The organism is Marisediminitalea oceani (assembly GCF_003731635.1).
In the GTDB taxonomy this organism is placed as follows: Bacteria; Pseudomonadota; Gammaproteobacteria; order Enterobacterales; family Alteromonadaceae; genus Alteromonas; species Alteromonas oceani.
In genome coordinates this window covers 1-115343 of record NZ_RCUA01000053.1, presented here as the reverse complement: position 1 = coordinate 115343, position 115343 = coordinate 1, and the positions used below count along the sequence as shown (strand labels likewise).

The 115343-nt window shown below is 48.3% G+C and carries 91 protein-coding genes, 1 tRNA gene, 1 other RNA gene, 2 pseudogenes and 2 riboswitches (1 of these 97 running past the window's edge); of the genes and pseudogenes, 68 read left to right on the top strand and 27 right to left on the bottom strand.

The features are described from left to right. A protein-coding gene (recN, locus tag D9T21_RS15380) for a DNA repair protein RecN (protein ID WP_123325806.1) crosses the window boundary here: on the bottom strand, positions 1–1573 show its 5' portion. It extends 113 nt beyond the left edge of the window; 1573 of the gene's 1686 nt are visible here — the first part of the coding sequence; the start codon lies at positions 1571–1573; its stop codon lies off the left edge, out of view. A 530-nt stretch (positions 1574–2103) separates the two neighbouring features. Here recN and D9T21_RS15375 point away from each other — a divergent pair. From D9T21_RS15375 to D9T21_RS22765, 3 genes are all read left to right on the top strand, one after another. Further along, the gene (locus tag D9T21_RS15375; RefSeq protein WP_164464711.1) at positions 2104–5814 is read left to right on the top strand and encodes a PAS domain-containing protein; all 3711 of its coding nucleotides are present in this window, start codon (positions 2104–2106) and stop codon (positions 5812–5814) included. Positions 5815–6142: 328 nt separating this feature from the next. Continuing rightward, positions 6143–6355, top strand: a complete 213-nt coding sequence (cspE, locus tag D9T21_RS15370) for a transcription antiterminator/RNA stability regulator CspE (RefSeq protein WP_123325804.1) — start codon at positions 6143–6145, stop codon at positions 6353–6355. Positions 6356–6474: 119 nt separating this feature from the next. Beyond that, positions 6475–6642 (top strand): hypothetical protein, encoded by a 168-nt coding sequence (locus D9T21_RS22765; RefSeq protein ID WP_164464710.1) that lies wholly within the window; start codon positions 6475–6477, stop codon positions 6640–6642. On the opposite strand, the gene D9T21_RS15365 is transcribed toward D9T21_RS22765, so the two are convergent. The 7 genes from D9T21_RS15365 to D9T21_RS15335 form a co-directional block, all read right to left on the bottom strand. Continuing rightward, complete coding sequence (locus tag D9T21_RS15365) at positions 6639–7010, bottom strand: carbohydrate porin (protein WP_123325803.1); 372 nt, start codon at positions 7008–7010, stop codon at positions 6639–6641. The two genes, D9T21_RS22765 and D9T21_RS15365, sit on opposite strands and share 4 nt — an antisense overlap. Then, the gene (locus tag D9T21_RS15360; RefSeq protein WP_123325802.1) at positions 6980–7324 is read right to left on the bottom strand and encodes a hypothetical protein; all 345 of its coding nucleotides are present in this window, start codon (positions 7322–7324) and stop codon (positions 6980–6982) included. Before D9T21_RS15360 ends, D9T21_RS15365 begins: the two co-directional genes overlap by 31 nt. Before the next feature lie 523 nt (positions 7325–7847). Next, the gene (nadK, locus tag D9T21_RS15355; protein WP_105934445.1) at positions 7848–8723 is read right to left on the bottom strand and encodes an NAD(+) kinase; all 876 of its coding nucleotides are present in this window, start codon (positions 8721–8723) and stop codon (positions 7848–7850) included. Between the two features lie 102 nt (positions 8724–8825). Continuing rightward, entirely contained in the window at positions 8826–9593 is a 768-nt protein-coding gene (locus D9T21_RS15350) for a 3-hydroxybutyrate dehydrogenase (protein ID WP_105934446.1), read from the bottom strand. Between the two features lie 12 nt (positions 9594–9605). Then, positions 9606–10604 (bottom strand): extracellular catalytic domain type 2 short-chain-length polyhydroxyalkanoate depolymerase, encoded by a 999-nt coding sequence (locus D9T21_RS15345; RefSeq protein ID WP_105934447.1) that lies wholly within the window; start codon positions 10602–10604, stop codon positions 9606–9608. Between the two features lie 15 nt (positions 10605–10619). After that, positions 10620–11807, bottom strand: a complete 1188-nt coding sequence (locus tag D9T21_RS15340; RefSeq protein ID WP_105934448.1) for an E22 family MetX-like putative esterase — start codon at positions 11805–11807, stop codon at positions 10620–10622. Between the two features lie 9 nt (positions 11808–11816). Then, complete coding sequence (locus D9T21_RS15335; protein ID WP_105934449.1) at positions 11817–13112, bottom strand: GntP family permease; 1296 nt, start codon at positions 13110–13112, stop codon at positions 11817–11819. 213 nt (positions 13113–13325) lie between these two features. Between D9T21_RS15335 and D9T21_RS15330 the strand changes: the two genes are divergently transcribed. Together D9T21_RS15330 and D9T21_RS15325 are read left to right on the top strand one after the other, a co-directional pair. Continuing rightward, on the top strand, positions 13326–15629 hold the full coding sequence (locus D9T21_RS15330) for a TonB-dependent receptor (protein ID WP_123325801.1): 2304 nt from the start codon (positions 13326–13328) through the stop codon (positions 15627–15629). Between the two features lie 122 nt (positions 15630–15751). After that, positions 15752–16396 carry a response regulator transcription factor gene (locus tag D9T21_RS15325; RefSeq protein ID WP_105934525.1) on the top strand — a complete coding sequence of 215 codons (645 nt, stop codon included), beginning with the start codon at positions 15752–15754 and terminating at the stop codon, positions 16394–16396. A gap of 53 nt (positions 16397–16449) precedes the next feature. Here the strand turns inward: D9T21_RS15325 and D9T21_RS15320 are convergent, their stop codons facing one another. Both D9T21_RS15320 and D9T21_RS15315 read right to left on the bottom strand, forming a co-directional pair. Further along, entirely contained in the window at positions 16450–17289 is an 840-nt protein-coding gene (locus tag D9T21_RS15320) for a class III extradiol dioxygenase family protein (protein ID WP_105934451.1), read from the bottom strand. Next, positions 17282–17683 (bottom strand): protocatechuate 3,4-dioxygenase, encoded by a 402-nt coding sequence (locus D9T21_RS15315; protein WP_105934452.1) that lies wholly within the window; start codon positions 17681–17683, stop codon positions 17282–17284. Before D9T21_RS15315 ends, D9T21_RS15320 begins: the two co-directional genes overlap by 8 nt. Before the next feature lie 103 nt (positions 17684–17786). On the opposite strand from D9T21_RS15315, the gene D9T21_RS15310 reads away from it, so the two are divergent. Beyond that, entirely contained in the window at positions 17787–18653 is an 867-nt protein-coding gene (locus D9T21_RS15310) for a helix-turn-helix domain-containing protein (RefSeq protein WP_105934453.1), read from the top strand. On the opposite strand, the gene D9T21_RS15305 is transcribed toward D9T21_RS15310, so the two are convergent. Both D9T21_RS15305 and D9T21_RS15300 read right to left on the bottom strand, forming a co-directional pair. Further along, complete coding sequence (locus tag D9T21_RS15305) at positions 18650–19588, bottom strand: PDR/VanB family oxidoreductase (RefSeq protein WP_105934454.1); 939 nt, start codon at positions 19586–19588, stop codon at positions 18650–18652. The two genes, D9T21_RS15310 and D9T21_RS15305, sit on opposite strands and share 4 nt — an antisense overlap. 1 nt (position 19589) lies before the next feature. Beyond that, on the bottom strand, positions 19590–20648 hold the full coding sequence (locus D9T21_RS15300) for an aromatic ring-hydroxylating dioxygenase subunit alpha (RefSeq protein WP_105934455.1): 1059 nt from the start codon (positions 20646–20648) through the stop codon (positions 19590–19592). Between the two features lie 257 nt (positions 20649–20905). Between D9T21_RS15300 and D9T21_RS15295 the strand changes: the two genes are divergently transcribed. Beyond that, positions 20906–21607: a GntR family transcriptional regulator gene (locus D9T21_RS15295; RefSeq protein WP_105934456.1), complete on the top strand. Its 702-nt coding sequence runs from the start codon at positions 20906–20908 to the stop codon at positions 21605–21607. 6 nt (positions 21608–21613) lie between these two features. On the opposite strand, the gene D9T21_RS15290 is transcribed toward D9T21_RS15295, so the two are convergent. Further along, a complete protein-coding gene (locus tag D9T21_RS15290) occupies positions 21614–24991 on the bottom strand; it encodes a PAS domain-containing hybrid sensor histidine kinase/response regulator (protein WP_123325800.1) in 3378 nt (1125 codons plus the stop codon). A 246-nt stretch (positions 24992–25237) separates the two neighbouring features. Here D9T21_RS15290 and grpE point away from each other — a divergent pair, with 246 nt between their 5' ends. From grpE to D9T21_RS15245, 11 genes and pseudogenes are all read left to right on the top strand, one after another. Beyond that, positions 25238–25888 carry a nucleotide exchange factor GrpE gene (gene grpE, locus D9T21_RS15285; protein WP_123325799.1) on the top strand — a complete coding sequence of 217 codons (651 nt, stop codon included), beginning with the start codon at positions 25238–25240 and terminating at the stop codon, positions 25886–25888. Positions 25889–25975: 87 nt separating this feature from the next. Further along, complete coding sequence (gene dnaK, locus D9T21_RS15280; protein WP_123325798.1) at positions 25976–27904, top strand: molecular chaperone DnaK; 1929 nt, start codon at positions 25976–25978, stop codon at positions 27902–27904. Positions 27905–28132: 228 nt separating this feature from the next. Further along, positions 28133–29266, top strand: a complete 1134-nt coding sequence (dnaJ, locus tag D9T21_RS15275) for a molecular chaperone DnaJ (RefSeq protein ID WP_105934460.1) — start codon at positions 28133–28135, stop codon at positions 29264–29266. A gap of 130 nt (positions 29267–29396) precedes the next feature. Continuing rightward, positions 29397–29867, top strand: coding sequence for a c-type cytochrome (locus D9T21_RS15270; protein ID WP_123325850.1), 471 nt, complete (start codon positions 29397–29399; stop codon positions 29865–29867). Between the two features lie 363 nt (positions 29868–30230). Beyond that, positions 30231–31427: pseudogene (locus D9T21_RS23290) on the top strand (PAS domain-containing protein); the annotation flags it as partial. Between the two features lie 3 nt (positions 31428–31430). Then, positions 31431–31850, top strand: a pseudogene (locus tag D9T21_RS23285) (GGDEF domain-containing protein); the annotation flags it as partial. A 99-nt stretch (positions 31851–31949) separates the two neighbouring features. Further along, positions 31950–32774 carry a putative bifunctional diguanylate cyclase/phosphodiesterase gene (locus D9T21_RS23280; protein WP_377939634.1) on the top strand — a complete coding sequence of 275 codons (825 nt, stop codon included), beginning with the start codon at positions 31950–31952 and terminating at the stop codon, positions 32772–32774. Positions 32775–32919: 145 nt separating this feature from the next. Further along, positions 32920–34821: a propionyl-CoA synthetase gene (locus tag D9T21_RS15260; protein WP_123325796.1), complete on the top strand. Its 1902-nt coding sequence runs from the start codon at positions 32920–32922 to the stop codon at positions 34819–34821. Between the two features lie 142 nt (positions 34822–34963). Next, positions 34964–35290: a DUF3392 family protein gene (locus D9T21_RS15255; RefSeq protein ID WP_241155723.1), complete on the top strand. Its 327-nt coding sequence runs from the start codon at positions 34964–34966 to the stop codon at positions 35288–35290. Positions 35291–35534: 244 nt separating this feature from the next. Continuing rightward, positions 35535–38066 carry a winged helix-turn-helix domain-containing protein gene (locus D9T21_RS15250; protein ID WP_123325795.1) on the top strand — a complete coding sequence of 844 codons (2532 nt, stop codon included), beginning with the start codon at positions 35535–35537 and terminating at the stop codon, positions 38064–38066. Between the two features lie 145 nt (positions 38067–38211). Further along, positions 38212–38997: a hypothetical protein gene (locus D9T21_RS15245; RefSeq protein WP_123325794.1), complete on the top strand. Its 786-nt coding sequence runs from the start codon at positions 38212–38214 to the stop codon at positions 38995–38997. 222 nt (positions 38998–39219) lie between these two features. Here D9T21_RS15245 and D9T21_RS15240 read toward each other — a convergent pair whose 3' ends face one another. Further along, a complete protein-coding gene (locus D9T21_RS15240; protein ID WP_123325793.1) occupies positions 39220–39903 on the bottom strand; it encodes a cytochrome b/b6 domain-containing protein in 684 nt (227 codons plus the stop codon). A 219-nt stretch (positions 39904–40122) separates the two neighbouring features. On the opposite strand from D9T21_RS15240, the gene dapB reads away from it, so the two are divergent. From dapB to D9T21_RS15195, 9 genes are all read left to right on the top strand, one after another. Then, a complete protein-coding gene (dapB, locus tag D9T21_RS15235) occupies positions 40123–40926 on the top strand; it encodes a 4-hydroxy-tetrahydrodipicolinate reductase (RefSeq protein ID WP_105934465.1) in 804 nt (267 codons plus the stop codon). 307 nt (positions 40927–41233) lie between these two features. Then, positions 41234–42364 (top strand): glutamine-hydrolyzing carbamoyl-phosphate synthase small subunit, encoded by a 1131-nt coding sequence (gene carA / locus D9T21_RS15230; RefSeq protein ID WP_123325792.1) that lies wholly within the window; start codon positions 41234–41236, stop codon positions 42362–42364. Between the two features lie 12 nt (positions 42365–42376). Then, positions 42377–45598: a carbamoyl-phosphate synthase large subunit gene (gene carB, locus D9T21_RS15225; RefSeq protein ID WP_123325791.1), complete on the top strand. Its 3222-nt coding sequence runs from the start codon at positions 42377–42379 to the stop codon at positions 45596–45598. 129 nt (positions 45599–45727) lie between these two features. Continuing rightward, complete coding sequence (gene greA, locus D9T21_RS15220) at positions 45728–46204, top strand: transcription elongation factor GreA (protein ID WP_123325846.1); 477 nt, start codon at positions 45728–45730, stop codon at positions 46202–46204. A gap of 74 nt (positions 46205–46278) precedes the next feature. Next, entirely contained in the window at positions 46279–46833 is a 555-nt protein-coding gene (locus tag D9T21_RS15215) for an NUDIX domain-containing protein (protein WP_123325790.1), read from the top strand. A 2-nt stretch (positions 46834–46835) separates the two neighbouring features. Continuing rightward, entirely contained in the window at positions 46836–47306 is a 471-nt protein-coding gene (locus D9T21_RS15210) for a GNAT family N-acetyltransferase (RefSeq protein ID WP_123325789.1), read from the top strand. A 393-nt stretch (positions 47307–47699) separates the two neighbouring features. Next, positions 47700–47963 (top strand): OadG family protein, encoded by a 264-nt coding sequence (locus D9T21_RS15205; RefSeq protein ID WP_123325788.1) that lies wholly within the window; start codon positions 47700–47702, stop codon positions 47961–47963. Positions 47964–47981: 18 nt separating this feature from the next. After that, the gene (gene oadA, locus D9T21_RS15200; protein ID WP_123325787.1) at positions 47982–49772 is read left to right on the top strand and encodes a sodium-extruding oxaloacetate decarboxylase subunit alpha; all 1791 of its coding nucleotides are present in this window, start codon (positions 47982–47984) and stop codon (positions 49770–49772) included. Positions 49773–49778: 6 nt separating this feature from the next. Then, entirely contained in the window at positions 49779–50909 is a 1131-nt protein-coding gene (locus D9T21_RS15195) for a sodium ion-translocating decarboxylase subunit beta (protein ID WP_105934473.1), read from the top strand. Between the two features lie 4 nt (positions 50910–50913). Here D9T21_RS15195 and D9T21_RS15190 read toward each other — a convergent pair whose 3' ends face one another. The 6 genes from D9T21_RS15190 to pspF are packed head-to-tail and all read right to left on the bottom strand — an operon-like array spanning position 50914 to position 57359. After that, positions 50914–51729 (bottom strand): ATP-binding cassette domain-containing protein, encoded by an 816-nt coding sequence (locus D9T21_RS15190; protein WP_123325786.1) that lies wholly within the window; start codon positions 51727–51729, stop codon positions 50914–50916. Next, positions 51726–52721, bottom strand: a complete 996-nt coding sequence (locus D9T21_RS15185; protein WP_123325785.1) for an oligopeptide/dipeptide ABC transporter ATP-binding protein — start codon at positions 52719–52721, stop codon at positions 51726–51728. Before D9T21_RS15185 ends, D9T21_RS15190 begins: the two co-directional genes overlap by 4 nt. After that, positions 52721–53614 carry an ABC transporter permease subunit gene (locus tag D9T21_RS15180; RefSeq protein WP_123325784.1) on the bottom strand — a complete coding sequence of 298 codons (894 nt, stop codon included), beginning with the start codon at positions 53612–53614 and terminating at the stop codon, positions 52721–52723. The genes D9T21_RS15185 and D9T21_RS15180 overlap by 1 nt, the downstream gene beginning before the upstream one ends. Continuing rightward, positions 53601–54632 carry an ABC transporter permease gene (locus D9T21_RS15175; RefSeq protein ID WP_123325783.1) on the bottom strand — a complete coding sequence of 344 codons (1032 nt, stop codon included), beginning with the start codon at positions 54630–54632 and terminating at the stop codon, positions 53601–53603. The genes D9T21_RS15180 and D9T21_RS15175 overlap by 14 nt, the downstream gene beginning before the upstream one ends. Continuing rightward, entirely contained in the window at positions 54625–56247 is a 1623-nt protein-coding gene (locus D9T21_RS15170; protein ID WP_123325782.1) for an ABC transporter substrate-binding protein, read from the bottom strand. The genes D9T21_RS15175 and D9T21_RS15170 overlap by 8 nt, the downstream gene beginning before the upstream one ends. Before the next feature lie 2 nt (positions 56248–56249). Beyond that, positions 56250–57359, bottom strand: coding sequence for a phage shock protein operon transcriptional activator (gene pspF, locus D9T21_RS15165; RefSeq protein WP_123325781.1), 1110 nt, complete (start codon positions 57357–57359; stop codon positions 56250–56252). 206 nt (positions 57360–57565) lie between these two features. Between pspF and pspA the strand changes: the two genes are divergently transcribed. The 3 genes from pspA to pspC are packed head-to-tail and all read left to right on the top strand — an operon-like array spanning position 57566 to position 58993. After that, complete coding sequence (pspA, locus tag D9T21_RS15160) at positions 57566–58258, top strand: phage shock protein PspA (protein ID WP_123325780.1); 693 nt, start codon at positions 57566–57568, stop codon at positions 58256–58258. 55 nt (positions 58259–58313) lie between these two features. Continuing rightward, positions 58314–58553 (top strand): envelope stress response membrane protein PspB, encoded by a 240-nt coding sequence (gene pspB / locus D9T21_RS15155; RefSeq protein WP_105934481.1) that lies wholly within the window; start codon positions 58314–58316, stop codon positions 58551–58553. After that, complete coding sequence (gene pspC, locus D9T21_RS15150; protein ID WP_105934482.1) at positions 58550–58993, top strand: envelope stress response membrane protein PspC; 444 nt, start codon at positions 58550–58552, stop codon at positions 58991–58993. Before pspB ends, pspC begins: the two co-directional genes overlap by 4 nt. 187 nt (positions 58994–59180) lie before the next feature. Here pspC and D9T21_RS15145 read toward each other — a convergent pair whose 3' ends face one another. After that, the gene (locus tag D9T21_RS15145; RefSeq protein WP_123325779.1) at positions 59181–62063 is read right to left on the bottom strand and encodes a M16 family metallopeptidase; all 2883 of its coding nucleotides are present in this window, start codon (positions 62061–62063) and stop codon (positions 59181–59183) included. A gap of 203 nt (positions 62064–62266) precedes the next feature. Between D9T21_RS15145 and phhA the strand changes: the two genes are divergently transcribed. The 6 genes from phhA (at position 62267) to maiA (ending at position 68902) form a co-directional block, all read left to right on the top strand. Next, positions 62267–63064: a phenylalanine 4-monooxygenase gene (phhA, locus tag D9T21_RS15140; protein ID WP_123325778.1), complete on the top strand. Its 798-nt coding sequence runs from the start codon at positions 62267–62269 to the stop codon at positions 63062–63064. A gap of 144 nt (positions 63065–63208) precedes the next feature. Continuing rightward, positions 63209–64765, top strand: coding sequence for a transcriptional regulator TyrR (gene tyrR, locus D9T21_RS15135; protein WP_123325777.1), 1557 nt, complete (start codon positions 63209–63211; stop codon positions 64763–64765). Positions 64766–64969: 204 nt separating this feature from the next. Further along, a complete protein-coding gene (gene hppD / locus D9T21_RS15130) occupies positions 64970–66061 on the top strand; it encodes a 4-hydroxyphenylpyruvate dioxygenase (protein WP_123325776.1) in 1092 nt (363 codons plus the stop codon). Further along, on the top strand, positions 66054–67184 hold the full coding sequence (locus D9T21_RS15125; protein ID WP_123325775.1) for a homogentisate 1,2-dioxygenase: 1131 nt from the start codon (positions 66054–66056) through the stop codon (positions 67182–67184). Before hppD ends, D9T21_RS15125 begins: the two co-directional genes overlap by 8 nt. Before the next feature lie 12 nt (positions 67185–67196). Then, positions 67197–68207, top strand: coding sequence for a fumarylacetoacetate hydrolase family protein (locus D9T21_RS15120; protein ID WP_123325774.1), 1011 nt, complete (start codon positions 67197–67199; stop codon positions 68205–68207). A 41-nt stretch (positions 68208–68248) separates the two neighbouring features. After that, a complete protein-coding gene (gene maiA / locus D9T21_RS15115) occupies positions 68249–68902 on the top strand; it encodes a maleylacetoacetate isomerase (protein WP_123325773.1) in 654 nt (217 codons plus the stop codon). Positions 68903–68927: 25 nt separating this feature from the next. Here maiA and D9T21_RS15110 read toward each other — a convergent pair whose 3' ends face one another. After that, positions 68928–69395 carry an Lrp/AsnC family transcriptional regulator gene (locus D9T21_RS15110; protein ID WP_123325772.1) on the bottom strand — a complete coding sequence of 156 codons (468 nt, stop codon included), beginning with the start codon at positions 69393–69395 and terminating at the stop codon, positions 68928–68930. 203 nt (positions 69396–69598) lie between these two features. On the opposite strand from D9T21_RS15110, the gene D9T21_RS15105 reads away from it, so the two are divergent. Both D9T21_RS15105 and ffs read left to right on the top strand, forming a co-directional pair. Further along, the gene (locus D9T21_RS15105) at positions 69599–70657 is read left to right on the top strand and encodes a Glu/Leu/Phe/Val dehydrogenase dimerization domain-containing protein (protein WP_123325771.1); all 1059 of its coding nucleotides are present in this window, start codon (positions 69599–69601) and stop codon (positions 70655–70657) included. A 68-nt stretch (positions 70658–70725) separates the two neighbouring features. Continuing rightward, positions 70726–70822, top strand: an RNA gene (gene ffs / locus D9T21_RS15100) — signal recognition particle sRNA small type. 16 nt (positions 70823–70838) lie between these two features. On the opposite strand, the gene D9T21_RS15095 is transcribed toward ffs, so the two are convergent. Further along, positions 70839–71111: a late competence development ComFB family protein gene (locus tag D9T21_RS15095; RefSeq protein WP_123325770.1), complete on the bottom strand. Its 273-nt coding sequence runs from the start codon at positions 71109–71111 to the stop codon at positions 70839–70841. Between the two features lie 551 nt (positions 71112–71662). Here D9T21_RS15095 and D9T21_RS15090 point away from each other — a divergent pair. From D9T21_RS15090 to D9T21_RS15050, 9 genes are all read left to right on the top strand, one after another. Next, entirely contained in the window at positions 71663–74602 is a 2940-nt protein-coding gene (locus D9T21_RS15090; RefSeq protein ID WP_123325769.1) for a TonB-dependent receptor, read from the top strand. A 544-nt stretch (positions 74603–75146) separates the two neighbouring features. Further along, the gene (locus tag D9T21_RS15085; protein ID WP_123325768.1) at positions 75147–78212 is read left to right on the top strand and encodes a TonB-dependent receptor domain-containing protein; all 3066 of its coding nucleotides are present in this window, start codon (positions 75147–75149) and stop codon (positions 78210–78212) included. 65 nt (positions 78213–78277) lie between these two features. Next, positions 78278–78886 carry a DUF6445 family protein gene (locus tag D9T21_RS15080; RefSeq protein WP_123325844.1) on the top strand — a complete coding sequence of 203 codons (609 nt, stop codon included), beginning with the start codon at positions 78278–78280 and terminating at the stop codon, positions 78884–78886. A 720-nt stretch (positions 78887–79606) separates the two neighbouring features. Then, complete coding sequence (locus D9T21_RS15075; protein ID WP_123325767.1) at positions 79607–80371, top strand: DUF3450 domain-containing protein; 765 nt, start codon at positions 79607–79609, stop codon at positions 80369–80371. Between the two features lie 6 nt (positions 80372–80377). Further along, on the top strand, positions 80378–81736 hold the full coding sequence (locus D9T21_RS15070) for a MotA/TolQ/ExbB proton channel family protein (RefSeq protein ID WP_123325766.1): 1359 nt from the start codon (positions 80378–80380) through the stop codon (positions 81734–81736). Position 81737: 1 nt separating this feature from the next. Continuing rightward, positions 81738–82262 carry a MotA/TolQ/ExbB proton channel family protein gene (locus tag D9T21_RS15065; RefSeq protein ID WP_105934498.1) on the top strand — a complete coding sequence of 175 codons (525 nt, stop codon included), beginning with the start codon at positions 81738–81740 and terminating at the stop codon, positions 82260–82262. 11 nt (positions 82263–82273) lie between these two features. Continuing rightward, entirely contained in the window at positions 82274–82672 is a 399-nt protein-coding gene (locus tag D9T21_RS15060) for an ExbD/TolR family protein (protein WP_105934499.1), read from the top strand. 1 nt (position 82673) lies between these two features. Further along, the gene (locus tag D9T21_RS15055) at positions 82674–83285 is read left to right on the top strand and encodes an energy transducer TonB (RefSeq protein ID WP_123325765.1); all 612 of its coding nucleotides are present in this window, start codon (positions 82674–82676) and stop codon (positions 83283–83285) included. Positions 83286–83287: 2 nt separating this feature from the next. Then, positions 83288–84556 carry a tetratricopeptide repeat protein gene (locus tag D9T21_RS15050; protein WP_123325764.1) on the top strand — a complete coding sequence of 423 codons (1269 nt, stop codon included), beginning with the start codon at positions 83288–83290 and terminating at the stop codon, positions 84554–84556. A 60-nt stretch (positions 84557–84616) separates the two neighbouring features. Here the strand turns inward: D9T21_RS15050 and D9T21_RS15045 are convergent, their stop codons facing one another. Continuing rightward, positions 84617–86734, bottom strand: a complete 2118-nt coding sequence (locus D9T21_RS15045; protein ID WP_123325763.1) for a GNAT family N-acetyltransferase — start codon at positions 86732–86734, stop codon at positions 84617–84619. Positions 86735–86818: 84 nt separating this feature from the next. Further along, positions 86819–88582 carry a helix-turn-helix domain-containing protein gene (locus tag D9T21_RS15040; RefSeq protein WP_123325762.1) on the bottom strand — a complete coding sequence of 588 codons (1764 nt, stop codon included), beginning with the start codon at positions 88580–88582 and terminating at the stop codon, positions 86819–86821. Between the two features lie 149 nt (positions 88583–88731). Continuing rightward, a riboswitch (cyclic di-GMP riboswitch) is annotated at positions 88732–88812 on the top strand. A 45-nt stretch (positions 88813–88857) separates the two neighbouring features. On the opposite strand from D9T21_RS15040, the gene D9T21_RS15035 reads away from it, so the two are divergent. From D9T21_RS15035 to rimI, 8 genes are all read left to right on the top strand, one after another. Beyond that, positions 88858–89532, top strand: coding sequence for a hypothetical protein (locus tag D9T21_RS15035; protein WP_123325761.1), 675 nt, complete (start codon positions 88858–88860; stop codon positions 89530–89532). Between the two features lie 145 nt (positions 89533–89677). After that, positions 89678–89778: riboswitch (TPP riboswitch) on the top strand. A gap of 56 nt (positions 89779–89834) precedes the next feature. After that, a complete protein-coding gene (locus tag D9T21_RS15030) occupies positions 89835–91898 on the top strand; it encodes a TonB-dependent receptor (protein WP_123325760.1) in 2064 nt (687 codons plus the stop codon). 9 nt (positions 91899–91907) lie between these two features. Then, positions 91908–92162: a YkoF family thiamine/hydroxymethylpyrimidine-binding protein gene (locus D9T21_RS15025; protein WP_123325759.1), complete on the top strand. Its 255-nt coding sequence runs from the start codon at positions 91908–91910 to the stop codon at positions 92160–92162. A 6-nt stretch (positions 92163–92168) separates the two neighbouring features. Continuing rightward, on the top strand, positions 92169–92780 hold the full coding sequence (pnuC, locus tag D9T21_RS15020) for a nicotinamide riboside transporter PnuC (RefSeq protein WP_123325758.1): 612 nt from the start codon (positions 92169–92171) through the stop codon (positions 92778–92780). Beyond that, the gene (locus D9T21_RS15015; protein WP_164464708.1) at positions 92750–93532 is read left to right on the top strand and encodes a phosphotransferase; all 783 of its coding nucleotides are present in this window, start codon (positions 92750–92752) and stop codon (positions 93530–93532) included. The genes pnuC and D9T21_RS15015 overlap by 31 nt, the downstream gene beginning before the upstream one ends. A 106-nt stretch (positions 93533–93638) precedes the next feature. Next, positions 93639–93715, top strand: a tRNA-Trp gene (locus D9T21_RS15010). A 65-nt stretch (positions 93716–93780) separates the two neighbouring features. After that, on the top strand, positions 93781–94251 hold the full coding sequence (locus D9T21_RS15005; protein ID WP_123325756.1) for a hypothetical protein: 471 nt from the start codon (positions 93781–93783) through the stop codon (positions 94249–94251). After that, complete coding sequence (rimI, locus tag D9T21_RS15000; RefSeq protein WP_164464707.1) at positions 94236–94730, top strand: ribosomal protein S18-alanine N-acetyltransferase; 495 nt, start codon at positions 94236–94238, stop codon at positions 94728–94730. The genes D9T21_RS15005 and rimI overlap by 16 nt, the downstream gene beginning before the upstream one ends. Here the strand turns inward: rimI and D9T21_RS14995 are convergent. Beyond that, a complete protein-coding gene (locus tag D9T21_RS14995; protein ID WP_164464706.1) occupies positions 94727–96067 on the bottom strand; it encodes an OmpP1/FadL family transporter in 1341 nt (446 codons plus the stop codon). The two genes, rimI and D9T21_RS14995, sit on opposite strands and share 4 nt — an antisense overlap. A gap of 658 nt (positions 96068–96725) precedes the next feature. Between D9T21_RS14995 and D9T21_RS14990 the strand changes: the two genes are divergently transcribed. The 10 genes from D9T21_RS14990 to D9T21_RS14945 all read left to right on the top strand — a co-directional run bounded on the left by D9T21_RS14990 (position 96726) and on the right by D9T21_RS14945 (position 110467). Further along, positions 96726–97994, top strand: coding sequence for a hypothetical protein (locus D9T21_RS14990; RefSeq protein ID WP_206427282.1), 1269 nt, complete (start codon positions 96726–96728; stop codon positions 97992–97994). Positions 97995–98068: 74 nt separating this feature from the next. Next, positions 98069–98845, top strand: a complete 777-nt coding sequence (locus D9T21_RS14985) for a hypothetical protein (RefSeq protein ID WP_123325752.1) — start codon at positions 98069–98071, stop codon at positions 98843–98845. A gap of 490 nt (positions 98846–99335) precedes the next feature. Beyond that, a complete protein-coding gene (locus tag D9T21_RS14980) occupies positions 99336–101585 on the top strand; it encodes a TonB-dependent receptor (protein ID WP_123325751.1) in 2250 nt (749 codons plus the stop codon). Positions 101586–101594: 9 nt separating this feature from the next. Next, on the top strand, positions 101595–102545 hold the full coding sequence (locus D9T21_RS14975) for an alpha/beta hydrolase family protein (RefSeq protein WP_123325750.1): 951 nt from the start codon (positions 101595–101597) through the stop codon (positions 102543–102545). Between the two features lie 122 nt (positions 102546–102667). Next, positions 102668–103906: a prolyl oligopeptidase family serine peptidase gene (locus D9T21_RS14970; protein ID WP_164464705.1), complete on the top strand. Its 1239-nt coding sequence runs from the start codon at positions 102668–102670 to the stop codon at positions 103904–103906. Positions 103907–104045: 139 nt separating this feature from the next. Then, positions 104046–105077 (top strand): AraC family transcriptional regulator, encoded by a 1032-nt coding sequence (locus D9T21_RS14965; RefSeq protein ID WP_123325748.1) that lies wholly within the window; start codon positions 104046–104048, stop codon positions 105075–105077. A gap of 219 nt (positions 105078–105296) precedes the next feature. Continuing rightward, positions 105297–106649 (top strand): MFS transporter, encoded by a 1353-nt coding sequence (locus D9T21_RS14960; protein ID WP_105934518.1) that lies wholly within the window; start codon positions 105297–105299, stop codon positions 106647–106649. Between the two features lie 12 nt (positions 106650–106661). Next, positions 106662–108059, top strand: a complete 1398-nt coding sequence (locus D9T21_RS14955) for an aldehyde dehydrogenase (protein WP_123325747.1) — start codon at positions 106662–106664, stop codon at positions 108057–108059. A gap of 75 nt (positions 108060–108134) precedes the next feature. Next, the gene (locus D9T21_RS14950) at positions 108135–108974 is read left to right on the top strand and encodes a p-hydroxycinnamoyl CoA hydratase/lyase (RefSeq protein WP_240621902.1); all 840 of its coding nucleotides are present in this window, start codon (positions 108135–108137) and stop codon (positions 108972–108974) included. 11 nt (positions 108975–108985) lie between these two features. Next, positions 108986–110467: an AMP-binding protein gene (locus D9T21_RS14945; RefSeq protein ID WP_123325746.1), complete on the top strand. Its 1482-nt coding sequence runs from the start codon at positions 108986–108988 to the stop codon at positions 110465–110467. Positions 110468–111434: 967 nt separating this feature from the next. Here the strand turns inward: D9T21_RS14945 and D9T21_RS14935 are convergent. Continuing rightward, complete coding sequence (locus tag D9T21_RS14935) at positions 111435–112328, bottom strand: LysR family transcriptional regulator (RefSeq protein WP_105935364.1); 894 nt, start codon at positions 112326–112328, stop codon at positions 111435–111437. A 155-nt stretch (positions 112329–112483) separates the two neighbouring features. Between D9T21_RS14935 and D9T21_RS14930 the strand changes: the two genes are divergently transcribed. The 3 genes from D9T21_RS14930 to D9T21_RS14920 form a co-directional block, all read left to right on the top strand. Continuing rightward, positions 112484–113242: an SDR family oxidoreductase gene (locus D9T21_RS14930; protein WP_105935361.1), complete on the top strand. Its 759-nt coding sequence runs from the start codon at positions 112484–112486 to the stop codon at positions 113240–113242. 74 nt (positions 113243–113316) lie between these two features. Further along, on the top strand, positions 113317–114324 hold the full coding sequence (locus tag D9T21_RS14925) for a zinc-dependent alcohol dehydrogenase family protein (protein WP_123325745.1): 1008 nt from the start codon (positions 113317–113319) through the stop codon (positions 114322–114324). Positions 114325–114346: 22 nt separating this feature from the next. Then, positions 114347–115343, top strand: a 997-nt coding sequence (locus tag D9T21_RS14920) for a zinc-dependent alcohol dehydrogenase family protein (RefSeq protein WP_123325744.1), incomplete at its 3' end; no start/stop codon positions are given.

Below are 115343 nucleotides of genomic sequence, written 5' to 3'. Positions count from 1 at the left end.
GCGCTAAAATATGGGTTTGGGTTTCGCTGTTTTCGGTTGTTTTGGTCACAAACAGCTGATTATGCGCCTGCGCCGCTACCTGCGGCAGGTGGGTAACACACATGACCTGATTTTCCTTACCGAGACGGCGTAATAATTGACCTACTATCGAAGCCGTGGGGCCGCTGATACCGGTATCCACTTCGTCAAAAATCATCGTGGGGGTCAGACTGGTATCACGGCTGATCACCTGTAAAGCCAGGCCAATTCTGGATAATTCCCCGCCAGATACCACTTTATCCAGTCGATCCTGCGGTTGCCCCGGGTTCGTCGCTACTTTCATGACCACGGTATCCATACCCACTGCAGAGGGACGTGCCTGTTCGCCGTAGATCACATCAATGAAGAATTCTGCGTGGGGCATATTTAAGGTGCGGATTTGTGTCTCAACCATTCCGGCTAACTTTCCTGCTGCATTACAGCGGCTTTGTGAGAGTTTTTCGCTGGCGGCAATATACTCAGCATGGCTGCTTTCCAGCTCTTCCTGCAGGGCTGTCAGTCTTTCCGTATCAGCACTAAGACCGGCCAGTTCTTCAGCCAGTTGCTGGTGATGCTCGTACAGTGCTTCGGGCATTACCTGGTGCTTTCGGGCCAGTTCCATGGCCTGGGCAAAGCGCTTTTCAACCTGCTGCAAACGCATTGGATCGATTTCCAGTTGATCACAATAACTGCGTAGCTCATTCGCCGATTCTTCCACCTGAATGGCAGCTTCGTTAAGCATCGCCACGATGGGGGTTAATGCCGGGTCGTGATCCTCCAGATTACTGAGTTTATCAATGCTGGTCTGAATAGCCGACAACGCGTTAAATTCGTCGGCTTCATATAAATGATAAAAGCTCTTTTGCGCTTCCTCGAGCAGGGTCTGGCCATTGCTCAGGCGTTTGTGTTCAGCTTCAAGCTCACCGAACTCGCCTTCAGCCAGGGCAAACTCGTCCAGCTCAGCTACCTGATAGCTTAACAATTGCTCTCTGTCGGCACGTTGCTGGGCAGCCTGTTCCAGAGCGCTTAGTTCTTTTGCCAGTTGTTGCCAATGCTTATATGCCGATGCCGTCGCAGAGAGTAACGGGCCGTGTTCGGCAAAATCATCCAGCAGTTTGCGTTGTACGTCGTCTTTTAATAACTGCAGGTGAGTATTCTGCCCGTGGATCGCCAGTAAAAACTGCCCCAACTGTTTTAGTTGCTGAAGCGCAACCGGTACGCCATTAATGAACGCCTTTGAACGGCCTTCTTTAGAAATCAGCCGACGAATAAAGCAGGTGTTGGGATCGTCATCCAGTACAAGGTCATTTTCATCCAGCCAGGCTCTCGCCAGCGGCGCGTCGAGCAGCGAAAAATACGCTATGATCTCTGCCTTATCAGCGCCTTTTCTTACTGCCGATGCATCGGCACGCTCACCAAGACATAAGCTGAGCGCGTCGATAGCAATGGATTTACCAGCACCGGTCTCACCGGTCATCGCTGTCATGCCGTTCTCAAAGGCAATGTTGATTTCTTTCACTACAGCGAAGTTTTTAACCGATAAATGCGATAACATAAATGCCTCACAGTTTGACTAGATGAATATACAGTATGTGTAAATATATACAGTATTTTAGGTGAGATAAATGCTACTTAGCGCAATTCCCATGATTAATAAGCCAAGATGCTGATAATGCTATAAAAAAATTTCTTCAAGAAGCTGTAGCAAGGTAACATTTGTGGTGTAGTTAAATAAACCCGGCTATATCAATGCCTATTTATACCTTTCATCACTGGGCAAATGTCAGGTGCCTGAAAATACACGGCTTAATATTTTTCACGTATACAAAATTAAACGTGTTTAAAGAATCGTACATAGCAACCTGGTAAATCTGGCGTATAGTTTAATCTTTACCCTAATCACGTTGTCGAATGTAGATTATGAGCGCTTGTTGCCAGAGAAATTATCTTCACAACAAAGGATTGTTCCTGCTCAGTGCTGTGACATCCAATGTTTATGCCGTTCCGTCTTCCCTGCAGTCCTTATCTCCTGACCAGTTGAACTTACTAGCCTATGCCACTATTGCCTGCGCAGGCTTGTTGCTAGTGACGATTTTATTTGGCGCTTTCAAGCGAAGCCGACTTAACCAGAAGCTGAATAAAGCCAACTCACTGCTCACGGTGCAGCAGGAGCGCTTAAATGCAGTGAGTGTAGGGGTGATTCTGGTTGATGAAGCATTAACGGTGACTTATGCGAATCGTACAGGGGCATACTTACTAAGCCACAACGCTGATAGCGTGAAAGGAAAAGGGCTGGCAGACTTGCTGCCGGTCGAAGCACAACAATCATTTAGTCAGGCCCGCGGCGCCAGCCGGGAGGTGGCTATTCAGTGTGTGCTAAGTCAGCGGGAGAGGGCATACCGGTTGCGTATCAATCCTGCTCTCAGTCAGGCGGCAGAAGCGCATATGATGATCATTGTTGAGGATGTGCAGGATTACCAACAGCGCCTGGATGATTCTGCCGCCATGCTTGACCATGTCAGCGGACTATTCGATGGTCAGAAACTGGGCCTGGCGAAAATTAAGCTGGCCGCGCAACAGCTTAAAGTAAATGAAAGTTTAGCCGGCTGGCTCGGTATTGAGCCCGGCGAGCTGTCGATGCAAGAGTTTATGCAGCGCGTAGACTCTCGCGATCAGCAAATGCTCAGTGGCGCGCTGGAGCGTCTGGCGAGCGGCGAATTGCTTGAGGTCAGTACGTCTTTGCGGGCAAAAGATGACAGCCTTATACCCGTTACGTTATGTGGTGCTCTGGCAGAGCATACCGGTGAGTCTGATTCACCTGTTGCGCATATGTCGGTAGCGGATTGCCGGGAGATAACCCGCGCCAAAACAGAGCGTGACGTGGCAATACAGCGTTTTAATGCACTGGTATCCACTGCTACACAGCCGGTCTATTTACTCGATGCTGAGCGCAAATTTGTCGACGCCAACCGCGCATTTCTGAGTTTGTTTAAAACCGACTTAATGTACATTAAGGGTAAACCGGTTAGCGAACTCAAGCTGTTTGATGAAGCCTTTAAGGCTCTCCATCAAACCCGGGATAAAATGACGACCAGTCGTCAGGCTATAACAGTAGAAAGAGACGACGGGCAACGCCTGTCTTTGCAAGTGGTATTGCAGGCACTGGCAGGAGAGTCGGGCGCTGCTATGGGGATTATCGAGGATCATACCGAAGTGGAAGCCCTGACCCATGATGTGACCGAAGCCAAAGATCGCCTGAGTATGTTTACCGACCATTCACCAATGGGTATCGCGGTGTTTAATCGCGAAGGCGATATTAAAGAAGTTAACCAAACCCTCTGCCGTCAGCTGGACATGAACAGCCAGCAACTCATGTCACAGTCATTTTATCAATTGTTCTCGGATCAAGCGGAAACCGATAAGTTAACCCAGCGACTGGACAGACACGATCAGGCTCGAGAGTTTCCGGCCCGCTTAAAATGCGGTACCAACAAAACCTTTTCGACAACCCTGCACGCCAACAAAATCAGTGAGATCCCTGAAGAATATGTGTGCTGGGTTGGTAGCCGTGAAGAGCAGGATTACCTCACCAGTCGCTTTGAGCGTCTGGTGAAGTACGCCAGTGTGCCGGTAGCACTGCTAACCAATGATTGCTTTACGCAGTTTAATTCTGCTGCCTGTGCTTTCTTCGGTATTCAGGATGAAGAAGAAATGCTGGGCCTGCAGTTAACGGCCCCCGAGCTGCATGGCGCAACAACCAATACAGAAACCCTCGCGCAAAAGCTGGAAACCGTTGGTAGCCGCGGTCAGGTGGTTACCCTAAGCTGGCAACACCAGTATCAGCAGCGCGTGTTACCCTGCGAGCTTACGCTTATTCCTATTCTGAGAGACGCTAAATTACAGGGCATCATTTGTATCTGGATTGACTTGCGTGCCATTGAACATGCCAAAGCGGCCCGTACTGAGGCGGTTAAATTACGCCAAGCGGCAGAGCTGGAAGTTGAGGCTAAACAACAGCTGCTGGCCAGTAGCCAGCATCAATTGGCGCAACAGCAGGAAGCCCTGGTAGAAACGGAGCAAACGCTGGCGCAGGCCGAACTTAAATTACAGGGTGCCGAAGTTACCCTGTCAGAAAAAATTGAAACCATCTCAGAGCTACAGCAGGCCCATAAAGATATCAGCGAGCATCTGGCCAGTCTGAAGTCTGATTACACCCAAAACCGTGAAATGCTGGAACAAAGTCAGCAGGCTAATGCTGCGCTTGAGGCGCAGCTTGAACGCTCCAGTATGAAAGTGGGCAGTCTGGAAAAACAACGCAACCAGATAGCCGACGCGCTGCAATACAGCGAACGTAAATATTGCGAGGCACAACAGCAACTGGAGCAGAGTCAGCAAAAGACATTGCGCCTTGAGCAACAACAGGCCGAGCAACAAAAAGCGGTTGAAAATTATGTGGCAGAAATCGCTGGTTTACAGGCTTCCATCGAAGATAAAGACAAGCAGATTGGTGATGTCAGCGGGCAGATAGCCGCTTTACAATCACAGTTGACCAGTTCCAGTGAGGCATCGGAAAAATTACGTGAGCAATTGGCTAACCAGCGTAAAGCCAGTGAGCAGGCAGAGCAGGAACGCCGGGAGCTGGCGATGGCCTATCAGAAAATGCAAGCTGAAGCCGAGGGTAAAGCGCGTCATATCAACCACTTGCAGCATGAGATGGAAATGCTCGAGGCGATGTCTTCCCAGCAGAAAGGCGATATGCAGGCCCATGCCGAACAACTGGCAAAAGAGCTCGAGGCTAAACAGTCACAGCTGCAATCAACCCAAACGGCACTGGCTGAAATCAAGCAGCAGGCCGAACAGGATAAGCAGGAAAAAGCGGCCCAGCAGGAACGCCTGGCGCAGCTGCAGAATGAACTGGCTGACGCCGAAGAAAAGGTTTCTTTAACCCAAAGCGAAGAACAGAAACTCCAGCAGGAGCTGAACCGCTCCAAAGAGCAGGCTCAGGCATTAGAAGCAAAACTAGCCCAGCAGGAAGAGCAGGAAGCAAAACTTCAGGCGCAGGTGCAGGAGCAGCAGTCAGCCCTGAAATCGAGCCAGAGCAGTATCGAGCAGCTTGAGGAGCAGCAGCAATTGCTTACCGAGCAACTGGAAACGGTCCAGCGCGAATACGCGGCGTCTCAACAGTCGTTAACCCAGCAGAATTCGTCACAATCGGATCTACATGCACAGCTCAGCTCGCTGGAAGGTGAACTCAGTGAACGAAAATCACAGCTCGAAAGTCGCGAGAAGGCGTTACAACAGGCTCAGGCGAAACTTAAAGACAGCGAGTCCAAACTGGCGGAACAGGAAAAAGCACTGGTAGAAGCACAGAAGGTTGAGTTGCAGCAAGCCCAGGAAGGCACTGTGCAGGTACGCGAAAAACCCGACTTTGCCGACCTGGCGATGCCGCCGGATCCCAATACCTGGTTTGATTTGTTGAATTACCTGCAAAGCAGTCATCAGGTAAGCTCAATGGCGACGTCGTTGACCAGTCTGATGGATAAGCTCGCAGAGGCTACGCGGATTATGGATGACGCAGTGATGGCTGACGACCATCGGGCTATACTCATAGGAGCCCGGCGATTAATCAGTGTGATCAGTACTATTAATTCGGCGCCTTTAAAAGACATGGAGTCGCGTTTAGGCACAGACTGTAACCATGACAATATTGATAATATTTCTATTTACTGGCCTATGGCCAAGCAGAATCTTCAGCGTACGTTAAGAGTGATTTATTCTCACCTGTATGAAGATTAATAGTGGGTTTGGCGGCTTGCGGCTTAATAGTTGAAGAATAGTGCCGTGGCCGCCACTGTCGCAGCGTTCTGGAACGAAGAGCTCACCGACACTGGCTAATAATAAAAAATAAACTGCTTTACTTGCCTGCGGGATTAGCGTACCTTAGCTGGGCTTTAGAAAGTTAAAGCTTTATCCCTTACTGCATTATGCTTCTCTTTTTCTGCTTTTTATTCAATTAAGTCGAACTTGTATTTACATTTGCTTTACTGGTAAATGTTTTCTTCGTATCTATAGCTTCACCGATGGTAAGCCATCGCACTTAATATTTAATAAAAAGGTTTCAATTATGTCTGATCCTGTAAACGGCGTAGTAAAGTGGTTCAATGACGATAAAGGTTTTGGTTTTTTAACACCTAATGACGGCGGCAAAGACGTTTTCGTTCATTTCCGTTCTATCGCTTCTGAAGGCTTTAAGTCACTGGCAGAAGGCCAACAAGTTCAATTTATTATTGAACAGGGCCAGAAAGGTCCACAAGCTTCTAATGTGATTGCATTATAAAGCTAACGATATTAAGGGCTGGTAATAACCAGCCTTTTCCTTCACTTACTTTCTTTTTCTGATCAACAGCCCGCCATTCAGATCTGCTTTTTCCAATAATTAAAAAAATAAGACACGCTATGATTCAAACAATTAATGGTTTACGCATTAATGTAAAACCACCTATATCCAATATTTCTGTGAATAAATTTAACGTTGCTTTTGAAGACCGTCACAACAAAAAATACGTGCCGCTGCAAAGCGCCATGGAAGCCAGAAAGTTTGTTGCCTGGTTGCAGACGATTTAGTCAAAGCTCCAGCTAAAACGTAAGCCCAAAACGACGGCATCATGGGCATCACGGGCGGCACCCGGTGAGCCAATCCATTGCAAACTGGGCTGAACAGCCAGACCGGTATTAAACGTTGTAGCAGAGGTAAGTTCCAGGGCGGTTTCATCGTTACCATACTCCTCAGACCTCACGTCCGAGGTTCGGGCATGAGCAATGGCGAGGCCGAACTTCTCGTCGCCAAAGCCCCACAATTCACCGCTTACCTGCAGCCCAACAGAATAAAATTCATCGAAAAAGTTAAACTTGCTGGCGCCAACGCCGGCCCGACCAAACACGGTGATCTGGTGCTCTGAAGCTAATGGTCTAAAACGGTGTTCGGTGCGCAAATAAAAGCCGTTATTTTGCCCCGGCTAGCGCCGGCATTTTGCAGCACTACGGAGTCATCATTATAGCCCCACCATCCAGCCAGCAATTTACTCTGTGCTGACTCGTAAGCATATTCCGTTACAACCATCAGGTTGATGCGTTTCTCTTCCTGAGCGGCAGTATGATAATAAAACAAAGGGTCGCCGGGCTCGCCATCAGCGACAGCAAATTGCACTGAATGATTACCGCGCTGATAAGCAAACCTGGCGGTTAAAAAGGGTTGCGGGTAAGTGCTCGGGCCATTGGGACCGCTGATACCAAATACGGAGCCCATGCCAAAGGCACTGTGTACAAACAGGTTGGCGCTTTGAAGGACATCAAAGTGATAATTAATGTCATAAACGCCAACCAGAGCCGAAAAAAAACGGGGTATTGTAACCCAACGCCAGGGTGCCTATATGCACGCCGGCTTCGCTGGCTTCAATATTACTGATACCCTGCTCGTCGCCCACGATATCCGAAATCGACTGGTTGTCGGTTAGCCAGAGTTCACCCTGTAGGGAAAAGCCGGAATCGAACTGATACTGTGCCCCGAGGTTGGCAAAATAGAGCAGGGCAGAGGAACGCTTACGCCCGCCATGCAGGCTGGCAAAAGAGTCTACAATGACTTCAGCATAAATATCGGCGTATTGGCAGGCAGATCCATGGCGCTCAGACTTCCGTTAATTCATCAGTATCCGCAAAATGGCGGGTTATTCTGCTCAATAATCAGCAGATTAACGTTATTTACCTTAACGAGTATAGCGCTACTTTAGATTTAGTGGTTCACCCTCTGGTAGCTTCAGCGTGGCAGCGAGTTAAAACAGTTTGCTGCCCCAACCGAGCTTTTTCCGCAGTACATTAAAATAGCTGTAACCGGCAGGGTGCACCAACGACAGCCTGTCGTTGCTTTTTCTGACCCGAATTTCGTCACCGGGCAGGGCCGGGAGGACAATATGGCTGTCGCAACTAACCTGTACGCTGTCTACATTGGCTTTGGAAACCCGCATGGAAATGGTGCTGTTAGCGTCAACCACAATGGGCCGGCTACTTAAGGTATGCGGAAACATGGGCACCAGCGTTAGTGCATCAAGGTGTGGCATTAAAATGGGGCCGCCACCAGATAAGGAATAGGCTGTGGAACCTGTGGGAGTTGCTACAATCAGCCCGTCTGAACGTTGACTAAACACAAACTGATCGTCAATAAACACTTCAAACTCGGTCATGTGGGCAACTTTGCCGTGGTGCAGCACCACTTCGTTAACCGCCGAGTTGTTACTTTTTAGCTGCTCGTGGCGATACACTTCTACTTCCAGCAGAAAGCGTTGCTCAACCATGGTTTCACCGTTATAGATAAGATCCATTTGCTGAACCACTTCATCCGGATGGATATCGGTAAGAAAACCCAGGTTACCGCGGTTAACGCCTACTACGTGAATATTAAAGCGGGAGAGTACGCGAGCAGCACCAAGCATATTGCCATCGCCGCCAACCACTACTGCAAGGTCGGCCTGCTTACCAATAGAGACAAGGTCGCAAACGGTGAAGTCATCGCCATCCATTTCCTGGGCGACGCTTTCTTCAACAAGAATGGTGCATTGTTTGGCGCGAAGATAATCCGCTAATGCATTGAGGCTTACATGGGCACCTTCGTGGGCCGCTTTACCGATTAATCCAACGGTGTTGTATGGCATGTTGTTCGTCTTCCCCACTTCCTGAGGCGACATTACCATAACCTTATGCGCAAAATAAAGCAGGAGGCGATATTAAGCATCTCCTGCTCATATGGCCGGGGTTTATCTGGCGGTCCAGCCACCGTCTAAAATCATGGTTTGGCCGGTAATGTTGCGGGCAGCACTGCTCATTAAAAAGGCCGCTGTTTCGCCCAGTTCTTCCAGACTGATGAATTGCTTTTTCGGCATTGGCTCAAGCATAATTTTATTCACCACTTCTTCTTCGCTGATGCCGTTTTCCTTAGCCTGTGAAGCGATCTGTTTTTCTACCAGAGGCGTTTTCACATAAGCCGGACACACCGTATTAATAGTGATGTTGGCGTCACCGGTCTCTAGCGCAATGGTTTTCGAAAAGCCCAGTAACCCGTGTTTTGCCGCGACATAAGCCGACTTGAACGGGGAGGCAACGACTGAATGAATAGAGCCAATATTAATAATCCGGCCGAAGTCTCTTTCGCGCATACCAGGCATAAACGCCTGAGTAAGTAACGCCGGGCCAACCAGCATAATATTGATCAGCATTTGCCACTTTTCTGGTGGGAAGTCTTCAATTTTAGACACGTGCTGAATACCGGCATTATTAACCAGAATATCGACTGGCGTATCTTTGAGTTTGGCGGGCAGGGCGCCTACCTGTTCTGCGTTGGTGACGTCAACTTCAACAGGGAGTGCCTTAATGTTTTTGTCGGCCAGTTTCTGACAAGCTTCAGCGGCGGCGTCGGCGTTGATGTCGGCTACCAGAATGGTGTGTCCCTGAGCGCCTAGAAATTCGGCAATACCATAACCAATACCACTGGCACCACCGGTAATAAAAATATTGTAAGATGACATAGAAAATAATCCTTAGCGTGTGGCTAGAAAATCAATAAAAGCATTTACCGCTTTAATTTGCGGCCCTTCACTGGTTGCGTAGGCGTCTGACGTATACCCCCACCAATCCCAACATCCCTGCGGATTCATTGGCATGATTAACGATTTTCGGGTTTGCGGGTAAATCACTACTAACTGGTTGTCATCGGCCCAACGGTTAAGACCGGTCTGTTCTATATAAGCCATATCAACGGCTTGGGCATACTGATTGCAACCATGGAAACTCACATGTACGCGGCAGGCTTCGCCATTACTGCATGATGCCGGGATATAAGCGTAACCTTTGTCGGCCAGCGTGCTGGCATCATCGCCGGCAATTTCCTGTTGATCAAAGGAAATTACTTCACCTTCTAATACGTCATCAGGGGTATTTAGTTCACCTAACAGCGCAGTGAGCAATTCGCCAGCGGCATCATACTCACATTTACCGATATAAGGCGAAGCGGAGTCCAGACAACTGCCACCGGCATCGACGGTGGGAAACACGTGAGAAAAGGGTTTGTCGTTAACATAGGTCAGCTGTTCAGCCGGTACCCACTGTTGGTACTGTTGATACAAGGCGTCGCTTACGGCTGAGTTGACCCGCGTATCGGCAGTACCGTGCAGCAACCATACTTTGTCGTCTTTTAAATTAGCCAGCGGTGGAATTTTACCGGACTCTTCCCAGCTTTTGGCCTGCGCACTCAGTGCCTTAACATCCAGCGGTGAATTCACTTTATCAACACACTGACCAAGGGCTACGGCAATATCGTTTTGTGCACAGTAATAGGGGCCTGATGCCAGCATTGCCGCACCGGTCACTTTATCGCTGTTGGCCAGATGAAACTGGGTGGCCATAAAGCCGCCAGAGGATAACCCTGACACGGTAATCGCGTCGGTATCAAGCTGTAAGCTGCTTTCCTGCTGAGCGATACTGCCTTGCGCGAAAGCGACAAGGCCGAAGCCCAAAGCCGTTTTTAAGGTTGTCTTCATTAATTAATGTCCCTGTTAATACTTTAAAAATGCTTCAATCGCATCGGCTTTTTGTTTGATGCTCACTACGCCATCGAAATGACCAAGACTGCCGCTGAGCTCTTCATAGCGACTGTCTTTACCCCGCTTTTGTAAAGCTTCGTGGGCTTTTTGCGCCATGTAAGGCATTAATAATAAATCATTTGAAGCCGGCAAGAATAAGGTTTTTGCTTTCACAGACTGCATGGTTTGCGCCAGTGAGTCGCCGTTGCCGGCAAGAAACAGCTGACAGGCGCGCACCAGATACAGTAAATGATTGGCATCCATTTTTTCCGCTCTTGAGCGGGCACGATTAGTTAACCAGGTAACAATACTGTGCGATTTGCGAATACTGCTCAATGGCCCGGTTTCCAGCGGGTGATAATTGAGCTTCTCACCTTGCTGATTAAAATACAGTGGGTGCAGCGCTTGTTGGGTAATTAACATCAGTGCAGCAGCAAGGCCATCTACAGGTGGTTCGCTGTCGTAATAGTTGCCGTCCTGCCAGTTCTTATCGAGTCGAATAGGAATGGCCCATTGCTCTAAAGCCGCTGTGGTCCAGGCGTCGCTGTCACCGGTGCCAATTACTGATATCATGCGTTGCACCCAGTCGGGGTAACTGGCTGCCCATTCAAGCGCCTGCATGGATCCCATGGATGGCCCGATAACCGCGTGCAGTTTGCTTATCCCCAAACTTTCTAGCACCGCTTTTTGCACATTAACAAAATCTTTAATGGTGACTACCGGAAAATCGAGGCCGTAAGGCTTCCCGGTGTCGGGGTTAATACTGGCCGGGCCGGTGGTGATCACATTAGGATCGTTGGCGTTGAGATTGGCGAGGCTATCCACGCTGATGACAAAATACTGGTCAGTATCGATGGCTTTGCCCGGGCCGATAATCGCATCCCAATAGCCCGGCGCTGCGTCATCGGGATGATATTTACCGGCAGCGTGGGAGTTGGCGGAGAAATAATGGGTGATCAGAATCACATTATCTTTGGCCTGATTAAGTTTGCCGTAGCTTTCCCAGCCTACTTGCAGCGACTTAATTGTTCGCCCGCCAACAGTTGTGTATGAAGGCATGCTAAAGCGTTCTTTGCTGGTGAGTAACACTTCTTCAGCTGCTGCAGTTACTGCTGGCAGGGCCAACAGTAGTGCGCAGCATAATAAGAATATCCGTGCCATGGTATCTCCTTAAAACAAACTAAACAGCGCGATAGCCATTGCTAAACCGATGAGCGGCACCACAACGGTTAACGCTGCCACAGAACCATAGGCGGCTTTGTGCGTTTCATGACAAATTGCCCGAATAGTGGTCACAACGTAACCATTATGCGGCAAAGAGTCCAGTGCGCCGGAGGAGATGGCGACAATACGGTGTAATTCTTCGGGTTCAACGCCGCGGTCGATATAGTGCTGACCGATTAATGGCAATACAATGGCCTGGCCACCCGAGGCAGAACCGGTTAAACCGGCAATGACACTCACCGCGACGGCGGCGCCGATAAGTTCGTTACCGGGCAGGTTGGCCATGACCTCTACCGTTGCCTGGAAAGCTTCAGTGTTTTTGGCGATAGATCCAAAGCCTACTACTGCTGCGGTATTACCAATAGCGACCAGTGCGCCGGTGGTACCGGTGTTAACGGCTTTAGAGAGGTCGTGGAAATACTGAAAGTTAATCAGCATCAGGGTTAAAACACCTCCGGAAAGTGCCACGATAAGAGCCAGCTGTGCCAGTGATTCGTGCAACCAGAAACTCAGTACCAGAACAACCAGTAAGGGAATAACCCCGGTTAACGGATGAGGGAGATCGCGCACGGGTACTTTGGGGTCAGAAGCCCGCTCCTCAAACTTTTCACCCTTGGCAATGGCTTTACCTATCATGCGCTTAAGCCACCAGTAGCCAAAGCATGCCATGAAGATGGCTACCACCAGACTGACTTCCCAACCAGCAAAAGGCGAAGTGCCCAGGTATTTAATCGGGATCCAGTTTTGAATTTCTGGTGAACCGGCCGAGGTCATGGTGAATGTCACCGATCCAAATGCCATGGTCGCCGGAATAAAGCGGCGCGGCAAATTGGCGTCTTTAAACAGGCTTAGTGCCATGGGGTAAACTGAAAAAGCGACCACAAACAAACTCACGCCGCCGTATGTTAAGATGGCACAGGCCAGTACCACCGCCACAACCGCGTGTTTGAAGCCCAGTTTTCCTACTATCCAGCGGGCTACAGAATCTGCCGCACCGGTATCTTCCATGAATTTGCCAAATATCGCCCCCAGTAAGAACATAAAAAACCAGGCAGAAATAAACCCTGCGAAACCACTCATATAAGTGGTGACGAAATTTGCATCGCCGGTAAACAGGGGAAGGCCACTTGTTAGTGCCACAATTAACGCACACACTGGCGCAGCAATGAATAAATTCATGCCGCGTATAGTGAGTACGATAAGCAGTCCCAGTCCACCAACCAGTCCGAGTAAACTCAACATAATGTTACTTTCCTTTGATTGAAATCTGTGACCGCAGACTCTTCATCAGTGCTGCAAAGTGTGGCTCGCATTAACAAATCTGCCCATAGTACGATGGTACTAGTTACGAAATAGTACGATGGTACTAGTTACGAAATTGTTAAAAATCTCTACAGTTAACTCGACCGCGTTCTTCAGAACGATTTTTTGATTTACTAAAACAAGGGACACCCTATGAAACACACATTCGGTAATAAAATAAATTTTAGCCGTACACTCTGCGCTACGGCGGTAACGCTGGCCTGCTTAGGATCACAAGCCGCTTTTGCACAGGATGCTGAAGACGGAATCGAAAAAGGTAAACTGGAGAAAATCGAAGTTACGGCGCGTAAAACGGTTGAGAGCCTGCAGGAAGTTCCGGTTGCTATCACCTCGCTGGGCGCTGTTGAACTTGGTAATAAAGGGATCAGTGTTTTAACAGAAGTGCAACAATTCTCGCCTAACACCACGCTGCAAACCAGCCGTGGTACCAACTCCACATTGACCGCCTTTATCCGTGGTCTGGGCCAGCAGGATCCGCTGTGGGGTTTTGAGCCAGGCGTTGGTATTTATATTGACGACGTTTATGTTGCCCGTCCTCAGGGTGCGGTGCTTGACTTACTTGACGTACAGCGTATTGAAGTTTTGCGTGGGCCACAGGGCACTCTGTATGGTAAAAACACCATCGGTGGTGCGGTAAAATATGTTACCAAAGATATGGTGGGTGACCCCACCTTCAATATCGAAGGGACAGTTGGTAACTATGGACGTAAAGACGTAAAAGTGACCGGTCAGTATCCACTTGTGGAAGATAAGGTTTATCTGGGCTTTGGTTATGCCAATCTGAATCGTGATGGCTATGGTGAATTCCTGCAAAGCGCGCTGGAAGGTCAGGACCGTGAAAACTACAACAAAGATCTGTGGGCTGCACGGTTAACTCTGGAAGCGCATATTACTGACGATTTATTTTTCCGTCTGGGCTGGGATAAAACCGAAGACTCTTCAAACTCCAAAGGGGGTTATCGCCTGTTGCCCAGTATCTTAACCGATGCGCCGGTACCGGATTCAGTTTATGATTCCTACACCAGTCTGCCGACCTGGAATAAAGTAGAGCTTGAGGGCTACAGCTGGTTGATGCGTTATGATGTGTCAGACAATCTGGAACTGAAATACATTGGTTCACATCGTGAAAGTTATTCACCAACCAACATTGATTTCGATAATACCGCGCTGGACATTTTAGATATGTCGGCCATTTTTGAAGATGAAAACGATACCCATGAATTACAAGCCAACTACCTGGGTGACAACTTTACCCTGGTAAGCGGTCTGTACTACTACGACGGTGAGTCCTGTGGTCAGTTTGATGCGGTATTCGGCTTCCTTGGCCGTGCAGCGTTTGGTGTACCTGGCCTGACCCGTGAAGTGTCTGGTTGTAACAACAGTGAAAGTGTTGCGGTATATGGTCAGTTAAACTACGACATCACCGATAAGCTGTCGGTGTCTGTTGGTGCCCGTTATACCGATGAGGAAAAGCAGGCCACGGTTTATAACGGTCTGGTATTTGCCAACGTTTACACAGAATCAGATTGGATCCCTGGATATGTTCGTCCGGAGGGGGAACTGGTTCCACAGGTACTGGGTTCAGACTCAGACGGTGATGGCGTGCTGGATGCTCCAGCTTCTGATAGCTGGTCGCGCTTTACACCGCGTGTAGGTGTGGAATATCAAATGTCCAGAGACACCATGTTCTTCGCCAGCTACTCGCAGGGGTTCAAGTCGGGTACCTTTAACCCACGTGCAACAACTAATGAACCGGGTGTAAGACCAGAAGTGGTCGATTCATTCGAAGTGGGTATGAAGAGTGACGTAACGGATAACTTCCGTGCCAACGTTACCTTGTTTGCCTATGACCACAGCGATCGCCAGTACATTGGTATTGAGCCAGGCGGAGATAGTGGGGCAGACCTGCAGCAGCGTTTACGTAATGCATCAGCGACGGCCGCAAAAGGTGCTGAAGTGGAGCTGACGTACGTTGCGACAGATAACCTGACGTTATCGGCCGCTTACGGTTATATCGATTTTGAGATCAAAGAAAACAATGCGGTTCCACCACTGATTGGGTTGGCCAGCACGCCGGAGAACACACTTAACCTGGCCGCTAATTATGCGCTGGATACCAGTGTCGGTTATTTCAACTTTAACGCTAACTATTACTACCGTGATGACTACCTGCTGTTTGAAACCAGCGACCTGATCGCTCAGGATGCTTACGGTATGGTGAATGTCAGCGTGAACTGGGAAAGCATTGAAGGTGACTGGTACGGCGGTATTCATGCGAAAAACCTCACCGATGAAGAATATCTGGTGGGCGGCTATGATTACGTTGAACGTAACGAAGACGGTAGCTATGGTCCTGGTACAGGGGGCGATACAACGCTTATCGGCTACTACGGTGACCCGATGACTATCCAGTTAACGGTTGGGTATCGCTTCTAATCTGGCAGAGCCCGATTAACAAAAATATGGAACCGGCCAGCTTTTGCTGGCCGTTTTGTTCTTAACATTATGATTCTGCGGTATACTTTATGAATAACGCTATGTTGAGTCAGGTAGAAGTTTTGGATACGCGTATTTTAATTGCTGATGACCATCCCTTATTTCGCGCTGCCATGCGTCAGGCGATGGTGGATATCGTGGGTGACAACATCACCGAAGTGGCATCATTTTCTGAAGCTTACAGCGCAATAGAGGCCGATGACTCACTGGAGTTGGTGTTTCTCGACTTAAATATGCCAGGCAACGAAGGCCTTACCGGTTTAACTACACTGCGCACTCAGTTTCCGGGCGTGCTGGTGGTTATAGTGTCGGCAGAAGAAGACCCGGTATTAATTCGCAAGGCTATTGATTTAGGCGCCAGTGGCTATATTCCGAAGTCCACCCCGCTGGCTGAAATTGCCGAAGCGGTTAACCATGTGCTCGATGGCGAGCAATGGCTACCGGAGAACATCAACGAAGCCATTGAAGCGCTGGAGAATCAGCAGGATAAAGCGTTTGCAGATAAACTGGCGCAATTAACGCCCCATCAGTTTAAGGTACTGCGGATGATGGCCGATGGGTTGTTAAACAAACAAATTGCCTATGAGCTGGAAATTTCTGAATCCACGGTTAAGCAGCATGCGTCGGCTGTGTTGCGTAAGCTTGAGGTGATCAACCGCACTCAGGCAGGGGTGTTGTTTAAACAAATGATGAACATGGAAGAATGAAGCCGGGTGTCACCGGCCGCCAACAGTTGCACGGCCAGTGACGGGGCACCCGATTACTGATTATCCAGCACTAGTACGCCGGCACCAGTATTGGAAATAGGCGCATGGTAATGTTTGTGCAACACCGCAGCGTCGTCTTTCAGCGCACCGCGCATCACCAGCCACATAATGGTTTCGATTCCTTCACTGCCAGCACGGCGAATTATTTCGGCATTACTGAACTGAGTCATCCACTCAGGCTCAGTGGCAATCTTATCCATGCATTCCAAATCGAATTCAACGTCGATAATCCCGGCACGCTCGCCCTGTAACTGATGGGACATGCCGCCAGTACCCAGAATAACTACCCGGGTATCTTCCGGATAAGACTCAAGGGCTTTGCCCAGCGCCCGGCCCAACTTTAAACATCGTGCTGCCGAGGGCACCGGATGCTGTACCGTATTCACTGCCAGCGGAATGGCTTTTACCGGCCAGTCTACGTGATCGCCGAACAACGCCCGGATAGGATTAACAAAACCGTGATCGACTTTCATTTCCTGGCAGGTACAAATGTCAAATTCCTGTTCAACCAGTGATTGCGCGATATGCCAGGACAGTTTCGCATCGCCGGTAAACGGTGCCGTTGGTTTTAATCCCCAACCTTCGTCGGCGTTCTCGTAGATGTCGGCACAACCTAAGGCAAAGGTTGGCATCTTATCTAAAAAGAAATTGAGGCCATGGTCGTTATAAACCACGATAACCAAATCAGGCTTAACTTCTTTTAACCAGTCTTTGGCTGGTTCATAGCCGTCGAAAAAACGTTTCCAGTAAGGCTCCTGAGTGAGCCCCTGTGAAATTGCATTGCCCACCGCGGGAATGTGTGAGCTGGTGATCCCGCCAATAATTTTAGCCATTCCAGTAGTCTCCTCGTTTCGCCAGTATGTCACTCAGCCCGTTGCCTTTATCGAGCAGACGTTGCTGGAATTCTTCGGTACTAATGCCCTGAAAGGCGGCGCCGGCGTCCTGCACCGACACGCCTCGGGGAATACACATTTTGGCCAGGAAATAGATATTGGCACCCAGGCGCAACAGGCCCAGAAAATCCTGCGTCAGTACGGCTTCTTTGTATTCGCCGGTGACGCCCATTTTGTCGCAATAGGCCGCCGGGTCGGCGTCAAATTCTGCCCGACAGGCTTCATCGTTAAAGGTATACAGCAATTTGTTGATTGCATAAGCGGGATGCGCCCGCTGACCATCGAACACGTAAGTGCCGGGAATGTCATCGTAGTCCTGTTTTTGCCAGTTCATATGAGCCCCTGATTAAGTTGATAATTGTATTTTATGTAGATATTCTGGCTTTATAAGGGTTAAATTAGTTATTTTATGGTTAATTTTGTAGATTGTAATAAAAATGTTGGGTAATCTGGAGTTTGTTGATCTTTACGGGGAAAAAGGCAGCTTCTGGCATCAGACCTTTTTATATTGTGAGCCGCTTACGCAGCGTAGCGAGCAACACGAATGGAAAATTCATCCCCATCGTCACCAGCACATCACGCAAATCTTTGTGCTCACTGAGGGCGGTGTGGATGTACAGTTTGATGACGAACATCACCGGATTACGGCGCCGGCATTGTTGTATATTCCGGATGGCGTAATGCATGGTTTTGACTGGCAGTCGCATTCTCAGGGCACGGTATTATCAGTAGCTTCGCCCATGCTGCGTCAGGTAGAGCAAAATATCGGAGAATCAGTCGAAGCGCTGGCTGGTGCCTTTGTGCTGGCCGTTAAAGATATCTATCTTTGTCCGTTACAGGCCATTTGCGGCGCAATACAGCAGGAAGCCAATGCCTCCTCGATGCATCAGGGGAGCATGCTTCAGGCCTTATTGCAGCAATTGCTCATTTTAATGCACCGTATGCAACCTGCCCGCACTGAAGAAGGGAGTCTGAGTAAACCGGAACGCAAACTAAGACAGTTTCAACACCTTATCCGCCTGCATTTCACTACTCAGCACAAAGTGGCCTGGTATGCCGCAAAAATTGGTGTAAGCCAGGCCCATCTCAACCAAATATGCCAACAGTATTTTCAGTCTAATGCGCTGGCGATGATCCATAATGTACTCATCAGCGAGGCAAAACGTTATCTGATTTTCAGCGATACGGCGGTAGCCGGCATTGCAGAGCGACTGGGATTTAACGAACCGGGTTATTTCAATAAGTTCTTTAAGCGGCATACGGAGCTAAGCCCCGCAGCCTATCGTCGCCAGAGTCAGGGTTAGAGATCCAGAATGAGGCGCGGCGTTTTAGCCCGGGAGCAGCACACGGCAACCCGGTCCATTTGTGCCTTTTCCTTATCGTTCAGAAACACGTCTTTGTGATCGGCCTCGCCACCGAGTAGCGGGGTGATACAGGTGCCACAAACCCCTTCTTCACAAGAGACAGGCACAAAGAAGCCGTTGTCTTCGAGTGCTTCCAACATGGACTCATCCTTAGCAACACTAACTATCTGCCCGGTGCTGGCAATTTCCAGTTCAAAGCTGCCGTCATTGGAATGATCAATGGGCTCTGCGGTAAAGAATTCACGATGTAATCGTGCAGAGTCGATACCTTGCCGGGCCGACAGACTAAGAAAGTCGTTAATAAAACCATTCGGGCCGCAAACAAAAATATCGCTGTCGGCCGGGGCTGCTTTGAGCAGCGCATCAATATTCAGGCGGACCCCCTGAGTCGCTTTATCGTGAACATGAACGTTTGCCAGCAAAGTGTATTGGTCACTGAGCAAATTATCAGACCCGTTGGCGACAGCATAGTACAGGCTAAATGGTCTGTTGCCAGCCAGGCACGCTTCAATCATGGGGATAAACGGCGTGATCCCGATACCCGCAGCCAGAAACAGGCAGGGGTTTTCTCCTTCCGTCAGTGGAAAGTGATTACGCGGTTCACTGATGGTCAGTTCCGCACCGCATTGCAGTGACTCATGAATATAGCGGGAGCCGCCTTTACCCTGTTCTTCCAATTGCACGGCAATCTGATAATGCTGGGCATCGAGTGCACCACACAGAGAATACTGGCGAATCATATCTCCTGGCAAAAATACATCGATATGGGCGCCGGGTGCCCAATCTGGCAGCGGCTCACCGGTGCTTGAGGTCAGCGTGAGCTTGCAGACTCGAGGAGTAAGACTCTCTTTGCCCGAAACAATAACCTGTAACATATTATGACTCTCCGTTGCTTGCAGCAGATTTTTCTTTTTTCATGGTCCGCTCAATCAACCGTCGAGCCTGCACGCCTCCTGCATCAATATCGAGTTTGAGGATCTGACGGTCAGGAAAACGGTCAAGGTTTTGTTGCTGACGCTCAAGGATTTCAAGGTCTTCAGCAAATATTTTACCCTGGCCTTCCCGGATGGTAGCGGTTAATGCGTCATCATTCGCTTTGAAATTTCTTGCCATACCCCAGAAATACCACATTGTGCCGTCGGTCTCTGGTGTAATAAAGTCAACCACGACACTGTTAGCCTTCTGATCGGCGGGTGCGTCGTACCCGCCCTTACCGGCCAGAGCCACACCTACTTCAATCATAACGTGACTGGGTAAATCGAACCGACAGATCTGCCAGCGATCGACGGGTTGGTCGGTGGGTAGTCCGTTGGCACTGAGGCCATTTTGCCAGAATGGAGGCGGCAGGATATTTTCCATAAACCGGCTGGTGACCACCTGGCCATTTTCCATAGTGGTTTTTACCGGGGTTTCATCGATTTCTTTCTGGCCAATAGAGCTGGCATGCACATAGGTTTCGTGGGTCAGATCCATTAGGTTATCAATCATCAGGCGGTAATCGCATTTTATGTAGTAAATACCCCCACCATAAGCCCAATTTGGATCCAATGCCCAGTTGAGTTCAGGGATTAAACCTTCATCCGCCGCGTCTTTATCGCCCGGCCACACCCAGATAAAACCATAGCGCTCAACCACCGGTACCGGCTTAATACAAGGAAAGTTTTCAACCCGTTGGCTGGGCATACTGCGGGTTTTACCGTCAGCGCCCATCTGCAGGCCATGATAACCGCAAACCAGGTTGTCTCCTTCTACATAGCCCAGTGATAACGGGGCACCACGATGAGGGCAAAAATCTTCAACTGCCTGAATTTGTTGTTTGCTGTCGCGGAAAAAAGCAATCTGAATATTGCATACAGTACGGCCAAGTGGTTGGGTTGCGTTAATCTCGTCACTGGTGGCTGCGACGTACCAAGCATTGCGAATAAAATGACTCATAAGTAGCATTCCTTTTTCAAATAATCTTGTATATTGGATCCAATGTTAGCAATGTTAATAGAATGTTTCTAGCTTTTTGTAAATTTTGGATCCAAAAATGGACATTGTCAGACTAATGGGCCTTAATTTTTGCCCGTTTAATAATAATTGGATCCAATTAAGAATTTACTTAAGTGCTTGTTTACAACCTCGTTACTGCGCAAAATAGAAGGGGGGCCTGGTTAGACAAGATGAATAGCCGTTCAGGAAAATTGAAAATGAAGAAAGATAAACACGCCGTACTCAGCATATTACGGAATAAAATCCTCTCTGGCGCGCTGAATCAGGGCGATAGACTGGCTGAAATACCCACCGCAGATATGTTGGGGGTATCTCGAACACCGGTTCGCATTGCTTTTCGTGCCCTTGAACAGGAGGGGTTATTAACGAAGTTGCCCCGGCGTGGTTATCAGGTTAGGAAAGTGACTAACGAGGAAATTGCCGGTTCTGTAGAAGTGCGTGGCGTGCTGGAAGGCTTAGCGGTGCGACAGATCGTTGAGAAGGGGGGGGGCAGTGCAATTATTGCCGAGCTCAGATTGTGTCTGCATGAGGGTGACACCTTGTTTGCCGAGCGCACGTTTGATGAAGAAAAGATCCAGACCTATGTAGAGATAAACCGACGGTTCCACGAGTGCCTGGTAAAAGGCAGTCAGAACAATGCGATTGTGATGGCTTTGCAGATTAATGAGCACCTTCCTATGGCATCGGTAAATGCGCTGGTGTTTAACCCTGAGCAACCTGAGCGCGAATATGAACGGCTCTATTATGCTCATCAGCAACATCACGCCATCGTGCAGGCCATTGCTGCGGGGCAGGGAGCACGTGCTGAGGCTCTGATGAAAGAGCACGCACAGGCCGCCCTGAACAGTTATGAACAAATAGCTGCCAGTGGTCTGTCAAAAACTATCCGTACTGAATAATCAGCGTTAGCCACTGGTCAGTTTATGTTGTTTCAGCATACGTTTGAGTGCCGCGGGTTTTAACGGTTTGGGTAAATACAGCAATCCTGCCTCACGTGCTTCATCACGCACGCCATCATGGCGGTTAGCGGTATTAAGAATACCGGGTACCGAACGTTGCCAGTGTTTACGCAACTGACAGGCCACGTTGATGCCTGTCTCGCCGTGATCCAGATGATAATCAACCAACATCAGGTCGGGGATTGTTTCACAAGACAGGGCCTCGGCTACCGTTTTCGCAACCATCACCTTAGCGCCCCAGTCTGACAGCAATGCTTCCATCGCGGAGCTTATTTGCTCGTCATTTTCGATAATCAGAATGCACTGCTTATCGAGTAAATTTATCTGCTCCGACCGCTTATCAGGTGCGGTGTCCGGTTGGCGCTGTAAGGTTTCACGAGACCGCTCCACACGAATACTGAATGCGGTGCCTTTGTTTGGTTGTGAGGCAACACTCACCGGGTGAACCAGTAGCTGACTGATCCGCTCCACAATGGTCAGGCCCAGTCCGAGCCCCTGGTTATGCTGTTGATCAAGCTGATGAAATTCGTTAAAAATATCCTGTAACTGGTTTTCCGGAATGCCGGGGCCGGTATCCATTACCGCAATCTCGATAAAATTCCCCGCACGATGGCGAACCCCAATTAACACCCTGCCGCTTTGCGTGTAGCGCACCGCATTAGATAACAAATTCTGAATAATCCGGCGTAACAGCTTGGGATCAGAATAAACGTTGACACTGGTGGGAACATAGCTGAGTTGCAGCGACTTTTGTTCGCCAATGATGCTGAATTCGTTAACCAGACCGGCAAGCACATCATCAAGGGCAAAGTGGGTTTTCTGTACGGTCAGGCGGCCAGACTCCAGACGTGTCATATCCAGCAGGGACGTTAGCAAGGATTCTGCACTGTTAAGCGAATGTAGCAGGCCTTCACTCATCGTGTGTAACTCAGTACCAGAGGTTTTTTGCACCAGCATTGAGGCAAACAGCGTGGCGGCGTTAAACGGCTGCATCAGGTCATGCCCGGCGGCAGCCAAAAATTTTGTTTTACTTAAATTGGCCTGGTCGGCTTCCTGCTTGGCAACTTCAAGCTGTTTGGTGCGATGGGCCACGCGGGCTTCCAGTTCGGTTTTGGCCTGTTCCAGTTGATCCTGAATTTTAATATAGGCAGTAATATCACTGTAAGTGGTGACATAGCCGCCGCCCGGTAAAGGGCTGCCGTTAAGTTCAATTACCCGGCCATCGGCCTGTTTACGCACATATTTATATTCGCTGCCCGCGGCCATGTATTGCACCCGCTTATCAATTTCTTCCTGCATATTGCCCACTTCGCCGAGCAGGCCGCGCCGTGCGTTGTATTGCAACAGGTCTTTAATCGGCATACCTACCTGAACCACACCTGCGGGGTAGTTAAACATATCCAGGTAACTGTCATTCCAGGCCAGCATGTTGAGGTTCTGGTCGAGCACCACTATGCCTTGTTGAATATGCTGTACCGACGACATCAGTACTTCATGATTAAACTGAAAGCTTTGTGAAGCTTCCTCCACCCAATGCACCAGGTTTGAGAAACCGCGCCCCTGCGAATCGGCTATAGCGGTTAACAGCAGCCGCGCACTGGGATGGCCAATTTGCCCGGCCATCAGTTTTTCCACCCGGGTTAATAGGCCCTGACTGGCATAGCCCTGGCGACTGTTACCAGTGTCGTTGCCGCTAAGTTGTCTGGCCAGCGTGGCGTGTGCACCGGGCTCCAGCACCCGCTCAGTTAACGATAATAAATCACTTACCGGGATGGCCAGTTCTGGTTCTTCTGCGCGACTAACAGGCAGTGGGGGGTCTGTTTCATTGTGGGCTTTTGCGGTTGGTAACAGCGCTGCAACCAACACATAAACCATGCAATTAATCACCAGACTCAGTACATAGCTGGTGGCCAGATCGTGATCGCTGGGAATGGGATTAAAATAATAGCTGGAGAGCAGGCTGGGGTAGAGCATCCATACCACCCAGCCAATAAAACCGGCCAGCATGCCACTGATAGCGGCGGTTTTACTGCGCTTTTGCCAGTACAGGCTAAACATCATGGCAGGCAGCATCTGCGATAGCAGCGCCATGGCAATGATACCGCTTTTCACTAGCGGTGCGCTTTGGCTGATATTTACGTGGTACCAGAAAGCCACAGACAACACCACCAGTACGGTGAGCCGGCGAATATTCAATAACTGGCTGGCCTCCATGGTATGCCGTGCCTGCTTTTTGAGTTTGAACTTAAACCACAGCGGCGTGATCAGGTTATTGGCAATCATAATCCCCAGCGCCAGTGTCGCCACAATGATCATGCTGGTGGTCGCCGACAATCCGCCCAAAAAGGCGATAACCGATACGGTGAGGTTTTGCTCATGCAGCGGGATCGCCAGTACCAGCGAGTCTGACTGAGCGGTAGTTGGGTCGAGCAGTACACTGCCTGCCAGCGCGATGGGTAGCAGGAAAATCGTCATGCCTAAAAGATACAGAGGAAACAGCCAGCGGGCTGTTTTTAACTCGCCGGTGCCATTATTCTCAACAAAGTTCATATGAAACTGGCGGGGCAACACGAACATGGCACAAATGCCAAGCAAAATATGACTAACATAAACTACCCAGCTTTTGTCAGCGTATAAAATGTCGCGCCCGGGCTGGTATTGAGCGGCCTGGGCAACCAGGTCGAATAATCCGTCGAACAAGCCGTAGCACACATAAATGCCCACCACAGACAAACCAATAAGCTTAATCATCGACTCAGCGGCGATAGTGACTAACAGGCCAGGATGTTTCTCGGTGAGGCTGAGAGTTTGGGTTCCGAATAAAATAGCAAACAGCGCCATTAATGCTGCCACGTATAAACCTACCGTGCCTGAGCCGCTGTCTGCATCGGCAGTGAGCAGATTAATACTTTCGGTAATGGCGTCGAGTTGCAGAGCGATGTAAGGCACAACGCCAACAAAACAAAGCAGGGTAATGAGTGCCGCCAGGCTATGCGAGCGGTCGTAACGCAGACTGATAAAGTCAGCCAGCGAGCTGACGCTGTTTTGCTGACAAATACGGGTAATTTTAATTAACACCGGAAAGGCAAACAGCATCACCAGCGCTATGCCAACATAAGTTGGAAACACCGGCCAGCCATAATGAGTTGTTTGGGTTGTCGTGCCAAAGAATGCCCAGGAGGTGCAATGAACCCCGAGTCCTAAACTATACAGGACAGGGTGCTGCTTATTTTTATCAATTTTTTTGTCACCCCAAAATGCCAGCGCGAACAAACCTGCCAGATAAAGCAGGACGATAGCGCTCACACTCCAAATGTTTAGCATGATGAATAGCCCTTATTTGCTGCGCAATTAAATTAGCACAATTCCTGTCCATGTTGATATTTTGTAAACATTTTTTATCAGTTAAAGACCTCTTATTAAGGGTAAATAACAGCCATCGACCGGAAGCGGGTAAAGAAAATTGCGGCAAACCATAAAAAAATTGTGGATACCCTTGAAGGGCGTCAAACCACCCCCATAAATAGCCTCAATGTGAAAAACGACCCAATTTAACTTGTGGAGGAAAGCATGAGCGAGCCGCGCGACGTGCAATCAGAACAAAATGAAACCGTAGATCCCCAAACCGACGCCCAGGCAGTTGATGCTGAGCAGGTGGAAGTGGTAGAGGGCGAAACTCCCGAAGAAGCCCTGGCTGGTGAAGTTGTTGACGAAACGGCAGAAAAAATTGCCAGCCTGGAAAAAGCGCTGGCGGCGGCAGAAGCCAAAGTGGCTGAGCAGCAAGATAGCGTTTTGCGAGCTCGTGCAGAAGCCGATAATGCCCGCCGTCGTGCCGACGGTGAAGTAGAAAAAGCCCGCAAATTCGCGCTGGAGCGTTTTGCCGGTGAACTGCTGCCGGTTATTGATAATCTCGAGCGTGGTCTGCAAATGGCAGATACCGAAAACGAAGCTATCAAGCCGATGGTTGAAGGGGTTGAAATGACCCTAAAATCTTTCGTTAGCACAATTGAAAAATTTGGAATGGCCCCTATTGATCCGCAAGGCGAGGCGTTCAATCCAGAACTGCATCAGGCTATGTCGATGCAGGAAAGCGCTGACCATGAACCGAACACGGTTATGGCAGTGATGCAAAAAGGCTACGAATTAAACGGACGTTTGCTGCGTCCGGCCATGGTAATGGTTTCGCGTGCACCAAGTAGCGGTGTGGATACGCAGGCTTAACAGATATTTTTTAATGACAGGTATTGAAATTGGTGGTGAATAACCCCACTAATTTTGCAAGATTACAGAATTATACGGAGACACGTAATGGGTAGAATCATTGGTATCGACTTAGGTACAACGAATTCATGTGTCGCAGTTTTAGACGGCGACAAACCGCGAGTAATTGAGAACGCGGAAGGTGACCGCACCACGCCATCAATTATCGCTTACACTAACGACGGTGAGACCCTGGTTGGTCAGTCTGCGAAACGTCAGGCTGTGACAAACCCGGAAAATACATTATTCGCTATCAAGCGTTTAATTGGTCGTCGTTTTGAAGACAAAGAAGTACAACGCGACATCGATATCATGCCTTTCAAAATTGCTAAGGCTGACAACGGTGATGCGTGGGTAGAAGTGAAAGGCGACAAAATGGCGCCGCCACAGGTTTCTGCCGAAGTACTGAAGAAAATGAAAAAGACCGCCGAAGACTATCTGGGCGAGAAAGTAACCGGTGCGGTAATTACAGTACCAGCTTACTTTAATGACTCTCAGCGTCAGGCAACTAAAGATGCTGGTCGCATCGCTGGCCTGGAAGTTAAGCGTATTATCAACGAGCCAACTGCTGCAGCACTTGCCTACGGCATGGACAAAAAGCAAGGCGATAACGTTGTTGCGGTTTACGACTTAGGTGGTGGTACTTTCGATATCTCTATCATCGAAATCGATGAAGTAGACGGCGAGCACACCTTTGAAGTACTGGCGACTAACGGTGACACGCACTTAGGTGGTGAAGACTTCGATAACCGTGTAATTACTTACCTGGTAGACGAGTTCCACAAGGATCAGGGCATCAACCTGCGTAAAGACCCGCTGGCGATGCAACGCTTAAAAGAAGCGGGTGAGAAAGCGAAAATCGAACTGTCTTCTTCACAGCAAACGGAAGTAAACCTGCCGTACATCACAGCAGATGCCTCAGGTCCTAAGCACTTAGCCATTAAACTGACCCGTGCCAAGCTTGAGTCACTGGTAGAAGATATGGTGAAAGAGTCACTTGAGCCGGTTAAGAAGGCGCTGGCTGATGCCGACCTTTCAGTAAGCGATGTTAACGACATCATCCTGGTAGGTGGTCAAACCCGTATGCCTTTGGTACAGAAGTACGTAACAGAGTTCTTCGGAAAAGAGCCACGTAAAGATGTTAACCCTGATGAAGCGGTAGCAGTAGGTGCTGCGATTCAGGGTGGTGTACTGTCTGGTGATGTTAAAGACGTACTGCTACTGGACGTTACCCCGCTTTCACTGGGTATCGAGACCATGGGCGGCGTAATGACAGCGCTGATTGAGAAGAACACGACGATTCCGACTAAGAAATCGCAAACCTTCTCAACCGCAGAAGATAACCAGTCTGCAGTAACGGTTCACGTGCTACAGGGTGAGCGTAAACAGGCACAGGGCAACAAGTCACTGGGTCAGTTTAACTTAGAAGGTATTCGCCCGGCGGCGCGGGGTGTGCCGCAAATCGAAGTTACTTTCGATATCGATGCCGATGGTATCCTGCACGTATCTGCGAAAGATAAAGATACCGGTAAAGAACAGAAGATCACCATTCAGGCGTCTTCTGGTCTGAACGAAGACGAAATCGAAAAAATGGTTGCCGACGCGGAAGCGAACAAAGAAGCCGATAAGAAGTTCGAAGAACTGATTCAGGCTCGCAACCAGGCTGACGGTATGATCCACGCTACCCGTAAGCAACTTGAAGAAGTTGGTGAAGCTCTGAGTGCCGACGATAAGGCGCCTATCGAAGAAGCCCTGAGCGCGCTGGAAACAGCAGCGAAAGGCGAAGATAAAGCGGAAATCGAAGCGAAAACTCAGGAGCTTATCCAGGCATCATCGAAGCTGATGGAAGCGGCTCAGGCACAGCAGGCAGCGGCTGGCAGTGCTGAAGGCGCGGATGCTGGTGCAAGCCAGGGCAAGCCTGACGATGACGTTGTTGACGCTGAGTTTGAAGAAGTCAAAGACGACGATAAAAAGTAAGTAACACGAAATACCGGCGGTCTGCCGCCGGTTAGCGTTACCATCAGGCGCAGCAGCACACAGCTTGTTGCGCCTTTTTATGTAATACCCATTCCACAAACTATGTTGAAGGCCGCCATGGCCAACAGTTATCTTAAAGCACATGGTTGCTGAAATGGGTATAGTAACAATTAAGTAAATGGGCAATGCACACTGCGTTGCTGTTAACGGGTAGGAATAGCGAGCGATATGTCGAAACGAGATTACTACGAAGTGCTTGGCGTGGACAAAAGTGCCGGCGAGCGCGAGATAAAAAAAGCATACAAAAAACTGGCTATGAAGTACCACCCTGACCGTACTCAGGGCAACAAGGAACTTGAAGAAAAGTTCAAGGAAATTCAGGAAGCCTATGAAGTACTGACCGACGGCCAGAAACGCGCCGCTTACGACCAGTATGGTCACGCTGGCGTTGATCCGAACCGCGGTGGCGCAGGCTTTGGTGGTGGCGCTGATTTCGGTGATATTTTTGGCGATGTATTTGGCGATATCTTCGGCGGTGGCCGTGGTCGTCAGTCACGTGCACGTCAGGGTGCAGACTTACGCTACAACCTGGAAATGTCTCTGGAAGAAGCCGTACGCGGTAAAGAAGTCGAAATTCGCGTACCTACTTTAGTCGCCTGTGACTCTTGTCATGGCTCCGGTGCGAAGAAAGGCACCAGCCCTAAAACCTGCCCAACCTGTCATGGTCAGGGGCAGGTACAGATGCGCCAGGGTTTCTTTGCGGTTCAGCAAACCTGTCCTACCTGTTCAGGTCGCGGCAAGATTATCAGCGATCCATGTAATGAGTGTCATGGTCAGGGCCGTAAAGAACAAACCAAAACCTTGTCGGTTAAAGTGCCGGCAGGCGTGGATACCGGCGATCGTATCCGCTTAAGCGGTGAAGGCGAAGCCGGTGAAAGCGGCGCGCCAGCAGGCGACTTATATGTTCAGGTACACGTGCGCGATCACGATATCTTTACCCGTGATGGTAATAACCTGTACTGCGAAGTACCACTAAGCTTTACCACAGCGGCGCTGGGCGGCGAGCTACAGGTACCAACGCTGGACGGTAAAGTGAAGCTGAAAGTCAGTCCTGAGACGCAAACCGGCAGAATGTTCCGCCTGCGTGGCAAAGGCGTGAAGTCGGTACGCAGTGGCGCGATTGGTGACTTGCTGTGTAAGGTAGTGGTGGAAACCCCGGTGAATCTGTCATCCAAGCAGAAAGAATTGCTTAAGGAGTTGGACGAATCAATGGGCAAGGGCACAGATGCTGCCAAGCACCGTCCCAAAGAGCAGGGCTTCTTTGACGGCGTTAAAAAGTTCTTCGATGACCTGACTAATTAGTCATCCGGCTTTTAAAATTAAACATTTAACGGATCAACCCTTGTTGATCCGTTTTTGTTTGTCCAGTATAAAAAACAGTAATAACAATTACGCTTACCAAGGCGATCCTTTAATAACCGGAGACCAGGAAATGAAATCAGTAAAGGTATTTACAGTGGGACTAATGGCTGCAGGCATGTTAACAGCGGCTAATGCAGCAACCGTTGCAAAGTCAGAAAAACAGGCAGAAGCAGCAGTGGAGTATCGTCAGTCACTGTTTCAACTGGTAAAGAGCAACGCATCACCTATGTTTGGTATGGCTAAAGGCGCATTACCCTTCGATACCGAGGTAATGCAAACTAATGCCACGCGTCTGGAGCAGCTGGCCGATATGATGGCTGACTATCTGCTGGTAGATACCACCGGTTTTGACGTGGATACCGAAGCCAAACCAGCTCTGTTTAGCAATGAGTCAGACGTTATAGCTAAGATTGCTAAATTTAAAGAAGCTGCCACCGGCATCAAAAAAGCGGCAATGTCAGGTGATGAAGGCAGCTATGGCAAGGCGATAGGCGCACTGGGCGGTGGCTGTAAGTCATGCCACGATGATTACAAAGAGTAATATAAGCTCATCTACGTGCTATTCAGGAAGCCGGCATCAGCCGGCTTTTTTGTTTTCCAGCAGTAAAGAGTCCGTGCCTGAGTATGAATCTGCCTATTCAGTTTGAATAGCTGAGCTGCGGGTTACAAGATACTGAGGCTCATTGATTTGCGAACCAGAGTGGAAATTTAGATAAATCGATACTTTAGTTTAATATTTATGATTGATAGTATTCTGCAAAGATTCGAAATTTAGTGTGGCCGGCCGTTTTATAACGTCTATATTTGTTGTAATTCAGGGATAGTTTTCTAAGCTTAGTATCGGGCTCGATTATTAGCGGCTGAATAGTAACCGTAAATTTTAGCAGGACGCATCAGACACCTCATGTTGGAAAAGGTATCCGAACTCGATTTTTTCACTATTGCAGAGCAGGCAGTTTCTAAGTCTGAGTGCTCAGGCGTTGGCGTGTTTACGCTGAATGAGCAGGGCGAACCGGCAAACCTCCTATTCTTAATGAATAACGGTGAAACCGTTGATGTCACAGATTTTGAACTGTTGTTTAAACAGTTCGACCGTCGTAGTCATGGGTCACAAAAGGTTGATAAGTTTTGGGTCAACGGCAGTAATCTGCTCGCTAACGTTGAGGGCGTAGCGAAAGTGCTGCTGCTCGAAGATACGAGTGCGGCGGGAGGCCTGGTTTTCTTATTGGATAAACAAGGCGGGTCTGCCACGCAGGCTGAGCTGGCTATGGAGCTGGCTGTTGAACGGCTGAAGCTAGCCCTTGAGCGGGCGCACACCTATAAATGTCCGGTTATCAGCACTAATACGCAGCTTAATCAAAAACTTGAACTCCTCAATGAAATTGGTTCCATTTCCAAAACTGGTGGCTGGGAAATCGATTTAGCCAGTGGCGTAATTACCTGGACCGATGAAATGTTCCGGATTTACGGTTTACCTAATGGCTCGCCGGTCTCTATTTCGACGGCCATGGCCTACTTTCCGCCGGAAACCAAAAAAGCCTTCATGGCATCGTTTGATAAGGTGGTAAGCGAAGGAAAGGAATATTGCCATGAGGGCTTTCTACGCCGCGCCGATGGTAAGGTACTGCGCATTAAAGCCACCGGTAAGCCGCGCTACACCGGGAAAAAGGTCACTCAGGTTTTTGGCGCGCTGGAGGACATCACCGAACAGTACCGGCTACTGGAAACAGAATACAATTATGCGGCCTACCTTACCGCTATCCTCGACAACTTAAACGACGTGGTAGTCACTATCGATACCAGCGGCACTATCATTACCGCAAATAAAACAATGTCGACAATCTTTGGTTATGAACCTGAGGAAATAATGGGTCAGGATGTCAGCATTCTGATGCCTGATCCGTATGCCAAATATCACAGCGAGTTTCTTAAGCATTACCTGGAAACCGGCCGTGCAAAAATCATTGGTGTGGGACGGGAGCTGCCCGGGTTACATAAATCCGGCCGGGTGTTTCCCATCGAGCTTTCCCTGTCAGAAGTGGTACAAGACGGGCAGCGCCAGTTTATCGGTATTGTCAAAGATATTACCGAGCGCAAGAAGGCCATGGAAGAAATCTATAAGACGGCCTATTTTGATGATCTTACTGAGTTGCCGAATATGCGTTCCTTCGAAATGGACCTGGCACGGGTACTTAATCAGGCGTCCTCACAGTTCAACGCCCTGGATATTTATTGCTGTCTCATCGACATGGATAACTTCACTCAGTACAACCTGAGCTTTGGCAAGCATGTGGGCGACAGAATCCTGGCCACCATTGCGCAGCGCATAAGTGCAGCGATTGAGGGGGACTTAAAGGTCTATCGCGGTATTGGTGATAACTTTCTGATCCTCTCAACCGCGCCGGTTGATGGTGAAAATCGTGAAAACGAGAATGTCATCAATACCCTGGAGTGGGAGGTCCACAAAGCCATTGTGACGCCCATCGAGGTGGATGATTTAATTCATTCAGTTACCGCCGCCATTTCCTCCTGCCGGTTAGCGGCATCGAAAGCCAGTTACGAAAAGGTCAACGGCGTACTTTCCTTCGGTAAAAAGCGTGCCAAGAAGCAAGGGCCGGGCAGTGTGTTAACCCTCGACAACGCTGCGTTTGAGGATTACAACCGCTATAACACCATCACCCACTCTTTTCAGCGGGCATTGCAGAACAACGAATTTTATCTGATGTTGCAGCCGCAGTTTAACGCGTCCAATGAGGTTATCGGCTCTGAGGCACTGATCCGCTGGGAACACCCGGAACTGGGTATGATCAGTCCGGTAGAGTTTATTCCGGTAGCGGAAGAAAGTGACGCTATCATAGACATAGGCAACTGGGTTATAAACGAAGCCTGCCGCTTACTCCATGACTGCGAGCAGCAGGGTAAGCATACCCGCATCGCGGTGAATATCAGCGGCCGCCATATTGTGCGCGCAGACTTTGCCGAAACCATTACGCAACTTATTGAAAAATGGGGGCTAGCACCCGATACGCTGATGCTGGAGATTACCGAAACCACGCTGGTATCGAGCATTGATTTAGTACGCGAGCGCATGGATAAGTTGGGCGAACTAGGCTTCTCTTTCTCTATTGATGACTTTGGTACCGGTTACTCCAGCCTGAGTTACCTGAAAGAATTACCCATTTCAGAACTTAAGATAGACCGCTATTTTGTGGATGAAATTAATTTCCACGATGACGAAGTGCCGATTGTGAATTCGATTATCGACCTGGCCCATGCGCTTGGAGTGAGTAGTGTGGCCGAAGGTATCGAGAACGAGTTCCAGAGAGAGTATTTGCGCCAACGTGGTTGCGAATATTTTCAGGGCTATTTTTATTCTCGACCGCTGCCTGAGAAAGCCTGGCGCGACTTTATTATGAACAGCTCACTGAGTAAAATTGATTTAGATTAAAAAAAGCGCAATTGGTCTAAAATTGTCGACATATAAGCCAATGGTCGTATGCGCAAACGGTCCATTTTCTATTACTGTAATAGCATATGGAAGTTTTCAGTGAAGATTTCAAACCGCATAATAATAGTGTAGGAAGTGAATTTGTATGTCATACCAAGCAGAATATCAGCGTTCAATTGAGCAACCCGCCGAATTTTGGGCAGAGCAAGCCAAAGCTCTGCCCTGGTTTAAAGCACCACAGGACATTCTTACCCAGGACAACGAGGGTATCTACCACTGGTTTGACGACGGTGAAATGAATACTGCCTACATGGCCGTTGATTATCACGTTGAAAACGGCCGTGGCGATCAGCCAGCCATTATCTACGATTCACCGGTTTCTAACAGTAAGTCTGTACTAACCTACGCACAGCTGCAGGAACAAGTTTCTCTGTTTGCCGGGGTGCTAAAAGCCCAGGGCGTAGAGAAAGGCGATCGTGTTGTAGTATACATGCCAATGATCACTGAGGCCGTGGTTGCCATGCTGGCGATTGCCCGCCTTGGTGCTATCCATTCAGTGGTATTTGGCGGTTTTGCGCCGCATGAATTAGCAGTGCGCATTGAAGATGCTGAGCCAAAACTGATTGTGACGGCGTCATGCGGTATCGAAGTGGCCAAGGTGATTGAATACAAGCCGCTTGTCGACAAAGCCATTGAGCTATCGGCCCATAAACCTGAGTGTTGTGTGGTACTGCAGCGCCCACAAGCCAAAGCGGCTATGCATGAAGGCATGGATATCGACTGGGCAGAGGCAATGGCGAAAGCTACACCCGCCGATTGCGTAGCGGTGAAAGGCACAGATCCGCTGTATATTCTGTATACCTCTGGCACCACCGGCAAACCAAAAGGTGTTGTGCGTGAAAACGGCGGCCATGCCGTGGCATTAAAATATTCCATGAAGGCGGTTTACGACATGCAACCGGGCGAAGTGTTCTGGGCCGCATCGGATGTGGGTTGGGTTGTGGGTCACTCCTATATCGTTTACGGCCCGCTTCTGCATGGTTGCACTACCGTTGTTTATGAAGGTAAGCCTGTACGCACACCCGATGCCGGCGCATTCTGGCGAATGGTAGATGAATACAAAATTAAAGCATTATTCGCAGCGCCTACTGCGTTTCGGGCTATTCGTAAGGAAGACCCGGAAGCGGCGGAAATTAACAAGTATGATATCTCTTCCCTGAAAACTATCTTTATGGCAGGTGAGAGACTCGATCCGCCTACCTACCTGTGGACGGTAGATAAAACCGGCAAGCCTGTGGTTGATCACTGGTGGCAAACCGAAACCGGCTGGGCTATCTGCGCCAACCTGATGGGTATTGAACCCAAACCGGCCAAGCCAGGTTCATCAACCTTGCCAACGCCTGGGTTCAATGTGCAGGTTCTTGATGCCCGGGGGAATGAGTTGCCCGCTGGTGAGCAGGGCGCTATCGCGATTAAGTTACCTTTACCACCAAGCTGTCTGGCAACCATTTGGGGCGATTTTGAACGCTTTAAGTCTGGTTACCTCAGCGACTTTCCCGGTTATTACTGTTCTGGTGATGGCGGTTACAAGGATGATGATGGCTATGTCTTTATTATGGGTCGAACCGATGACGTTATTAACGTAGCAGGCCACCGTTTATCCACCGGCGAAATGGAAGAAATCCTGGCGGCTCACGATGCCGTTGCCGAATGCAGTGTTATTGGCGTTCATGATGCCCTAAAAGGGCAGGAGCCCGTTGGTCTGGTATTGCTCAAAGATGGATACGACATCGACGAGGATGATCTGCAAAAAGAGCTGGTTGCTATGGTCCGCAAAGAAATAGGTCCGATTGCCTGCTTTAAGCGAGCCGTAGTGGTGCCAAGGCTGCCTAAAACCCGGTCTGGCAAAATACTCCGTAAGCTATTACGCCAGATTGCCTCGAATCAGGAGGTGGCAGTACCATCCACCATTGACGATCCGGCCAGTGTGCCCGAAATCGAAGCGATCATGAAAGAGCAAGGGCTGGTTAAGGAAGGTACCGATTAACCATAAAGTTTCAACATCAAAGTTGCTCTTGTGCGTTCTTCGGGAGCAACTTTTTAGCCGGCGAAAGCCGGCTTTTTTCTTTGACTTCCCCGCAGCCCGCTTGCAAAATGCGGTCAGATCCATATCCGATAATGAGTAGTACGTGATTGCGTCTTTCACCACGCCTGTCAGTGATTTGCTGGCGAGTTATTTTAATGAAATGAGCCTGATGTTAATGGCAACCCTGCTGGTTGTTTATGGCGACATCATCAACAAGCAGGTTAAACGCAGCCTGAGCGGCCTGCACTTTATATTGCGCAGCGGATTATTTGTGTTGCTGTGTGCGTTTGGATATGGTGCGCTTACCTTATATGGTGCGCCACTGCTTCATCATATCTTTAAATTCGTGGCCTACGAGTACCGTGGTGTGGCATTTATTGCCGCCTTTGTTGCGCTTGGTGTGGCCGCTGAGCGCAGGCGGTACATCTGATAGAATGGCGGTAGTTCAGGTCTGCTGAGAGCTAATAGCTGGTTTATAAATAGAAAATAAAAAACTAATGGCCAGTGATGAAATATGCTTTACTTTAAGCGGAATTAATTCATTTGCATTTATTCATTGATAATGTCTCGTTAATATTTAGGAGTATGGACATTCTTTTCGGAAATTAAGCTGTCCTAGACACTTACTATGCATTTGTATAATTTACCTTAAAACCTGTTTGTCGGATAGTTACATGGATGTACTCAAGATTAGCGACTGTATGATTGATCTTAACACTGGAGAGATGAAGTGTGGTGATCAATCACAAATCCTCTCGGACAAAAGCTTGCAGCTAATTTTATGTTTGGCAAAAGCAACAAGCCAAACTGTGAGCCGAAATGAGTTGTTAAATGAAATATGGCAGGATCGAGTTGTAACTGACGATTCACTTACCAATCTGGTGAGTATAACTCGCGCTCAATTAAAGCTAATTGGTCAAAATGATTTAATAAAAACGTTGCCCAAAAAAGGTTATCGATTAGTTGGTAATGTTGAATTTGTTTCTCATTCAAGTCAAAAACAGCCCAAGCAAGCTTCACTTAGCCTGACAACTCAAACCTTACGATTAATCACTAAAAGACACTTAGTTATTTCCTTCTTGTTAACGTGTATCGTTGCTGCTTTATTAATTGTCAATAGCGACAAAGATAAACTGACTGTGGCTATTTTGCCTGTCACACTCATAGACAGTGAATTTTCTTATGGAGAGAGCTTAATGCAGGAATTGCATTTCTCGGCTACTCAACAAAAGAACTTGTCTGTATTGTCTCATTCGCAAGCAGTAAAAACCTGGGGTGAAAAAGCAGACCTAAACATCCTAAATACTGAGCTCGATACGGATTACGCAGTGGAAACTCAATTACGTTCGCAAGGTGAGCACCAAAGAGTCACTATGCAATGGGTGAGCACCAAAAATAGGGAGGCATTATTGACCGGAGCTTATGATGTCTACACGCCTCTTCTGAAAAGTGACTCTGCGGTTATTTGGCAGAACATCAGTCAACTGTTTATTCAACAATCATTGTTTGAATTAGGAGTGTTTGATACCAGCAAAGCGAATACAGCAATTAATTTATGTAATTTATATTATCAACATTTTCTACTCTACAAAGATGGATTTCTAAAAAATATAGAGTTAATTGCTCCTAGTGGATTGAAAATTTGTGCAACAAGCATTGAGTTAGCACCACAAAATTTACAGGCCCGAGTTAATCAAATTGAGCTCTATGATGCGTTAATTAGAAGTGATTTACCCAATGCAGCTATGCAGAGCGTTTATTTGGAGTTATTTGAACAAGCGATTGAAAACTTAAAGCAGCTGCCAAATTCAGAAGTAGAAGTGATGGAATCCCGTTTACTTTTCTTAATTGCACAGGTGGCCAATTATGCTAAGGAAATTGACTTGGATAAAGTTTATTCCGAAAGCGAAAGTATCATTCAGACGCTTGAAAATAAAACAATAACAGCCAAATTTGCCAATAGAGCAGGGGTGATCCGGCAAAGGCATATCAATCATTTATTAAGGCAGGGAAAAAATGCAAGCGAGTTAGCAAAACTGGCTCATGCCATTGTAGATAAAGGGCTGGCATTGGAGCCCAACAATAACCATTTACTCTACACCAAAGGAGGCATCTATTTCAGACAAGCCTGGATGCAAGTGGCTGCTGGAGAAAACCCGACCCTGGCTTATAACAGTGCTATTGCTTTTTTTAAGAGTAGCCTGATGCAAGGTGATGCCAGAGCAGTGAATTACGATAGTATTGCCAGTTCATATTCTAATTTAGCTCGATGGCAAATCGAGCAAGGGGTACCCTTTGCGGACAATGCACAAAAAGCAAAAGAAGCTTATGCGCTAGCATTCGCCCGTTCTGAAACGAACTTTCGTAGTCGCAACAATGCTGCCGACATGTACGCCGCCTTAATGTGGGCCTACGGTAATTCAGAAGCCACATTCCAAGACTATTTTTCCGAAGGTGTTAAAGCAGCGAAAGCCGCTTTAGTCATTAAACCAGATTATCCGTACCCGAATTTTGTGCTATCACAATTGTACTGGGCTCAGGCCAAACTAGATTTTGCAGCAAATACCGGATCCGTAGTCGCTGCATTAGAGTGCGCTCAATATTTTAAGACCGGTGCAAACCTGATGTCGAAAAAAGCCAGCCTGTATGCTGCATTGGCGTATTGCCAGATTGTTGAAACGCAAATTAATATACAGCAACAGCGCTTAAACGATGCGTTAACATCGATTAATGCGCTACAACGCACCGTCTCAAAAATAGAGGAAATGGGACAAAAAAGTTTTCAGTTTTTGTTCGTAAGCGGCGAAGCGGCGTTGTTACAAGCGGCTCTGTCAAAGTTAAATCAACAGCCACAACAAGCGAACTCTTACTTACTCGAAGCTATAGGTAACTTTTCTCAGGCTATGAATCAAATCGATAGCAATCGTGAAGTATTGATGGGGGTAATGAAAGCGCTGATTATGAAAGAGCAATTAGGTGCAGAGGTTGGCTCTACAGAGTTCAGCGATTCGCGCTATACAATGTCTCATTTGTTACCACACTTTGACAATAATTTCCCCAATGACGGTCGCACTCCATTACTAACACAACTCTCCCAGTCGGATAAATTTGAAAAAAATCTAGTTCAGAGAAGTAATGAAAGTTTTGTGCAATTTATTCGAAGAGCGTCATTGTACTACAGTTTAGAGCCTTTTATTCGTGACTGAAGAGAATTGTTACTTATTGAAAAATGGTAAAAAATTATTATTTTGGTTTTTTTTAGGTTTTCTTTAGGTTTTTCTGTAGCTCTTGGCTTAGGTTATGTTGCAATCCTTTAAGACGACTAATATATAACCTACAGGGAGCGTGAACATGTCAAACATAAGGTTACACTGTCATTTATTACTTACTTTTACTCTACTTGTACTGGCCAATCCGGCTAGTGCAGCCATATTTTCAACCTTATCAAATGATAAAGGCTGGATTTACCAGGTAGAAAACCCGCCATTTCCATCCTCGTATAGTCAGGGAAATAACCAAAATACATTTACCGGTCGCAGTTTCAGAAGTGATTACAATAGTTTTTGGCAATTCGACATACAGGAATTTATGAGTATTGACCCGTCTAAACTGGTGATAAATTCTGTCGAGCTGTTTTTTGAAAATACTACTGATGCTGCGTTTATCAACTTAGTGGAAGAGAACTCGTTGTCGATTTTCGATGTTGATAATGACGAAGTTAACACTGGTGGTGACCTTTCTTACCGATATATGGATCTCCAATCGGGTAATGTTTACGGAACTGATGTGCTGGACTTTTACTCCACTTCCGAGTTGCCTTATGACACTGTGCCTGATCTTACCATTGAGTTAAATCAGGTTGCTTTGAACGACATTCTTGCATCAGCAACGAATTATTTCCAGATAGGCGTATATCTGGAGGGCCCACGTGATGTCAGTGATGGCAAGAATGCTATGGGCCTCTGGAGCAGTTCTGAAGGGCCGGTTGTTACCCTCAATATCGATTATGATCTAGAACCATCGGGACCAACCAAAGTAAATGCTCCTTCGATGGTCACGTTGCTTGGAATGGGAATCACTGGTCTGTTATTTAAAACAAACTGTCGCCGAAGAAAGCAGAAAGTGTCGCCCTTATGATATGTGAAGTGCCCTTCGTATTGAGTTAATTGGCCGAGCTGTGCCTGGAAGGTTTTCGGCAACGAACCTTTCAGGCACCAATGAGGTTGCTCTCTTCACACTAGCCTGGCTATTCATCTTTTCGAGTACTCAGGTGTACTTTGCAAAGTTGCCGAACAGCGTTCCTTCAAATTGCTCGGCTTGAGCCATTGTTGTGTAGTTCGGCGAACTTTCACAAGAATATTAGTAATACATATCCGCATCCACAGCCGGGGCGGGTGGGGCAATTTCAATGGCGTAGTACATTGCTGCAATCACTATAATGACCAGTATGAGTGCCAGTAATAGCCGCGAAGAAGATATACCCGGTTCGTTGGTGGGTTTCTTACCATGCAGCATAGCCGGTACCAGCATCTGCTTTTTAAAACGGGCATAAAATACTACTGCGCTAATATGCAGCGCAATTGCTGCCAGCAGAATATTAAAGGCCGTATGGTGAATAGAACTCATGGTGTCGCGGATGGCGTCGGACACGGCATCGTAATAAGGGCCGTTATTGATAATATCATCGCCAATAAATAAGCCGCTGATACCCTGTAGCGCCACTAACAACAGCAGGGCGATAACCATCCAGCCGCCCATAGGGTTGTGCCCGGCATGTTCTGGCGAATTTGGGTTAGTCACGGTTTTCGCATAGGAAAGCACTTTGCCGGGGCCGGCTAAAAACTGGCTGAAACGGGCGTAGGTGGTGCCTACAAATCCCCACAGCAAGCGGAACAAAATCAGGCCCAGCGTGAAATAGCCAATTTTAAAATGCCAGTCAATGGCGTCGAGTACCTCAGCAGTTAAGTATTGTGCCACGATGCAGGCTACCAGCAGCCAGTGGAAGAGGCGGGTCGGAATATCCCAGATAAGACGTTTTTCCATTTCTATAAGTCCTGTAACAAACCTTTTGGTGTTAAGTGTGATTAATTTTATGCGGCGCAATGGGTTCTCATTGAAGCCGGACAGGTATCAAAGTTCAACCATTTGTGGGTTTTCATCTGCACAGCTATCAGGCACAATTCGCCCATCAACAGTCACATTGCCCGGAAAACTGTCCCTACAGTCAACCAAGGGCACCTTAAATAAGCAAGCAGGTTTTCGATGAAAGTAGGTCTTTTTGGCGCCAATGGTCGGATGGGACGGGTATTGATTGAAGCGCTCAATGAACATGATACCGCCTCATTAAGTGTTGCATCGGTACGTGATGACTCTCCGTGGGTCGGTATGGACGTAGGTGAACTGGCGGGCATAGGAAAGCTGGAAACTGCATGTAGTGCTTTGTCTTCCATTGACCCGGCAGACGTCGATGTGATGATCGACTTTACTCTGCCTGCCGCGTTCGATAGTAACCTTAAATGGTGTGTGACCAATAACAAGCCTGTGGTCATTGGCACTACCGGTTTGTCAGCCGCACAGCTGGATTTACTGGCTGATGCAGCAACCAAAATTCCGGTGGTATTTGCCGCAAATTACAGTGTTGGGGTGAATTTAATGTTATCCCTGGTAAAACAGGCTGCCCGTGCATTGGGCGCAACTGCGGATATCGAGATTTTAGAGGCGCACCACCGCTTTAAACAGGATGCGCCGTCGGGTACCGCCATGGCGATTGGTGAAGCTATTGCTGACGAGCTGGGTCGCGACCTCTCAACCTGCGCTGTTTATGGCCGCGAGGGCAAAACACCGCCGCGAGACCACAACACTATTGGCTTTGCCACTGTTCGCGCCGGTGACGTAGTGGGTGAGCATACTGCTTTGTTCGCGGATATTGGTGAACGCCTGGAGATTACCCATAAGGCTTCCAGTCGCCTAACTTTTGCCCGTGGTGCGGTGCAGGCTGCCATGTGGCTGTCGCAGCAGGATGCCGGCCAGTACGGCATGAATGACGTATTGTCTTTAAATCAATAATAAATAGAAACGGCAGAAAATGGCCCAATGAATTGCTTTTTTGGCATGTTTGCGTGAATTTATAGCTTAACGGGTTATTTTAATAATTTTTCCAGATCGGAATAGACCTTTAAAGTCTCTTAAGCTATAATCCACGGAATTTGCCAAAAATTAGTGTTGAAACCGCTGCTGCATTAGCTTTAGCGGCAGTTTGAGCACATATTCATTAGCTGCAAATTCTAGTAAACGGGATGTAAATTGAATATTACCTCCCGTTTTTTGTGAGTGTTATTTAAAACTCTCGGTTATCCTTAATTTGGAGGTTGACTTGGCTAATTCCGCCCTTCTGGTCTTAGAAGATGGTTCTGTGTTTAAGGGTACTGCTATTGGTGCTCAAGGTATGTCAGTTGGTGAAGTAGTATTTAATACATCAATGACGGGCTACCAGGAAATTCTGACCGACCCTTCTTACGCTGAACAAATTGTTACTCTTACTTATCCCCATATCGGCAATACCGGTACCAACCAGGAAGATGTTGAATCAAACAAAATCTGGTCAAAAGGTCTGGTTATAAGAGATCTCCCTCTCGTTGCCAGCAATTTTCGAAATGAACAAACGCTGTCTGATTATCTCAAAGCCAACAATGTAGTGGGCATTGCAGATATCGACACTCGTCGCTTAACGCGCATTCTGCGCGACAAAGGCGCGCAAAACGGTTGCATCATCTGCACCGACGCGCTGGATGAAGCGGCGGCGCTGGAAAACGCCAAAGCGTTCCCCGGCCTCAAAGGAATGGATTTAGCTAAAGTGGTTTCGACCACAGAAATCACCGAATGGACCAGCGGTGTATGGGAGCTTGAAGGCGGCTATAAAGACGGTGCGGATTTTAAATACCATGTTGTGGCCTACGACTACGGTGCTAAACACAACATCCTGCGTATGTTGGTTGACCGCGGCTGTAAGTTAACGCTGGTGCCGGCACAAACCTCAGCCGAAGACGTCCTGGCGATGAATCCGGACGGTGTGTTCCTGTCAAACGGCCCGGGCGACCCTGAGCCATGTGACTACGCTATTGAAGCGATTAAAACTATCGTCGACACCGGTTTACCGGTATTCGGTATTTGTTTAGGCCATCAGTTACTGGCCCTGGCCAGCGGTGCTAAGACGGTCAAAATGAAGTTTGGTCACCATGGTGCCAACCACCCGGTAAAAGACCTGGAACGTGACGTGGTGATGATCACCAGTCAGAACCACGGTTTTGCGGTTGATGAAGCAAATCTGCCAGACAATCTTAAAGTGACGCACGTGTCGTTGTTTGATAAATCCCTGCAGGGTATTCATCGTATCGACAAACCGGCGTTCAGCTTCCAGGGTCACCCTGAAGCGAGCCCTGGTCCGCACGATGCAGCTGCATTATTTGATCACTTTATCGACTTAATCGAACAGTCAAAGCAGTAGGAACTTGCCCCAATGCCAAAACGTACCGACCTAAAAAGTATCCTAATCCTCGGCGCCGGGCCTATCGTTATCGGTCAGGCCTGTGAATTTGACTATTCAGGTGCCCAGGCGTGTAAAGCCCTTCGTGAAGAAGGCTACCGCGTAATTCTGGTTAACTCTAACCCTGCCACCATCATGACCGACCCTGAAATGGCCGATGCCACGTACATTGAGCCGATTCACTGGGAAGTGGTGCGCAAGATTATCGAGAAAGAACGTCCTGATGCAATCCTGCCTACCATGGGTGGTCAGACCGCTCTGAACTGTGCGCTGGATCTGAACCGCGAAGGCGTACTGGACGAATTTAATGTAGAGCTGATTGGCGCCACGGCTGATGCTATCGACAAAGCGGAAGACCGCGAACGTTTCGATAAAGCCATGAAGTCTATTGGCTTAGAGTGCCCGCGTGCAGAAATCGCCCACTCGATGGAACAGGCTCACGATGTGTTAAGCCGTATCGGCTTCCCATGTATCATCCGTCCATCATTTACTATGGGTGGTTCCGGCGGTGGTATCGCGTATAACATCGATGAGTTTAATGAAATCTGTACCCGCGGTCTGGATTTATCACCGACCAACGAATTGTTGATTGATGAATCACTGATTGGCTGGAAAGAGTACGAGATGGAAGTGGTCCGCGATAAAGCCGACAACTGTATCATCGTTTGTACCATTGAAAACTTCGACCCGATGGGCGTGCACACCGGTGACTCGATTACCGTAGCACCTGCGCAAACCCTGACCGACAAAGAATTCCAGATTATGCGTAATGCAGCCATGGCTGTACTGCGTGAAATCGGCGTGGAAACCGGTGGCTCAAACGTACAGTTTGGCGTCGATCCGAAAACCGGCCGTCTGGTAATCATTGAGATGAATCCACGGGTATCACGCTCATCAGCGCTGGCCTCTAAAGCAACCGGTTTCCCGATTGCTAAGGTAGCAGCTAAGCTGGCTGTAGGTTACACCCTGGACGAACTGGCAAACGATATTACCGGCGGTTTAACGCCTGCATCGTTTGAGCCGGCCATCGACTACGTAGTCACTAAGATCCCACGCTTTAACTTTGAGAAGTTTGCGGGTTCTAATGACCGTCTGACTACTCAGATGAAGTCAGTTGGTGAAGTGATGGCGATTGGTCGTAACCAGCAGGAATCACTGCAAAAAGCCCTGCGTGGCCTGGAAGTGGGCGCGACGGGTCTTGATCCAATGCTTGACCTTGACGATCCGGAAGCACAGAACAAGCTGGTTTACGAACTGCGTCAACCGGGTGCCGAGCGTATCTGGTACATCGGCGATGCTTTCCGTTCCGGCATGAGCGTAGAAGAAGTCTTTAAACTGACTAACATCGACCGCTGGTTCCTGGTGCAGTTAGAAGAACTGGTGCTGCTTGAACAGAAAGTGGCTGAGCTGGGTGTGGCCAATATCGATGACAATCTGATGACCACCCTCAAGCGCAAAGGGTTCTCTGATGCCCGTCTGGCAGAGCTTACGGCAGTAGCCGAAAGCGATGTCCGCGACCTGCGTTTAGGCATGGGCATTAAGCCGGTGTACAAGCGCGTAGATACCTGTGCCGCTGAGTTTGCTACCAGCACCGCCTACATGTACTCAACTTATGATGAAGAGTGTGAAGCTGCGCCTTCTGACAAAGAAAAGATCATGGTATTGGGCGGTGGTCCAAACCGTATCGGTCAGGGTATCGAATTCGATTACTGCTGTGTACACGCAGCGCTCTCGATGCGTGAAGACGGTTATGAAACCATCATGGTTAACTGTAACCCGGAAACCGTGTCTACCGACTACGACACCTCAGATCGCCTCTACTTCGAACCGGTAACGCTGGAAGATGTCTTGGAAATCGTTGCTGTTGAACAGCCTAAAGGCGTTATCGTGCAGTACGGCGGTCAGACCCCGCTCAAACTGGCCCGTGCCCTGGAAGCTAACGGTGTACCTATTATCGGTACTTCACCAGAAGCCATCGACCGCGCTGAAGACCGTGAGCGTTTCCAGCAAATGGTTAACAAACTGGCCCTGAAACAGCCTGCTAACGCAACCGTTAGCAACATGGAACAGGCGCTTGAGAAAGGCAAGGAAATTGGCTTCCCGCTGGTGGTTCGCCCTTCTTACGTATTAGGTGGTCGTGCGATGGAAATCGTCTACGACTTAAAAGACCTGAAACGTTACCTGAACGAAGCGGTGAAAGTGTCTAACGACTCACCGGTATTGCTGGACCGCTTCCTGGACGACGCTATCGAAGTCGATATCGATGCAGTATGCGACGGTACCGACGTAGTGATTGGCGGTATCATGGAGCACATCGAACAAGCCGGTGTTCATTCTGGTGACTCAGCCTGTTCACTGCCTCCGCACTCACTGCCAAAAGACATTCAGGACGTAATGCGCGAGCAGGTTAAGGCAATGGCTCTTGAGCTTGGCGTAGTTGGCCTGATGAATACGCAGTTTGCGATTAAAGATGGCGAAGTCTATCTGATTGAGGTAAACCCTCGAGCAGCGCGTACCATTCCGTTTGTATCGAAAGCCACAGGCGTACCTCTGGCCAAGATTGCAGCGCGGGTAATGGCGGGTAAATCACTCAAAGAACAGGGCTTTACTGAAGAAGTTATCCCACCGTTCTACTCGGTGAAAGAAGTGGTACTGCCATTTGCTAAGTTCCAGGGTGTGGATCCGCTGTTAGGCCCCGAAATGCGTTCAACCGGTGAAGTAATGGGCGTGGGTGATACCTTTGAGGAAGCCTATGCCAAGGCAAACCTTGGTGCTGGTGCACCGCTGCCTGCTTCAGGTAAAGCGTTGTTATCAGTGCGTCAAACCGATAAGCCTAAACTGGCAGAGCTCTCCAAAGCGTTAATCGCGAAAGGCTTTACCATTGAGTGTACCAGCGGTACTGCAGAATCTCTGCGGGCGCAGGGTATTGAAGTCTCGGTGGTTAATAAGCTTTCTGAAGGTCGTCCGAACATTGTGGATGCAATTAAGAATGGCGAATATTCTTACATTGTAAACACAACGGAAGGACGTCAGGCGATTACCGACTCGGTGTATATACGCCGTGAAGCGTTGCTCAACAAAGTGACCTACACCACGACCATGAATGCTGCGTTTGCAACTGTTCAGGCAAAATCCGCTGACGATCGCGGTAAAGTCACCTCGGTGCAGGAGTTGCACGCCAGAATAAACGGGTAATGACAAAAAGCAGGATCCTGTGTATTCTTCTTTAACGCATTAATTCGTTATTAACTATTGAAAAATGCGCCCACCGGGCGCATTTTTTTGTTTCAGGTAAACTATTTCCAGGTAAGTGAGAATAACAACATGACTCAATATCCTATGACTGCACGTGGTGCTGAGATGCTTCGCGAGGAGTTGAATCAACTTAAATCGGTAGAGCGTCCTAAAATTATCGCCTCAATAGCGGAAGCCCGCGAACATGGCGACTTAAAAGAAAACGCTGAGTATCACGCCGCCCGTGAACAGCAAAGCTTCTGTGAAGGCCGCATTCAGGACATCGAAGGTAAACTGTCTAATGCACAAATCATCGATGTCACTAAAATGCCTAACAATGGCAAAGTTATCTTTGGGGCTACGGTGACCATTCTTAACGTTGATAACGATAAAGAAACCACTTATCGCATCGTGGGTGACGATGAAGCCGACATTAAACAAAACCTGATTTCCGTTAACTCGCCAATCGCCCGCGGCCTGATTGGTAAAGAGCTCGACGATATGGTGAACATTAAAACGCCGGCTGGCACCGTTGAATACGAAATCATCGAAGTCGAATATATTTAATCATTTCTAAGAGCTGCTTTCGCAGCTCTTATTTTTTGCCCCTTTGTTTTACGCCCTGTATTAAACGGATTTATATGAAAGACACCAACACCGACGAAATTCAAACCCTCGACTCGAAAGTGGTTTATCAGAATCGCTGGATGACCGTGCGTGAAGATACTATTGGTCGTGATGACGGCTACCGCGGGATCTACGGGGTTGTGGACAAGCCGGACTTTGTGGTGGTGATCGCCATTGATGGCGACGATGTTTATCTGGTCGAACAATATCGGTATCCGGTAAAAGGCCGTCATCTGGAATTTCCCCAGGGGGCGAAAGAGGGCGCAGAAACCTTTGACGCACTGAGTGTTGCTAAGGCCGAATTAAGAGAAGAATGCGGTTTGCTGGCAGCCGACTGGCAGTACGTTGGCGAACAGTTTCTGGCCTATGGTATGTGTTCCCAGCGCTATCATATTTTCGTGGCGAAAACCCTCACCAAAACGGCTCAGGAACTCGAAGAAGAAGAGCAGGGGCTCACTGTGCATAAGCTGCCGCTGGCAGAAGTAAAAGCCCGCATAGTTAACGGTGAGATGATGGATTCAACCACCTGTAATGCGTTTGGACTGGCAACACTTAAAGGCTATCTTTAATCATGCCAGCCGAATCGCTGCAAATCAGGGTAGACGATTTATCCGGTGGTGATGTTATTGCGTTGCTCGAGGAACATCTGGCTGATATGTATGCGACATCGCCACCTGAGTGCGTTCATGCTCTCGACGTTGATAAACTCCAAGCGCCGGACATTACCTTTTTTGCGGCTCGCTCCGGGCATAAACTGCTGGGTTGCATCGCTTTGAAGCACCTTAACGCCGCTCAGGCCGAAATCAAATCCATGCGTACACCAGCCAGTGCACGGCGCACTGGTACAGGTAAAAGATTACTTGAGCATGTTATTGATTATGCCGAAATACGCAGCTATCAAAGCTTATGGCTGGAAACGGGCACCATGGACTTTTTTGCCCCGGCCAGACAGTTATATCAGCGCTACGGATTTCAATTTTGTGGGCCATTTGCCGACTATCAGGCCGATCCCAACAGTTGTTTTATGTGCAAAACTTTATAATCGCCAGCCGCTATGCTTGTAACCGGTCGGCCTGACAGGGCCCCTGAACTCTTTTTCCATTAATTCAGATCAAGCATTGCTTCACTTTACCTTGTGTTCACCAATGCTCTCCAGCACACTCATCTACAGGCGATATATTAACCAGTTATACGACCTATAAACACTGTTTATGGCAGATGCGATGATGACAGCATGTTAATTAAGTGTGATCTCTGTATTCATACAACTTATAGGCTGCATAAGTGAAACTTAATTTTATGCACAAAATAGAATATATATTGATATTTAGTCGTAAAAAATGATTTTTTATGCAATTCAAACAGTTGTTTATATTGTCTTTTAGCAACTGCCGTGATACTAATCTGTTTCCAAAAATAATGCCCGGGAAAAGCAATGACTACACCGATTTCAGAATTACTAATGGAAGCTGGCAATTTACTGCTGGTGGGAATGGGCTTTGTTTTTGTGTTTCTGACAATCCTTATTTTCGCGGTAAACGCGCTCAAGGCTTTTTGTGAGCGTTTCCCTGGTCAGGAGCCGCAGGCGCCGGTAAGAGCGTCGGGCACGAAAGCCACTTCAACAGCTGCCGCCGATAACAATGTTATCGCTGCCATATCTGCTGCTGTGCACGCGCACAGAAACGCAAAGAATAAATAACACACTTTAGGAGAACACATGTCTAAGCCACTGGCGATTACCGAACTGGTGCTTCGGGATGCGCACCAATCACTGCTAGCAACCAGAATGCGTCTGGACGATATGCTACCCATCGCTGAAAAGCTTGATAACGCGGGTTATTGGTCGATCGAGTCCTGGGGTGGTGCCACCTTCGATTCGTGTATCCGTTATCTGGGTGAAGATCCCTGGGAACGTATCCGTGAGCTGAAAAAAGCCATGCCAAAGACTCCGCAGCAAATGTTACTGCGTGGTCAGAACCTGCTGGGGTATCGCCATTATGCCGACGATGTGGTTACCCGCTTTGTTGAGCGTGCGCACGACAACGGTGTAGACGTATTCCGTATTTTCGATGCCATGAATGATGTACGTAACCTGGAAACAGCCATCAAAGCCGCAGTAAATTGTGGTGCACATGCTCAGGGTACTATCTCTTACACTGTGAGCCCGGTGCATAACCTCGAGTTGTGGCTGGATATGGCGAAAAAGCTCGAAGACATGGGTGTTCACTCTATCTGTATTAAAGATATGGCAGGCCTGCTTAAGCCTTACGAGTGTGAAACGCTTATCACCGAACTGAAGAAAACCGTTGATGTGCCGATTGCCATGCAGTGTCACGCCACTACCGGCCTGAGCACTGCCACTTACCAAAAAGCCATTGACGCTGGTATCGACATTCTTGATACCGCGATTTCGTCTATGAGTATGACTTACGGTCACTCAGCAACCGAAACGATAGTGTCGATTCTGGAAGGCACCGAGCGTGATACCGGCCTGGATTTACCGGAGCTGGCTGAGATTGCCGCCTACTTCCGTGATGTGCGTAAGAAGTACGCTAAATTTGAAGGCAGCCTGAAGGGCGTTGATGCGCGTATTCTGCTGGCTCAGGTACCTGGTGGTATGCTGACCAACATGGAAAGCCAGCTCAAAGAGCAGGGCGCAGCCGATAAATTTGATGAGGTACTGCAGGAGATCCCGCGCGTTCGTGAAGATCTGGGCTTTATTCCTCTGGTTACACCTACCTCGCAAATCGTTGGTACTCAGGCAGTACTCAACGTACTGACCGGTGAGCGTTATAAGAGTATTTCCAAAGAGACTGCTGGCGTACTGAAAGGCGAATACGGCGCTACTGCTGCACCGGTTAACAGTGAACTGCAAGCACGCGTGCTGGATGGCGGCGAAGCAATCACCTGTCGACCTGCCGATCTCATTGAACCAGAACTGGAAAAACTTGAAACTGAACTCGATAGTCTGGCAAAAGAAAAATCCATTTCTCTGGCGAAAGACAAAATCGACGACGTGCTGACCTATGCGCTGTTCCCGCAAATTGGTCTTAAATTCCTTGAAAACCGCAACAATCCGGATGCCTTTGAGCCGGTACCCACTGGTGAAGAAGCTGCACCTGCTGCACCGGCAGCCAGTGCGCAGGCCTCAGCATCAGAAGCCGCGGTTTATGATGTACGTGTTGATGGCAAGCTGTATAGCGTAGAAGTGGGCGCACAAGGCGAGTTAGGCGCTATTACTCCGGCGCCAGCGGCATCGGCTCAGGCAGCACCTGCTGCTGCGCCTGCACCATCTGGTCAGACTATTAATGCGCCACTGGCAGGCAACGTGTTTAAGATCCTGGTATCGCCGGGCGATCAGGTAGCTAATGGGGATGTGGTGATCATTCTGGAAGCCATGAAAATGGAAACCGAGATCCGCAGTGCCTTTGACGGCACAGTATCTTCAATTCAGGTAAAAGATGGTGACAGCGTTTCCAGCGGTCAGCCTCTGATTAGTTTGGGTTAACCGGCCATGGAACAATTAGCCATATTATGGGACAGCACCGCGCTGGCCCATTTTCAATCCGGCCAGTTAATTATGATGGCAGTAGGCGGACTACTGCTGTATCTGGCCATCGTTAAAAAGTTTGAGCCACTACTGTTATTTCCAATTGGTTTTGGTGCCTTACTGACCAACATTCCACTGGCCGGTTTTACCGAGCCGGGCGGCATGTTGTATTACATCTACGAAGTGGGGATCCACTCCGGCGTGTTCCCTCTGCTCATTTTTATGGGCGTGGGCGCAATGACGGATTTTGGCGCGTTAATCGCTAACCCGCGGATGCTGTTACTCGGCGCGGCTGCGCAGTTTGGTATTTTTGCCACGCTGTTCGGAGCGATTGCGCTTAACTTTATTCCGGGCTTCGATTTCACCCTTAAAGATGCCTCGGCAATCGCCATTATCGGTGGTGCTGACGGGCCCACGGCTATCTTCCTGGCTTCCCGGCTGGCGCCAGACTTACTCGGCGCTATAGCGGTTGCTGCGTATTCTTATATGGCACTGGTACCTATTATCCAGCCGCCCATTATGAAGGCACTTACCACGCCGGAAGAACGCAAGATTGAGATGGCTCAGTTACGTCATGTTTCTGCCAAGGAGAAGGTGTTATTCCCACTGGCAGTGCTGTTCCTGACCATTCTGTTTCTGCCTTCAGCAACGCCGCTGGTAGGTATGTTCTGCTTTGGTAACCTGATGAAAGAATGTGGTGTGGTAGACCGTTTAAGCAAAACTGCTCAAAACGAATTAATCAACATTGTGACTATCTTCTTAGGGTTAGCCGTTGGTTCTAAGCTGTCAGCGGATAAATTCCTGACGGTTGAAACACTGGGTATTCTGGGGCTTGGCGCCATTGCCTTTGCAATTGGTACTGCAACCGGTGTGATCATGGCTAAAATCATGAGCAAAGCCAGTGGCGGTACTATCAACCCGCTGATCGGTGCCGCCGGGGTATCAGCTGTGCCTATGGCTGCCCGGGTCGTTAACAAGGTTGGTCTTGAAGCTAACCCGCATAACTTCCTGCTAATGCATGCTATGGGGCCAAACGTTGCCGGCGTGCTGGGTTCTGCTGTAGCAGCTGGTGTGCTGTTAGCCCTGGTGGGCTAACTTATTAATCGGGTTCCCGCATGGTTTGTTGCGGGATCAGCGACTGATAAGACATTACCAGTTTCTTGGTCATTTCGTGCTGAGGCCATCGAAAGATGGTCTCGGTTTTACCACTCTCAATAATCTGTCCCTTATCCATCACAATCACCCGGTCGGCGATGTGCCGGACAATCCCCAGGTTGTGCGAAATAAAGATAAACGCCAGACCCATCTCTTTTTGTAATTGCAGGATCAGGTTTACCGTCTGGGAGCGGATAGTGGGATCCAACGCCGCAAAAGGCTCGTCGGCAATCAGTACCTTTGGGTCGGGTAATATGGCTTTCGCCAGTGAAACACGCTGTTGCTGGCCGTCAGAGAGCATATGACGGTAAAAATAGATGTGTTCCCGTAGCAGCCCTACTTTTACCAATGTATCGCCTATGAGGGCTTTACGTTCGTTTTCAGCCATGGATGAATTTAACCGTAGGGGTTCATCGAGGATTTGACCCACCGTAATCCCCGGATTAATCGACTCGCTGTTATGCTGAAAAATCATGCGGATGCCGGTTATGTCGGCTTTTTTACGCGCCACCCGGTGTTTTACCGACCAGTATCTTTCTTCCTGCAACTGAATATGGCCTTCATCGGGTTCCACTGCACCGGCCAGCATTTTTGCCAGCAAGGATTTACCTGAACGGTTCTGACCAATAATGGCAATGGTTTCGCCTTTGGTTACCTGCATATCTATCGGGCCGAGAGAGAATACCTCCGGCTTTTTCAGCCAGCGCTTTTTGCTGCTGTGGCGAAAAGTTAAGCCGCTGACATTGAGGATTTGCGTCATACTTTCTCCCGATGCAGTGGAAAGTGGCAGCTATAGCTATGATCATGAATCTTACGCACCGCCGGGACATTAACGCAGGCGCGCTGGGCGCGCGGGCAACGAGGGCCCAGACGACAACCAATAGGCAGATGCTGTAGGGTAGGGATGGTACCGGCCAGGGTTGGTAACTGTGATTTGGGCGGTAAATCCTTACTGAAACTGGGCGCGCTGTCCATCAACGCCTTGGTATACGGATGCAGCGGCCGTTTACGAATATGCTTCATTTTGCCGGATTCCACTGTCTGACCGCAGTACAGCACCGTCATGGTATGCGACATACTGGCAATGGCCAGCAAATCGTGGCTGACAAATAAAATACCTAATGAGCGGGTCTGATTCAGACGCGACAATAATTTTAGTACCTGTACTTTAGTGGTGGTTTCCATGCCCCGGGTCGGGTCATCGGCAATCAGCATCTTCGGCTGACTGATAAGTGCCATGGCCAGCATCAGTTTCTGACCGATATCAGTAGGGATCTGATGAGGGTAAGCGCGCAGATAATGTTCGTGGTCTTTTATGCCCACTTTGTGCACGGTGTTAATAACCACTTTGCGTCGCGATTGTGCCCGTTGCCAGAACCAGCTACCTTCAATAAGTTGATCTGGCAGGGATTCTTCCAGTTGTTCACCAAGGGTAACCGACGGATCCAGCGAGGCAATGGAATGTTGAAACACCACGCCGATATCCTTACGCAGGATTTGCCGGCGCTTTTGCTCAGACATCGACAGCAGGTTATTACCATTCCAGCTCATGCGATCGGCGGTGATATTCCAGTTCGGTGGCGTTGCCCCGGATATCGCCTGTACAATCAGACTTTTACCTGAGCCTGACTCACCCACTAAGGCACGGATTTCACCCGAGTTAACGGTCAGGTTAATCTTATCGAGAGCTTTAATCACCTGGGTACCTGTATCGATTTCCAGGGTCAGGTTTTTAATATCCAGTAAAGGCATTAGCGATTCACCCGTTTGCGTAGCGCAGAACGCAGTCCGTCACCTACTATAGTAATTGACAATACCATCAGAAATATCGTCACACCAGGAATGGCAATATTCCAGGGGGCCAGGTAACCGGCGTCCAGACCAGTGGCCAGAATAGCTCCCAGCTCTGGCAGTGGTGCTTGTGCACCAAGGTTTAAAAAGCCCAGTGCGCTGATATCGATTACCGCAATAGACAGGGCCAGAGTGCCCTGTACCACCAGCATTTCAATCATATTGGGTAAGATGGAGTGGTAAAAGAGCTGCAGATTGCTGGCGCCATCAAGCGTAGACGACTGGATATAGTCTTTTTTCATTTCGCCGCGCACAAACGAGCGGGTATGGTGCACAAACTGCGGGATTAGCGCCAGCGTAATAGCCCACATACTGTTCACCAGACCACTACCCAGAATGCCAACAATGATAATGGCTATCAACAGGGTGGGGATGGCCATCAGCGCATCCAGCAGGTGGTTAACCACACTGGAGCGAACTCCGCTTAGCATACCGGCTACGGTGCCAATGGTGACGCCAACCAGCATGGCAATAATGACTACCAGCAAACTGGTACCGAAAGTAACCCGGCAGCCATACATAATGCGTGAGAATAAGTCCCGGCCCAGCGCATCGGTACCAAACAGATGAGTAATCGAGCCGTTAGGCGCCCAGCTTGGCGGGATCAGTAATGCTTCGGTATTCTGGTAAGCAGGGTTGTAAGGCGCAACCAGGGGGGCAAAAAAGGCGAAAAATACAAATAACAACAATACGGCCAGCCCGACCAAAGCAATATGACTGGACTTAAACGCCCGCCAGGTGTGTTGCCACGGCGACGGATGGGCTTCATCATCGTAGAGGCTAAATCGTGACACTTTCGTATTTTTCCCTGCTTGGATCGATTAAACGGTTAAATAAATCAATGGCAATGGTGATCATCACCACCAGCGTCGAAACGGCCAGCATGCCCATACGCAATGCAGAATAATCCCGCTGATATATGGCCTGAATCAGCCAGTTGCCAATGCCAGGCCAGGAAAACAAGGTTTCCACAATCATTGCATTGGTGATCAGGGTAGTGATCTGCATGGCCATCAGCGGCAGAATGGGCAACAGGGCATTACGCAACACATGGCGGAAAAATATCTGCTTGCTGGATAGGCCTTTGGAGCGTGCGGCAATGATGAAAGGTTTATTCAGCACATCGATAATAGAGCGCCGGGTTATTCTGATCATCGATGCAGTAGACATAAACGCAATGGAAAGTACGGGCAGGATCAGGTGCAACAGGGCATCGCTGAAAGCCGCCGCTTTATCGACGTTATCAGCCAATAATATATCAATCATCAGGAAGCCGGTTTTCGGCGGAATATCAAATAACAGGTTAATTCGTCCAGACAGCGGTAACCAGCCAAATTGCAGGCTAAAGGTTAAAATAAACAGTACAGCCAGCCAGAATACCGGTACAGAGTACGCCGTTACGCTAATTGAGTTAATGGTAAAATCAGTGGCGCTGTAAGCACGCAAACCGCTGTAGCAACCCAGTGGTATGCCTACCAAAACCACAATAAACATGGCACAGGCACTGAGCTCAATGGTAGCGGGCAACGCCAGCATAATTTCCTTTGACAGTGGCTGGCCGGAAATCAGGCTAACTCCCCAGTTACCGGCAAAGAGCTCGCTGAGGTAGTCGGCAAACTGCACAATGACGCTGTTATTAAGATGGTACTGATTCATCAGCGCTTCGTGCTGGATCAGGTTTTGTGGCGTAATACCGGTTAAGGTAGTCACCGGCTCTGCAGGAAACAGGTAGATCAGTGAAAACGACAGGGCACTCAGTGACAGTAAAGTCAGGCTGAATAAAATAGTATAGCGAAACAGGATCCTAATCACGTTGCTTGGTTACCCCGCCCAGTCTGACACCGCCATAAGGGTTAATCACCATACCATTTAGTTCTTCACGATAAGCCTGATACCGCAAAGCATGGGCTATTGGTACCATTGGCAGTTTATCGAACAGCAGTTCGTTGGCCTGAAAATATAATGCTTTGCGGATGTCAACGTCTTCGGTTTGAATCGCCCGGTCGAGGATTTCATCATAGGCCGGATTACACCAGCGGGCGCGATTGGTGCCCGAGGGAATGGCATCACAACTTAATAATGGCCGATAGAAGTTATCCGGATCGCCGTTATCTGCCGACCAGCCTATCAGTACCGAATCGTGGTTGCCGAGGCGCAACTGGCGGCGGAAGGTAGACCAGTCGTAACTGACAATATTCACCTCTACTTCAATATCGGCCAGGTAACGCTGAATCAGCTCTGCCATCTTCTGCGCATTGGGGTTGTAGGCCCGCTCCACGGGAATTGCCCAGACAGACATGGTAAAACCAGGCTCTATGCCAGCTTCATCCAGCAGTTGCCGGGCCAGAACCGGATTATAGCCGGTATCCTGGGCATCCGCCTGGTAAGCCCAGCTGGCAGCCGGTAACAGCGATTTAGCGCGGGTCGCGCTGTCAAAATATACTGCTTCAATCAGGGTGTTTTTATCAATAGCGTAGGCGAGAGCTTTGCGCACTGATGGGTTATCAAACGGCGGGCGTTCGGTATTGAAAGCCCAAAAACCAATGTTCAGGCCGGCTTTCTCGGCCAGCACTAAATCTTCCCGTTCACGGATGATTTGGTGATCAACCCGGGCCGGAAAGGCCACGGCATCGCATTCGCCGGTCATCAATTTTGCCAGGCGCAATGAGCTCTTAGGGGTAATATCGAATATCAGCGCTTTGCTTGCCGGGGTGCCTTGCCAGTAATCGTTATTGACATCATACCGGATGTAATGGTTTTTCTGATAATCGGCATACTGATAAGGGCCGGTGCCAATGGGGAGTCGGTCGATTCTTTCCGGGATGCCCTGGGACATCAGCAAATCCGCATACTCGGCAGACAGGATTACCGAGAAATCACTGGCAATGTTGGCCAGGAATGAGCTGTCCCGTTGCTTTAAGCTAATTTCCACTTCATAGGGCGATACTGCTTTAATATCAGCAATATTGTCGGCCAGTCCCAGTGATTCAAAGTAGGGGTAATATCCGCCTGAAACTTTATGAAAGCTGTGTTGAGGTAATCGCCAGCGGTTAAAAGAAAACAGTACATCACTGGCATCGAAGGGGCGACCGGGCGTGAAGTAATCGGTGGTGTGAAATTTTACATCCCGGCGCAATGAAAAATGGTATAGAAGCCCGTCATCGCTAACTGACCAACTGGTTGCCAGTGATGGGCGGATACGGCCGCTCTCGGTATCAAACTCAAGCAGTCGGTCGTATATCTGATGGGCAGTGGCATCGGCAGTAGTGGTCGAGGTATCGAGCTGCGGATTCATCGAAATGGGATCGCTTTCGGAACAATACACCAGACCGTTAGTATAGTTTGCACTGTATTTTTGCGGCGAGCAGCCACCCAGTAATGTCAGCAAAGCTGTTGAAATCACCGGCCAGACCAACCACTTGTGCATGATTACTCTTCCTCGGTGGCCGCAGAGTCGAGCAGGTTGTACTTTTTAAGGTAGCCCCGCAACTGGTGATAGGTCAGGCTGAGTTTCTCGGCCGTTTTCTTTTGATTGTACTGACTGTCAGCCAAAGCTTGCTGAATCAGTTCGATTTCATACTGCTGCGATAGATTCTTCAGATCCACCGGATACTCTGTGGCAGGCGTTACCGGTGCCGCCGGGGCCACAGGTTCAGCAGCGACAGCGGTGTCGCTGATGCTGGATGTAGATTTCGCTTCTGACTGCTCGGCAGGTGCAGAGATTCTGTCCTGGGTTTTAACTCGCCCTTTTGGCCGAAATGCCGACTCAAAGGGATCGAGAATAATTTCATGGACCGGCAAATGAGGGTTGTTACAGCGGTATACGGCGCGCTCCACGACATTTTTAAGCTCACGGATATTACCCGGCCAGTCATATTCAAGCAGGGTACGCTTGGCTTTTTCGGTAAAGCCGCTGAACAGCTCCATTTCCAGTTCCCGCGCCATATTAATGGCAAAGGTTTCAGCCAGTAACATAATGTCTTCCTGGCGCTCACGCAGTGGTGGGATGGTAATTACATCAAAGGCCAGTCGGTCGAGCAGGTCGGCACGAAACTCGCCGCTGTCGGCCAGCGCCGGGAGGTCTTCGTTGGTGGCGGCTACTAAACGCACATCTACCTTAAGCGTTTTGTTACCCCCAACACGCTCAAATTCACCGTATTCGATGACTCGCAGGAGCTTTTCCTGAATCAAACCGGAGGTATTGGCCAGTTCATCCAGAAACAGGGTGCCGGTATGCGCCAGTTCGAACCGGCCTTCGCGGCGTTTACCCGCGCCGGTAAAGGCACCAGCCTCATAACCAAAGAGCTCGCTTTCCAGCAAATTCTCATTCAATGCGGCACAGTTTAACTTTACATAGTTTTGATCCCAACGCTGCGACAAAAAATGCAAACGCGCTGCAATCAGCTCTTTACCGGTACCACGTTCACCGATAATGAGCACAGGTTTATTGAGCGGGGCAATTTGTGAAACCTGCTCTAAAACCTCTAAAAAACTGTTAGCCTGGCCAAGTAAATTATCTTGCTGGCGAAAACGACTCATTAATTCCCTCAAAAAGTAGCCAAATCGACCAATTAATAGTGTAGATTAAAAGGATTGTTGATTACAGCGTTTATTGATATTAAATATTCGCTAATAAATTCAATGTTTTAGTTTATTCTTGTGAGTTGGCGCGGTATTTGTATGTGTTAGTACAAGTTGAAACCAAGTTAATCCACATGTTTAACACGCGCTAGAGGTAAATAATTATGGGTATCTTCTCTCGTTTCACAGACATTGTGAACTCAAATATTAACGCGTTACTGGATAAAGCCGAAGATCCTGAAAAAATGGTTCGTCTGATTATTCAGGAAATGGAAGACACACTCGTTGAGGTTCGTTCTGCGTCAGCCAAGACCATTGCGAACAAAAAGGAAATTGCTTCTCAAATTGGCAAAATGGAATCGGATGCTGCCGACTGGCAGAACAAAGCGGAGTTTGCCCTGAGTAAAGACCGTGAAGATCTGGCCCGGTCAGCGCTGCAGGAAAAGAAAAAATGTCAGGAAGCCGCTGATGTTCTCACCGCTGAGTTAACCGCGGTAGAGGAGCAAATAAGCAAATTGCAGGACGAAATCGTCCAGTTGCAGGAAAAGCTGGCAGATGCCAAAGCTCGTCAGAAAACCATTCTGATGCGCCAGAAAACCGCATCATCACGCCTTGAGGTGCGTAAAACCCTCGACAGCAGTAAGATTGATGAGGCAATGGGTCGCTTTGATCAGTATGAGCGTAAAATTGATGATATTGAATCGCAGGTGGAAGCCTATGACCTGGGCAAGAAAACCCTGCAGGACGAATTTGCCGAGCTGGAAGCCGGCGACAAAATTAATGATGAGTTAGAAGCGCTGAAGGCGAAGATGAAAAAGGCTGATAAGCCTGCTGCAAAGACAGCAAAATCTAAATAACTGATTATAGTTTATTGGCTGGGGGAACTCAGCACTTCTGACCGGAGGTATTAAAATGGACGGAGATATTGTTGCACTCATACTGGCACCACTGATCATCTTTTTGATTTTTGTGGCCCCTATCTGGCTAATCCTGCATTACCGCAGTAAAAAGCAAGTCAGCCAGGGACTGTCAGCCGAAGAGCAGGTTGCATTGCAGGAACTAGCGGGCAAAGCGGAAGCGATGTCAGAGCGAATTCAAACGCTGGAGGCTATTTTAGACTCAGAAGCACCTGAATGGAGGAACCGGGCATGAACAGTAAGAAAACCATTTACCGTGACGCCAAGCACGGTCGTATAGCCGGCGTTTGCGCCGGCATCGCAGAGTACTTCGGTTTGGAAGTGTGGCTGGTACGAATTTTAACGGTAACCGCGTTTTTCCTACTGGCTGGCCCATTTGTTTTAGTAAGTTATGTAGCGTGCTGGTTCATTTTTGACAAGAAGCCGCAAAACCCGGAAGCGATGAATTACAGTCAACCGGTTGAAGTAAGTGGTAAAGGCTGGAGAAATTCCGGTTCTGGTAATAACGACAAAGTGGAAGTGAAAACCCGTGTGTGGCAGGCAGGAGAGCCGCCTCGTCAGGCCTTTCACGATATTACCAACCGCTTTCAAACCATTGAATCGCGGTTACGCAAAATGGAAACCTACGTGACATCACGTGAGTATCAGTTAAATCGCGAAATTAGCCGCTTGTAAAGCTAACCCAGATCAAGGGGTCAGAGTCCATGAACTCTGACCACCTTGATCCTTTAGATAAGAAAAGCGCCGTATGGCGCTTTTCGTCTTTTTACTCAACAGTTTTGGTCAACATTAATTTAGATGGGATTAGTCCAAGGACTCTGACCCCTTGATTTAGGACTCTGACCCCTTGATTTTTATCTTTTTAGATGGGATTTACCGGCTCCCCGTAAATATCCAGTTCTACCGGCTCACCGTAGCCAAGCTCTTTGATTCGCTCAAGCTGTGTTTCGGCATCACCTACCACCAGATAAATCATTTGTTGCTCATTAAGGTGTTGTTTAATGACCTGATGAATATCCTTAAGCGATGCGTTCTGCACAAACTCCTGCTGGGTAGCGATGTAATTATCCTCTAATCCCAGACGGCTGATTTCCTCAAGCATGTTGAGCTGACTATCCAGCGTCTCAAAGCGTCTCGAGTTAGCTTTGATGACCATATTTTTGGCGGTGGCCAAGTCTTCTTCCAGATAGGTGGGCTGATACTGACCAATCAGATTTTTGAAAATTTGCAGTGATTCTAACGTCACATTGGTTCGCACCTGAGAGGCTGCAATAAAGGGCACCTGATATTGTGCGGCTGGCAGATAAGAATACGCGCCATAGGTATAACCCTTCTGGATACGCAGCGTCTGACCGAGGCGTGCACTCATTCCGCCGCCGAGTCGCTCATTAGCAAAGTCAATGGCAAAAAAGTCAGGATCGGAAGCTGGTAATACCGGCTTGCCAACATAAATGACCGATTGTTTGGCATCTGGCACATCAACAAAGTAAACCACTGGTTTATCTACCGGTGAAACTTCAGGTTGTGCTGGCAGTGCCACCGCTTCCCCCTGCCATTGCTTCACAGGTGCTGCTGCCGTTACAGCTTCCTCCGGGCTCAGCGCACCTACCACATGCAATGTAGCCTGCTTCGGTGACATCACCTTCTCGTAATAGGCCTTAACATCAGCCAGAGTAATGCTCTCAACACTGGCCTGAGTGCCACCCATAGGCTGCCCGGCAACATGGTTATCGCCATATAGCAGGTGAGCAAACACGTTGCTGGCAATCCGCGCGGCGTTTCCTTCATCCCGTTTAATCCGGGTTAAGCTGGCCGATTTAAGGCGTTCAAATTCATTCTCATCCCAACGTGGTGATAACAACATCTCTGCTGCCAGCTCCATCAGGGCGGGGTAATGTTTGGCTAATACGCGGCCGGATAGCTCAATGCTTTCACGATCGGCAGAGATGGAAAGTTGGGCGCCTAACTGGCCAATTGCCTGTTCCAGTTGCTGTGGCGTTTTATTCGCCGTGCCTTCGTTAAGTAATTGCGCCATCAGCGATGCAGTACCGGCTTTCCCTTTGGGATCCAGCCACTGTCCGCCATCGATTGTCAGGGAGAAGTTAACCACTGGCAGCTCGTTGCTGGTAATACCAATCACCTTCACGCCATTATCCATTGACTGATGCCAGATATCTGGTGTGGTAAGGGTCGGCAGCTCAGTCAGAGGCGGCTCTGAGCGGTCGTGCTTGGTGGGCGTTTTAGTATACTCAACCGGCTTTTCCTCAAACTCCGGTTCGCTGCCCGCAACAATTTCTTCTTCTTCCACCGGTGCTTTGCTGGAACCGGTGAGTACCAGGTCTGGCTGCTCCTTAGGTACAAAAGATGCCACAATAGCAGGCTGGTTATACACGTATTGCTTAAACACGCGCATGATGTCTTCGCGGGTCACCGCCTGAATATTGGCAATGTCCTGCTCGATAAAGCCTGGTGAACCAGCGTATTCGTTGTAGATCCCCAGTTGCAGTGCTTTATCCAGAATACTTTCGATATTGTAATAGAATGCGGTTTCCTGTTCCGCTTTGATGCGCTGCAGCTGAGCGTCAGTAAAGCCGTTTTCAGCAAAGTCATCAAGGGCCTGCTGGATCCCGGCATACACTTTATCGAGAGGCACATCGGCATTGGCTTGTACGTTAATCGCAAAACTGCCGGCAATCTCATTAGTGTCAGACCACGCGCTTGGACGTGGCGCTAGTTTTAGCTCTTCTACCAGAGTTTTATAAAGCACGGCATTTTTGCCATCGCTGAGCAGGCGGGCCAGGGCATCCAGTGCATAAGCATCATCGGTATATTGTTCAACCGTGGGATAGGTAAGGCGCAATAGCGGAAGCTTGGCAAAATTGTCTAAATGATAGAGTTTTTTGTCGGCTTCAAGGCTTACCGGTTGTGGCTCAAGGGCAGGGCTTGGCTCACCGGATTTAATTTCGCCAAACCATTTGGCCACTTTCTCTTTGGTTTGTGCAATATCAATGTCACCGGCGATAACTAAAGTGGCATTGGCTGGCATATAAAACTGATTGTAAAACTCACGAACGTCGTCCAGCGTGGCCGCCTGCAGGTCTTCCAGATCGCCAATTACCGTCCAGTTATAGGGATGGTCGGTTGGGTAAAGGGCTTTTCTGACCACATGGCCCATATGGCCATAGGGGCGGTTGTCTACCCGTTGGCGCTTCTCATTTTTAACTACCTGCTTTTCGCGTTCCAGAGTGCCCTGATCTACTGTATTTATCATATAACCCAGGCGGTCAGAATCTATCCACAAAAGCTTATCAAAGGCGTCTTTTGGTACAACTTCGTAGTAAATGGTGCCGTCACTCCAGGTGCCGCCGTTGCGGGTACCGCCGAGCTCGGGGATCATTTTACGGTTAGCCCCTTTAGGCACATTTTCTGAGTCGTTAAATGACATATGCTCAAAGAAGTGGGCAAAGCCGGTGCGGCCTGGCTTTTCCCGGTTGGAGCCGACATGCACCACGGTGGCCATGGCCACAATGGGATCAGACTTATCGACGTGTAGCACTACCGTCAGGCCGTTATCCAGTTCATAGCTTTCATAATCCACACTCAGTGATGCTGATTCGTTATCAACAGCCTGTGTAGCGGCTGCTTCCGGGGCCGTAGTGCTTTGCTGAGTCGTCACGGTACTGTCGCTGCAGCCGAGCACTGTCATTATGCTCATGGCCAGTAAAGTCGTTTTTATTTTTAACATTGTTTTTTCTGATATTTCCGTCGTTATGGATAAGGCAGCATAAACAACCTGTTGGGACGTTTCAAATGCCGTGATAAGCGCTCTGTGAATTATTATTTGTAAAATTAATGTTACATGTTAGGGCGGTGTATCCTCATCCTAAAGGTTTAGTGTGGCGTTTAAAGGGGTAAACTTGAGCGGTCTTTAATAACCAAATTTGGTCTATGTCTAAACAATCAAAATATAATTCAAAAAATCCAGACATTAACGGAATGATTCAATGGAGTGATGAGGAAAACGCCATTTGGGGCGAGTTGTATCAACGCCAGATGGCCCTGTTACCCGGGCGCGCCTGTAAAGAATACTTTGATGGCCTGGACATGTTGGGGCTCTCTTCTAAGGCTATTCCTCAGTTACCGGATATCGACCGTGTACTAAAAGCATCTACCGGATGGCAGACCGCCGCAGTACCGGCCTTAATCAGCTTTGGGGAATTTTTTGAGCTGTTGGCCAGTAAGCGTTTTCCGGTGGCGACTTTTATTCGCAGCCGGGAAGAGTTCCACTATCTGCAGGAACCGGATATTTTCCACGAGGTAATGGGCCATTGCCCGCTGCTTACCAATCCATCCTTTGCTGCATTTACCGAGACCTACGGCAAACTGGGGCTGAATGCGAGTAAAGAGGAAAGGGTGTTTCTGGCACGCTTGTACTGGTTTACTGTGGAGTTTGGTCTGGTAAAAGAAAATGGTGAGTTGCGTATTGTCGGTGGCGGTATCCTCAGTTCACCAAAAGAAACCTGCTATGCGCTGGAGAGTGATGTGGCAGTACGGCATCCGCTGCAAGTGCTGGATGCGCTGCGAACCCCTTACCGTATAGATATATTACAACCGCTTTACTACGTGCTTGAAAACTTCAGCCAGTTAATGGAAATCTCCAGAATGGACATTATGCCGCTGGTTAAACAGGCACAGCAACTGGGCCTTTTTGAACCGCTTTTCACCCCTAAACAACGGGCTGGCTAGACGCTACCTGCTCGTATCCAAGTGCTTTATTTTGCGCTAATTGTTGGGTAATTGAACAATTAGCGCAGGTTTCGCGTATTAGACTTTAAAAGTAACCATTTTGTGATATCTTGTAAAATATAGTTTACAGTTATTGAGTGTTCAATGCGTTTAGAAATCAGCTGTCAGGACCGTCTTGGGATCACCCAGGATGTGCTAGATATTTTAGTTACCCACAATATCGATCTCAGAGGTATCGAGATTGATGAGGGCGGCAAAATATTTCTTAATTTCCCCAATATTAAATTTGAAGATTTTCAGCATTTAATGCCTAAAATACGGCGCATTGAGGGTATCGAAGACGTTAAAACCACTTTGTTTATGCCCGGTGAACGGGAACGTAATCAGCTCTCCGCGATTGTGCAGACTCTGCCGGATCCGGTGTTCTCCATCGATAACAAAGGCAAGCTACTGTTGTGTAACGACGCCGTTACCAGTGGCCTGGAAATGGATATAAACGAACTGCTGAACACTGAAATCAGTGAGTATGTGAAAGGCTTTAATTTCGGTCGTTGGCTTGAGGGCAAAGCGCCCGGTCATAAAAGCACCAAAGTAAAATTTATTCAGCAGGATTTTGTTGCCGATATTTTACCCATCACGGTACCGGATGCGGCTGACACCGCCATTCTGGCGGGCGCCGTGGTGATGCTGAAATCCGAAGTCAGACTGGGGCAGCAGATCAACGTGTTCCATCAGCACGGTACTGACAGCTTCGATAAGCTGGTTACCCAGTCACCGGTTATGCAGCAAACTATCAGTGAGGCAAAACGAATCGCCGATCTGGACGCGCCGATCCTGATTTTTGGTGAAACCGGTACCGGTAAAGAAATGCTGGCCAAAGCCTGCCACCAAAGTAGCCGCCGCGCAGATAAAGCGTTTCTGGCACTTAATTGTGGCGCACTGCCCGATAACGTGGCCGAAACAGAACTGTTTGGCTATGCCGCCGGTACCTTTAATCAGACCGAAGGAAAGGCTGGCCTGCTAGAACTGGCTGCGGGCGGTACTTTATTGCTGGATGAAATTGCCGACATGTCGGTGCACCTGCAGGCAAAGTTATTGCGAGTGCTGGAAGACGGGGAGTTTCGCCGGGTAGGGGACGTAAATCCGGTTGCGGTTGATGTGCGCTTTATTTGTACCACCTGCCAGGATCTGGGCCAGTTAGTTGATGAGGGTAAGTTCCGCAAGGAATTGTATTACCGCCTTAACGTACTCGGACTGGTTGTGCCGGCGCTGCGTGAACGTCGTTCAGACATTGTGCCGTTGTCAGAATCCTTTATTTTACAACACAGCGCCAAACTGGGTCGCAGACCTGCCAAACTGAGCAAGTCCTGCGTTGAGTTTCTCCAGCAGTATCCGTGGCCAGGCAATGTACGCCAGTTGCAGAATGCTCTGTTCAGAGCGTTGTCACTGCTCGACGGCAATGAAATTACTAAGGAAGATATTCAGCTGCCCAGCTGTACACCAAGCATGACCTATGTTGATGAGAATTTTGAGGGCACGCTCGACGAAGAGGTGAAAAAATTTGAACGGGATTTGCTGCGTAAGCTTTACCCTTCTTACCCAAGTACCCGGCAGCTGGCCAAAAAGTTGGGCTTAAGCCACACCGCTATTGCTAACAAGCTGCGCGAATATGGCATTAATAAGGCCACTGTAAAGCTTTAATTACATATTACACCTACCACGACGGGCTGCCAGAGGCAGCCCGTCTGCGCTTCTGCCTGCTGATTTTTTGCTGCCTCGCTAGCGTCATGTTTTATTTACAAAAAGTGTAAACACCACGGTTTCTGCCTGACTCTGCTGAAGCTATCGGTAAGCCCATTTCTCTGTTTATATATGTTGTATAATTGTTAAATGGAGAAAGTGAACATGGCGAATAGCAATAATTATAATCCTCTGGGTACCGACGGCTTTGAGTTTGTTGAATATACAGCGGCTGATGAAGAAGGTATTGAGGCGCTAAAACACTTATTCAGCTCCTTAGGCTTTGCCGAGGTGGCTGAACATAAATCGAAACGCGTGTGGTTGTATCGTCAGGGAGATATCAATTTTATCGTCAACGCGGAACCTGCCTCCCAGGCAGAAGAGTTTGCTCGCCTGCGCGGTCCAAGCGTTTGCGGCATGGCTTTCAGGGTTCAAGATGCCCGAGCGGCAATTGAGCATGCCAAGCAGCATGGTGGCAAAGAGTTCCACGGCAACTTAGGGCCTATGGAACTTAATATCCCGGCTATCTATGGGATCGGTGAAAGCACGTTGTACTTTGTTGACTTGTACGGCAAGCACAGCATTTATGATGTGGATTTTCGTTTCTACCCGGACTGGCAGGAACGCATGGACAGTGCCGGCGCTGGCCTTAAGCTGGTGGACCACCTTACTCACAACGTAAAACGTGGCAACATGGCAGTGTGGGCGGAGTTCTACGAGAACATCGGTAACTTCCGCGAAATCCGCTACTTCGATATCGAAGGCAAGCTGACGGGTCTGGTAAGTAAAGCTATGACGTCTCCCTGCGGCAAAATCCGTATTCCGATTAATGAGTCGGTGGACGATCATTCACAAATCGAAGAGTTCATTAAAGCGTATAACGGCGAGGGCATTCAGCACATAGCGCTTGCTACCGATGATATCTATCAAACGGTTACCGATTTGAAAAATCGCGGCCTGGCGTTTATGGATACGCCGGATACTTACTATGAAGCGGTTAACGACAGAGTAAAAGGGCACGGTGAGTCCATTGAGCAATTAAAGGATTTGCGGATCCTGATTGACGGGGCACCAGAAAAGGACGGTATTTTACTGCAAATTTTCACCGACACGGTGATTGGCCCGGTGTTCTTTGAAATCATCCAACGCAAAGGCAATGAAGGCTTCGGCGAGGGTAACTTTAAAGCCCTGTTTGAAAGTATCGAACAGGATCAAATTCGCCGTGGCGTACTGAATGTTGAGGACGGCAATGCGTAACCCGGCGCGTTTCCCGCTTAAGGAAGGCCTGCATTCCCGGCAGGCCCATGCGGACTTACCTGAGCAGGCGATCTACGAACGGGAAGTGGGCCGCGAGGGCTTCTTCGGCCCGGCCTCACATATTCACCACAAACATCCGCCTACGGGCTGGGTGGAGTGGGAAGGTGAGCTGCGCCCCAGAGCCATGGATCTGAACCAGCTTAATGAACTTGCCATTGCCCGGTCGCCATTTTCGGCGCCGGTGATCCTGCACAATGCCCACTGTCAGTATCGCTTCTGGCATTGCAATGAACCTATGACCGAACTGGCGCGCAACGCCGACGGTGATGATTTGCTGTTTGTCCATCGTGGTCAGGGTGAGCTGTTTTGTGACTATGGCCATATGTCCGTAAGCGAAGGTGATTACATTGTTATTCCACGCGCAACAATGTGGCGGCTAACGCCAGAAACTCCGATGCAACTGCTTATGATAGAAGCCACCGACGACAGCTACCAGTTGCCGGAAAAAGGCATGGTAGGCCAGCACGCGGTGTTCGATCCGGCAATGCTTGAGTATCCACGCATCAATGACACCTTTCTGGCCCAGCAGGATGAAAATACCTGGCGCGTAGACGTTAAGCGACACCAGCGTTTATCTCGCATTACTTATCCGTTTAACCCGCTGGATGCCCAGGGGTGGCACGGTGATTTAACGGTAATGAAGATTAACTGGCGCGATATCCGGCCGTTAATGAGTCATCGCTATCATTTGCCGCCATCAGCGCACACCACTTTTGTGGCCAAACGATTTGTTATCTGTACGTTTGTACCGCGCCCGATTGAGAGCGATCCGGGGGCGCTGAAGGTGCCGTTTTACCACAGCAATGACGACTTTGATGAGGTGCTCTTTTACCACGCTGGTGACTTTTTCAGTCGCGATAATATTGAGGCAGGGATGGTCACTTTCCATCCTGCCGGCTTTACTCATGGTCCGCACCCCAAGGCATTTGCCGCCGGCCAGGCACATGCCAAAACCTTTACCGACGAAGTAGCTGTAATGCTGGATACCCGCGATGCGTTGCAGGCAACGGCAGCGGCTGAATCGGTGGAAAACCCCGACTATGTATACAGCTGGCGGGGCTAGGAGGAGAACAATATGAAATTAGCAACCTATAAAAACGATTCCCGGGACGGGCAGTTAATGCTGGTCAGCCGGGACTTAAAACTCACTTGTAGCGCCGCACCGGTGGCAAAGACCATGCAGCAGTTACTGGATAACTGGGATGAACTGTTTGAACCACTGAATGAAAGATATCAGGCGCTATGTTCAGGTGAACTGCTAGCTGAAAAATTTGATGCACAAAAATGCCATTCACCATTGCCCAGAGCTTATCACTGGGCCGATGGCAGCGCGTATGTTAACCACGTGGAACTGGTCAGGCGCGCCCGGGGGGCAGAGGTACCGGAGAGTTTCTGGCACGATCCCCTGATGTATCAGGGCGGCAGTGACGACTTTATCGGGCCTTATGATGATATTGAAGTGCCGGATGAAAGTATGGGCATCGATTTTGAGGCGGAAATAGCCGTTGTGACCGCAGATGTGCCAATGGGCACTGCCGATGACCAGGCAGGCAACTTTATTAAGTTACTGATGCTGGTAAATGATGTGTCGCTGAGAGGTCTTATCCCCGGCGAACTGGCCAAAGGCTTTGGTTTTTATCAGTCCAAACCGGCCAGCAGCTTTGCACCGGTTGCGGTTACGCCGGATGAGCTGGACGACAGCTGGTTCGACAGCAAAGTGCACCTGCCGTTACTGACCCATTACAACAACGAACTGTTTGGCAAGCCCAATGCCGGTATCGATATGACCTTTAACTTCAACGAGCTGGTGGCGCATGCGGCGCGTACCCGAAACCTTGGCGCCGGTACGATTATTGGCTCTGGTACGGTATCTAACAAACAAGGTACCGACCACGGCTCGGCCATCGTCCATGGTGGCGTGGGGTATTCCTGTATTGCCGAAGTCAGAATGATAGAAACCATCCGCGATGGTCAGCCTTCTACTGCCTTTATGAGCAACGGCGACACTGTTCGCATTGAAATGGCAGACAACAGCGGTGCCAGTATTTTTGGTGCCATTGAACAGCGCGTAAAAATTAAAAAATGAGTTATGCTTAGACTAACAACAATGACAATAAGGTTGCGCAAATGAGCTTAAAACTTTATGGCTACTGGCGTTCGTCGGCAACTTATCGGGTGCGCATTGCATTAAATTTAAAGGGCCTCGAATACGAGTATGTACCGGTGCATCTGGTAAAGGAAGGCGGGCAGCAGCACCAACAAGGGTATGATCGACTCAACCCGGCGCACCTGGTGCCGACGCTTGTCGATGATGACGAAGACATTATTCTCAATCAATCACTGAGTATCATTGAATATCTGGATGAGCGTTACCGCGAGCCGTGCCCCTTACTGCCCGCTCATGCGGTTGAAAGAGCCAGAGTCAGAGCCCTGGCGCAGGATATTGCCTGTGATATTCAGCCGCTGGCGAACCTGCGGGTGCTGAATAAATTGCAGGATGACGGTGGCTTATCCAGCGAGCAGTCTGCAGACTGGGCCAGACAGTGGATAACCCGTGGCCTGACCGCCATCGAGAGACGTTTGCAAACTCAGGCCGGTCGGTACTGTTTTGATTTTGATGTGACGCTGGCTGATGTTTGTTTGATTCCGCAGGTGTTTAATGGCAAACGCTTTGCTGTGGATATGAGTCAACTGCCACTGATCAGCAAAATCTATGATCAGTGTTTATCACTGGAAGCGTTCCAGAAAGCGCAACCAGAAAACCAGCCGGATGCGCCGTGAAATACAGCTCAGTGATGCCACGGTGTTACTGGTTTTTAATCGGTAACGCGGTGGTATTTTTCACCTGCTTTAAGGCAAATGTTGAACTGAGATGATCAACGCAGGGCAGGTGAGTGAGTTTTGTTTTGAGCAAATATTCGTATTCTTCTATACTTTCCACGATGACTTTCAGTAAGTAATCCTTTTCGCCGCTGGTGGTGTGGCATTCCACAATTTCTTCTATGGATTGTACGGCATTTTCAAAGTCGGTGAGCGAATCGCCATCATGATTTTTAAGCGACACGTAGATAAAGACTGATACGCCCAAATTGAGCTTTTTACCATTCAGCAATGTGACTTTGCGCAGAATGATCCCTTCTGCTTCAAGGCGTTTAACGCGTCGCCAGCAGGGGGTGTGGGATAATCCAACCTGTTGACTCAAATCGGCCATGGAGATGGTCGCGTTTTGCTGTAAAACCCGCAGAATTTCGCGGTCAAATTTGTCCAGTTTCATCGGGGGTGCCTGCGGCGGAAATGCTTCCGGTTATTATGATAGTTATTGTGCGTTACATTATAATACTAGGATAACCATCCTAGAAAGCGGTGCAGTAAAAAAAAGCCCTTGCGGGCTGTAAATTTAATGCCATAAAGACGCAACGCTTGTCCTCACAAGGCTGCGCTACTATACACTTTTATCCTTAAGGAACTGTAAAGATAATGTCTGTGTTTGAACATTCAGAATTTGATGCCCATGAACATGTTGCGTTTTACTCTGATCCGGTTACCGGACTGAAAGCGATTATTGCCATTCACAACACCAATCTCGGCCCATCGCTGGGTGGCTGTCGGATGTGGCCTTATCTCAATAGCAGTGAAGCTCTCACCGACGTGTTGCGATTGTCAAAAGGTATGACCTATAAAGCCGCCATGGCGAACCTTCAGCAAGGGGGCGGTAAAGCAGTCATTATTGGCGATCCACGTAAGGATAAAAGCGCCGCGTTTATGCAGTCGATGGGGCGCTTCGTTGAAAGCTTGAGCGGACAGTACATCACTGCCGAAGATTCCGGCATTACCGTTGATGATCTCAAGGCCGTGGCGACCCAAACGCGGCATGTTGCCGGGACTTCAGCGCAGTATAATGCGCTGGGGGAAACGCCAACAGGCAATCCTGCACCCTCTACCGCTTATGGTGTGTTTGTGGGGGTAAAGCAAACCGTTAAACACATATTTGGCAGTGATCTCAACGGTGTAAAAGTAGCGGTTCAGGGCATGGGGCATGTGGGCTATCGACTGGCTAAACAGCTGCATGCAGAAGGAGCGGAGTTATACGTAGCCGATATATTCCCGGAAGGATTAACGCGCGCTCAGGAAGAACTGGGAGCCACGGTAGTAGCGCCAGAGGAAATTCTCACTTTGCCGGTGGATGTGCTGGCTCCTTGCGCCATGGGCTCATCGATTAACGATGAGTCGGTGCCGGATATCCGTGCCAAAATCATCGCCGGCGCGGCCAATAACCAGTTAGCCAGGGAAGAGTTGGGCACCGTATTGCACAAAAAAGGGATTTGTTATGCGCCGGATTACGTGATCAACGCTGGCGGGATCATTGATATCTATCATCAAAAGCAAACCGATAGCTCCGACCAGGCTATGCGCGAGCACCTGGCAAAAATTGGCGATACCCTGATTGAAGTTTATGAGCGCGCCGAAGCTGAAAATGCGCCGACTAATCTGGTGGCGAATCGCATCGCAGAGGAACGATTTGCAAAGCGGGGTTGAACTTTAGCGAACAAGTCGTCATAATGCGCCGCGCTCCTAAACGGAGCGCACAAGTTTCTATGGTGGGCTTTTGGTCCTCCCGCAATGATACTCTGTGAACCCGGTCAGGCCCGGAAGGGAGCAGCCGCAGCAGACGACTCATGTGCCGGGATGTGGCTGGAAGCCTGCCACCCAATCTTTGTTATTCTTTTTGCGTTTTAGGCTGGTCGAGATATTTGATTGCCTTGTCGATAGCGTACTCAACGTTCATTTCCATTTGCTGACGTTCACTTTGTGGTAAGTAAAAGGCCATATCAACTTCGTAACGAATATACCGTGGTGGTACCTGATTTAACGCCAGACAACACAAGTCGGCCAGGTAATCTGCTGATTTAGTCTTGTTCAGACCAAGGTCAGTAACTCGTTCTAATACTAACTGCTCGTAGTAATTGTGGATATCGTCATCTAACTTCATAAAAGATCCTATTTTGAAGGGTACTTACATTTATAGCGCGTTTCATTGGTATGTCGAGTTTTCCACCTAATTGCCAGCGTGCCCGTCACAACCAACTTTGAGCTGTTTGTTTTATAAACAGTTCGCTATGTCATTTAACTGACTTATCGTACAATTCATCTCGAAATTATTATTGCAAATAAAATGTTAAAAGAGAATAAATAATTCTATGTATATTTGCATTTAGATCATGGTGAAAATGCTGATAATAAAAGGCTATTAAGCTTATTGCATATTGCTTTTAAGGCTTGCCTATGCAGATAAAACGATCAGTTTAATGTTAGTGAACACTTATTTGTTTTCTTTAAATTTACAATTTGTAAGCTAAAGTTTACATATTGGAATTAATTATTCCAAATTATTCGGAACTAATTGAAACAGCAATTTTTGCTTATATTGACCCTGAATGCTGGCGGGCGGTAAGATGCAGTGGGGAGCAATGTTGTAAGCCCCTTATAAAAAGTCGAAAAAATCGACGTACATTTTCAATTGTGGTCCAGGGAGACACAAATATGATTAATATGAAAAAAAGCGTAACAGCGCTTGCAGTTGCTGTTAGCTTAGGGATGGCAGCACCGGCATTCGCCGATGGCACGACAGGCTATATTCAGGGTAATGCTGTACAAACAGACGGCACCAAAATCAGCGACGCAACCATCACCATCACCAACAGCCAAACGGGCCTGACCCGTTCTGTTGAATCAGACGATAACGGTGTTTTTCGTTTTCCATTATTACCACCAGGCGTCTACACTATTTCAGCTGAAAAAGGTGGCTACAAAACCACTGTTCAGGAAAACGTTACCGTTGGTATCAGTGGTAAAACCAACCTGAATGTTTCTTTAGTCAGCGAAGATATGGAAACCATTGAAGTCACCGGTTCTACCATTGCAATGGTTGATATCACCAGTTCCACCACAGGTATTGTGGTAGATTCTCTGACACTCGAAAAGGTGCCGGTTCCTCGTAACCTGACGTCGGTAGCGCTTCTGGCTCCTGGTACGACCCGTGGTGACTCTGCGTTTGGTGACCTGCCATCTATTGGTGGTGCGTCAGTAGGTGAGAACGCTTATTACGTGAATGGCCTGAACATTACTAACTTCCGTACGGGTGTGGGTTCAAGTGAACCACCATTTGACATGTACGATACATTTGAAGTGAAAACCGGCGGTTATTCTGCGGAATTCGGACGGGTAACCGGTGGTGTTATCAATGCGAAAATTAAAAGCGGTACCAACGAGTTTAAGTGGGGCGTAAATGCCTATTATGAGCCAGACTCTCTGCGCGCGGATCGCCCTTCTTCTAAGTATACTTCAAATGATTTATACCGCATCAACAATGCTCAAGATGAGCGTGATCAGCTTGATTACAACATTTGGTCAAGTGGTGCACTGATTGAAGATAAACTGTTCTACTACTTCCTTGTTAATCCGCGTGATACTGAGACCGGATATTATGGCTCTCAGTCATTAGTTGGCGGTGAAGTATTTGAAAACCGTTACACCACCAAAGACGACGATACATTCTGGGTAGGTAAATTAGACTGGTATGTCACTGAAAACAACATCCTGGAGTTAACTGCGTTCTCTGACGAAAGAAGCACAATCATTAATCAGGGCTTCTTCTATGACGGTGTCGAAGACGGTGAAGCAGCGGTTAGTGAGCAAAATGAAGGTGGTGTCAACGCTAGCGTTAAGTGGACCAGCATCCTGACTGACGATTTCTCTATCTCTGCCATGTACGGTATCAATAAGCAGGACCGTACCACTGCCAGTACGTTGGATGCCAACCCGGCGGTCTATTATCGTTACGACAGCACAGCGGCATTTGTTCCTGCCAATACGTTTGCTAACTTCTCAGTAGAACAAGGTGAAGATGAGCGTGAAGTGATTCGTGTGGATGCCGACTGGTTTGTGGGTGACCACGCTATCCGTTTCGGTGTTGACTACGAGAAGCTAACTGCAACTGCCAACACTATCAACTCCGGTGGTGCATACTACCTGTACTATGTTGATGACAGCACGCCTGCCGAAGAAATTTATCAGGTTCGCCACAGAACCTATCAGGCGGGTGGTGATTTTGAATCTGAAAACTTCGCATTTTATGTCAACGACCAGTGGCAGGCGACTGACAATTTAGTAATCAATATGGGTATCCGTAATGACTCATTTGAAAACTTCAATGCCAATGGCGAAACGTTCGTTAAGCTGGATAATCAGTGGGCACTGCGTTTAGGCGCTGTATACGATGTAATGGGTGACGGCGAGTCTAAAGTGTGGGCGAGCTATGGCCGTTACTATCTGCCGGTTGCTGCAAACACCAACATTCGTTTAGCGGGCGCAGAAACCTACATTCAGGAATATTATGAGTTTGAAGGCTTTGCCGACGAAGCGCTGGGTATTCCTAATCTGACCGGCGCACAAACTCGCCCGGATGATATTTTTGCCAATGGCGAAGCGGCTTCTCCGGATGCCATCGTTGATGCCAATATGGACTCAATGTATTCAGATGAATTTATTGCCGGTTATCAGTTCCAGTTAACTGACGATTGGAGCATGGCTATCCAGGGGACATACCGTGAACTGTCAACCACTATCGAAGACGTGGCAATTGACGCAGCGGTTATCGATTGGGCGGCTGAAAATGGCTATGGCGATGTTTCTGATATCTGGACTGGTTTCCACCAGTACGTACTGACTAACCCTGGTTCTGATATGCTTATCGGTACCAACGAACTACCAGGTACCAACGGTGAAATGGTGTTCATGGATCTGTCTGCAGAAGATCTGGGTTATCCGGAATCTATTCGTAAGTATGCGTCTGTTGACGTGACTTTCGAAAAAGCCTGGGACGGTGTCTGGTTGCTGAATGCAGCATATACCTGGTCACACAGCTGGGGTAACAACGAAGGTTATGTTCGTTCAGATAACGGTCAGGATGATGCGGGTCTGACTACACTGTTTGACCAACCAGGTCTGCTGGATGGTGCTTATGGTGACCTGCCAAACGATCGTCGCCATCAGGTTAAAGTCTTTGGCTCTTATGCGGTAACCGAAAACTTTAATGTTGGTGCAAACTTCCAGTTCTGGACCGGTCGTCCGAAGAACGCGTTTGGTTATCACCCAACTGACGTATTTGCTCAAGCCTACGGCTCTGAGTCATTCTACAAAAATGGCGTACTGGCACCGCGTGGCTCTGAAGGCCGCACCAACAGCTACTGGAACCTTGACCTGACCGCGTCTTACAACTTCGACCTTGGTGAAGATTACGATCTGACCGTTCGTGCTGACATCTTTAACGTATTGAATAACGATACCGTTACTGAAGTTAACGAAATTTATGACGACGAAGGCGATGTAGCAGGCTCTGGTGCAGTTAACCCGAACTTTGGTTTGCCAACTGCATGGCAGTCACCACGTTACGTTCGTTTAAGCTTAAACCTGAAGTACTAAGTGCTTGTTGAGCGCTAAACAACTGCCTTATTGCTAATAAGGTGATCAATATGAAAACCCTCGCTGAATGCGGGGGTTTTTTTTGGACCGTAAAAAATAAGTGGTAATTGAGTCGCTGTCACGTTATGTATAGTAGTCAGGGCAGGCTGGAGCTTACGAAATTAACTCCTGTGCTATAAAGTGATTGCAATTAGCACTAATTTTAATAGTTATAACCTATCAGAATGTGACTTAGTAAAATTTGATATTGATGAAATTCTATTCTCACGCCCAATTTTTCTTTTCATTAACATTTTTCTGCAACAGACACTCAAATAAATTTATATAACGCTAACAAATAGCGCCCTTCGACCTGTAATGCTGCTAAAAGTTCCGCAAAGTGTCCCATATTTTTTACGCCTCATCGAAATCTAACATTTGAATGCCGCGCATTTATTTGCTAAAAACGAGATTGCTTTCTGTTATGTAGCGACTGCTTAAATAACAATAGCGCTACAAAATAGAAGTATAAGAAAATAAAATATACTCAATCCAGGGGATTACAATGAATAACAATAACGTGTCAAAGCTATCGCGTAGTGTGCGTATGGCATTGCTTTTCGGAACTGTCGCGGTTGCTATGCCAACCTTCGCACAGGAAACCGAAGCGACAGAAGAGACAGAAGTTAAACCACTTGAAAAAATCGAAGTCACCGGTTCGCGTATCTCGCGTATCGATATGGAGCCTACTCAGTTAGTTGACTCCATTGACGACAGCTACATTCGTGACCGCGGTATGACCAACGCAATTACCGCGCTGCTTGACTTACCAGGCGTTGCTGCAGGTACTACGCCGGAAATCGGCGGTAACACTGCAGCAAGTAACCAGGGGCTGGGCCAGAACACCATCAGCTTATACGGTTTGGGCTCACAGCGTACGCTTACTCTGATTAACGGTACCCGCTTTATCTCCAGTAACTCGCCAGTTGGCGGCGGTAGTGCGCCGGGTGCACAGGTTGACGTTAACAACATTCCGGTATCACTGATCGACCGCGTCGAAGTGATGAAAGTGGGTGGTGCGCCGGTATACGGTGCTGACGCCGTCGCCGGGGTTGTTAACTATATCCTGAAACGCGACTATGAAGGTTTCGAGATTTCTTACGATTACACCTATCGTGATGGCATTTCCAGCGACCAGTCTGTACGGACTTTGCTGGGCGGCAACTTTGATAACAACAAAGGTAACATTACCGTTGCCTTTGAATATAACGAAGCAGATAACATTGCAGCGGCGCGGGTTTCTAGCTTAGCTAATGACTGGGGGTCGTTTACTCCGTTTGAAGAAGACGGTGTGCCAAATGCAGATGGCGAAATTCCGTCAAACCAGGTACGTCTGTTCCCCAACCCTCGTGCAGGTATCCTGTCAAACTCAGGTTTGATCACGCCTGGACCATTAGGACTGACTAACTTTGGTATCGGCGCATGGGATGGCAACTTCATTCAGTTTAATCCTGACGGTTCGGGTACCATTGTACCTTATGATCCGGGTACACCAACCAACAATGCAGTATGGGCTTCAGGCGGTGACGGCCTGAATCTGGGTGAAGCTAACACCGCGCGTGAAGGTTATGAGCGTTACAACCTGACCGTGCTGGGTAACTATGAACTGACTGACGATATCTATCTCGATGTGTCTTTCTTTGCTAACCGTTCTGATGCCGCTAACCAGGGTTATCAGGCTGTTCAGTATAGTTCAGGTATCTTCGGCGGTGATGGGGCAGCACTGATGTTCTCTACCGACAATCCATTCCTGAGCGACAGTGCCCGGTCTGAGATCGAAGGTTATCTGGGTGGGCCTGGCAATTTCTACATGCACAAGGCATGGGTAAACCTGGGTCAACGTCAGGTGATCAACGAATCCTCTGTATATAGTGCTAATGCTACCTTAAACGGTATGTTTGAACTGGCTGACAAAGAATTCGACTGGTCAGTGGGTTACCAGAAAGGTATCAGTACCATTACGTCCCAGCGTCAGAGTGTGGACATTGCCAAGTGGTTAAATGCAATGGATGTGGGTATCAACCCGGAAACTGGTGCTATTGACTGTCGTTCAAACTACGATCCGGACTTTGAAGGTGGCTTTATTCCTTCAGGTTCAGGTGTAACATCGACTGAAAACGTACTGGGCTCTGGTACTTGTGCTCCGTTAAATCCATTCGGTTCTATCACCGACGCCGCCGCAGACTACGTACTGTACAACGCGCAGGGTCAAAGCCGTGTTGAACAATCAATTATGTTCGCCTACCTGTCGGGTGAAGTAATTGATTTACCAGCCGGTCCTTTAGCTTTCGCCGCGGGTGTTGAGCGTCGTACCGAGTACGCTGAGTTCCGTCCGGACGGCACAGCTACCATAGTTGGTTTCTCGCCAAACGCTACTGCTGGTGGCTATAGCACTGACGATATGTATGCAGAGATCAACGTGCCGGTTTTCTCTGACGATATGGACGTGCCATTATTCTACTCGCTGTCTTTGGATGCGTCGTATCGTCGTATCGATAACTCCCGCTCTGGCGATGATGACGTATGGGCAGTAGGCGTTAACTGGCGTCCATTCGAAGAACTGATGATTCGCGGTAACATCGCCGAAACTGTGCGTGCACCAGCGGTTACGGAATTGTTCCTGCCGGTTGTTGAAACCTCAAGCTTTGCAACGGATCCATGTGACAGCCGTAACATTGGTGATGGCCCGAACCCTGCTAACCGTGCTGCAAACTGTGCCGCCGATGGTATTCCGGATGGATTCTTAAGTGAAATCCAAAACGCCTCGCGTCGTGGTTTCACCGGGGGTAATGATTCACTGGCCAACGAACAGGCTGAAAGTGTTAACTACGGTATTGTTTATACGCCTAGCTGGGCAGAAGGTCTTGACCTGTCTGTTGACTACATCAAGATTGACGTGACAGATGCGATTGTAAGCTTCAGCCTGACTGATATCTTAAATGCTTGTTATGATGGCTCTGACTTCCCGAATGCTTTCTGTAGTCAGTTTAATCGTATGGATAACGGCCAGTTCCCAGCTGTTGATGCTTTTACGTCTGGGTATGTAAACGCCGCATTACGTAATTTTGAAGGTATCGAGTATGCCATGAACTACCGTAACGAACTTGCTGACTATCCGTTAGTGGGTGGCTTTTTCGGTGAAGGCAGTGGTGATCTGAACTGGAGCTTACGTATGTTTAATCAGCGTAAGAACGAAATTTCTAACACCGGTTTTGACTTCACGGATGATACCGGCCAGTGGGACGAGCCAGACTGGACTGCTAACCTGCAGGTATCTTATGCGCTTGATGATTTGTTTGCGTTTGTTGACTTCAACTACACCGGCGAAACTGAACGTAACGTAGAGCAAACCGAGCCACTGCAGTACATCGATCAGAATGGTAACCCTTACACCAAGGTACCTTCACTGATGACTGTGGATATCGGTGCCACTTATCAGCTAACAGAAAGCCTGCTGTTACGTGCCAGCGTACAAAACGCGACCGATTGGTATCCGAATCCAATTGAAATCTCAGTGGGTCGTTATACCTATGGCAGAACCTACAACATGGGTGTCACAGCAAGCTTCTAAGTTGTATTGACAAAATGATACGCCGGGCATCTGCAAAGATGCCCGGCTTTTTTTTGGAGGATGAGATGTATCAGACATTAGTCGTAATTGACGATTTTTTAGATTTCGCCGACGCGTTACGACAAAAAGCCCTGGGGTCGCCGTATCCGGAGCTTGAAGGTGAGCAGTATTTCCCTGGCCGCAATGCCGCCGAGGCACTCACCATCCAGGGGCTGGATCAATTGGTGAGTAATATTGTGGGTGAACAGCTGGTACCGGCTGAGGGTACCAGTCATGGCAAGTTCAGACTCGCAATGGAAGGCGATACCGGAGCGGGGGGGGTGCACATTGATAAATGTGACTGGTCAGGTATTTTGTATCTCACGGATGATAAATACTGTCAGGGCGGCACCGACTTTTATCGCAATAAGGCGCTTAACAGTGATAAGGCCCCGCTGACCCAAAATGACCTTAAGGCCATGGGACTAAGCAGTTTTGATGCGTTTTGGCATGACCACCTGCTTAAGCATGGTACACAACCCGACAAGTGGGAATTAACTACGCACATACCCATGCGCTTCAACCGGCTTATATTATTCAGACCCTGGTTGTTTCACAATGCGGGCCCGAGCTTTGGTAAAACACCGGAACAGGCACGCTTGATTTATCCTCTTTTCTATCGGCGGGCGAGCTAAGCAGACTGCTCAACAACGAACCCGTTACAGGGGGCAAAGTCTGGCATATACAAGCACGATTAACGTACAACACTACGCGGCAACATGCCGGGGGAAGGAGCAATAAAGCCGATGTGTTTAAAGCGGCTGCCCGGTAAGGCTATGGATACCAGGTTGTTATATCCGGTGTCTGGCATTTGGTTTCTCCCCGGATACGCGTCAGAGCATTCATCGCCTCATCGCCATGCCTGTTACAGGCGATGTTTTGTCCGGATATGAAGATGTATTGCCCATTTGCAGCGACCAATGCACTCCCGAACGCAGTGTCAATGTGACAGCATGGATTAACGCGATAATGTCAATTGCCAACAGAGAATGACGATAATAATCACGCGTTGTTGACGAATTTAGTGCATTTTACCGATCTCATCGGATGAACTAATATTTTGTTGTTTAGAATACGTAACTTTATTACAGTTGCTTAACCTTATATTCATATCCACTAACAAGAATTTGCTTACAGACTAAGCAATCGGGTTTGATTTGTAAGGAGGTTAAGACCTTGTTACTTGACTCCCTTATTGATCTCATGTGACTATAAGACGTTCGTAGTATTGGTGTCAGTATGGCAAATACTACCTTCCTAAATATAGATAAATTTTATAAGCCCCTTGCGAAGCAGTATTTTTATTACAAGTCGCAAGGATTCAAATAAGAAATTGGTTGGGAACTATGTCCAAAATGAGCAAGAGAACTCTTATTGCTTCTACTATGATGGGTGCATTCGCACTGACTGGTAGCGCAGTCGTCTCTGCAACGAATCTGAACGATCTTCACAACGAAGAAGCCAAGATTCATGCGGCTGCAGCGAAATCTCAGGAAAAGATCAACGCGCTTTTCGAACAGTCACAAGAGCTGTTAGTAGAGTACCGTGGTGTTGTTGATGAAACTGAAAACCTCAAGATCTACAACGATTATCTGGCAAGTCTGGTTGCTGACCAGCAGCGTGGTATCGACTCTTTACAAAAGCAAATCGACAGCATCGAAGATACCAAACAAGGTATCGTTCCTCTGATGTTCCGTATGATCGACAGCCTTGAGAAATTCATCGAGCTGGACGTTCCAATTCGTCTTGAAGAGCGTAAAGAGCGTATTGAAAGACTGCGCGACCTGATGGCTAACTCGAATGTAACCGTTTCCGAGCAGTTCCGTCAGGTGCTTGATGCATACCTAATCGAAACTGAATACGGCACGCGCATCGCGTCTTACCAGGGTACTCTGGATGATAACGGTACTGAAGTAACCGTTGACTTCTTTAACCTGGGCCGTACTGCAATGCTTGCTCTGTCTCTGGACCAAAAACACGCTTGGGTTTGGAACAATGACACCCGTTCTTGGGAAGCACTTGGTGACGAATATCTGGGCTCTGTAAACGAAGCTGTGAAAATGGCTAATGGTTTGGTCCCAGCAGAACTTATCAAACTTCCAATTAAAGCAGCGGAGTAAGCGTTAATGAAACCAGTATTTAAATCTCTACTCGCCGCTGCGACGGTAGCGGTTATGTCTTCTACTGCGGTAGCTCAGGAGCCTGCAACTCTGCAAGACCTGCTGAACTCTGTGAAAGAAAACCGTGCTTCTGAAGCAAAAATCAACGCACAGCGCGAAGCAGAATTCCAATCTGCCCGTGCCGACAAGCAAGCATTACTGCGTAAAGCTCAGTCTGAATTAAAAGCTGAAGAAGACCGTGGTGATCGTCTGCAACAACAATTTTCTGACAACGAAGTAACGTTGAACGAAAAAGCTGCAGAACTGGAACAGGCTACCGGTACTCTAGGTGAGATGTTTGGTGTGGTACGTCAAGCATCTTCTGAAGCTTACGGCCGTATCGCAACGTCAATCGTAAGTGCTCAGTATCCTGGCCGTGACGAATTCCTGGCTCGTATGTCTGAAGAATCTAAAGGTCTTCCTAACATCGACGAACTGGAAGAGCTGTGGATTTCACTGCAAACTGAAATGACTGAACAGGGTTCAGTAGTTAAATTTACTACTGACGTAATTAACCTGGACGGTGGTACTAACTCTCAGGAAGTTCTGCGTGTTGGTACATTTAACTTAGTAGGTGACGAAGGTTACCTGACTTACGACGACGAGAACGACATCGTTCAGCCTCTTGGTCGTCAGCCAGACGGCTACCTGGTTTCTGCTGCTAAAGACGCACGCGAAGCAACTTCAGGTTTCGTACCTTTTTATGCTGACCCTTCACGCGGCCAAATCTTAGGTCTGTTGAAGCAGAAAGCAACTATGTCTGAGCGTTATCACGCTGGTGGCGTAGTAGGTTACGTAATCACTGGTATGCTGGCAATTGGCCTGTTAATCGGTCTGTACAAACTGATCACCCTGACTCTGGTTGGTGGTAAGATCCGTTCACAGCTTAAAAATCCTTCTGCTCCTTCAGACAAAAACCCTCTGGGTCGTATCCTGAAAGTTTACAGTGAAAACAAAAACGTTGACGCTGAGAACCTGGAACTGAAACTGGATGAAGCTATCCTGCGTGAACTGCCAAGCATTGACTCTGGCGTTAACGTAATCAAAATCTTTGCGGCAATCGCACCTCTGCTGGGTCTGTTAGGTACAGTACTGGGTATGATCGCTACCTTCCAAACCATCACACTGTTCGGTACTGGTGACCCACGTATGATGGCAGGAAGTATCTCTATGGCACTTGTAACTACCGCGCAAGGTATTATTGCAGCGCTGCCATTAATCCTGACGCACAGCATCGTTGCTTCTAAGAGCAAGTCAATCGTTCATATCCTGGACGAGCAGACTGCAGGCATCATTGCTGCTCACGCAGAGTCGGAGAAAGCATAATATGGTTTACCTGATTGGATTATGGGAATCGGTCAGGGACTTTATCGCTACCGGCGGTGACGTGTTATACGCTGTTGCTGCCGCGCTCTTTCTCATGTGGGTATTAATGATTGAGCGCTACTGGTATTTGACGTCAGTGTTTCCAAAAATGAAAAAGCAAATTATTCAGGATTGGAACGCTCGTGCAGATACTAAGTCATGGTATGCGCATAGAATCCGTGAAGCGTGGATCTCCGAGGCTTCAGATAACCTGAACGCCAGAATGCTTATCATTCGAACCCTGGTAGCTATGTGTCCGTTAATCGGACTACTGGGTACTGTAACTGGGATGATCAGCGTGTTTGAGACTATGGCAACGCAAGGTACGAGTAACGCACGTCTTATGGCGGGTGGTATCTCGATGGCAACTATCCCGACAATGGCGGGAATGGTCGCGGCGCTGTCAGGGCTGTTTATCAGTACTCGTCTCGAGGCGAAGGTTAAGATTGCGCGGGAAAAGCTAGTTGATAGCTTGCCGTATCATTAGAGAGAGAGATTATGGCTCGAAAAGTCAGAACCGAAGAGGAAGATGCAGCGATTGATATGACGCCCATGCTGGACATCGTATTTATCATGCTGATCTTCTTTATCGTGACAACGGTTTTCGTTAAGGAAGCCGGTATAGAAGTTAACAAGCCCGATGCGAGCCGAGCGTTCTTACATAAAAATGCTAACATTTTCATTGCGATCACCGAAGATGGCGATGTCTGGTTAGATAAACGCGAGGTGTCTGTTGACAGCGTCAGGGCAAACTTAGAGCGATTACTTACGGAGCAACCAACTGATTATGTGTTTATACAAGCTGATATTAAGGCTAAACACGGGGTGGTTGTTGAAGTTATGGACCAGGTTAAAGCCGCAGGCATTGACCGTATTGCAGTAGCAGCGAGGAACTAGTATGGGTAGAATTATCGCCTCTATAGTCATCGGTGCAGCCGTAGCATTTGGTCTGTTCGTAGTAATGGCTAAACTTATTGAAAACTCAGCGCGTCCGGTTGATGAAATTCCGGATGCACCGGTTATCGATATCGTTATGCAGCCGCCAGAAGAGGATACGCAAACACGTACCCGTGTTCCGCCACCTCCTCCTCCTCCGCCACAACAGCCGCCTAAAATGGAGCCTGTTGAGCCGGAAGAAGCTGAGCCGGATGCAGACGGATTCAGCCTGGATATTCCAGGTGTTGATACCGGTGGTGTTGGTGTAAACATTGGTGGTGTTGGTGCGATGCAGAGTGATGGTGATGCGACACCTATCGTTCGTATCGATCCTAAGTACCCGCCGCAGGCAGCACGTGATGGTAAAGAAGGCTGGGTTAAGCTTCAGTTTACTATCATGGAAGATGGCTCGGTTGATGATATCGATGTAATCGATGCGGATCCTAAGCGTATCTTTGACCGTGAAGCCCGTCGTGCTCTGGCGAAGTGGAAATACAAGCCTAAGATCGTTGACGGTAAGCCTGTTAAGCAACCAAATATGTTTGTACAACTAGACTTTAAACTGGAGCAATAATCATGTTGAAATCCACAATGTTTAAAAAGTCACTGGTAGTAGCGGCATTCACTCTGGGCTCAGCGATTGCGTTGCCAGCAGCAGCGCAAAGCTCGGCACCGGTAGTGTGTCCAGGCTACGAGAAAGGTACAACCAACCTGGTTGGTGAGCGTGTAGGTAAAAAAGTACAAAAGGCTTTTGAAGCGTATAACGAAGACCTGATTGATGACGCGATCACAATCCTGTCTGAGATTGAAGCGAAGGAAGACTTTGACAAAGCTTATGTAAACCGTTTCCTCGGTAACATCATGGCGACTAAAGATGGCATGGGGCCAAAAGCCCTTGAGCTGTTAGTGTCGTCGGTAGAAACTAAGGTGTTAAACGACCTCGAGCACTCGCAAACGCTCAAGCTGGTTGCTGACCTTAGTCTGCAGGAAAAGGAATACGAACAAGCGGTTAAGTACTATCAGGCATATCTGGACTTTACTTGTAAAGAAGACCCTGAAGTTTACACCCGTATGGCCAACGCTTTTTATGAGCTGAAGCAATACGACAAGCTTATCGATCCAGCTAACAAAGCTATCGCGTTGTATGAAGAGCCAAACAAAAACCCATACGTACTGAAGTTATCTTCATACTATGAGCGTAAGATGTACAAAGAAACCGTTGGGGTTGCTGAGGACATCGTTAATACGTTCCCTGAAGAAGGTAAGTGGTGGGTTCAGTTAGGTCAGTTCTATCTGATGATCGAAGACTATAAAAAGTCTTTGGCGACATTAGAAATTGCTTATGACCAGGGCTTTTTAGAAAAACCTAACCTGATAAAAATGTTGTCTCAGTTGTATGCAACAAACAATATGCCTTATCGCTCAGCCAAGGTGCTGGCGGAGAATATTGCGAACGGCAAGATTGAGAAAACAGCAGATAATCTGGCGTCTGTAGCGAACAGCTATCACCAGGCGATGGAGTATGAAACTGCTGCACAGTATTATCAGCAAGCGGCAGAAATGTCGTCTGATCCAGAATTTTACCGTAAGCAGGGTGTACTGCTGCTGGTTGCAGAGGATTACAAAGGTGCTATTACAGCTCTTTCTAAAGCTCTGGAACGTGGCGTAGAAGACCCGGGCAAAGTTCACTTTAGCTTAATGGAAGCTAATTTCTATGCCGGAGACTTTAAACAAGCCTACGAGCATATTAAGGAAGCGAAAAAGGACAAGACATTACGCAGAAATGCGAATGCCTGGGAACCTTACATCAAGCAAAAAGCGAAAAACCGCGGTATTAATATCTAATAGAAAAAAGCGCCTTAAGGGCGCTTTTTTTATCTCTGTTATCCTCATTCTTTATTGTTCTTACCGGGTAAGTACACGAGCAATATGGCTGGAGATGAAACGCTCCGTTTCACGTTTGCCGCTGAGCCTGTACCGCTCAGTAAGAATATTGAGTTTGTTACTGTTTGCCACAAAGTCCTCTAGCACAGCCTTGCTCTCGTTGTCCGTGATTGCCTCTGATTGTGTTTCAAGCAGCCACGCAACACTGCCACGGGCATGCTGAAGACTTCTGCTACCGTTAATAACCTGCTCCAGTATGGCTAAAGTGCACGCTCGAATACTTTCGTTCACCGCAAAAGGTGAAAAAGGAGCCTGGCAGCCAAAAGTCTCCGGTGCAGGGTGGAGCAATAACTCCTGGCTAAAACGCTGTGCAATAAGCGCCTGAACATCAAGCATCAACTGACTCAATGGCAGAAACATGAGTAAACTGTATTCACCACTTGAGGCGTCACGTTTTAATCCCGGTTTGGCGGGCACAAAGTCATTGGCGTTCCAAAAGGCCGTCAAAGAAGGCGTTGCACCATAAGAAGTAGTCAGTGCATCCACTCCCGCAGTTTTTGCCTGTTGCAGCAACCTGTTAATTAATGTGGTGGCGATACCTTTGCGTCTGAACCGGGGTAGCACTGCGATTCGGTTAATACGCCAGTAGGTTGCAGTCGCCATAGCTGAAGATGCTAAAAGCATGCTTAAACCCTGGGCTGACAGGTGTCCGTTTACCCGCCTGGCGCCGCAGGCAATATCATTTGCAACGTCTCTGAGCAATGCTCCGCCTTCCTGCTGATAGTTTAGTACACCAATTACTTCATTTTCGCGAATTGCCAGTAACGTATTATTTGCAGGCGAGTCGTAGAGGCGTACCAACTCATCGGCAGTGGTCTGATAGTGAGCTTGCATGAGCAGGGGGAGCAACTGGCGATTAGTGGAGCTATCGAACTGTCCTTTATCAAGCTCCTCATAGCAGATAGTTCTGCTGCAGGGAGTTTCTCCAGGTTCGACTTCACCATTAGCTAAAGAAGTTGTGTCCATACACAGCGCGCGATACCAGAATTGCTCCAGCGGGTCGCCTTCATACCAGCGAATCGGAGTTTGCAATTCGTAATGGTGAATATCCGGCCGGTGTTGCTTAAGCCAGGGGATAAAGCGGGTGATAAAGCCTCTTCCGGACCCTTCATAGCCTCTTACTGTAGTACTAAGCAACAGGAGTTTTGCCTGATTGCAAAGTGCGGTGAGCTGCGGCACCGGAATGCTAGCGGCTTCGTCGATAAGTAATAATGTAGAATCGGTGATATTGGTCAGCGAAGGGTGGTCAAGGGGTAGCCATTGGCATGTCAGTTCATTAAATGAAACCTGATGCCGATCGATCTGTGTCACCTGAGGGCAGGTTAACAGAACCCCGGCAAACACCTGATTTACTGACTCTGCATAACGACTGGTGATAATCACAGACTGTGCTTGTGTGGCCATATAGTGCCCGGCAATTATGCCCAACAGGGTTGATTTACCTCTGCCGCGGTCGGCAGTGAGCAATGCGCTTCCTATAGCTTGGCCGCCGGTTATAAGGTTGAACAGGCGCTGTTGTTCTTCCGATTTGAATGGAGAAGGGGGAGCCACCGGTGGTTGTGCAGAATTTAGTTCAGGCAACTCCGGCGTGTAATTCTCGCGTAATATGGCAACGTTTGAGGTATCTCCGAACTGCATCAGAATAGCAGCCCGCAGTTGACTGAATTGCAGTTGTTCCCCGTAACTTAAATAGTGGCCGGTAGATGCCTCGCGGTAAACGGGCCATTGGTCAAAATCCGGACAGCATATAACCATCAGACCAGCCTGAGTAACCGTCCCGGCAACGGCCAGAACAGCATTAGGACGAAAGGCATCAAAGGTATCAACAATAGCCAGGCTGTATTCGGCACCAAGAACTTGCCGGTAGGCGGCGATATTTAGTGAGTTCTTGCCTGGGTAAAGAAATGTACCCAGAAGCAGGGTTTCCTGGTCACGATATTTTTGTGTTAATTGGTCGACAACGTCTTTGCAGTAATGCGCAGAACCGCTCACTACCAGCAGTTGGCGGTGAACATTGGGAGTCTGTCGTAGCGCAGCATTCCAACTGGATAGTGCGGCTAACGTCTTCTTGGTGGGCATAGGAGCAAAAAGTCATCACGTAAAATCGCTATTGTACCTGTTTGTGGAGTGGCCACCAATGCAGCCACAATCATTAACAATACATTACCACTTTGCCAGGAGCTCCATGGCCTCGGTTAGCTGCTGTTCTGACAGTACGTCAGCGAGTTGTTCGTCGTGAATTGGGGCCTGATTAAAACACAAACTGTTAAAGGCCAGCTCATGACAACAGCGGATCCGTTGATTCACTTTTGCATCCGGCTCCTGACACAACCGCCACAAAGTTTGATTTACCTTACTGGTAAAGCCCCATCTGACCAACAACAGCGACGAGGCGCCATACAGGCACAGGTTATGTTCTGCAGCCAGGGCAGACTGGAATTCGTCAAAACTGGTAGCGTTCTGCCACTGTTCAAAAAACAATGAGGCATCCAGATGTTCGGTATGAAATATCAATAATAAGGCCAGCGGACCAAACAGGGTGAGCTGGGCTATCAGGGCTTTATCGTCGCTGCTGTATTCGTTGGCAAATAAGGATTCAAATAAGGCATTGCTTAGCAGCATGGCATCAATCAGCCGCTCGATATTCGGGTGTACACTTTGTACTGTGAGGTATTGCTGGGCGGCAAATAACACCGCGAGGTTTCTCACGTTGTTAACGCCGAGGTTGCGGCCAATAGCCTGTTCAAGAGACTGAGGCACGGATCCGTAGAGCGCTTTGCTGGCTTTACCAATGATGTGAGCCAGAAATACCGGGTCTGGCTCGATGAGTTTTACCAGTCGGCTAACGGTAAGTTGTTCATCAGACAGATTCACAATATGGTTGATAGTTTCCGGCAGGGGAGGCAGATTTTCTGTTACTTCGATCAGTGCCTGGTTACCCCGCTGGAATCTCAGTCGGCTTCCGACCTGACGTAACTGGCCAGGGCTTATGCCGGTAAACTCCTTAAAACTGCGGTCGAAGGAACGGCGATCGGAAAAGCCCAGTGACTCAGCTAGCACATCAACTTTCTCGCCACTCAGTAAACCATTTATGCTGCGTTCGTGAATATGCGATTTTAGCAGGGCGCTGAAAGACAGCTTCTCCTGTTTGAGTTTGCGCCGAAACACCGACTCAGACATGCCCAACAGTTCGCCAACCGCTTCAGAGCGAATTCTGGCAGGGGTATCAAACTGTTTAAACGCATCGACTAAATCTTGTTTAAAGCCCCCTTCACCGGCAGGTTGCAGGTTTTTCACCAGTACCAGTTGCAGTTTTGGGCTGTAAAAAAACGATGGGCTGGCTAACCAGTGGGCGTCAAAAATAACAGCCAGTGCAGGATGATGGTGGCTGCAGTTAGCCTCACTCACCGAGGCTAACAACCAGTCGGGATGCTCGTGGACGAGTTCAACCTGGTTAAAATCGAAATTTCGACCGGCCAGGTGACGAAACAGCGCCAGCATAAAAGCCACTACAAAAGGCTCCATATCCGCCAGGATGCCGGCTTTTACTGTGAGAGTTACCTGGTTTTCTGTTTTATGGATTTGAAGCTCTTCTGACGCTTCAAATAAAGGGGTGTCGAAGGTATGCAAAGCATCCAGGGCGGCGTTGATATCGCGAGCCATGGATAAAAAACAGTGAAATGTGCCCATCTTGTTAAAATCAAGATAGCCCAGTAAGGACTGGCCAATCCGTTGTGGTGAGTCACTCCTGCTCAACAGTGCTAACTTTTCATTCAGGGCCGTAACCGGATAATCACCGCTTTCAATATCGCCAAGCGCCGATAGCGCGGTAGCCTCATCTTCCGTTGTCAGGCTCTTATCCCGGCGTAATGATAATAACGCCCGTGTAACGGCTGACCAAAACGTTCCTGTATAGGTAACAGACATATCAGTTTTTATATCCCTTGCAATTCTCCCACCATAATAACGACTTTTGTCCGGGTGTTAAGTGAGGACGGACAAAATTGTCCTATAGTTCGATAAAATGTGTCCTATTTTGATTTTTCTGCTGCGTTAACATTAATCCCGAGTTTGATGATGCACAAAGCCAAACTTGTTGTGAAGCAAGGACGGAAAGCCACGGGCCTTTGAGTTCCAAAGGTGGCCGGGTTACTCAGAGTCAGTACAGTTTTTACGTATTGATTAGTAGTTAAGGATTAAACATGAAGTTGGCCAGAAAATTATGTTCAGTAATCGTCGCCTGCGGTATGGCAGCCTCTGCCAACGCTGGGGTTATCAATTACGATGTGGATTTTGATACCGCTACCTTTGAAGGCATGAGCCGTCAGAATAACGTCGACAGTGATTATTTTGTGCAAAACAATGGCGCAATCAGAATTTACTCTGATTCCTGGTTTGCCATTGATTTGGAAGACACATTCGGCATTGATTCAGTTGATCTTGACGATCCGCTGACAGATTATACGCTGGATTTTAAATTCCGGTTGTTCCAGCGCAGAGGTGATGGTGGTCAAGCCAGAGGTGTGCCGACGTCATTACCTGAAATTGGTGGTTTGTTTTTTGCTGATTTCTCCGGTGGTCAGACTGACGCGGTTTCCAGCCAGTCGTTTAACCTGATTGGCACGCAAAACTGGGGGCTGGACGATTTTTCGTATACCAACGATCGCTGGCAGAGCTTCTCAATCGATTTGGATAATTATCTGACGGGTAGTTTTACCCATATCGTGCTGGTTAACGATTGTGATGCTGAGTGTGGCAATACTCAAGTACGTTTTAGAGATATGACGATGTCTGAGGTTAGCGCGCCAACCGCTTTGTCGCTGGCAATACTCGGGCTCGGCATAACAGGCTGGCGTCGTCACCGCCGGTCTGTATAAAGCTCTTTATCCGGGAGCAATTAAGTAACGCCCACCTCGTCACGGTGGGCGTTCTTATTTCTGCTGATTAATACCTCAGTACGCCAACCTGTTAAACGGTTGCAAATCTCTTAAGTCTTGGTAGACTCCATCGCGCATTCACAATGCTTTCACCAAGGGGTGCCGGAAACGGCTGAGATCCATGAAATGGGAACCCTTAAACCTGATCCGGATAATACCGGCGTAGGGATGGTTACAGTCAAGCCTTATCACCTGCCGTTAAAAGCCGGATCTTTTGGTCATCATTGCACAAGAGATCCAGTATGAAATTACCTAAGACTCTGTTTTCATTATCTTTACTGAGTTTGTCTGTCAGTACTTTCGCTGCTAAACAACAAGACATCGAAAAAGTCACCGTCTACGGTGACTTCCATCAGCGGGCCCTCGCTCAACTGAGCGCCAGTGCCTCAATCATTGATAATGCACGTATTCAAAGCCGTCAGGCCGAGCACATTGAAGATTTACTGCGCATCGCGCCAAACGTCAATTTTGCAACAGGCGCCTCGCGGGGACGCTTTGTGCAGATTCGCGGTATTGGCGAACGTAGCCAATATGCCGAACCGATTAATCCGTCGGTCAGCATTATGGTGGACGACTTTGACTTTACCGGACTTGGCGCTGCTGCTCTGCTGTTTGATACCCAACAGGTCGAAATCTTCCGAGGCCCTCAGGCTACGGTATTCGGCACCGGTGCACTGGCAGGCGCAGTATTAATTAAATCCACCCAGGCCGGGGAGAGCGACGCCGATTACGTTCAGCTCACTGCGGCTACCAAGAGCAGTTATCGGGTGGAAGCGGGTAAGAGTGTCGAGGTAGCAGACAACCTGGCCTTACGCGGGGCGCTGGTGCACAACCAGAGCGACGGTTTTGTGCGCAATACTTTTCTTAATCGCGACGACACCAACAACATTGACGAAAGTGCTATTCGGTTAGCGGCGAGCTACGATTACAGCGATGAAGTATCGTTAACCGTTAATTATCGCTGGTACGACATTGACAACGGTTTTGATGCCTTTTCTTTGGATAACACGCGCGAAACCTTGTCTGATGAACCTGGGTTTGACCGCCAGCAAACCCATGCTATCAGCGCTAATTTACTAACCCGGCTGGATGGCGGCGACCTGCACTTTATAGTCACTCACGCCAGCCATAATATTGGTTATGCGTATGACGAAGACTGGACCTTTGATGGCTTTCATCCGTGGGGATACACTTCTTTCGATGCGTATTACCGCGACGTAGATACCAATACTGTGGAGTTACGTTTTGTTAGTGGCGATCAATGGCGTTTATTTAACGACACGACCTCCTGGGTTATCGGTACGCGGGTTAAGAATAATAAAGAGGATTTACTTCGTCAGTACACCTATGCTGATGGCGATTTCGTCAGTCAGTATCAGCCCATCACACAGGCCCTTTACGGTCAGCTGGAAAGCCAGTTAACCGATGACTTATTACTGACCTTTGCTTTACGCGCAGAAAACTATGATTTTTCTTACGGCGACAATGCCGGCCTCAACGGTGAGCATGATTCCACAATGCTGGGCGGCAAGCTGGCACTGAGTTATCAGTTGGGTCAGCAACTGGTTTATGCCAGTGTTTCCCGTGGTTATAAAGGCGCCGGCATTAACCCCGACCAGAACGTGTCTACCGATAACCGTTTCTACGACGAAGAGTATAACTGGAACTATGAAATTGGCATGAAAGGGCGACTGGCTGACCAGTTAACCTCCCGCTTGGCATTTTTTATCATGAAACGGGAAGACACGCAGGTTAGCGACTATGAGCTGCAGTATCGGGACGACGGCTCTGCGGAGTTTATTGATATTATCAGTAACGCCGATTTAGGTACCAACCAGGGCGTTGAGGTTGAGCTTAGCTGGCAGGCAACTGACAACTGGAACCTGAGCTTCTCGGGTGGGTATCTGGATGCCTATTATGAAGATTATACCCGCGCTGACGGCATTACCGTAACCGAGCAGCAGCAGGCTCAGGCGCCTGAGTTTACTGCCAATTTACTCAGTCAGCTGGATTTCAACGAATCAATACGCTGGAATGTTGAAGTGGATTTTGCTGATCGTTATCGCTTTTCTGATGGCCATGATGTGACGGCACCTTCGCGCACATTAGTGCATACCCAGCTAAGCTGGCGAATAGAGAACTGGGAAACACAACTGTGGATCAACAACGCGTTTGATGAAACTTACTATACCCGCGGTTTTGGCGGATTCAGTAACGATCCCCGTGATTTTTACGAATTTGATGAGCCCTATTATCAGTTGGGTAATGGTCGTCAAACCGGTGTTACCGTTCGTTATCAATTCTAGGAGCACATTATGCAGGTGATGGTCGAGTTATCGCTATACCCTTTGGTTAATGACTATGTCGGGCCAATCAAGGCCTTTATTGAACGGCTGAATAGTTATAGTAACCTGACAGTCATCACCTGTTCCACCAGCACTCAGGTACATGGCGATTACACCGAGGTGATGCAAGTGCTGGGCGCAGAAATGCAGCGAACCCATGAAGAAGTCGGGCAGGCGGTGTTTGTGGCCAAATTTCTTAATTTTGATGCCATGAGCAGTAAGTAGGACAGAATGGAACAGATCCTTTCTCAATTGGTTGAACAAATTGTCGCGACCTCGCTGGCAGAATGGCTGGCCGTAGTGCTGGCCATTGCCTATGTGCTGCTCGCTGCCCGGCAAAGTGCCTGGTGCTGGCTGGCAGCTCTCACCAGCACTGCCATTTATACCTGGCTGTTCTGGCAGGTGGCGTTACCGTTTCAATCGGCGCTGAACCTGTTTTACATGGTAATGGCGGTTTACGGTTACTGGCAGTGGCATCATAAACCGGGAGAAGATAAATCAGTGCAGTCCCGGTCTTTGAGCTGGCATGTGTTGGCAGTGTTTAGCTTAACGGCCGTGGCCGTAGGCTTAGGTAAATTAGCGGCAACGCAGTTTAACAGTGAGTACCTGTGGCTTGATGCGGCCATTAATGTTTTCAGTGTGGCGACCACCTTTATGGTGGCGCACAAAATACTGCAAAACTGGATCTACTGGTTTGTCATCAATACTGCTGCCGTGTTCCTGTACTGGCAAAGCGGGTTAATTTTGTCTGCCTGCCTGTTTCTAGGGTATGTTGGCTTTTCGGTTTATGGGTATAACCAATGGAAACAGGAATGGTCAGAAAAGTCTCTGACAAACAGCTAAGCGACTTTATAGCAGGGGCCTGTGGTACCTCGCAATTAACCTTTGAGCCGGTTCGTCAGGGCCTGGCTAACAGTGTCTTCCGGGCCAGCAGCGGCGGGCAAAGCTGGGCGGTCAAATTGCTGGGCCCGGCCTCGTTCAGTGCTGTTAACTACACTGTCGTCGCTAAATTGCAGCAGCAACTGGCCATGTGTGAGCTGGCACCGGTGGTTACCGCTTATGATTCGGCATTACGCGTGTGGGTTGAGGAGTGGGTCGATACGCCAGAGCAACCATCTCTGGATATTGAGCGGCTGGTACACGCACTCGTTAATATCCATAAAAGCGATATTAACGCGCCAACCTTAGCGCTGCTGCCATGCTGGCAACATTACCTCGAACAGTTACCCACCAAAGCCGCGCGTTCCTACTCGGCACAAAGAGATAAACTGGTGCCGGTGATTTCTCAGTTCAGCCACTACCAGGATTTTTGTTTTTGCCACAACGATCTGTCGTTTGCGCACCTGGTAGGCGCGTCACGCAATAAAGTGGTCGACTGGGAGTATGCGGCTACCGGTAACCGTTATTTTGATATTGCCGCCTGTGTTCTTATTAATGAGCTGAACAGTGCCCAACAACAGCAGTTATGTGACGAGTACGCGCAGCAGGCAGGTAAGTCGGCTGACCTGGTGGAAAGGAGCGTGGCTGCTTTTTTACCCGTGGTAGATTTTACCAATCGTTTGTGGACGGCGGCGGCCGAGACGAATCCGGGCTAATAATTCGCCGTAGCGTTTAATATTTGCGCGCTTAAACGCGATTTTAGTCATTTATTGTAAAAATACTTTACCTTTGAAGGCGCATACGTATAATTCACAGCGCGCTAGGGGTGTAGTTCGAATTGGTAGAACAGCGGTCTCCAAAACCGATGGTTGGGGGTTCGAGTCCCTCCACCCCTGCCACTTTCCTCTTTGTTCTGATAGACTCCTGAAACTCATTTCATTACACAGAAAAATCATCGCTTATCATGGCATTCGCGCTAACTGATTACCAAATTGCTGCATTACAAGAAATGCAAATTCCGGTTTGGCAGCCGCAGGGCAAATTGGCAGAACCAGCCGGTGAAGCGCCTGACGTTTCAGAAAAAGTAAAATCAGAACCAGTGTCACAGGATACCGCGCGCTCGCATCTGCAGCGAATAAAAGACAGTGTATCCGCTAAGCCTGCGCCGTCTCAAACGGCTAAAAAGGCTGATGAACCGGTAGCACCGCAGCAAACCCCGGCAGCACTACAGGAAATCAAAGCACAGCAGGCACCACAATTTTTTGCTGACTTGCTTATTGCTGTGCAGAGCCTGGCTATGGAAACCGTTCCACCCGTTAAAGTTGGCGCGCCAATATCAGTCTCGCAAGCAGCGATCACATTGCCAGTAGCGCCGGACAAACTAACCTATCAACATAAAAAGCAGCTCTGGCAGGCGTTGTGCGCACTGAACTAGATTTATCACAGTTAAAAATTACTCAGGCCGATGAAGCGCTCGCCGTAACAGCTCATTCCATTCATTGTGAAGCCCAGTATGCGCCGTGGTCTCAGGCCACATTTCTGGACTGCACTACAGCACCTTACGAATGTTGGGTGATGCTTAGTGACGGGCAGGTCATTGGATTTGCCATTTTACTGGTGGTGCTGGACGAAGTGACCCTGATGGACATCGCTATCAGTGCAGAGCTGAGAGGACAAGGTGCCGGTAAACGAATGCTGGATTTTGTCATTAACCGCTGTAAACAGCTGAATGCGTCAAACTGTTTTTTGGAAGTGCGCGAGTCGAATCTTGCCGCCCACACACTTTATTTAAATAGCGGCTTTGAATTACTGGAACGGCGCAAAGGCTATTATCCTACCAAAGATGGCAGGGAAGACGCGCTTATGATGTCCTTACCAATAAGTGCTGACAGCCATCACGCCAATCCTGTTTAAAAATCCATACTGGCAAAAATTACCACCGAGGATTTTTCTGCTGACTGGACGTCATTTGAATCATTTTCCGGGTATAGGGTCACGCCAGTTATCGCTTCCACATACCGCACATCAGCATATCGCACTTTGCCGTTGCCCTGTTTGGCATACAGGCCAAGGGTTAGCGGGTAGCCCATTAACTTTGTTTCATAGGCAACACTGATCCCCCGGGTATCGATAGCCTCCACGCGCTGAAAGGGAATGTCAAAGTCGATAACGCCGTTGCTGTTATCGGTGAAAAAACCAATTTGCAGAGCGGTATCGGTAGAGAGCGGAATACGAAGTCCCAGAGAGTAATTGGTTATCTGTTTCAGCTCACGGGTTAAGTCGATATCATCGAGTACCACATCCTGTTTTTCAACATGGCTGTAGTAATCAACCTGACTCGATATAACCCAGCCGCGATGTTGGTATGCAGCGCCAAAAGACAGCAGAGAGGGTTGCTCCTGCTCTTTATCTGTACGGATAAAGTCCGGGAAAGTGGTGTCGGGCGAACCGTTTAACAGGGTGATGATGGGCGCAACAATAAGGTTATTAGAGCGATAATTCCGATTGATTGATTCACTGTGAACGTAATGTGCCCCAACACTCAAAGCATCATCCTTATATAACACACTCAGCGATGGCTCAATCAGATACTGTTTTTCATTTATGCGTCGCCGGGCATCAAATCCGGATGTAAATGAACCGGTTGGCGTATACATGGTAATTGCTGCACCGGAAGTTTGCGATAAGACCTGTTCAATGTATTTTAGCGACAAAGAAAAACCCAGCGACCATCGGTTATTAAGACGGTAGGACAAGGCGCCGCCGAACTTGTAAGCGGCATTGTCGAAATCGTAGGTGACGGTTTCAATAACACTCTGCCCGGGCGTAGTCGCGGTAGCCGGTAACTCATAATTGGAATTGCTATCATTCCTTTCCTGAGAATAATCGGTAACCGTAAAGTAGCTGCCGTAACTCCATTGCCCGGAACTGGTGCTGATGCCAAGAAATCCGGGCACAACAGAGAAGGAGGTTCGGGCAAAGTCAGAGCCGTCGGTATACACGTTTTTAAATTCTGTGTCTTCAAACGCCAGGGTGTTCACCGAAGCCGACTTTGCATTTGCCTGAAAAGACAGCCCGGCAGGGTTGTAGTGCATCGCTGACTGATCGTCCGCCAATGCCACATAGGCACCACCATAACCGATGGCTTTACCGCCTACCAGCAGGTTGCCGTAATGGTACTGGTCTGCCAGCACTGTTGAAGGGAATGCAACCAAAGCACTCAATAATCCCACTGACGAACACAACCTCATAGAATACTTCCCTGAAACCAGATATTACCAATATGAACCAAAAGCGGCACTTTGTGGCTAGATTATAAAATGACCAGTGGTATTGCCAGAAGAAATTCAGTTAGTTAATTAGTTTTATAACTGATGATGGGCACCAGACGATTGGTCATAAAAATGTATTCAGATACGCTTCAGTGATATGTTGAGTATGCATAATTCCTCTTTTGACAGTTTTTGTATAGTATTTCGTCAGTAAATGTCATTAACCTTTAGTACACAAAAAGTTAACTTTTAAGTGCGTTAGGTTTTTGCAGTTGCTGTCCGGATTTCTACCCTGAGCGATTTTTCGGCACACTCATTTTTGTCTGCATCATCGTCAGATTTTTCAGAGGCTTATATTTCAATGTACAACAAGTATCTAGAGAGACTAACTAAGACATGCACAGTAATGTTGGCGTGTTTTAGTGTTTTCCTTGTTGACGCAGCAGAGCAGAGTAGTAGCTGGTGGTCTCCGGGTGACGACAGGGTTTTTCCGAGATTCAGTGAATATCAAAATGCCTCTGGGCGGTTCGGCATTATTAACACTGCGGGCCCCATAGATACCAGTAAACACCCTTTCTTCGCAGCCAAAGGACCCAACGGGCGGGCGTGTGTCACCTGTCATCAGCCGAGTGATGCAATGAGTTTGTCGGTCTCAACTATTCAGCAACGCTGGCGAGACACCAAGGGCACAGATCCGCTCTTCGCTGCCATTGACGGGTCAAATTGTCCGAGCTTACCTCAGGGAAAACCAGAATCGCATTCACTGCTGTTAGAAAAAGGGCTGATTCGTATCGCAATGCCATGGCCACCAAGACCTTTTAACGGAAAGCCGGTAGAGCCTGAATTTTCCATTGAAGTGGTGCGCGATCCGACTGGCTGTAATCTTGATCCTGAGTGGGGAATTGACAGTCCTTCCTCTGCTATTTCCGTATTTCGTCGGCCTAGGCCAGTGATTAATATTGCCCATTTGATGGAATTGCCACATGGTGTACCCCCTTTCAATAATTTCTTTTTTAATGATGCTATGCCCTTACCAAAAGGGCCCGATACTGGCTTAACGGTACCTCAACAGCTCATGGCTGACGGGCGTGGACTCACGCCTAAATTCCAGGCAACTGATGCAGCTTTGACCCACTTACAGTTGTTTGATGCGCTAAGTGATGATGATTTAGAGGAAATTGAAGCATTTGAGCGCCAGATTTATGGTGCTCAGAGTTTTGATAACCTGGCAGGCGATTTAACCAGTCCCCAATCCCCTCCGGGGTTGGGGCCACAAGCTTTGGTTATCTCACCTAAAGCGAGGCTGGGCAATAACCCACTCAATAAGATTTTTGGTGAGTTTTCTATGTGGGCAAGTACTGCTGATGAATCTCAGGAAGTTCAACAAGATAAGGTTAAGGCTTTTAAAGCTTCTGTTGCCAGGGGCTCTGAAATTTTTCGCGAAGTGCGTTTTTATATCAGCGATGTGGGGATGTATAACGATAAAGGCTTAGGTAATCCGTTTAAACGCTCTTGTGGATCAGGATGTCATAATACTTTATCGATGGGCATGGATCTGTCTCCCGGATTCATGGACTTAGGTCTGAATAACTTTCCCTGGCAAAACCGTCGCAACGACCTGCCACTGTTTAAAATTACCTGCCGGGATGATGTGCTGCCACAGTCATTCCTGGGCCGGGAAATTTATACCCACGATCCGGGCCGGGCGCTTATTACCGGTAAATGTACTGATGTTGGCGCCACTATGACTCAACAGTTAAGAGGGTTAGCAGCCCGGGCACCTTACTTTGCCGGCGGTGCGGCTGCAAACTTGCGTGAGCTGGTCGATTTTTACGACCGCCGCTTCAACATTGGTTATACCGAACAAGAAAAAGCAGATTTAGTTAACTTTATGAGGACGCTGTAATGCGAGTATATTCGCCGAGTACAACACTACGCATAGCGATTATCATATGGACTTGCCTGACATCCGGGAAGATATTGGCGAATGAGCACACAGCATTTGTAACCTGTCCTATTGCCCGGGATATTGGTCCTCAAAGTGATGTGTGTTTCATTGCTGAATATAACGGTAAAACTTATGGTTTATTTGATCCCAATGGCTACAACCGTCCCATGCTTAAACATAAAGTAATGGTAGAAGGTGAAGTGATAGATGGAGAAATGATCTGTGGAGCCACCCGAATTAAAGGTGTGCTGTCTGTGATGAGAGAAGAAATCAGCCCGGAGTGTAACCAGATCCTGCCGGATGATGGTTCAGTGCAGACTAAAAATAATAATTTGTTTTTACGAATGCCTGAAGAGCATCGCCAGCGAGCATTTAAGTTAATGGCACAAGTAGCCGATAATCCTGAAGCTTCGTTACAAGAAGCGATTTATGATCCTGCGCCTTTCCCACCAGTGAAGCCTCCGTATGTGAGACAGAAGCTGAATTTGCATTACCCGTTCAATAGCAAGCGCTCGTCCGGCCCTGAATTACGCAAACTCTTGTACCTGATACATTATGCTAAGTTTTCAGGTGGTCATTTCGTTGTAAAGAGTTATCAGGGAGCTACTCGCCTGGATAATGGAGAAGTGATGGAAGAAAAAAGCGGTATGGCTGAGGAAAGGGCTGATATGTTTGCCGAATTGCTCACTGAATTAGGTATAAGTAAAAAAGACTACAGCATAGAAGTACAACCTGAATCAGTGGCGGCAACCGGCGTTGGGGATTGGAAAAACCGGCGTATCAGTGTTGAGTTAAATCCCGCGGAATAGAAAAGTAAATTTCCTCGCACTAAAGGTGTTCCTCCGGCGGTGTTTTTGTCTAAAAGTGCCGCGTTATCATTATTAAAAAATATACCTGGTGTCGATCTATCAGCGATTACTTATAGAACGATAATTCCCGGACACTCGCTAAGTGGGCTATTGCTAACAGCTAAGAGTTGCCGACATTTCCTTGTTAAAGCTTTGATAATTAAACTTAATTTAAACTCAGGTGGTCCGAGAAAACACCCGGGACAAGCCAGTTCTCGGTAACTTAATTAAAATGTAGGTTCTCCTCGGGTAACGATTGAGAGTCTTACGCGAGCATGCAATATACTTAACTTAATTCAACCATTGTCAGTTTGTGCCTGTTTTTTCGTCATTATATGTCATTAACCTTTAGTCTACATAACGTTAACATTTGAGCCGTCGAATTAATCCGTTTCTTAACGGATAACCGGTTGAAATTAAATAAAGTGCGGCTCACAGGAACGCGAATATAATGAACAACAAGTACTCTACACAGTTTAAACGCAGTCACTTAGCTGGTTTAATTGCCTTGACTTTAACTGGCTCTTCTCTGTCACTCGGTGCTTATGCTCAGGAAACTGATGCAGATGAAAAAGACCTTGAGCGAGTGTTAATTACCGCAGAGCGGCGATCCGTTAGTGAAAATGAGATGCCTTTGTCTGTCATTGGTTTTTCCGGTGAGTCTTTGCAGAATCGGAACATCACGGATATGGATCGTCTGCAAACGCAGGTACCCAATCTACAGTTTAACGATAATGGCAACTCAAAGTTTATTAATATCCGGGGCGTAGGCTTATCAGAAGCTGCGCCAAACCAGACAAACGGCGTTGCTGTGCACCTTGACGGGGCATATGTTGCGCGTGAATTTGTTTACGGCGATGCATTTTTTGACTTGGCCAGCATTGAGGTGTTACGAGGTCCGCAAGGTACTTACTCCGGTCAGAATGCAAGTGGCGGAGCAATATTTATTAATTCGAAACGTCCCGAACTTGGCGTTACCGAAGGTTTCGCCAGCGCTGAAAAAGGCAACTATGATCTGACAAAATTTAGTGCCGGCGTATCATTTCCATTAACTGATAATCTTGCAATGCGCATAGCCGCTAACTCTGAGCGCCGCGATAGTTTTTACAGTAACCATGGACCTGATCCAGAGGACGATGCGAAACTTATCAACAATCAACCAGGCAACCTCAACCGCTCTTTGTCGCGCTTCCAACTGCTGTATTCACCTTCTGCAGACCTTGAAGTCAGGTTGATTCATGAGAACAGTAATAATTTTACAGACGGTGTTCCTACCCAAAACTTTCCTGAATATGGCAATACCAAATTACCGGAATCGCCTTGGGATCTAAATTACGACATGGATACGTACCGGGACGTAACCTATAAGAGAAACACGCTGACTTTCGACTGGCAAACCAGCGACGCGTTTAAAGTGCTGGGTAATTTTTCGATATTTGACAGTGTACAGAATATCCAAACGGACGGAGATTTTGAGTCACACCTGACTACCGATGAATCACAAGAAGGACGAAACTTTCATATAGTAGACAATTACTGGACGGGGGAATTGTCATTGGTATCTACCCTAGATGGGCCTTTCGAATGGACGGCAGGCGCTAGTTATATTGACTACAGACAGGAAAATTATCTCAATTTGCTTCGCTACAACACAGAACAATTCCCTGGTACTTCCTTAGATGTTGAGAACCATACGCGCCTGTACATGTATCTGGATAACAGACGGAAAAATAGCGCCGTTTTTGGTGAGATTGGATATGCCTTAACCGACGACCTGAATGTTAAGTTTGGCCTCCGTTATAATAAGGATGAGGTGGGCTTCTCTCCCGATTCTTATCTTACGCCAGGAGCAGGCTCTTATAACGCTACCAGTGGATTCCCGTTACCGCAGCAGGATATGTTTGACTTTTCAGCGGTTACCGGACGTTTTGTTGTGAATTACATGGTAACAGACGATTCAATGATCTACGCAACGGTAGGCCGGGGATATAAACCAGGTGGGACGTCGCCGATGGGACCAACGTATGACGAAGAGGAAGTACTGAATAAGGAAATTGGCTGGAAAGGTACATTAACAGACGGCATTGATGGTTCTGTAGCGATTTTTCATATGGATTATGATGCGTTTCAACGAACTTACTCACCCACTGATAATCCGGCAGATTCAATTACCCGTAACGTAGACGGCACCACGATTGCCGGCATCGAATTTCAGGTTAAAGGGATTACCGGTGACTTTATGTGGGATATTTCAGGAGCATACAACGATGGTCAGTATGGCGATCTGGAATTCTACATGAGGCCTGGTGCCTATGATGGGGTTAATCCAACTCAGCCAGAGCCTATAAATCTAAAAGGACGACCAGTTGACTTCTTGTCCGATCGCTCTATGAGTGCGGGGATTGAATATATGGGGATTATGCTGGATGAAGCCGCATTGTTGCCATCGGTCAGGGTTTCATATCAATCTGAATTTTATACTTCGTTTTATCAACTGGACTATCACCTGACACCGTCAAGAACGTTATGGGAGGCTAATCTGGCTTATGAGCACGACAGTGGATGGAGAGCCGATTTATACGTACAGAATTTGTTTGACGAAACCTATATCACCCAGGCTGGAGGTGCAGCAGATGGGCGGGGTAATTTCCTGTTGGGTGCTCCGCGTCAGGCAGGCGTAAAAATCCGTTACACGTTTTAAGGAGAAATTATGCAAAACATCGTTAATGTATTTGCATTGTGTATAAGTCTGGTAAGTATTGCTACTTGCCAGGCTCAGTCCACTGAACAGCTATCTGCAGTATCATTGACCAGTGGAACAGGAAAATATCCGGCTACAGCTGTTTCCGTAACTGAAATGCCGCAAAATACACTGTTCCTGCCGTTTCGGTTACCTGATGATAAATTACCAGTAGTCTTATGGGGTAATGGCGGATGTATGGACAATGCGCTTGCTTATGGAGCGTTCTTACGTGAAATAGCCTCCCATGGCTATATTGTCCTGGCGGCTGGTCAACCTCTTTCAGAAGGTAAAACAGCAATAGAACAAGCTCGCGCAAAGCTGGCTGGTGAGCAACGTTCAGGAAGTCATCAGGTCGGCGAACCGGATAAAACAACTGCAACCCAGTTGTTAAAGGGGTTGACCTGGTTGCAAGAAGTCAATACACAGAAAGGCCATCCACTGCAGGAGCGAATAAATACTGAGAAGGTCGCGGTTATGGGCCATAGTTGTGGCGGCTTACAGGCAATTGAAGTGGCTACCGATTCACGACTGGATACTGCAATTATTTTTAATAGCGGTGTGATCAATGAGCCGATGTCGGTGCAGAGTACAGCTTTAAAGGTTCGTCATGAGATGTTAGACAAAATCAAGATTCCGTTAGCCTACATAAATGGCGGCCCCTCCGATATTGCTTATTTTAATGCGATTGATGACTTTGAAAAAATAAACCATATTCCAGTGCTATTTGCCGAAAATGGCGTTGGTCATGGCGGCACATTTCGGGATCCTAACGGAGGAGCCTATGCCAGGGTTGCGCTTTTCTGGCTTAATTGGCAATTAAAAGGTGAGGCTGAGCAGGGGCGTTGGTTCAATGGCAAAGAATGTCTGCTATGTGAAGACTTTGACTGGCAGGTAAAACGCAAGCAGTTGGGGGAGTGAATTAAATGCGTAGTTTGCTTATATCAATACTAGCCGGTTGTTTTCTTCTGCAATCCTGCACCACTAAACCCCCGCTGCCGGTGGAAGATAATACTCATGCTGATGTGAGGAACACAGAAGGAATGTTGGTTGATGGCGCATTGTGGCGTGCCAGTGTACCAAAAAATTGGAATGGAACTTTACTGCTCTATGCCCGCGGCTACTCGTCAAAATTATCACCACCCAAGCTGGCTCCTGGCGACAGTGAAAAAATGTTACTCGAAGCTGGTTATGCTCTGGCGGCGTCGCAATATCCTCAGGCTGGCTGGTCAGTAGAACAGGCAATCCCAAGTCAGGTTATGGTGCTTGATGCGTTTTCCAATGTATACACTAAACCCGACCGAATTATTGCCTGGGGTTCTTCGATGGGCGGACTGATAACAGCAGCGCTGGCCGAACGCCATAGCGATAGGCTTGACGGAGCTATCACACTCTGCGCTTCAGCTTTTGGAGCTGTTCCGATGATGAATATGGCATTTGATGGCGCTTTTACCCTTGCAACGTTAATAGCCCCTGAGGAAGCGTTTTCACCAGTTGGAAAGGGGGATAACTTTGCCGCGGTTCGCAAGTTGATGGACAAGGTTAAGATAGCCAGAGAAACACCTTTAGGTCGAGCCCGGGTGGCATTGGCTGGAGTGTTGGGAGGTATTCCATCCTGGACGCAAAAAGACACACTGCGACCAGTCGCCACAGATTACAATCTACAGGAAGCCAATATAGCCAAAGCTATCGGAATGGGAGTGTTCTTGCCAAGAGGCGATCAGGAACGTCGTGCTCAGGGAGTATTTTCAGGAAATAGCGATATTGATTATCGTAAGTTGCTAGCCGCCAGTGGCAGGTCGGATTTTGTCGAAGCAATGTATCAAATGGCAGGGGCATCGCTGGATGATGATCTGGTTACTTTAGCGCGCCAGGACAGAATTAAACCAGACACCCATGCTGTTGGGTATATGCGCGAAAACTTTACGCCTTCCGGGCACGTCACTATACCAGTACTCAATGCTCATACCATAGGAGATGGTATGACTTCCCCCGCGTTGCAGGCCGGCTATACCGAATTAATTATGCAACGAAGTGGACGCCATATGGTCGCTGCAGCCTGGCTTGAACGGGCGGGTCACTGTACTGAAACCGAAGCAGAACACAAAGAACTACTTACTGCTCTGGAAGAACGGCTGGACTCAGGTCAATGGCCTGATTTGTCTGCGTATTTCCAGAGTAAGCATGACGACTTGAGCAAACTGTCCTTTACCGACTATGAGCCTTATCCTGTGCCTCGTGCGTGTATTCAGAGTGATTTGTGTGGACAGTCCTTACGTTAAAATATCCATCTTAATCTCTTAATCTCTTGGTCTGCGGTATAGTCGTACACGCGTAGCCCCATATGTCTGTTGTAAATTGCAATTTTTTTACATAGCATTTACGACTTCGATTGTTCGTCCAGTCCTTCAGGGAGAAGTCATGCAGGATGATAAAAGTAAGTATGGTAGTGCTTCTAATCACTACCTGACTGCCCTGTGTGAGGTTGCCGCCAATAATCAATTGCATGTCGAGAGGCTTTTACGGCGATGCAATATCGAACCGAGTGCGATAAACAAACCAGGCTTAAGAATTCCAACCGAAAAGTTATCCCGACTGCAACTTTTAGTGTGGAGATTATTGCGTGATGAGTCCGCCTGTCTTTGTGGAATCCCAATGAAGCCAGGCACCTATGAGATGATGGGAGAGTTAACCGTCCATCAGCCAACGCTCAGACAGGCTATTACAAAAGGAATTGCATTTTATAATCTTGTTGTCGCTGATAATTTCATCGAAATTTCAGCGCAGGAAGACCGCGCAGAGCTAATTTTTCATTTGCCTGTTCCGCATGCAGATCATAAATACCTGTTTGCCGAAATGGTGCTATTGGCCTGGCACCGTTATTCTTCCTGGCTTATTGCCAGCAGTATTCCTCTGACCAAAGTAAAGTTTAATTATGCTCCGCCGCCACATATCCATGAATATCACTATCTTTTTCCCGGTGAGCACGAATTTAACTGCAGCCATTTATCCATTTCTTTTCCCGATCATTATTTGTCTAAACCTGTAAAGCAAAGTGAGGGCTCGCTAAGTTCTTTCATGAAACGTTGTCCGCTTGAGTTGTTCCGGCAATATAAATCGGATTACTCGTTAACTTCAGAAATCAGACATTTGCTGATCAGCGATATAGAAAATGGCTTGCTCACCATTGATTTAGTTGCGTCAGCGCTGCACATGACGAGTCGAACACTAATGCGGCGATTAAAAGATGAAGGCACCTGTTTTCAGCAGATCAAAGACGTTGTACGACGAGATAGAGCCGTACTGTTGTTAACGCAGCGTTCCACACCAATCAGCCTTATTGCAGAGTTAGTCGGTTTCACCGACCCTGCTGCTTTTACCCGTGCTTTTCGCGCCTGGACTGGCGAAACGCCAAGGAAATTCAGGGCTATGCATAAAGAAGAAATTACCTGAGCCTGATCCCTCTCAAAGCAAAATTAGCTTCAATAACCTTTTTTCTTATTAGTAAGCCCCCCGCATACATGCAAAAAATACTCATTGTCATTATTTGACAATTATTTCGTCACTTTCTGCTATTTTACAAGCAGGTACATAATATTAACATCTGGGAAAAGATTGGGAGGTCACGTTAACATCAACCTGGCCGACCATTAATTAAACAGAGTGAATGTTATGAATCAGCACCCGTCCGAGATCCTCGACAACAGCAAGATGAGCCGGCAACAGGTTATTGCTGTTATTTTGTGCATTGCGTTAAATGCACTGGATGGATTTGATGTACTGGCAATCAGTTTTGCCTCTCCGGGCATCGCCGCCGAGTGGGCAATCAATCGCACCGAATTAGGTGTAGTGCTGGCCATGGAGCTACTCGGAATGGCCTTTGGCTCAATCTTTCTGGGCGGTTTTGCCGATAAAATTGGCCGTAAACCTACTATTCAAACCTGCCTGGTGGTAATGACTGCCGGTATGTGTTTCTCGGCGTTTGCCAATTCGGTAACTACCTTACTGGTAGTGCGGTTTATTACCGGTCTTGGTATTGGCGGTATGCTGGCATCAACTAATGCCATGGTCGCTGAATACTCCAACCAAAAATTTCGTCACCTGTGCGTCATTCTGATGGCTACCGGTTATCCGGTTGGCGCGATTATTGGCGGTTCTATCAGTTCAGTATTGCTGGAAACCTACAGCTGGCGCTCAGTGTTTATTTTTGGCGGTGTGGTAACCGGTGCCTTTCTGATTATTGTTCAGTTATTCCTTGCAGAGTCAGTGGTGTACCTGGCCTCCAAACAACCTGCTAACGCGCTGGAGCGAATTAACCGTTCTTTACTGGCCATGCAAAAGCCGCTGCTCACGGCATTACCACCGCTTGCGCCTAACGCGGGGAAGAGCTCTTTTGTAGCCTTATTTACGCCGCAACTACGGGCTACCACGCTGTTACTAATCGTGGCCTATTTTGCGCAGATCATGACCTTTTACTTCATTTTAAAGTGGATCCCTAAAATTGTGGTTGATATGGGTTTCCATCCTTCTCAGGCCGGACAGGTATTGGTATGGGCTAATGTGGGCGGGGCTATCGGTGCCACATTGCTGGGCCTGTTCGCCTCCAAATTACCGCTCAAACAGTTGCTGATTGGTGTATTGCTCGCCGGGTTTGTAATGGTCTCAGTATTTGGTATCGGCTATGAGTCACTGAGTCAACTGGCGTTGATTTCTGCGGCAACCGGGTTTTTTACCAACTCGGGAGTGGTTGGTCTTTATGCCTTAATGGCGCAGGCATTCCCGCCTCAGGTCCGTGGTTCCGGTACTGGAATTGTGATTGGTGTAGGACGTGGTGGCGCAGCATTAAGCCCGGTTGTGGCCGGTATTCTATTTACTCAGGGCGTGTCACTACAGGGCGTGGCCATGGTAATGGGAGCGGGAGCCGTGGTTGCCGCTATTACAGTCTTTCTGCTTGGTCGAGTGCAGCAACGTAAGTCTGCGCAAGATGCGAGTCCGATTTTAACAAAGCAAACTTGCGATAATTAAGGGGATTGAGGAATGAAATTCACCCGATTAAACCCAGCGACTGGTGAAGTTGCCAGCGAAGCAGAAGCCATGCAGGCAGCTGATATGGCGGCGGTTGCTGAAAAAGCCGAACAAGGGTTTGAAGCATGGTCGAAGGTCGGCCCTAATGCCCGCCGGGCGGTGCTGCAAAAAGCGGCAACCGCGCTGGAAAGCAAACAGGACGCCTTTGTTGCTGCCATGATGGGCGAGACCGGCGCAACGGCGGGTTGGGCAATGTTTAACCTGATGCTGGCGGCTTCAATGTTACGTGAGGCCAGCGCGCTGACAACACAAATTAGTGGTGAGGTTATTCCCTCAGATAAACCCGGTTGCATGGCTATGGCGCTGCGCGAGCCGGTGGGCGTTATCCTGGGCATTGCCCCCTGGAATGCACCGATTATTCTGGGTACCCGGGCGGTGTCTACCGCACTGGCGTGCGGCAATGCGGTAATCCTAAAAGCCTCTGAGATTTGCCCGCTCACACACTCGTTAATTATCGAAGCGCTGGCGGAAGCTGGCTTCCCGGAAGGCACGGTTAATATTGTGACGAACTCTCAGGATGATGCTGCTGACGTAGTGGGAGCGCTGATAGATGCTAAACCGGTGAAACGGATCAACTTTACCGGTTCTACTGCAGTAGGACTGATTATCGCTCGCCGCGCTGCCGACAACCTGAAACCCTGTTTACTTGAGCTGGGAGGCAAAGCGCCTTTACTGGTGCTGGAAGACGCAAACCTTGACGAAGCTGTGAAAGCGGCCGCCTTTGGAGCGTATATGAATCAGGGCCAAATTTGCATGTCCACCGAACGACTGGTGGTGGTCGACAGCATTGCCGATGACTTTGTTGCCGCGTTTAAAGCGAAAGTTTCCACCATGGAAACCGGCGATCCGCGCGAGGGTAACACCCCACTTGGTGCGGTTATCGACATGAAAACCGTTGAAAAAGTGAATGCTTTGATTGATGACGCAGTGAGTAAGGGAGCCACTCTGGTAACAGGTGGTAAAGCTGACTCTGTACTCATGCCCGCCACCATTTTAGATGGTGTCACCGAAGACATGGCGATTTATTCAGATGAAAGTTTTGGCCCGGTAGTCGCGGTGATCCGCGCCAAAGACGAAGCCGACGCCATTCGGATCGCTAACGACAGCGAATATGGCCTCAGTGCTGCGGTTTTTTCTAACGATATTGCCAATGCACTAAAAGTCGCTAAACAAATCAAATCCGGTATTTGTCATGTCAATGGCCCAACGGTACACGATGAGGCGCAGATGCCATTTGGTGGTGTAGGTGACTCTGGTTACGGCCGTTTTGGTGGCAAGGCCGGTATCGACCAGTTTACCGAATTGCGCTGGATTACAGTGGAAACCGAACCTGGTCATTACCCGATTTAACTGCCCGGATGCATTGCCTTCTGCGATGCAGAGCATCGAATGCATCCCAATACTATTTTGCAAGAGGATTTAAACGTGTCAGTAGAAAGAAGTGAAGAAGAAACAGTAAAGGTAATTGTTGAGAACAAGATTGCCTGGGTGTACTACAACCGCCCGGAAAAACGCAATTGCATGAGCCCCAAACTAAATCGCCAGATGATGCGCGTGCTGGAAGATCTCGAGTATCGTGACGATGTGGGTGTGTTGGTGTTGTCTGGTGAAGGTACAGCCTGGACGGCAGGAATGGATTTAAAAGAGTACTTCCGCGAAAACGAAGCAAAAGGTCTGGGCGCAACCCGTAAGGCCCAGCGTGAAGCTTACGGCTGGTGGCGTGCACTACGCTGGTATCACAAGCCCACTATCGCCATGATTAATGGCTGGTGCTTTGGCGGTGGTTACGGGCCGTTGTTCAGCTGTGATCTGGCGGTTTCTGCAGAAGATGCCACCTTTGGCCTGAGCGAAATTAACTGGGGAATCCTACCCGGCGGCGGTGCCAGTAAAGTGGTCGCGGACCTGATGCCCCTGCGCAAAGCCATGTATCACGCCATGATGGGCGAAAATATCGACGGTAAAACCGCAGTAGAGTGGGGCCTTATCAACGAAGCGGTGCCGGCCGATCAGCTCAAAGCTCGGGTCACCGAAATGTGTAATGTGTTGCTGGAGAAAAATCCGGTTGCGCTCAAGGCCACTAAAGACGCTATTCGCCGCGTGAAAGAAATGACCTACGACAATGCCGAAGACTACCTGGTGCGCGCTCAGGAAGCGGCTAACAGCTTCGATAATGATGGCCGTAAGGAAGGTATTAAACAGTTTATAGACGATAAAACCTATAAGCCTGGATTAGGGGCTTATGACAAATCCAAGCAACAAAACTAAACGAGGCTGACATGGATTTTGTGACCCTGCAGGCGCGATTACGGCCAGGAAGTATTGCTGTTAACGATGTCACTCACTGTCGAACCTGGTCTTACACCGAGTTCGATAACACCATTAACCGGCTGGTTAGCTGGTGTCAGGTTAATGGCCTGAAGCAGGGTGACAGAGTGGCTTGTCTGTCTAAAAACCGGGCCGAGCTGGTGGCGCTGCACCTGGCTTGTGCCCGGGCCGGTTTGTTGTTTGTACCGTTAAACTGGCGGCTGGCCAAAGAAGAGCTGGAAGCGCTTATAAGTGACTGCACACCTGCGATTCTGATTGGCGATGAAACCGCCGCGGCCATGCAGTTCAACTACTATGACATTAATCAGTTGCTGAGCGACAGTCAGAGCTTAAGTGCAGCAGAGCCCGACTACGATGAGCATACGCCATCGCTCATTTTGTACACCTCCGGGACCACGGGTAAACCTAAGGGCATTATGCACAGCGAAGCCACGCTGATGGAAACCACTCTTAATATGACCCAGCTTGGCCACGTGAATGAGCACAGTGTGTTTTTATGTGAAACGCCGATGTTTCATGTTATTGGCCTGGTATCCTGCGTTCGCCCGGCACTTTACTGTGGTGGCAGCCTGGTGATTTCGGATGCCTTTGAGCCGGGTCGTACACTAAGCAGACTGGCCGATGAATCACTGAGAATAAGCCATTATTTTTGTGTGCCGCAAATGGCCAATATGCTGCGACAACACGACCAGTTTGATGTCAGCAACCTGAAAAATCTTAAAGCGCTGCTGACCGGCGGCGCTCCCCATCCTGAAGTGCAAATCCGTGCCTGGCTCAATGATGGTATTCCGATTGTGGATGGCTACGGCATGAGCGAAGCCGGCACGGTATTTGGCATGCCGTTTGACGTGCAACTGCTGGATGAAAACGCCGGTTGCGTTGGGTTAGCCACTCCAAGAGTCAGGGTGCGTCTTACCGATGAGCATGGTAAAGAGGTAGCCGAGGGGGAAGCCGGCGAAGTGGAAATTAAAGGCGGTAACCTGTTTGTTGGTATCTGGCAGCAAGAAGCCATGTACAAACAATGCTTTACTGCAGAAGGCTGGTTTAAAACCGGGGATATGGCGGTATGCAACCAGGCCGGTTTCTATCGGATTGTGGATCGCAAAAAGGATATGTTTATTTCCGGAGGCGAAAATGTTTATCCGGTAGAAGTTGAAGGGGTGGTGCTTAAGCATCCCGCGGTGAAAGATTGCGCTTTGATAGGCGTACCTGATGAGCGATGGGGCGAGGTTGGCCACCTGTTCGTGGTACCCTTTAACGAGCGCGACTTTGCTGATGAGGAGCAATTCCTGGCCGGCCTGAATGACCATCTTGCCCGTTATAAAGTGCCTAAATATGTCACCCTCACTGACGCTATTCCCCGCAACGGCGCAGGGAAAATCTTGCGTACAGTGTTGCGCGAACAGGTTGTTCATTTGCTGGCACAGCACTAACTGTCTTCTCATACCTTTCAGTACCGGATAAACCGCTAAATCCGGTGCTGACCTCCCGGCTTTACTACCATTAAAAAGCAAAAGTCCGTATAATCCCGCGAAAACGTAAGGCCTGGGTTTTGCCAGCAAGGCAAGGATTACTGTAATCACGCTCAGGGCCAGCACCCCCGAATAAAAATCAGGTTTAGTGAATGACCCAGCTGTTAGAAGAAATTAAGCGTCGCCGGACGTTTGCGATCATTTCGCACCCTGATGCCACCCAGCCTTTCAACGCTTAAAACCACCTTTCATTGCACACCACAATCACATCTCTACGTACTGAATTTAAAGGCTTTTTGTCTTTTTCTCGTTTCTTTGCTTTTCAATGATGTTCAAGCGTAACCTCGGAAAGTGTGTACAAACATGAGTACAAATTCCGTTTTAGAGGCCTTTGGCGAAAACTCCATGATACAAATCTGGCTCTAGGCTTTGTGATTACTGGGCTTTAGTCAAAACTCGCCTATATTTTTATACCAAAAATCGAGAAATGATGGTAAAACGTTCGCGATTATCTCTAATTGTTTGCCGGTTGTGTTGGTTACCGGTTGCTTTCCTGCTGCCCTAAAAGTTCATTTGTATGGACCTGATCTTCTGAACAAATCATGCATCTTTCTGACCATCAACAAGTGATGAATCAGGCGATGATAGCTTTACATTGATTTTCAGGAGAATGCAGATGACAGCAGTGGCTCACCAAGTAACCCCTTTTCTAACGTCTTACGAAGTGATGGCTCGATACCACATTAGCTATACGACGCTCTGGCGAAGAATAAAAGATGGCAGCTTGCCGCAGAGTTTTGGTAGCATGTTGGCAGCTAAATGCACTTTGTTATGATTCCTGGTGACTCAACCCAGACATTGGTTACGGTTTTTGCAGTAAAGTGAGCTAATGTAGTATTCGCACTTTATGAATATAACTTATGTGCCATTAGCGGTCACTCAATCTTGACACCAAGTGATCAAAAACCAATCGAATACGTTGTGGTACTGGACCACGTTGAGGGCGATAAATATATAAATCCCAAGGCACAGGCTCGATCTCTTCTAACACTCTCACAAGTTTCTCTTGGCGTAATAAGTCTTGGACCAAAAAGTCAGGAATTTGAGCAAAACCTAGTCCATTTTGTATAGCCATTAATTCAGCTTCGGCGTCGGCACTTCGAAAACGTGTTATGGATGGCGTCCACTGTCTGTCCATGGAAAAAACCCATGGCCAAAGCTTTCCCGTATTGCGATCTACTAATCCTGTAACCGGCAAGTGGTTTAGTTCGTCAGCAGACGCAGGCGTTCCCACTCTATTTATTAAGTCAGGCGAAGCCACGACATACATATTAATTTTGGCAAGCTGGCGGGCAATAAATCGACTATCTCTCATGAAGCCGATACGAATCCCAATATCTATTTTTTCGTCAACTACATCTACGCGCTCGTCACTGAGTGTCAGGTCTATATCAAGTTGAGGATGTACTGTTGAGAGTTCCATTAATGCTGGCATCAAGCATTTATGACCAAAACCAACAGGCGCTGCGATACGAACCCGCCCTTGTAATTCATTACCCGAGTCAGGGGCGCTTGTTTGAAACAATTCATCTACAGCGAGCAGGCGTTCTTTTGCTATCACAGCAAATTTTTCTCCAACTAGGGTCACTTGTATGTGTCGAGTATTTCGATGAAATAAAAGCTCCCCTTGCAATCGCTCTAACTCCTTCACTGCTCGCGTCACTGCCTGAGGAGAAATTCCCAGACGGTTAGCCGCTTCTTTAAAGCTGCGAGACTCAGCAGCAGTACAAAATATCCGGAGCATTTCCAATCTGTTAAGCATCACAGTCACATTCAGGTTTGATATCAATACATAAATATTATTCCAAAATATGGAATTGTAAAATTAAAACATTTCCATTTATTGGTTTTTGAAGGTAAGAGATACTTTGCTTGTTATTTAGACAAAGTCATTCAACTTATTTGAGGATAGTAACTATGAGCAGTGTTTTAGCAAACAACATCAGCGGTAAGGTCGTTGTGATCACTGGTGGTAGCAGTGGTTTAGGCGAGACCACGGCAAGACATTTAGCCAGCCTTGGCGCATCTGTTGTTTTAGGTGCCCGACGCATCGACAAGCTTGAAGCTATTGCTGCTGACATACGTACAGCGGGCGGAAAAGTTGCGGTTCAAGCGACAGATGTGACTAGCCAGGACGAAGTGAAGGCCCTTGTAAATCTTGCACAAGAGCGCTTCGGTAAAGTTGATGTGGTTATCAATAATGCAGGGTTAATGGCGATTGCACCGTTAGCAGAGACTCGAGTTGACGAATGGGATCGCATGATTGACATCAACGTTAAAGGTCTGCTGTATGGAGTAGCCGCAGCGCTTCCGATTTTTCAGGCTCAGGGAACAGGCCACTTTATCAATATTTCGTCCGTAGCGGGTATCAAAGTATTCAGTCCCGGCGGCACGGTTTATAGCGGAACCAAATTCGCTGTTCGCGCTATTGCCGAAGGCTTGCGCCATGAAGTTGGGGGTAAAATTCGTTCAACAATCATTTCACCAGGTGCAGTCGAATCTGAATTAAAACATGGAAGTTCAGATACTCAGGGGGCAGCCTTTGTAAAAGATTTTTATCAGCAAAATGAAATTCCATCTGAATCTGTTGCTCGTGCTATCGCATACGCAATTGAGCAGCCTGCGGATGTGGATATCAACGAGATTGTTCTGCGCCCAACTGTTCAAGAGTTTTAATTCGTTTAATAAAAGACCTATTAACCAGCGGGTGATTTAACTACCCGCTGAATATTCAGTTTGTGAGGTTATTGATGACAGCGTTAAAAAGACAAATGCGTGCTTTGGTATTAGATAGCTATGAAGAGGGTACAGCATTCCGGGATGCCCTGATTAAATTACCCTCTCCATCAGCAGGTCAGGTGCAAGTAAAAATATTTGCAAGTGGAGTCAATCCTATTGATTACAAGATCCGCCAAGGTATCGCTCCTTATGCCATGCCGGAATTACCCGCAGTACTTGGCACCGATTTAGCTGGAGAAATTGTTGCTATCGGCGACGGCGTCACCGACTTTGCAGTAGGCGATGCAGTTTATGGTCTGACTGGCGGAGTGCGAGGATTGCAAGGAACATTGGCTGAATATGCCAATGTAGATGCTGAGTTACTTGCTCTCAAACCGAAAAATTTGTCCATGCGTGAATCTGCGGCTTTACCTCTGGTTGCACTTACCGCTTGGGAAGGTTTGGTTGACAAGGCGAATGTTAAAGCGGGCCAGAAAGTCCTTATCCAAGGTGGAGCTGGCGGAGTTGGGCATGTAGCTGTGCAAATTGCTAAGGCCTTAGGTGCCGACGTTTATGCCACTGCATCGACTGGAAAACAACAACTGCTCAAGGCGCTTGGTGCCACGCCAATTGATTATCATACTGCAAGCCCTGCTGACTACGTGGACGCATACACCCAAGGCAAAGGATTCGATATCATTTACGACACTGTCGGTGGCTCTGTACTCGATGCCTCATTAGGTATCATTGCACATTATGGACATATTTTAAGCTGTGCTGCATTCGGCTCACATAACCTGGCACCGTCGTCATTACGCTCTGCAACATTGTCAGCGATTTTTGTGTTACACCCTCAGCTCAGCGGAGAGGGGCGCAAACATCATGGTGACATTCTGCGGCAAATTACGGCTCTTGTTGAAGCTGGACAAATTAAGCCACTACTCGATCCGTTACGCTTTTCCCTAGACACGGCAATGGATGCACATAATGCCGTAGAGTTGGGCTCCATGGGTAAAGTAGTTATTGATGTAATTGCTTAAAAAGTCATTGTTGAGGGTGCATATGAGCCCAAGAAAACTAATTCGAACTGTTCGTTTCCATGAATTAGGTGGCCCCGAGGTATTAACTATTGACTCGCTCGCGAGTCCAAGTTTGCAGGCCAATGATGTACGTATTGCGGTCAAAGTTGTTGGGCTCAATCGTGCTGATGCTATGTTTAGGCGAGGCAGCTATATAGAAAAGGCTGACTTCCCTTCGCGAATCGGCTATGAAGCATCCGGGATAGTCATTGAAGTCGGGGAAGAGGTAAATCATTTACGCCTTGGGGACGAGGTTTGTATTGTCCCTCAGATGGGGCTTTCTCAGAACGGCTGCTACGCAGAAGAGGTTGTCGTACCAAATGAATATGTGGCACTCAAACCAGCAGGGCTAACCTTTGCCGAAGGCGCAGCAGCTTGGATGCAGTACCTGACAGCTTATGGCGCTTTGGTCGAAATTGCTAACGTGCAAAAAGGCGATGCAGTACTGATAACCGCCGCATCGAGCAGTGTTGGATTGGCTGCGATTCAAATTGTGAATTCTCTGGGGGGTATCCCTATCGCTACAACTCTAACAGGAGCTAAAAAGGCTGCTGTGCTCAAGGCTGGCGCGGCCCATGTGATTGCAGCCCAAGAAGAACCGCTGCTGGATAGCTTGAGAGGTATCTTGGGAGAAAACAATTTAAAAGTCGCATTTGATGCTGTCGGTGGGCCGCAGATAGCTGAAATTGCTGAAGCAATGAGCCCTGAAGGAACAATAATAGTACACGGAGCATTAAGTCCCGAAGTCACTCCTTTTCCCTTAAAAATAGCACTTCGTAAAAGTCTGACAGTTAGGGGATATGTGTTTACTGAAGTTATAAAAGACATCGAGCGTTTTCGCAGAGCAAAGCAATTTATCCACTCGGGTTTATCCGAGGGAACACTCAAGCCTGTCATTGATCGAAGCTTTAAATTTGAAGAGATAGTAGCAGCGCATCACTATCTGGAGTCCAATCAGCAGATTGGTAAAATAGTGGTCG

Coding starts and splice junctions, on each gene's coding strand:
- cspE (WP_123325804.1), top strand. CDS start 6,143: ATGTCTGATCCTGTAAACGGCGTAGTAAAGTGGTTCAATGACGATAAA.
- D9T21_RS22765 (WP_164464710.1), top strand. CDS start 6,475: ATGATTCAAACAATTAATGGTTTACGCATTAATGTAAAACCACCTATA.
- D9T21_RS15360 (WP_123325802.1), bottom strand. CDS start 7,324: ATGGGCTCCGTATTTGGTATCAGCGGTCCCAATGGCCCGAGCACTTAC.
- nadK (WP_105934445.1), bottom strand. CDS start 8,723: ATGCCATACAACACCGTTGGATTAATCGGTAAAGCGGCCCACGAAGGT.
- D9T21_RS15350 (WP_105934446.1), bottom strand. CDS start 9,593: ATGTCATCTTACAATATTTTTATTACCGGTGGTGCCAGTGGTATTGGT.
- D9T21_RS15345 (WP_105934447.1), bottom strand. CDS start 10,604: ATGAAGACAACCTTAAAAACGGCTTTGGGCTTCGGCCTTGTCGCTTTC.
- D9T21_RS15340 (WP_105934448.1), bottom strand. CDS start 11,807: ATGGCACGGATATTCTTATTATGCTGCGCACTACTGTTGGCCCTGCCA.
- D9T21_RS15335 (WP_105934449.1), bottom strand. CDS start 13,112: ATGTTGAGTTTACTCGGACTGGTTGGTGGACTGGGACTGCTTATCGTA.
- D9T21_RS15330 (WP_123325801.1), top strand. CDS start 13,326: ATGAAACACACATTCGGTAATAAAATAAATTTTAGCCGTACACTCTGC.
- D9T21_RS15320 (WP_105934451.1), bottom strand. CDS start 17,289: ATGGCTAAAATTATTGGCGGGATCACCAGCTCACACATTCCCGCGGTG.
- D9T21_RS15315 (WP_105934452.1), bottom strand. CDS start 17,683: ATGAACTGGCAAAAACAGGACTACGATGACATTCCCGGCACTTACGTG.
- D9T21_RS15310 (WP_105934453.1), top strand. CDS start 17,787: ATGTTGGGTAATCTGGAGTTTGTTGATCTTTACGGGGAAAAAGGCAGC.
- D9T21_RS15305 (WP_105934454.1), bottom strand. CDS start 19,588: ATGTTACAGGTTATTGTTTCGGGCAAAGAGAGTCTTACTCCTCGAGTC.
- D9T21_RS15300 (WP_105934455.1), bottom strand. CDS start 20,648: ATGAGTCATTTTATTCGCAATGCTTGGTACGTCGCAGCCACCAGTGAC.
- D9T21_RS15295 (WP_105934456.1), top strand. CDS start 20,906: ATGAAGAAAGATAAACACGCCGTACTCAGCATATTACGGAATAAAATC.
- D9T21_RS15290 (WP_123325800.1), bottom strand. CDS start 24,991: ATGCTAAACATTTGGAGTGTGAGCGCTATCGTCCTGCTTTATCTGGCA.
- grpE (WP_123325799.1), top strand. CDS start 25,238: ATGAGCGAGCCGCGCGACGTGCAATCAGAACAAAATGAAACCGTAGAT.
- dnaK (WP_123325798.1), top strand. CDS start 25,976: ATGGGTAGAATCATTGGTATCGACTTAGGTACAACGAATTCATGTGTC.
- dnaJ (WP_105934460.1), top strand. CDS start 28,133: ATGTCGAAACGAGATTACTACGAAGTGCTTGGCGTGGACAAAAGTGCC.
- D9T21_RS15270 (WP_123325850.1), top strand. CDS start 29,397: ATGAAATCAGTAAAGGTATTTACAGTGGGACTAATGGCTGCAGGCATG.
- D9T21_RS15260 (WP_123325796.1), top strand. CDS start 32,920: ATGTCATACCAAGCAGAATATCAGCGTTCAATTGAGCAACCCGCCGAA.
- D9T21_RS15250 (WP_123325795.1), top strand. CDS start 35,535: ATGGATGTACTCAAGATTAGCGACTGTATGATTGATCTTAACACTGGA.
- D9T21_RS15245 (WP_123325794.1), top strand. CDS start 38,212: ATGTCAAACATAAGGTTACACTGTCATTTATTACTTACTTTTACTCTA.
- D9T21_RS15240 (WP_123325793.1), bottom strand. CDS start 39,903: ATGGAAAAACGTCTTATCTGGGATATTCCGACCCGCCTCTTCCACTGG.
- dapB (WP_105934465.1), top strand. CDS start 40,123: ATGAAAGTAGGTCTTTTTGGCGCCAATGGTCGGATGGGACGGGTATTG.
- carB (WP_123325791.1), top strand. CDS start 42,377: ATGCCAAAACGTACCGACCTAAAAAGTATCCTAATCCTCGGCGCCGGG.
- greA (WP_123325846.1), top strand. CDS start 45,728: ATGACTCAATATCCTATGACTGCACGTGGTGCTGAGATGCTTCGCGAG.
- D9T21_RS15215 (WP_123325790.1), top strand. CDS start 46,279: ATGAAAGACACCAACACCGACGAAATTCAAACCCTCGACTCGAAAGTG.
- D9T21_RS15210 (WP_123325789.1), top strand. CDS start 46,836: ATGCCAGCCGAATCGCTGCAAATCAGGGTAGACGATTTATCCGGTGGT.
- D9T21_RS15205 (WP_123325788.1), top strand. CDS start 47,700: ATGACTACACCGATTTCAGAATTACTAATGGAAGCTGGCAATTTACTG.
- oadA (WP_123325787.1), top strand. CDS start 47,982: ATGTCTAAGCCACTGGCGATTACCGAACTGGTGCTTCGGGATGCGCAC.
- D9T21_RS15195 (WP_105934473.1), top strand. CDS start 49,779: ATGGAACAATTAGCCATATTATGGGACAGCACCGCGCTGGCCCATTTT.
- D9T21_RS15190 (WP_123325786.1), bottom strand. CDS start 51,729: ATGACGCAAATCCTCAATGTCAGCGGCTTAACTTTTCGCCACAGCAGC.
- D9T21_RS15185 (WP_123325785.1), bottom strand. CDS start 52,721: ATGCCTTTACTGGATATTAAAAACCTGACCCTGGAAATCGATACAGGT.
- D9T21_RS15170 (WP_123325782.1), bottom strand. CDS start 56,247: ATGCACAAGTGGTTGGTCTGGCCGGTGATTTCAACAGCTTTGCTGACA.
- pspF (WP_123325781.1), bottom strand. CDS start 57,359: ATGAGTCGTTTTCGCCAGCAAGATAATTTACTTGGCCAGGCTAACAGT.
- pspA (WP_123325780.1), top strand. CDS start 57,566: ATGGGTATCTTCTCTCGTTTCACAGACATTGTGAACTCAAATATTAAC.
- pspB (WP_105934481.1), top strand. CDS start 58,314: ATGGACGGAGATATTGTTGCACTCATACTGGCACCACTGATCATCTTT.
- pspC (WP_105934482.1), top strand. CDS start 58,550: ATGAACAGTAAGAAAACCATTTACCGTGACGCCAAGCACGGTCGTATA.
- D9T21_RS15145 (WP_123325779.1), bottom strand. CDS start 62,063: ATGTTAAAAATAAAAACGACTTTACTGGCCATGAGCATAATGACAGTG.
- phhA (WP_123325778.1), top strand. CDS start 62,267: ATGTCTAAACAATCAAAATATAATTCAAAAAATCCAGACATTAACGGA.
- tyrR (WP_123325777.1), top strand. CDS start 63,209: ATGCGTTTAGAAATCAGCTGTCAGGACCGTCTTGGGATCACCCAGGAT.
- hppD (WP_123325776.1), top strand. CDS start 64,970: ATGGCGAATAGCAATAATTATAATCCTCTGGGTACCGACGGCTTTGAG.
- D9T21_RS15125 (WP_123325775.1), top strand. CDS start 66,054: ATGCGTAACCCGGCGCGTTTCCCGCTTAAGGAAGGCCTGCATTCCCGG.
- D9T21_RS15120 (WP_123325774.1), top strand. CDS start 67,197: ATGAAATTAGCAACCTATAAAAACGATTCCCGGGACGGGCAGTTAATG.
- maiA (WP_123325773.1), top strand. CDS start 68,249: ATGAGCTTAAAACTTTATGGCTACTGGCGTTCGTCGGCAACTTATCGG.
- D9T21_RS15110 (WP_123325772.1), bottom strand. CDS start 69,395: ATGAAACTGGACAAATTTGACCGCGAAATTCTGCGGGTTTTACAGCAA.
- D9T21_RS15105 (WP_123325771.1), top strand. CDS start 69,599: ATGTCTGTGTTTGAACATTCAGAATTTGATGCCCATGAACATGTTGCG.
- D9T21_RS15095 (WP_123325770.1), bottom strand. CDS start 71,111: ATGAAGTTAGATGACGATATCCACAATTACTACGAGCAGTTAGTATTA.
- D9T21_RS15090 (WP_123325769.1), top strand. CDS start 71,663: ATGATTAATATGAAAAAAAGCGTAACAGCGCTTGCAGTTGCTGTTAGC.
- D9T21_RS15085 (WP_123325768.1), top strand. CDS start 75,147: ATGAATAACAATAACGTGTCAAAGCTATCGCGTAGTGTGCGTATGGCA.
- D9T21_RS15080 (WP_123325844.1), top strand. CDS start 78,278: ATGTATCAGACATTAGTCGTAATTGACGATTTTTTAGATTTCGCCGAC.
- D9T21_RS15075 (WP_123325767.1), top strand. CDS start 79,607: ATGAGCAAGAGAACTCTTATTGCTTCTACTATGATGGGTGCATTCGCA.
- D9T21_RS15070 (WP_123325766.1), top strand. CDS start 80,378: ATGAAACCAGTATTTAAATCTCTACTCGCCGCTGCGACGGTAGCGGTT.
- D9T21_RS15065 (WP_105934498.1), top strand. CDS start 81,738: ATGGTTTACCTGATTGGATTATGGGAATCGGTCAGGGACTTTATCGCT.
- D9T21_RS15060 (WP_105934499.1), top strand. CDS start 82,274: ATGGCTCGAAAAGTCAGAACCGAAGAGGAAGATGCAGCGATTGATATG.
- D9T21_RS15055 (WP_123325765.1), top strand. CDS start 82,674: ATGGGTAGAATTATCGCCTCTATAGTCATCGGTGCAGCCGTAGCATTT.
- D9T21_RS15050 (WP_123325764.1), top strand. CDS start 83,288: ATGTTGAAATCCACAATGTTTAAAAAGTCACTGGTAGTAGCGGCATTC.
- D9T21_RS15045 (WP_123325763.1), bottom strand. CDS start 86,734: ATGCCCACCAAGAAGACGTTAGCCGCACTATCCAGTTGGAATGCTGCG.
- D9T21_RS15040 (WP_123325762.1), bottom strand. CDS start 88,582: ATGTCTGTTACCTATACAGGAACGTTTTGGTCAGCCGTTACACGGGCG.
- D9T21_RS15035 (WP_123325761.1), top strand. CDS start 88,858: ATGAAGTTGGCCAGAAAATTATGTTCAGTAATCGTCGCCTGCGGTATG.
- D9T21_RS15030 (WP_123325760.1), top strand. CDS start 89,835: ATGAAATTACCTAAGACTCTGTTTTCATTATCTTTACTGAGTTTGTCT.
- D9T21_RS15025 (WP_123325759.1), top strand. CDS start 91,908: ATGCAGGTGATGGTCGAGTTATCGCTATACCCTTTGGTTAATGACTAT.
- pnuC (WP_123325758.1), top strand. CDS start 92,169: ATGGAACAGATCCTTTCTCAATTGGTTGAACAAATTGTCGCGACCTCG.
- D9T21_RS15015 (WP_164464708.1), top strand. CDS start 92,750: ATGGTCAGAAAAGTCTCTGACAAACAGCTAAGCGACTTTATAGCAGGG.
- D9T21_RS15005 (WP_123325756.1), top strand. CDS start 93,781: ATGGCATTCGCGCTAACTGATTACCAAATTGCTGCATTACAAGAAATG.
- D9T21_RS14995 (WP_164464706.1), bottom strand. CDS start 96,067: ATGAGGTTGTGTTCGTCAGTGGGATTATTGAGTGCTTTGGTTGCATTC.
- D9T21_RS14990 (WP_206427282.1), top strand. CDS start 96,726: ATGAGTTTGTCGGTCTCAACTATTCAGCAACGCTGGCGAGACACCAAG.
- D9T21_RS14980 (WP_123325751.1), top strand. CDS start 99,336: ATGAACAACAAGTACTCTACACAGTTTAAACGCAGTCACTTAGCTGGT.
- D9T21_RS14975 (WP_123325750.1), top strand. CDS start 101,595: ATGCAAAACATCGTTAATGTATTTGCATTGTGTATAAGTCTGGTAAGT.
- D9T21_RS14970 (WP_164464705.1), top strand. CDS start 102,668: ATGTTGGTTGATGGCGCATTGTGGCGTGCCAGTGTACCAAAAAATTGG.
- D9T21_RS14965 (WP_123325748.1), top strand. CDS start 104,046: ATGCAGGATGATAAAAGTAAGTATGGTAGTGCTTCTAATCACTACCTG.
- D9T21_RS14960 (WP_105934518.1), top strand. CDS start 105,297: ATGAATCAGCACCCGTCCGAGATCCTCGACAACAGCAAGATGAGCCGG.
- D9T21_RS14955 (WP_123325747.1), top strand. CDS start 106,662: ATGAAATTCACCCGATTAAACCCAGCGACTGGTGAAGTTGCCAGCGAA.
- D9T21_RS14945 (WP_123325746.1), top strand. CDS start 108,986: ATGGATTTTGTGACCCTGCAGGCGCGATTACGGCCAGGAAGTATTGCT.
- D9T21_RS14935 (WP_105935364.1), bottom strand. CDS start 112,328: ATGCTTAACAGATTGGAAATGCTCCGGATATTTTGTACTGCTGCTGAG.
- D9T21_RS14930 (WP_105935361.1), top strand. CDS start 112,484: ATGAGCAGTGTTTTAGCAAACAACATCAGCGGTAAGGTCGTTGTGATC.
- D9T21_RS14925 (WP_123325745.1), top strand. CDS start 113,317: ATGACAGCGTTAAAAAGACAAATGCGTGCTTTGGTATTAGATAGCTAT.